Annotated in this window: 104 protein-coding genes and 1 pseudogene (2 of these 105 cut by a window edge); 70 read left to right on the top strand and 35 right to left on the bottom strand. The window is 62.5% G+C overall.

The window, feature by feature from the left end; genetic code table 11:
* Positions 1 to 1,834 carry the 5' portion of a glycosyltransferase family 2 protein gene (locus K3762_RS12195; RefSeq protein WP_132444463.1) on the bottom strand. 113 nt of this gene lie to the left of the window's left edge, so 1,834 of the gene's 1,947 nt are visible here — the first part of the coding sequence; its start codon is at positions 1,832 to 1,834; its stop codon lies beyond the left edge, outside the window.
* 93 nt (positions 1,835 to 1,927) lie between these two features.
* Positions 1,928 to 3,088, bottom strand: coding sequence for a glutamine-hydrolyzing carbamoyl-phosphate synthase small subunit (gene carA / locus K3762_RS12190; RefSeq protein WP_132444464.1), 1,161 nt, complete (start codon positions 3,086 to 3,088; stop codon positions 1,928 to 1,930).
* Positions 3,089 to 3,282: 194 nt separating this feature from the next.
* Here carA and K3762_RS12185 point away from each other — a divergent pair, with 194 nt between their 5' ends.
* Positions 3,283 to 3,741, top strand: coding sequence for a GatB/YqeY domain-containing protein (locus tag K3762_RS12185; RefSeq protein WP_067622724.1), 459 nt, complete (start codon positions 3,283 to 3,285; stop codon positions 3,739 to 3,741).
* Between the two features lie 51 nt (positions 3,742 to 3,792).
* Here K3762_RS12185 and K3762_RS12180 read toward each other — a convergent pair whose 3' ends face one another.
* The 5 genes from K3762_RS12180 to K3762_RS12160 all read right to left on the bottom strand — a co-directional run bounded on the left by K3762_RS12180 (position 3,793) and on the right by K3762_RS12160 (position 10,359).
* The gene (locus K3762_RS12180) at positions 3,793 to 4,275 is read right to left on the bottom strand and encodes a DUF2244 domain-containing protein (protein ID WP_067940290.1); all 483 of its coding nucleotides are present in this window, start codon (positions 4,273 to 4,275) and stop codon (positions 3,793 to 3,795) included.
* 73 nt (positions 4,276 to 4,348) lie between these two features.
* Positions 4,349 to 4,723, bottom strand: coding sequence for a VOC family protein (locus tag K3762_RS12175; protein ID WP_132444465.1), 375 nt, complete (start codon positions 4,721 to 4,723; stop codon positions 4,349 to 4,351).
* Positions 4,724 to 4,772: 49 nt separating this feature from the next.
* Complete coding sequence (locus K3762_RS12170) at positions 4,773 to 8,213, bottom strand: pyruvate carboxylase (protein WP_132444466.1); 3,441 nt, start codon at positions 8,211 to 8,213, stop codon at positions 4,773 to 4,775.
* Between the two features lie 101 nt (positions 8,214 to 8,314).
* A complete protein-coding gene (locus tag K3762_RS12165) occupies positions 8,315 to 9,463 on the bottom strand; it encodes an alpha-hydroxy acid oxidase (RefSeq protein WP_120351392.1) in 1,149 nt (382 codons plus the stop codon).
* A gap of 122 nt (positions 9,464 to 9,585) precedes the next feature.
* A complete protein-coding gene (locus tag K3762_RS12160) occupies positions 9,586 to 10,359 on the bottom strand; it encodes a hypothetical protein (RefSeq protein ID WP_120351391.1) in 774 nt (257 codons plus the stop codon).
* Positions 10,360 to 10,547: 188 nt separating this feature from the next.
* Here K3762_RS12160 and K3762_RS12155 point away from each other — a divergent pair, with 188 nt between their 5' ends.
* Positions 10,548 to 12,965 (top strand): ATP-dependent helicase, encoded by a 2,418-nt coding sequence (locus K3762_RS12155; protein WP_132444467.1) that lies wholly within the window; start codon positions 10,548 to 10,550, stop codon positions 12,963 to 12,965.
* Positions 12,966 to 13,210: 245 nt separating this feature from the next.
* On the opposite strand, the gene K3762_RS12150 is transcribed toward K3762_RS12155, so the two are convergent.
* Positions 13,211 to 13,423, bottom strand: a complete 213-nt coding sequence (locus tag K3762_RS12150; protein WP_067262642.1) for a DUF1127 domain-containing protein — start codon at positions 13,421 to 13,423, stop codon at positions 13,211 to 13,213.
* A gap of 602 nt (positions 13,424 to 14,025) precedes the next feature.
* Here K3762_RS12150 and K3762_RS12145 point away from each other — a divergent pair.
* On the top strand, positions 14,026 to 15,090 hold the full coding sequence (locus K3762_RS12145; RefSeq protein WP_260009531.1) for an Mrp/NBP35 family ATP-binding protein: 1,065 nt from the start codon (positions 14,026 to 14,028) through the stop codon (positions 15,088 to 15,090).
* A gap of 18 nt (positions 15,091 to 15,108) precedes the next feature.
* On the opposite strand, the gene K3762_RS12140 is transcribed toward K3762_RS12145, so the two are convergent.
* Complete coding sequence (locus tag K3762_RS12140) at positions 15,109 to 15,876, bottom strand: hypothetical protein (protein ID WP_132444469.1); 768 nt, start codon at positions 15,874 to 15,876, stop codon at positions 15,109 to 15,111.
* Between the two features lie 776 nt (positions 15,877 to 16,652).
* On the opposite strand from K3762_RS12140, the gene mraZ reads away from it, so the two are divergent.
* Genes mraZ through mraY form a run of 7 tightly spaced genes read left to right on the top strand, consistent with a single transcriptional unit; the run spans position 16,653 to position 24,352 of the window.
* Positions 16,653 to 17,144, top strand: coding sequence for a division/cell wall cluster transcriptional repressor MraZ (mraZ, locus tag K3762_RS12135; RefSeq protein WP_120351387.1), 492 nt, complete (start codon positions 16,653 to 16,655; stop codon positions 17,142 to 17,144).
* A 4-nt stretch (positions 17,145 to 17,148) separates the two neighbouring features.
* Positions 17,149 to 18,132, top strand: a complete 984-nt coding sequence (gene rsmH, locus K3762_RS12130; protein WP_120351386.1) for a 16S rRNA (cytosine(1402)-N(4))-methyltransferase RsmH — start codon at positions 17,149 to 17,151, stop codon at positions 18,130 to 18,132.
* Positions 18,133 to 18,135: 3 nt separating this feature from the next.
* The gene (locus K3762_RS12125) at positions 18,136 to 18,522 is read left to right on the top strand and encodes a cell division protein FtsL (RefSeq protein ID WP_067935365.1); all 387 of its coding nucleotides are present in this window, start codon (positions 18,136 to 18,138) and stop codon (positions 18,520 to 18,522) included.
* Positions 18,519 to 20,306, top strand: coding sequence for a penicillin-binding protein 2 (locus K3762_RS12120; protein ID WP_132444470.1), 1,788 nt, complete (start codon positions 18,519 to 18,521; stop codon positions 20,304 to 20,306). Before K3762_RS12125 ends, K3762_RS12120 begins: the two co-directional genes overlap by 4 nt.
* A 12-nt stretch (positions 20,307 to 20,318) precedes the next feature.
* Positions 20,319 to 21,800 (top strand): UDP-N-acetylmuramoyl-L-alanyl-D-glutamate--2,6-diaminopimelate ligase, encoded by a 1,482-nt coding sequence (locus K3762_RS12115; protein ID WP_132444471.1) that lies wholly within the window; start codon positions 20,319 to 20,321, stop codon positions 21,798 to 21,800.
* Complete coding sequence (gene murF, locus K3762_RS12110) at positions 21,797 to 23,230, top strand: UDP-N-acetylmuramoyl-tripeptide--D-alanyl-D-alanine ligase (protein WP_260009524.1); 1,434 nt, start codon at positions 21,797 to 21,799, stop codon at positions 23,228 to 23,230. The genes K3762_RS12115 and murF overlap by 4 nt, the downstream gene beginning before the upstream one ends.
* A 39-nt stretch (positions 23,231 to 23,269) precedes the next feature.
* Positions 23,270 to 24,352 (top strand): phospho-N-acetylmuramoyl-pentapeptide-transferase, encoded by a 1,083-nt coding sequence (gene mraY / locus K3762_RS12105; protein ID WP_120351382.1) that lies wholly within the window; start codon positions 23,270 to 23,272, stop codon positions 24,350 to 24,352.
* Positions 24,353 to 24,356: 4 nt separating this feature from the next.
* On the opposite strand, the gene K3762_RS12100 is transcribed toward mraY, so the two are convergent.
* Positions 24,357 to 25,283 carry a glutaminase gene (locus tag K3762_RS12100; protein ID WP_132444473.1) on the bottom strand — a complete coding sequence of 309 codons (927 nt, stop codon included), beginning with the start codon at positions 25,281 to 25,283 and terminating at the stop codon, positions 24,357 to 24,359.
* 74 nt (positions 25,284 to 25,357) lie between these two features.
* Between K3762_RS12100 and murD the strand changes: the two genes are divergently transcribed.
* The gene (gene murD / locus K3762_RS12095; protein WP_132444474.1) at positions 25,358 to 26,758 is read left to right on the top strand and encodes a UDP-N-acetylmuramoyl-L-alanine--D-glutamate ligase; all 1,401 of its coding nucleotides are present in this window, start codon (positions 25,358 to 25,360) and stop codon (positions 26,756 to 26,758) included.
* Positions 26,759 to 26,767: 9 nt separating this feature from the next.
* Here murD and K3762_RS12090 read toward each other — a convergent pair whose 3' ends face one another.
* Positions 26,768 to 27,943, bottom strand: coding sequence for an NAD(P)/FAD-dependent oxidoreductase (locus K3762_RS12090; protein ID WP_132444475.1), 1,176 nt, complete (start codon positions 27,941 to 27,943; stop codon positions 26,768 to 26,770).
* A 111-nt stretch (positions 27,944 to 28,054) separates the two neighbouring features.
* On the opposite strand from K3762_RS12090, the gene K3762_RS12085 reads away from it, so the two are divergent.
* The 16 genes from K3762_RS12085 to K3762_RS12010 all read left to right on the top strand — a co-directional run bounded on the left by K3762_RS12085 (position 28,055) and on the right by K3762_RS12010 (position 44,974).
* On the top strand, positions 28,055 to 28,582 hold the full coding sequence (locus K3762_RS12085) for a peroxiredoxin-like family protein (protein WP_132444476.1): 528 nt from the start codon (positions 28,055 to 28,057) through the stop codon (positions 28,580 to 28,582).
* A gap of 185 nt (positions 28,583 to 28,767) precedes the next feature.
* Complete coding sequence (gene ftsW / locus K3762_RS12080; protein WP_067626783.1) at positions 28,768 to 29,934, top strand: putative lipid II flippase FtsW; 1,167 nt, start codon at positions 28,768 to 28,770, stop codon at positions 29,932 to 29,934.
* Positions 29,934 to 31,058, top strand: coding sequence for a UDP-N-acetylglucosamine--N-acetylmuramyl-(pentapeptide) pyrophosphoryl-undecaprenol N-acetylglucosamine transferase (locus K3762_RS12075; RefSeq protein WP_120351377.1), 1,125 nt, complete (start codon positions 29,934 to 29,936; stop codon positions 31,056 to 31,058). The genes ftsW and K3762_RS12075 overlap by 1 nt, the downstream gene beginning before the upstream one ends.
* Positions 31,055 to 32,473: a UDP-N-acetylmuramate--L-alanine ligase gene (gene murC / locus K3762_RS12070; protein WP_120351376.1), complete on the top strand. Its 1,419-nt coding sequence runs from the start codon at positions 31,055 to 31,057 to the stop codon at positions 32,471 to 32,473. Before K3762_RS12075 ends, murC begins: the two co-directional genes overlap by 4 nt.
* The gene (locus tag K3762_RS12065; RefSeq protein ID WP_120351375.1) at positions 32,470 to 32,721 is read left to right on the top strand and encodes a DUF2484 family protein; all 252 of its coding nucleotides are present in this window, start codon (positions 32,470 to 32,472) and stop codon (positions 32,719 to 32,721) included. The genes murC and K3762_RS12065 overlap by 4 nt, the downstream gene beginning before the upstream one ends.
* On the top strand, positions 32,718 to 32,984 hold the full coding sequence (locus K3762_RS12060) for a DUF2484 family protein (protein WP_120351374.1): 267 nt from the start codon (positions 32,718 to 32,720) through the stop codon (positions 32,982 to 32,984). Before K3762_RS12065 ends, K3762_RS12060 begins: the two co-directional genes overlap by 4 nt.
* Positions 32,981 to 33,280, top strand: a complete 300-nt coding sequence (locus tag K3762_RS12055; protein ID WP_067626773.1) for a hypothetical protein — start codon at positions 32,981 to 32,983, stop codon at positions 33,278 to 33,280. The genes K3762_RS12060 and K3762_RS12055 overlap by 4 nt, the downstream gene beginning before the upstream one ends.
* A 39-nt stretch (positions 33,281 to 33,319) precedes the next feature.
* Positions 33,320 to 34,267, top strand: coding sequence for a UDP-N-acetylmuramate dehydrogenase (gene murB / locus K3762_RS12050; RefSeq protein WP_386282864.1), 948 nt, complete (start codon positions 33,320 to 33,322; stop codon positions 34,265 to 34,267).
* A gap of 84 nt (positions 34,268 to 34,351) precedes the next feature.
* Entirely contained in the window at positions 34,352 to 35,275 is a 924-nt protein-coding gene (locus K3762_RS12045; RefSeq protein WP_132444477.1) for a D-alanine--D-alanine ligase, read from the top strand.
* On the top strand, positions 35,263 to 36,144 hold the full coding sequence (locus K3762_RS12040) for a cell division protein FtsQ/DivIB (RefSeq protein WP_132444478.1): 882 nt from the start codon (positions 35,263 to 35,265) through the stop codon (positions 36,142 to 36,144). Before K3762_RS12045 ends, K3762_RS12040 begins: the two co-directional genes overlap by 13 nt.
* Before the next feature lie 30 nt (positions 36,145 to 36,174).
* Positions 36,175 to 37,509, top strand: coding sequence for a cell division protein FtsA (gene ftsA, locus K3762_RS12035; RefSeq protein WP_067626767.1), 1,335 nt, complete (start codon positions 36,175 to 36,177; stop codon positions 37,507 to 37,509).
* 173 nt (positions 37,510 to 37,682) lie between these two features.
* The gene (ftsZ, locus tag K3762_RS12030; protein ID WP_120351371.1) at positions 37,683 to 39,284 is read left to right on the top strand and encodes a cell division protein FtsZ; all 1,602 of its coding nucleotides are present in this window, start codon (positions 37,683 to 37,685) and stop codon (positions 39,282 to 39,284) included.
* A 207-nt stretch (positions 39,285 to 39,491) separates the two neighbouring features.
* A complete protein-coding gene (gene lpxC / locus K3762_RS12025; protein WP_067626763.1) occupies positions 39,492 to 40,415 on the top strand; it encodes a UDP-3-O-acyl-N-acetylglucosamine deacetylase in 924 nt (307 codons plus the stop codon).
* Positions 40,416 to 40,656: 241 nt separating this feature from the next.
* The gene (locus tag K3762_RS12020; RefSeq protein WP_132444479.1) at positions 40,657 to 41,523 is read left to right on the top strand and encodes an outer membrane protein assembly factor BamD; all 867 of its coding nucleotides are present in this window, start codon (positions 40,657 to 40,659) and stop codon (positions 41,521 to 41,523) included.
* A 32-nt stretch (positions 41,524 to 41,555) separates the two neighbouring features.
* Positions 41,556 to 43,226: a DNA repair protein RecN gene (gene recN / locus K3762_RS12015; protein ID WP_120351368.1), complete on the top strand. Its 1,671-nt coding sequence runs from the start codon at positions 41,556 to 41,558 to the stop codon at positions 43,224 to 43,226.
* A gap of 62 nt (positions 43,227 to 43,288) precedes the next feature.
* Positions 43,289 to 44,974, top strand: a complete 1,686-nt coding sequence (locus tag K3762_RS12010) for a chloride channel protein (protein ID WP_132444480.1) — start codon at positions 43,289 to 43,291, stop codon at positions 44,972 to 44,974.
* Between the two features lie 7 nt (positions 44,975 to 44,981).
* On the opposite strand, the gene K3762_RS12005 is transcribed toward K3762_RS12010, so the two are convergent.
* Genes K3762_RS12005 through cobT form a run of 3 tightly spaced genes read right to left on the bottom strand, consistent with a single transcriptional unit; the run spans position 44,982 to position 49,067 of the window.
* On the bottom strand, positions 44,982 to 45,326 hold the full coding sequence (locus K3762_RS12005) for a DUF427 domain-containing protein (RefSeq protein WP_120351367.1): 345 nt from the start codon (positions 45,324 to 45,326) through the stop codon (positions 44,982 to 44,984).
* A gap of 33 nt (positions 45,327 to 45,359) precedes the next feature.
* On the bottom strand, positions 45,360 to 47,150 hold the full coding sequence (locus K3762_RS12000) for an aminopeptidase P family protein (RefSeq protein ID WP_132444481.1): 1,791 nt from the start codon (positions 47,148 to 47,150) through the stop codon (positions 45,360 to 45,362).
* A 42-nt stretch (positions 47,151 to 47,192) separates the two neighbouring features.
* On the bottom strand, positions 47,193 to 49,067 hold the full coding sequence (cobT, locus tag K3762_RS11995; RefSeq protein ID WP_067626754.1) for a cobaltochelatase subunit CobT: 1,875 nt from the start codon (positions 49,065 to 49,067) through the stop codon (positions 47,193 to 47,195).
* Positions 49,068 to 49,282: 215 nt separating this feature from the next.
* Here cobT and K3762_RS11990 point away from each other — a divergent pair, with 215 nt between their 5' ends.
* A complete protein-coding gene (locus tag K3762_RS11990) occupies positions 49,283 to 50,128 on the top strand; it encodes a PRC-barrel domain-containing protein (protein ID WP_132444482.1) in 846 nt (281 codons plus the stop codon).
* 77 nt (positions 50,129 to 50,205) lie between these two features.
* Here the strand turns inward: K3762_RS11990 and cobS are convergent, their stop codons facing one another.
* Positions 50,206 to 51,192 carry a cobaltochelatase subunit CobS gene (cobS, locus tag K3762_RS11985; RefSeq protein WP_067625494.1) on the bottom strand — a complete coding sequence of 329 codons (987 nt, stop codon included), beginning with the start codon at positions 51,190 to 51,192 and terminating at the stop codon, positions 50,206 to 50,208.
* A gap of 130 nt (positions 51,193 to 51,322) precedes the next feature.
* On the bottom strand, positions 51,323 to 51,949 hold the full coding sequence (locus K3762_RS11980) for a J domain-containing protein (protein WP_067625492.1): 627 nt from the start codon (positions 51,947 to 51,949) through the stop codon (positions 51,323 to 51,325).
* A gap of 77 nt (positions 51,950 to 52,026) precedes the next feature.
* Here K3762_RS11980 and K3762_RS11975 point away from each other — a divergent pair, with 77 nt between their 5' ends.
* Positions 52,027 to 52,284: a BolA family transcriptional regulator gene (locus K3762_RS11975; RefSeq protein ID WP_132444483.1), complete on the top strand. Its 258-nt coding sequence runs from the start codon at positions 52,027 to 52,029 to the stop codon at positions 52,282 to 52,284.
* A 9-nt stretch (positions 52,285 to 52,293) separates the two neighbouring features.
* Here the strand turns inward: K3762_RS11975 and K3762_RS11970 are convergent, their stop codons facing one another.
* The 4 genes from K3762_RS11970 to K3762_RS11955 all read right to left on the bottom strand — a co-directional run bounded on the left by K3762_RS11970 (position 52,294) and on the right by K3762_RS11955 (position 56,190).
* The gene (locus tag K3762_RS11970; RefSeq protein ID WP_132444484.1) at positions 52,294 to 52,803 is read right to left on the bottom strand and encodes a DUF4177 domain-containing protein; all 510 of its coding nucleotides are present in this window, start codon (positions 52,801 to 52,803) and stop codon (positions 52,294 to 52,296) included.
* Positions 52,804 to 52,848: 45 nt separating this feature from the next.
* Positions 52,849 to 53,334 (bottom strand): thioesterase family protein, encoded by a 486-nt coding sequence (locus K3762_RS11965; protein ID WP_132444485.1) that lies wholly within the window; start codon positions 53,332 to 53,334, stop codon positions 52,849 to 52,851.
* The gene (gatB, locus tag K3762_RS11960; RefSeq protein WP_120351361.1) at positions 53,331 to 54,845 is read right to left on the bottom strand and encodes an Asp-tRNA(Asn)/Glu-tRNA(Gln) amidotransferase subunit GatB; all 1,515 of its coding nucleotides are present in this window, start codon (positions 54,843 to 54,845) and stop codon (positions 53,331 to 53,333) included. Before gatB ends, K3762_RS11965 begins: the two co-directional genes overlap by 4 nt.
* A 70-nt stretch (positions 54,846 to 54,915) precedes the next feature.
* Positions 54,916 to 56,190: a hypothetical protein gene (locus tag K3762_RS11955; protein WP_240791585.1), complete on the bottom strand. Its 1,275-nt coding sequence runs from the start codon at positions 56,188 to 56,190 to the stop codon at positions 54,916 to 54,918.
* 253 nt (positions 56,191 to 56,443) lie between these two features.
* Between K3762_RS11955 and K3762_RS11950 the strand changes: the two genes are divergently transcribed.
* Entirely contained in the window at positions 56,444 to 57,184 is a 741-nt protein-coding gene (locus K3762_RS11950) for a transglycosylase SLT domain-containing protein (RefSeq protein WP_240791586.1), read from the top strand.
* 1 nt (position 57,185) lies between these two features.
* Here K3762_RS11950 and K3762_RS11945 read toward each other — a convergent pair whose 3' ends face one another.
* Together K3762_RS11945 and pepN are read right to left on the bottom strand one after the other, a co-directional pair.
* Positions 57,186 to 57,617: a hypothetical protein gene (locus K3762_RS11945; RefSeq protein WP_240791587.1), complete on the bottom strand. Its 432-nt coding sequence runs from the start codon at positions 57,615 to 57,617 to the stop codon at positions 57,186 to 57,188.
* Between the two features lie 22 nt (positions 57,618 to 57,639).
* The gene (pepN, locus tag K3762_RS11940) at positions 57,640 to 60,198 is read right to left on the bottom strand and encodes an aminopeptidase N (RefSeq protein ID WP_260009514.1); all 2,559 of its coding nucleotides are present in this window, start codon (positions 60,196 to 60,198) and stop codon (positions 57,640 to 57,642) included.
* 103 nt (positions 60,199 to 60,301) lie between these two features.
* Here pepN and K3762_RS11935 point away from each other — a divergent pair, with 103 nt between their 5' ends.
* The 3 genes from K3762_RS11935 (at position 60,302) to K3762_RS11925 (ending at position 63,618) form a co-directional block, all read left to right on the top strand.
* Positions 60,302 to 60,526: a hypothetical protein gene (locus K3762_RS11935; RefSeq protein WP_067938439.1), complete on the top strand. Its 225-nt coding sequence runs from the start codon at positions 60,302 to 60,304 to the stop codon at positions 60,524 to 60,526.
* Between the two features lie 91 nt (positions 60,527 to 60,617).
* Complete coding sequence (locus tag K3762_RS11930) at positions 60,618 to 62,783, top strand: malate synthase G (protein WP_260009513.1); 2,166 nt, start codon at positions 60,618 to 60,620, stop codon at positions 62,781 to 62,783.
* 52 nt (positions 62,784 to 62,835) lie between these two features.
* Entirely contained in the window at positions 62,836 to 63,618 is a 783-nt protein-coding gene (locus K3762_RS11925) for a gamma-glutamyl-gamma-aminobutyrate hydrolase family protein (RefSeq protein WP_120351356.1), read from the top strand.
* A gap of 272 nt (positions 63,619 to 63,890) precedes the next feature.
* Here the strand turns inward: K3762_RS11925 and K3762_RS11920 are convergent, their stop codons facing one another.
* Together K3762_RS11920 and K3762_RS11915 are read right to left on the bottom strand one after the other, a co-directional pair.
* Positions 63,891 to 64,421: an REP-associated tyrosine transposase gene (locus K3762_RS11920; RefSeq protein ID WP_260009512.1), complete on the bottom strand. Its 531-nt coding sequence runs from the start codon at positions 64,419 to 64,421 to the stop codon at positions 63,891 to 63,893.
* Between the two features lie 44 nt (positions 64,422 to 64,465).
* Positions 64,466 to 65,218, bottom strand: coding sequence for an SDR family NAD(P)-dependent oxidoreductase (locus K3762_RS11915; RefSeq protein ID WP_132444488.1), 753 nt, complete (start codon positions 65,216 to 65,218; stop codon positions 64,466 to 64,468).
* 233 nt (positions 65,219 to 65,451) lie between these two features.
* On the opposite strand from K3762_RS11915, the gene K3762_RS11910 reads away from it, so the two are divergent.
* From K3762_RS11910 to K3762_RS11895, 4 genes are all read left to right on the top strand, one after another.
* Positions 65,452 to 66,168, top strand: a complete 717-nt coding sequence (locus K3762_RS11910; protein ID WP_260009511.1) for a hypothetical protein — start codon at positions 65,452 to 65,454, stop codon at positions 66,166 to 66,168.
* Between the two features lie 241 nt (positions 66,169 to 66,409).
* Positions 66,410 to 67,984, top strand: a complete 1,575-nt coding sequence (locus K3762_RS11905) for a Re/Si-specific NAD(P)(+) transhydrogenase subunit alpha (protein ID WP_067630280.1) — start codon at positions 66,410 to 66,412, stop codon at positions 67,982 to 67,984.
* Positions 67,985 to 67,997: 13 nt separating this feature from the next.
* The gene (locus K3762_RS11900; RefSeq protein ID WP_120351353.1) at positions 67,998 to 69,431 is read left to right on the top strand and encodes an NAD(P)(+) transhydrogenase (Re/Si-specific) subunit beta; all 1,434 of its coding nucleotides are present in this window, start codon (positions 67,998 to 68,000) and stop codon (positions 69,429 to 69,431) included.
* Between the two features lie 217 nt (positions 69,432 to 69,648).
* Positions 69,649 to 70,917, top strand: coding sequence for a DUF3422 family protein (locus tag K3762_RS11895; RefSeq protein ID WP_132444491.1), 1,269 nt, complete (start codon positions 69,649 to 69,651; stop codon positions 70,915 to 70,917).
* On the opposite strand, the gene K3762_RS11890 is transcribed toward K3762_RS11895, so the two are convergent.
* From K3762_RS11890 to K3762_RS11875, 4 genes are all read right to left on the bottom strand, one after another.
* Positions 70,853 to 71,926 carry a YeeE/YedE family protein gene (locus K3762_RS11890; protein WP_120351351.1) on the bottom strand — a complete coding sequence of 358 codons (1,074 nt, stop codon included), beginning with the start codon at positions 71,924 to 71,926 and terminating at the stop codon, positions 70,853 to 70,855. The two genes, K3762_RS11895 and K3762_RS11890, sit on opposite strands and share 65 nt — an antisense overlap.
* Positions 71,927 to 72,133: 207 nt before the next feature.
* Entirely contained in the window at positions 72,134 to 73,132 is a 999-nt protein-coding gene (locus K3762_RS11885; protein ID WP_067936889.1) for an ABC transporter permease, read from the bottom strand.
* Positions 73,125 to 74,162 carry an ABC transporter permease gene (locus tag K3762_RS11880; RefSeq protein ID WP_260009510.1) on the bottom strand — a complete coding sequence of 346 codons (1,038 nt, stop codon included), beginning with the start codon at positions 74,160 to 74,162 and terminating at the stop codon, positions 73,125 to 73,127. Before K3762_RS11880 ends, K3762_RS11885 begins: the two co-directional genes overlap by 8 nt.
* A 120-nt stretch (positions 74,163 to 74,282) precedes the next feature.
* Entirely contained in the window at positions 74,283 to 76,004 is a 1,722-nt protein-coding gene (locus tag K3762_RS11875; RefSeq protein ID WP_120351349.1) for a peptide ABC transporter substrate-binding protein, read from the bottom strand.
* A gap of 313 nt (positions 76,005 to 76,317) precedes the next feature.
* Between K3762_RS11875 and K3762_RS11870 the strand changes: the two genes are divergently transcribed.
* From K3762_RS11870 to K3762_RS11850, 5 genes are all read left to right on the top strand, one after another.
* Positions 76,318 to 78,150, top strand: coding sequence for an ABC transporter ATP-binding protein (locus tag K3762_RS11870; protein ID WP_132444493.1), 1,833 nt, complete (start codon positions 76,318 to 76,320; stop codon positions 78,148 to 78,150).
* 10 nt (positions 78,151 to 78,160) lie between these two features.
* The gene (gene argE / locus K3762_RS11865) at positions 78,161 to 79,324 is read left to right on the top strand and encodes an acetylornithine deacetylase (protein WP_260009509.1); all 1,164 of its coding nucleotides are present in this window, start codon (positions 78,161 to 78,163) and stop codon (positions 79,322 to 79,324) included.
* A 96-nt stretch (positions 79,325 to 79,420) separates the two neighbouring features.
* Positions 79,421 to 80,767, top strand: coding sequence for an FAD-binding oxidoreductase (locus K3762_RS11860; protein ID WP_132444495.1), 1,347 nt, complete (start codon positions 79,421 to 79,423; stop codon positions 80,765 to 80,767).
* Positions 80,768 to 80,793: 26 nt separating this feature from the next.
* A complete protein-coding gene (locus K3762_RS11855; protein WP_132444496.1) occupies positions 80,794 to 81,960 on the top strand; it encodes a M20 aminoacylase family protein in 1,167 nt (388 codons plus the stop codon).
* A gap of 67 nt (positions 81,961 to 82,027) precedes the next feature.
* Entirely contained in the window at positions 82,028 to 83,191 is a 1,164-nt protein-coding gene (locus tag K3762_RS11850) for a M20 aminoacylase family protein (RefSeq protein WP_120351344.1), read from the top strand.
* Positions 83,192 to 83,252: 61 nt separating this feature from the next.
* Here K3762_RS11850 and K3762_RS11845 read toward each other — a convergent pair whose 3' ends face one another.
* The 3 genes from K3762_RS11845 to moaA are packed head-to-tail and all read right to left on the bottom strand — an operon-like array spanning position 83,253 to position 86,597.
* Positions 83,253 to 84,296 (bottom strand): glycosyltransferase family 4 protein, encoded by a 1,044-nt coding sequence (locus K3762_RS11845; protein WP_260009508.1) that lies wholly within the window; start codon positions 84,294 to 84,296, stop codon positions 83,253 to 83,255.
* On the bottom strand, positions 84,289 to 85,584 hold the full coding sequence (locus K3762_RS11840; protein ID WP_260009507.1) for a 3-deoxy-D-manno-octulosonic acid transferase: 1,296 nt from the start codon (positions 85,582 to 85,584) through the stop codon (positions 84,289 to 84,291). The genes K3762_RS11845 and K3762_RS11840 overlap by 8 nt, the downstream gene beginning before the upstream one ends.
* Before the next feature lie 5 nt (positions 85,585 to 85,589).
* A complete protein-coding gene (gene moaA, locus K3762_RS11835; RefSeq protein WP_132444499.1) occupies positions 85,590 to 86,597 on the bottom strand; it encodes a GTP 3',8-cyclase MoaA in 1,008 nt (335 codons plus the stop codon).
* 85 nt (positions 86,598 to 86,682) lie between these two features.
* On the opposite strand from moaA, the gene K3762_RS11830 reads away from it, so the two are divergent.
* Positions 86,683 to 87,204: a hypothetical protein gene (locus K3762_RS11830; protein ID WP_120351340.1), complete on the top strand. Its 522-nt coding sequence runs from the start codon at positions 86,683 to 86,685 to the stop codon at positions 87,202 to 87,204.
* A gap of 9 nt (positions 87,205 to 87,213) precedes the next feature.
* Here the strand turns inward: K3762_RS11830 and K3762_RS11825 are convergent, their stop codons facing one another.
* The 3 genes from K3762_RS11825 to glmU are packed head-to-tail and all read right to left on the bottom strand — an operon-like array spanning position 87,214 to position 91,084.
* Positions 87,214 to 87,912, bottom strand: a complete 699-nt coding sequence (locus K3762_RS11825) for a DNA alkylation repair protein (RefSeq protein ID WP_260009506.1) — start codon at positions 87,910 to 87,912, stop codon at positions 87,214 to 87,216.
* On the bottom strand, positions 87,909 to 89,729 hold the full coding sequence (glmS, locus tag K3762_RS11820) for a glutamine--fructose-6-phosphate transaminase (isomerizing) (RefSeq protein ID WP_260009505.1): 1,821 nt from the start codon (positions 89,727 to 89,729) through the stop codon (positions 87,909 to 87,911). The genes K3762_RS11825 and glmS overlap by 4 nt, the downstream gene beginning before the upstream one ends.
* Positions 89,730 to 89,731: 2 nt before the next feature.
* Complete coding sequence (gene glmU, locus K3762_RS11815; RefSeq protein ID WP_260009504.1) at positions 89,732 to 91,084, bottom strand: bifunctional UDP-N-acetylglucosamine diphosphorylase/glucosamine-1-phosphate N-acetyltransferase GlmU; 1,353 nt, start codon at positions 91,082 to 91,084, stop codon at positions 89,732 to 89,734.
* Positions 91,085 to 91,222: 138 nt separating this feature from the next.
* Between glmU and K3762_RS11810 the strand changes: the two genes are divergently transcribed.
* Both K3762_RS11810 and K3762_RS11805 read left to right on the top strand, forming a co-directional pair.
* Complete coding sequence (locus K3762_RS11810) at positions 91,223 to 91,897, top strand: HAD-IIIA family hydrolase (protein WP_260009503.1); 675 nt, start codon at positions 91,223 to 91,225, stop codon at positions 91,895 to 91,897.
* Positions 91,894 to 92,082: pseudogene (locus tag K3762_RS11805) on the top strand (aminotransferase); the annotation flags it as partial. The gene K3762_RS11810 and the pseudogene K3762_RS11805, both read left to right, overlap by 4 nt.
* 5 nt (positions 92,083 to 92,087) lie before the next feature.
* On the opposite strand, the gene K3762_RS11800 reads toward K3762_RS11805, so the two are convergent.
* Positions 92,088 to 92,564, bottom strand: a complete 477-nt coding sequence (locus K3762_RS11800) for a pyridoxamine 5'-phosphate oxidase family protein (protein ID WP_260009502.1) — start codon at positions 92,562 to 92,564, stop codon at positions 92,088 to 92,090.
* A gap of 144 nt (positions 92,565 to 92,708) precedes the next feature.
* Between K3762_RS11800 and K3762_RS11795 the strand changes: the two genes are divergently transcribed.
* The 25 genes from K3762_RS11795 to K3762_RS11675 form a co-directional block, all read left to right on the top strand.
* Positions 92,709 to 93,869 carry an isovaleryl-CoA dehydrogenase gene (locus tag K3762_RS11795; protein ID WP_132444505.1) on the top strand — a complete coding sequence of 387 codons (1,161 nt, stop codon included), beginning with the start codon at positions 92,709 to 92,711 and terminating at the stop codon, positions 93,867 to 93,869.
* Entirely contained in the window at positions 93,869 to 94,354 is a 486-nt protein-coding gene (locus K3762_RS11790) for a lysozyme inhibitor LprI family protein (RefSeq protein WP_067625694.1), read from the top strand. Before K3762_RS11795 ends, K3762_RS11790 begins: the two co-directional genes overlap by 1 nt.
* A gap of 42 nt (positions 94,355 to 94,396) precedes the next feature.
* Positions 94,397 to 94,798, top strand: a complete 402-nt coding sequence (locus K3762_RS11785) for a DUF1622 domain-containing protein (RefSeq protein ID WP_132444506.1) — start codon at positions 94,397 to 94,399, stop codon at positions 94,796 to 94,798.
* A complete protein-coding gene (locus tag K3762_RS11780; RefSeq protein ID WP_132444507.1) occupies positions 94,791 to 95,507 on the top strand; it encodes a flavodoxin family protein in 717 nt (238 codons plus the stop codon). The genes K3762_RS11785 and K3762_RS11780 overlap by 8 nt, the downstream gene beginning before the upstream one ends.
* 1 nt (position 95,508) lies before the next feature.
* Entirely contained in the window at positions 95,509 to 97,011 is a 1,503-nt protein-coding gene (locus K3762_RS11775; protein ID WP_132444508.1) for an AMP-binding protein, read from the top strand.
* Positions 97,008 to 98,612: a carboxyl transferase domain-containing protein gene (locus K3762_RS11770; protein WP_067625712.1), complete on the top strand. Its 1,605-nt coding sequence runs from the start codon at positions 97,008 to 97,010 to the stop codon at positions 98,610 to 98,612. The genes K3762_RS11775 and K3762_RS11770 overlap by 4 nt, the downstream gene beginning before the upstream one ends.
* A 79-nt stretch (positions 98,613 to 98,691) precedes the next feature.
* Positions 98,692 to 100,632 (top strand): acetyl/propionyl/methylcrotonyl-CoA carboxylase subunit alpha, encoded by a 1,941-nt coding sequence (locus K3762_RS11765; RefSeq protein ID WP_132444509.1) that lies wholly within the window; start codon positions 98,692 to 98,694, stop codon positions 100,630 to 100,632.
* Positions 100,629 to 101,297 (top strand): glutathione S-transferase family protein, encoded by a 669-nt coding sequence (locus K3762_RS11760; RefSeq protein WP_132444510.1) that lies wholly within the window; start codon positions 100,629 to 100,631, stop codon positions 101,295 to 101,297. The genes K3762_RS11765 and K3762_RS11760 overlap by 4 nt, the downstream gene beginning before the upstream one ends.
* Positions 101,298 to 101,328: 31 nt before the next feature.
* Entirely contained in the window at positions 101,329 to 102,183 is an 855-nt protein-coding gene (locus K3762_RS11755) for a hydroxymethylglutaryl-CoA lyase (RefSeq protein ID WP_120351329.1), read from the top strand.
* A gap of 1 nt (position 102,184) precedes the next feature.
* Entirely contained in the window at positions 102,185 to 102,967 is a 783-nt protein-coding gene (locus tag K3762_RS11750; protein WP_132444511.1) for a crotonase/enoyl-CoA hydratase family protein, read from the top strand.
* 162 nt (positions 102,968 to 103,129) lie between these two features.
* Complete coding sequence (locus K3762_RS11745) at positions 103,130 to 103,495, top strand: NADH-quinone oxidoreductase subunit A (protein WP_067263411.1); 366 nt, start codon at positions 103,130 to 103,132, stop codon at positions 103,493 to 103,495.
* Positions 103,496 to 103,521: 26 nt separating this feature from the next.
* The gene (locus tag K3762_RS11740; RefSeq protein ID WP_386283929.1) at positions 103,522 to 104,100 is read left to right on the top strand and encodes a NuoB/complex I 20 kDa subunit family protein; all 579 of its coding nucleotides are present in this window, start codon (positions 103,522 to 103,524) and stop codon (positions 104,098 to 104,100) included.
* A 100-nt stretch (positions 104,101 to 104,200) separates the two neighbouring features.
* A complete protein-coding gene (locus K3762_RS11735; RefSeq protein ID WP_132444512.1) occupies positions 104,201 to 104,830 on the top strand; it encodes an NADH-quinone oxidoreductase subunit C in 630 nt (209 codons plus the stop codon).
* Complete coding sequence (locus K3762_RS11730; RefSeq protein ID WP_162931847.1) at positions 104,830 to 105,003, top strand: hypothetical protein; 174 nt, start codon at positions 104,830 to 104,832, stop codon at positions 105,001 to 105,003. The genes K3762_RS11735 and K3762_RS11730 overlap by 1 nt, the downstream gene beginning before the upstream one ends.
* The gene (locus tag K3762_RS11725) at positions 105,003 to 106,247 is read left to right on the top strand and encodes an NADH-quinone oxidoreductase subunit D (RefSeq protein ID WP_067625730.1); all 1,245 of its coding nucleotides are present in this window, start codon (positions 105,003 to 105,005) and stop codon (positions 106,245 to 106,247) included. Before K3762_RS11730 ends, K3762_RS11725 begins: the two co-directional genes overlap by 1 nt.
* 79 nt (positions 106,248 to 106,326) lie before the next feature.
* Positions 106,327 to 107,478 (top strand): NADH-quinone oxidoreductase subunit E, encoded by a 1,152-nt coding sequence (locus K3762_RS11720; RefSeq protein WP_260009501.1) that lies wholly within the window; start codon positions 106,327 to 106,329, stop codon positions 107,476 to 107,478.
* A gap of 94 nt (positions 107,479 to 107,572) precedes the next feature.
* Positions 107,573 to 108,517: a hypothetical protein gene (locus K3762_RS11715; RefSeq protein ID WP_206054297.1), complete on the top strand. Its 945-nt coding sequence runs from the start codon at positions 107,573 to 107,575 to the stop codon at positions 108,515 to 108,517.
* A gap of 17 nt (positions 108,518 to 108,534) precedes the next feature.
* Entirely contained in the window at positions 108,535 to 108,768 is a 234-nt protein-coding gene (locus K3762_RS11710) for a DUF5337 domain-containing protein (RefSeq protein ID WP_120351324.1), read from the top strand.
* A gap of 5 nt (positions 108,769 to 108,773) precedes the next feature.
* Positions 108,774 to 110,069 (top strand): NADH-quinone oxidoreductase subunit NuoF, encoded by a 1,296-nt coding sequence (gene nuoF, locus K3762_RS11705; RefSeq protein ID WP_067630653.1) that lies wholly within the window; start codon positions 108,774 to 108,776, stop codon positions 110,067 to 110,069.
* 139 nt (positions 110,070 to 110,208) lie between these two features.
* On the top strand, positions 110,209 to 110,535 hold the full coding sequence (locus K3762_RS11700; RefSeq protein WP_120351323.1) for a hypothetical protein: 327 nt from the start codon (positions 110,209 to 110,211) through the stop codon (positions 110,533 to 110,535).
* A 120-nt stretch (positions 110,536 to 110,655) separates the two neighbouring features.
* A complete protein-coding gene (locus tag K3762_RS11695) occupies positions 110,656 to 111,066 on the top strand; it encodes a DUF5333 domain-containing protein (RefSeq protein ID WP_067630648.1) in 411 nt (136 codons plus the stop codon).
* A gap of 4 nt (positions 111,067 to 111,070) precedes the next feature.
* Entirely contained in the window at positions 111,071 to 113,086 is a 2,016-nt protein-coding gene (gene nuoG, locus K3762_RS11690) for an NADH-quinone oxidoreductase subunit NuoG (RefSeq protein ID WP_132444514.1), read from the top strand.
* Positions 113,087 to 113,094: 8 nt separating this feature from the next.
* The gene (locus tag K3762_RS11685) at positions 113,095 to 113,466 is read left to right on the top strand and encodes a hypothetical protein (protein WP_007119502.1); all 372 of its coding nucleotides are present in this window, start codon (positions 113,095 to 113,097) and stop codon (positions 113,464 to 113,466) included.
* A 6-nt stretch (positions 113,467 to 113,472) separates the two neighbouring features.
* Positions 113,473 to 114,513, top strand: coding sequence for an NADH-quinone oxidoreductase subunit NuoH (gene nuoH / locus K3762_RS11680; protein ID WP_132444515.1), 1,041 nt, complete (start codon positions 113,473 to 113,475; stop codon positions 114,511 to 114,513).
* Positions 114,514 to 114,649, top strand: the 5' portion of a protein-coding gene (locus K3762_RS11675; RefSeq protein WP_132444516.1) for a hypothetical protein. Its footprint extends 53 nt past the window's final position; the window shows 136 of its 189 coding nt (coding positions 1-136); it begins with the start codon at positions 114,514 to 114,516; the stop codon falls past the right edge of the window.

Here is a 114,649-nt window from a genome sequence, read left to right as displayed (position 1 = left end):
AGTGGGGGCTGCGATAGAGCTCATAAAGTGCCTTGGCAGCGGCTACGGCCCCCAGGGCAAAATAGAGCGGGAATGTAATAACCCAAGGCAGCAGGTGGCGCTGCCCGCGGTTTGAGACCGCGATTACAGAGGCGCAGAGGTTCAGCAGTTCGGACAGGATGAACAGCGCAAAAATCGCCGTCATGAGCGGTGGGGCAAGCCAATCAGTGACCGGGTGGTACAGCCCAAAGACGCTTAGCCAGAGCGACCAGAGCAGCGGGGCGAGGGCGAATTGCGAGACCGTCGCGAGAAAGATCGCCTGCACGCCGATGAACCGCCGCAGCCCGAGGTCTTGCAGCAGTGCGCGCGGCCTCTGCATATGGACGGCCCATGTGATAAGATAGCCCTTCAGCCACCGCGATCGTTGCCGCACCCAAGGCCAAGGGCGGCAGTTGGCCTCCTCAAAAGTGGTGGTGGGTATTAGTTCGGTCACATAACCGCGCCGCGCCAGTCGAAGACCCAGATCGGCATCCTCTGTCACGTTATGAGCGTCCCAAGCGCCGAGCCGTTCAAGGATATCGCGCCGAAAAAACAGGGTTGTCCCACCCAAAGGGACAACCAGCCCCAGTCGGGCCACACCGGGTAGGATCACCCGCCACCACGTCGCATATTCGATGGCGAAACAGCGGGCCATCCAATTGCTGCGGCTGTTGTAAAAATCCAGAATCCCCTGCAAACAGGCGACATTCTCAGGCGCGTTTTGAAAGCGGGTTACGATCTGTTCGATTTGGTCCGGCTCTGGCGCATCCTCGGCGTCCCACACGCCGATGATACTGCCCCGGCAGAAGTCGAGCGCGTAGTTCAGCGCGCGGGGCTTGGTCTTGAGCGCCCCGGCGTCGGGTACTTCGATCACGCTGATCCACGGCGGTAAAGGCGTGCGGGCGATGGTCTTTCGGGTGAGGCTGTCGCTTGCTTCGAGGACCAAGACCACCTCCAGCAGTGATTTGGGGTAGGTCAGCCAAGACAGCCGCGCGATAAGCGCCTGCGCGATCTCTTCCTCATGCAGCAACGGCACGAGGACCGAGACGCGGGGCAGGCGGAAGCCCTTCATATCACTGGCCTCCGGCGGTGCCCGCGGTGGGGCGGTCCGGATGAGACACGCCCATAGCGCCGCCGCCTTGAGGCCACTGGTCAAAAGCAGCGTAAAGGCCCCCCAGAGAAGCGCCACGGCGAGGACTGCCGAGGGAAAGAATACCAGCAGGGCAACGAGGGACAGCAGAATGCCCTGCAACGCAAACCGCCGTTTTCGGTTGCGCACCGCCCAGTTTCGACAGCTTTCGGCGTCCGCCACACGGGTGACGGCATGATGCGCGAGCTCTGTCGCGTAAAGACGGCCGATCTGAGTCTGCACCTGCTGGGGGTCGGCGATGACCAGCACCAAGGACTCCCCCCTTTCGCCCAAGGCACTGCAAAGCTGGGAAAATTCGGCGGGACGGCTGCTGGCCACGAAAAGCCGGTCCCCCAGTTCAAGCCAAGGCACCGCGCCAAATTTCAGACAGAGGCGCGCGGGTATCCGAGCAGAGAGGCGCGGATCGGAGGGGCTGCGCGTAAGATCGACAGGCTGCGCACCGTACTGCCGGGCGAGCGCCCTGACGATGTCATCAGGCGCGACCAGCCCTTCGGTCGCAAGGACCTCGCCCAAGGGGGCGTCGATCCGGCGTTGTAGGTCGAGCCCGTGGAGAAGATCTCTTGGCCCGATGACCCCCGCCGCAATCAGATGCTGACCCAACCGCATCCGGCGGGCGGGCGCGGCGGCCATACGCGGCGCTGAGAGTTTAAGGCGAAGGTTGCTCATTCCGTGCCCCGTCGAGGTTCCGGAATGAGACTGGCAGGCGACCGTTAATTGAGAATTAACAGCCGCCTATGCAATCAATGCATGTGGCAAATTTTAGGCGTTACGCGCGGCCATGGCTTCGCTGAAACGCTCAAATAGGTAGTAGCTGTCCTGCGGGCCGGGGCTGGCTTCAGGATGGTGCTGCACCGACCAGACCGGGCGGCCATCGACGCGGATGCCGCAGTTCGACCCGTCAAAGAGCGACACATGCGTCTCGCGCACGCCTTCGGGCAGGGATTGGCCATCGACCGCGAAACCGTGGTTCATCGAGGTGATCTCGACCTTGCCGGTGTCATAGTCTTTGACCGGGTGGTTCGCCCCGTGGTGGCCGTGGCTCATCTTGACCGTGGTCGCACCAAGCGCCAACGCTAGCATCTGGTGGCCAAGGCAGATGCCAAAGACGGGCAGATCGGTTTTATCCAGCACGTCGCGGATCATCGGCACGGCATAGGCGCCGGTCGCTGCCGGATCGCCCGGACCGTTCGAGAGGAACACGCCGTCCGGTTTATGCGCCATGATATCGTCATAGGTCGCAGTGGCGGGCAACACGGTCACGTCGCAGCCCGCAGAGGCGAGGCAGCGCAGGATGTTGCGTTTCGCGCCATAGTCCACGGCCACGACCTTGTGTTTGGCCTCGGTCTGGGGCGCGTAGCCGTCGGGCCATGCCCACCGCATCTCGTTCCAACGGTAAGTCTGGGCGCAGGTGACGTCCTTGGCCAGATCCATGCCTTCGAGACCGGCAAAACTGCGGGCGGTGGCGACCAGCGCTTCGATGTCAAAGTTGCCGTCCGGGTCATGGGCGAGGGCGGCGTGCGGCGCGCCCTGCTGGCGGATCGCGCGGGTCAGGCGGCGGGTGTCGATACCACCGATGGCGATGCGACCGCGCGCGGCTAGCCAATCCGACAGCGGCTGGATGTTGCGCCAGCTGCTGGGCGTGGTGGGCATCCATTTTACGACCATCCCGGCGGCGACCGGATCGCCGGTCTCGTCATCTTCGGGGTTGGTGCCGACATTGCCGATATGCGGGAAGGTAAAGGTCACGATCTGGCCCGCATAGGAGGGGTCGGTCATGATCTCTTGGTAGCCGGTCATCGCGGTGTTGAAGCACAACTCCGCCACGGTCTGGCCAGTGGCGCCAAACCCCATGCCGTAGAAAATCGATCCATCCGCGAGGGCAAGGCAGGCGGTTGGGCGTGGGCGAGCGGGCGCGGACATGGGGCAGTCTCCGGGCAGAAATGGGCGGGTAAACGGGTGGCAACTTAATCCCGCGCGGGCGCGGGGTCAATAGCCGGAGATAAATGAGATATCGTTTTATATCAGGGACTTACCTAACGCGTCCCCCCATTGCTCCGCGCGAAGAGAGCAGGTAAGCTGCGACACTTGGATTTAGCGAAACACAGGAAACCACCATGTCATTGCGGATGCGCATCTCGGATGCTTTGAAACAGGCCATGAAAGACAAGGCGGCGGACCGGCTTTCGACGCTGCGGCTTATCAATGCCGCAATCAAGGATAAGGACATCGCCGCCCGGGCCAACGGCACGGATGAGGGCGTGTCGGATGCCGAGGTGCTGGGCATTCTCAGCAAGATGGCCAAGCAGCGTCAGGAATCGGCGCGCGCCTATGAAGAGGGCGGGCGTCTGGACCTTGCGGAGCGGGAGCGCGAAGAAGTCGAGGTGATCGAAGAGTTCCTGCCACGGCAGCTCAGCGTCACCGAAACCTCTGCCGCCGTGGATAAGGCCGTGGCCGATGTCGGCGCGACCTCAATCCGCGACATGGGCAAGGTCATGGGGCTGCTGAAAGAGCGCTATACTGGCCAGATGGATTTTGGCGCGGTGGGGCCGGTCATCAAAGACCGCCTGAGCTGAGCCGCGGTCAGGGTTTGAGATGAAGGGCTGGGCCGTCGGGTCCGGCCCTTTTTAGGTGTGCAGGTGACGTGACAGATCATCGTACAGCGCGATGCGCTCCTCTTCGCTGAGAAAGGCCCCGATCTCTACCTCGCGGCCCTCGCCGCGCAGGGTGACGTAATGTGGCACCGGGCCGTCATCGTCGTATTTCTTCACCCGGGTCCAATAACGGTTGCAGTTCCAATCCTTCACCTCGCCCTTGGCGGTGGTATGCACCAGCCGCGCCGTGGTCTCGTCGAGGGTCAGTACCTCTTCGATTTGCCGGGCGCGGTGATTGTGCTGCAAGGCCCAGTAAACCGCGCCCAAGGCCAAGAGTACGAAGGGCAGCAGGCCCCAGAGCAGGGCGGTGCCGAGCATGGCGAAAAGCGGGATCATCGCCAGCGTGAAAGTCGCCAGCATGAAAGCCGCAAAGCCGCGCGCGGGCAGGGATTGATGCGGCCAAAGGCGCATCTGCTGCGGATTTGCGCGGGGCGGGGTTGTCCATTCGTAGGGCATGGGATCGCTCAGGCTCACTCAACCGCCAAGATAGCGGCGCGGCGGGCGATGGCAATGCGGCGCGGGGACGCGGTCAGTCGCCCAGCAGATCCCAGCGGTTGCCGAAAGGATCGCGGAAGACGGCAACTTTGCCATAGGGCTCGTGCCGCGGTAATTCTTCAAATATGACGCCAGCAGCGGTCAGACGGTCGAATTCCGCCGTGAAATCATCTACTTTCAAGAACAGCCAAACGCGCCCCGCGCCCTGTTTGCCAATCGCGGCCTTTTGCTGGTCGTCATCGGCTCGGGCCAGAATGAACCCCGTCTGCGCGCCGGGCGGGGTGACCCGAACCCAGCGTTTGCGGCCCTGATCAACGTCTTCGGTCAGGTCGAACCCCATGACGCTACAGTAAAAATCGATTCCCGCGTCATAGTCAGGAACGATCAAGGTTATCGCAGAAAGATGCATCGTTTCGCTCCAGGTGGCGGGCGCGGAGAAGGCCGCGCCCGCAGGTGGTTTACTCTAGTTCGACAAGCAGGTCCTTGGCGTCGATCTGGCCGCCTGCTTGAACATGCACGGCCTTTACCACCGCATCACGCTCTGCATGCAGGCCCGTTTCCATCTTCATCGCCTCGATGGTCAAAATCAGGTCGCCCGCCTTGACCTGCTGCCCCTCCTTGACCCCGACCGAGGCCACGACCCCTGGCATCGGCGCACCGATGTGATTGGCGTTGCCGGCCTCGGCCTTGGGCCGCTGCACGGTGGCGTCCTTGACCAGACGGTTCGCCACACGGATCACCCGCGGCTGGCCGTTCAACTCAAAGAAGACCTTCACTTCGCCATCTTCACCGGCCTCGGATTCGGCCTGCAGGCGGATCTCCAACGTCTTGCCGGGGTCGATCTCGGCCGAGATCTCAGCGCCCGGCTCCATGCCATAGAAGAACGTATGCGTGGGCAGGGTGCGGACCGGACCATAGACGCGGTGGCGGCCCATGTAGTCGAGGAAAACCTTAGGATACATAAGGTAGCCGCAGAGGTCTTCATCATCGATCTGCATGCCGTCCAATTGCTCTGACAGTTCTTTGCGCAGGGCCTCAAGATCGACGGGCTCCAGATGTTTGCCGGGGCGTTCGGTGTTCGGCGTCTCACCTTTCAGCACTTTCTTGACGATGCCTGCCGGAAAACCGTTGGGCGGCTGGCCCAGATTGCCGCGCATCATGTCGATCACGCTGTCGGGGAAGGACACATCGACGTTCGGATCTTCGACCTGCGCGCGGGTCAGCCCTTGGGAAACCATCATCAACGCCATGTCGCCCACAACCTTGGACGAGGGCGTGACTTTGACGATATCGCCGAACATCTGGTTCACATCCGCGTAGGTCCGCGCCACCTCGGGCCAGCGGTCCTCCAACCCCATGGAGGCGGCCTGCGCCTTGAGGTTGGTGAACTGACCGCCGGGCATCTCATGCAAATAGACCTCGGAGGAGGGCGCCTGCATGCCGGTTTCGAATGCCGCGTAATGACCGCGGACTTCTTCCCAGTAATCAGAGATTTCGCGCACGGCCTTCATGTCGATTCCGGTGTCGCGGTCTGTGTGTTGAAGAGCCGAAACCACGGTGCCGAGCGTCGCCTGCGAGGTGTTGCCAGAAAGCGCATCCATCGCGCAATCGACAGCGTCTACCCCCGCCTCAGAGGCCGCGAGGATCGTGGCGGTGGCGCTGCCTGCGGTGTCATGGGTGTGGAAGTGGATCGGCAGACCAACCTCGGATTTCAGCGCTTTGACCAACGCGCGGGCTTGGGCGGGTTTCAGCAGACCGGCCATGTCTTTCAGCCCCAGCACATGCGCGCCGGCGGCTTTCAAATCCTTGCCCATGTTGACGTAATACTGAAGGTCGTATTTCGCGCGATCCGGATCGAAGATGTCGCCGGTGTAGCAGATCGTGCCTTCGCAGACCTTGCCGGAGGAGACCACCGCATCCATCGCCACGCGCATGTTCTCAACCCAGTTCAGACTGTCGAAAACGCGGAAGACATCGACGCCGGTATTCGCCGCTGTCGCGACGAATTTCTGCACAACGTTGTCGGGGTAGTTGGTATAGCCCACGCCGTTGGAGGCGCGCAGCAGCATTTGGGTCATCACATTGGGCAGGGCCGCGCGCAGATCCCGCAGGCGCTGCCACGGGCATTCCTGCAAAAAGCGGTAGGCCACATCAAAGGTCGCGCCGCCCCAGCATTCGACAGAGAAAAGCTGCGGCAGATTGGCGGCATAGGCGGGGGCCACCTTGATCATGTCGAGGCTGCGCATCCGGGTCGCCAGAAGCGACTGATGCGCGTCGCGCATGGTGGTATCGGTGATCAGCAACTGACGTTGTTGCCCCATCCAATCGGCCACGGCCTGTGGGCCCTTTTGCTCCAACAGGTTGCGCGTGCCCATCTGCGGCTCGCCATGCAACACGGGCGGTTTGGGATCGCGAACATGGGCAGCAGGCAGGGCGTGGCCCTTGGTCTCGGGATGGCCGTTGACGGTGATGTCGGCGATATAGGTCAGCACCTTGGTGGCGCGGTCGCGGCGCTGCTTGAAGTTGAAAAGCTCCGGCGTCTCGTCGATGAACTTGGTGGTGTATTCGTTGTTCAAAAACGTCGGGTGCTTCAGCAGGTTTTCGACGAAGGCGATGTTGGTCGACACGCCGCGCACGCGGAATTCGCGCAAGGCGCGGTCCATCCGCGCAATCGCCATCTCTGGCGTGGGCGCCTTGGCCGTGACCTTGGTCAGCAGACTGTCGTAGTAGCGCGTGATCACCCCGCCCGCATAGGCGGTGCCGCCATCCAGACGGATGCCCATGCCGGTGGCCGAACGGTAGGCGGTGATGCGGCCATAGTCGGGGATGAAGTTGTTCTGCGGGTCCTCAGTCGTGACGCGGGTCTGCAGCGCGTGACCGGTGAGAGAGATGTCTTCCTGACGCGCCTTGCCGGTGGCTTCGGCCAGTGGTTTGCCCTCGGCGATGAGGATTTGCGCGCGGACGATGTCGATGCCGGTGACCTCTTCGGTGACGGTATGTTCGACCTGCACGCGCGGGTTCACTTCGATGAAGTAGAATTTACCGTCGTCCATATCCATCAGGAATTCGACAGTGCCGGCGCATTCATAGTTCACATGGGCACAGATTTTGCGGCCAAGCTCGCAGATCTCGGCGCGTTGGTCCTCGGAAAGGTATGGCGCGGGGGCGCGCTCAACGACCTTTTGGTTGCGGCGCTGGACAGAGCAGTCGCGCTCATAGAGGTGGTAGATATCCCCCTGTTTGTCACCGAGAATTTGCACTTCGACATGGCGCGCGCGCAGGATCATCTTCTCCAGATAGCCCTCGCCATTGCCAAAGGCGGCTTCGGCCTCGCGACGGCCTTCGCGGACTTTTTCCTCGAGTTCCTTTTCCGACATGATCGGGCGCATGCCACGACCACCGCCGCCCCATGAGGCTTTGAGCATCAGCGGATAGCCGACTTCCTTCGCCTCGGCGCGGATTGCGTCCATGTCGTCACCCAGCACTTCGGTCGCAGGAATGACCGGCACGCCGGCTTCCATGGCAACGCGGCGGGCAGAGGCTTTGTCGCCCAAAGCGCGCATGGTTTCGGCGCGGGGGCCGATGAAGGTGATGCCGTTCTGCTCGCAGGCATCGACGAACTCGGGGTTCTCTGAAAGCAGACCGTAGCCGGGGTGGATCGCGTCAGCGCCGGCGGCCTTGGCCACGCGGATCATCTCGTCGATGCTAAGGTAGGCGGCGACGGGGCCGAGGCCCTCGCCAATGCGGTAGGCCTCATCCGCTTTGAAGCGATGCAGGCCCAGCTTGTCTTCTTCGGCGTAAACCGCGACCGTTTTCTTGCCCATCTCATTGGCGGCGCGCATGATGCGGATCGCAATCTCTCCGCGGTTGGCGATCAGGATCTTTTTGAAATCGGTCACTCGTTGGTCTCCCCTGCTGGATTTAACGGCAGCTTAGGGATGCTGCGGTGCAGCGCAAGGGGGCTGTGGCCGTCTTTGTCACATTTCTGCAAGCTTTCCGATCAGAGCGGCGAGAGATCGAAGGGGGCGGGCAGGTCGCGCAGGTTGCCTGCGCCCAACTGCCCCATATTGGCAGTAAGATCGCGCGCGAGCAGATCGATCAGGTGATCAACCCCGCGCGGTCCAAGCGCCGCGAGGGCAAAGTGGAAAGCCCGGCCAAGCATGACGAAATCCGCGCCGAGCGCGAAGGCGCGCAGAATGTCGAGACCCGATTCCACGCCGCTGTCGAAGATCACCGGCAATTTCGTGGCCGCGCGAATGGCGGGCAGCGCCTCGGCGCTGGCCGGGGCTGCGTCGAACTGGCGGCCGGCGTGGTTCGAGACCCAGATCGCATCCGCGCCGGCTTTCTCTAGGGCGGTCGCATCTTCTGGGCGCAAGACACCTTTGATCACCAGCGGGCCATCCCAATGGGCGCGCAGCCAGTGCAGATAGTCCCAATCGGGCGCGGTGCGCAGCAGATAGCCGACATGGGCGGTTGGCGGTAGGTTCGCGCTGGCCGTACCTTCGGTATATTTGTCGAGCATCTTCATATGGGGCAGACCACGCCGCGCCATGCCCATGGCCCAAGCGGGCCGCATCGCCACCTGTGCCATCAGGCGGGGGGTAAGCTTGGGCGGGCTGGTCAAGCCAGATCGGGTCTGCCGCTCACGGCGCGAGGCAACCGGAACATCGACGGTAAGGACGAGTGTGGTAAAACCCGCGGCCTTGGCGCGGGCCAGCATGTCGGTGCGAATCTCGGGGTCCCGCGGGGGGTAGAGTTGGAACCAACCATGCGCGCCCAGATGGGGTGCAATATCTTCGGGGCTTGTGGCGGCAACGGTGGAAAGGCCAAAGGGAATGCCCGCCCGATCCGCCGCGCGGGCAAGGTGAGCTTCGGCATCGGGCCAGATCAGGCCGGACATGCCCAAGGGGGACATGCCGAAGGGCAGGGGCAGCTTTTGGCCCATCAGCTCAACGCTGAGATCAGGTGTGAATTCACCGTGCAACACCGATGGCATAAGCCCGACACGGTCCAAGGCCGCGCGGTTGCGGTGTTTGGTGGCCTCCGTCCCGGTTGCGGAATCAAGGTATTCCCAAACGAATTTAGGCAGGCGCGATTGCGCGCGACTGCGAAGGTCCGAAAGGGCGGGATAGGTTGCATGTAGGTCCATGGCGGCATTTGCGCCAAAGGGTTACGGATTGTCCAGATAGAGAGGAAGCGCGGAGATCGAGCCGGCGCCCCGCCGTCGGCGTAAGGGCGCTGCGCGTGCAGCGCTGTTTTCCGCCCGCCGGGTTACTGGCGGAAAGTTGACCGGGCAAGCGGTGCTGCTTCGCTGATCTTACGGTTCGGCGCGGTGGGTAGGTTGTCGGCCATATCCACAAGTGCTGCGATGGCCGCTTCGATTTCATCGCTGTCGCCGTTGGTCCCCCCATCCATATCGATCAAATGCACGGTCGGGGTCGCCTCGGCATCCAGACGTTCCTGCGCGATCGAGCGGAGCTCTTGCATTGTGCTGTCGATGGCGCGGCAAAGCCCGGCCAGCATTCCCGCCGATCCGGTGAGTTTCGCCGGGTCGATCAGCCCTTTTTCAGCGGCATCTAGGACCGTGGAAATTTGTTCGAGTTTGAACGAAGAGGTCGCCGCGAAATAGCGCACATCTTCAAAAGCGAGGGTGTCGCGGTTATCCCGTTGCACCCGTTCCACCACGATAGCGCTGCCCACAACCCGATCAAGACCGCGGTAGGACTGGACATGATGCAGCGTGGTGTCCCAGATCAGCGGCCCACGCGGCATATGCAGCATCTCACGGTAGCGGATTTGACCCGCGTTTGAGACGCAGCGCGCATAGCGTTCATTCACCGCCTCAGCCTCTTCATAGGGCATTAAACTGTGCAGGGGGCGGTTTATCACCTCATCCATCACCATGCCGCTGTGCGCCTCATGGGCGGTGTTGAGGGCAAGAAGTTCGAAGTGCCCGCTGTCGGCGTTCAATTCCGCAATGAACATCGGCAGCTTGAACCGGTCAATCTCTCGGCGCAGTACCGAAGTATCATCGTTTCTGAACATGAGCGGTTCCTCTCGTTTGTCGTTGTGCCATCACATTGCCGCCAAAGCATTATCAACGGGTAAAGATTTGCCCTGCATTTGAAATTCCCTGTCATTGCGCCCCCGCCCCATGGCGCCTAGTAGTCTTTCGAAAGAACATTTGTGGAACGTCTCTTTATCTCGTATCGCGGACGCGCTAGATTGTGGGCATGAGTGATTTTGACGAAATGGACGCCTTTGAGGGCGCTTCCCTGTCCGCCCGCGCCATGGCTGCGCGCCCGCAGCCTTATCTGGAGGGGTTGAACCCCGCCCAGCGTGCTGCGGTGGAGACATTGGATGGCCCTGTGTTGATGCTTGCCGGGGCGGGCACCGGTAAGACGCGGGCGCTGACGGCGCGAATCGTGCATCTGCTCAACACCGGGCGCGCGCGGCCGCATGAGGTGTTGGCGGTCACCTTCACCAACAAAGCCGCGCGGGAGATGAAGAACCGCGTGGGTCAGATGCTAGGCCAGCAAGTGGAGGGGATGCCGTGGCTGGGCACGTTCCACGCGATCTGCGTCAAGCTGCTGCGGCGCCATGCGGAATTGGTGGGGCTGAAAAGCAATTTCACGATCCTCGATACGGATGACCAGCTGCGCCTGCTCAAACAACTGGTCGCCGCAGAGGGGATCGACGACAAACGCTGGCCCGCGCGGATGCTGGCGGGGATCATCGACGGCTGGAAGAACCGCGCCCTGACCCCCGATAAGATCCCAAGCGCGGATGCCGGGGCCTATAACCACCGTGGGCCGGAGATATACGCGCAATATCAACGCCGTCTGGTTGAGCTGAACGCCACCGACTTCGGTGATCTGCTGTTGCATATGGTGACGATTTTTCAGGCACACCCGGATGTGCTGGCCCAGTATCAGCGCTGGTTCAAATACATCCTCGTCGACGAATATCAGGATACCAACGTGGCCCAATACCTCTGGCTGCGGCTGCTGGCGCAGGGGCACAAGAATATTTGTTGCGTCGGTGACGACGACCAGTCGATCTATGGCTGGCGCGGGGCCGAGGTGGGCAACATTCTGCGGTTCGAGACGGATTTCCCCGGCGCCCATGTGGTGAAGCTCGAGCAGAATTACCGCTCGACCCCGCATATTTTGGCCGCCGCGTCAGGCGTGATCGCGGGCAATGAGGGGCGGTTGGGCAAGACCCTCTGGACCGAAGAGACCGAAGGCGAGAAGGTACGTCTGATCGGCCATTGGGATGGTGAGGAAGAGGCGCGCTGGATCGGGGATGAGATCGAATCCGCGCAGCGTGGCTCACGAGGGCTCGACCCATTCTCGCTGGATGACATGGCGATTCTGGTTCGGGCAAGCCACCAGATGCGCGCCTTTGAAGACCGATTTCTGACCATCGGCCTGCCTTACAAGGTGATCGGTGGCCCCCGATTCTATGAGCGTTTGGAAATCCGCGATGCCATGGCCTATTTCCGCGTGGTCACCAGCCCCGACGATGATCTGGCCTTTGAGCGAATCGTGAACACGCCAAAACGCGGTTTGGGTGAAAAGGCGCAGCAGAAAATCCAGCGCACCGGGCGCGAACATGGGGTGAACCTTGTCGAAGGGGCGCGAATCCTCTTGGCACACGGGGGGATCAGCGGCAAAGGGGCAGCACAACTGCGGCTGTTGATCGACGGGATCGACCGTTGGGCGGCAATGCTGCGAGGCCCCCGGATCGAGATCAGCGAAGACGACGCGGTGCTTGATGATGGCGCGGCGCCGCTGCGGGTCGATTACGGCCCGCCCGAGGTCTCTCATGTTGAACTGGCTGAAATGATTCTCGACGAAAGCGGCTATACCGGCATGTGGCAGAATGACAAAACGCCCGAAGCGCCGGGGCGGTTGGAGAACCTCAAAGAGCTTGTGAAAGCGCTGGAAGGGTTCGAAAACCTGCAAGGCTTCCTCGAACATGTCAGCCTGATCATGGACAATGAACAGGAAGGCGACAGCGAGAAGGTCTCGATCATGACGCTTCATGCGGCCAAGGGGTTGGAATTCCCTATGGTTTTCCTGCCGGGTTGGGAGGACGGATTGTTCCCCTCGCAGCGTTCGATGGATGAAAGCGGGTTAAAAGGGCTCGAAGAAGAGCGACGGCTGGCCTATGTTGGCATCACCCGAGCCGAGCAGATTTGCACGATCTCTTTCGCTGCCAATCGCCGGGTCTTTGGTCAGTGGCAAAACGCGATGCCGTCCCGTTTTATTGATGAGCTGCCCGAAGAGCATGTGGATGTGCTGACCCCGCCGGGGCTTTACGGCGGTGGTTTCGGCGCCGCGATGCCGCAATCCGACCTGCATGACCGCGCGGCAAGCGCCAATGTCTATAACTCCCCGGGGTGGAAACGCCTGCAATCGCGCAGCGGGGCGCGGGGCACCAGCCAGCCGCGCGAAAGCCGCAATGTCACGATCGACATGCAGGCGGTCGCTGCCTTTGAAATGGGCGAGCGCGTTTTCCACGATAAATTCGGCTATGGCGAGGTAATCGGTATGGAGGGCGACAAGATGGAAGTCGCTTTTGAAAAGGCCGGGACCAAGAAGGTCGTGTCGCGTTTCCTGACCGGTGGTAACGACGTGCCGTTCTGACGCGCCATCGTACCGCTAAGGCGAGGCAGTCAAAAGCCCGCCTAAACAAGGCCTTAAAAACAAAAACGACGACACCTTGGGAGGAAGGTGCCGCCGTTTCTATGTCGGCCCGAAGCGTCGAGGGAGGGTCGGCTTCGGGTCTCCTTGCGGGGTCCGCCTCATTCAGGGAGGAGGAAGGTGACGCGCACCCCGACTTTCAGACGGCAGAACAGGGAGGGGTTCTGACGTCCGATCTCTATCTCTGCTTAGCCGCGGGAAGATTCCCATGCGACGCGGCGCAGTTCGGAACGGCTCAGGCCAAGGTCGGCCAGTTCGCGGTTGCTCAACGCGCTCAGACCGTCGAAAGTTTCACGGTACAGACGGTGCTGTTTGTAGCGGGTTGCCAGTGCTTCGAATGCGCCGCCGATACGGGCGAAGACGGAAGTTGTGTTTGCGGTTGTTGTGTTCATGTAAGCCATTTCGGCGCCTCTTTTTTCATCGGTTAATCATCTCGTTGCGTGCTATTTACGCTCTTTCTGCATTTGCACAACGGGCATAAAGTCAATGCCGCTATGCAGAAATCGCATAGGTTTGGATCTGCGCAACTTATTGATTAAAAACGGTTTTGATCCTGCGGCGAAACGGCGCAACGTCATAAAGCTGTCATATGGGGGTGGAGTGGGGAAAGGGGGCGACGACATCTGGGAGGAGGTAGATGTCGCCGCCAATTACAGACACATCCGGGAGGAGGATGGAAGCGTCTGGTCTTTCCAAACTCAGCTGCATCCGGGAGGAGGAGGGATGCATCCAAGTCTTGGTCAAATCAGACACATTCGGGAGGAGGATGAATGTGTCTGGTCTTTCCGAAAGCGGGGCGCTTTGCCCTGCCTATGAACCTAAGTTAGCGCTAATTGCTGCGAGTGCACAATATTTCTTTTTGCAATGCTGCTATGCGGCGAAAACATGGTACCCCTGCGTAATCCTTGGGCATTCCGCCTCATCCCTATGCAAAAATGGCCGTCCCCTTGCGCTTGGCGCAGAACCTGCCATTTCAGAAGCCGTAATAGAGGAGAATTTGCGCATGTCTGTGACCAAAGCAGAAGTCGAAGCGGCGCTGGCGCGGGTGCAACTGCCCGACGGGAAAAGCCTGTTGTCCCATGATCTGGTCCGCGCGCTGGTCGTCGAAGGCGATAAAGTGCGATTCGTCATCGAAGCGCCCAACGCCGATGTCGCTCGGCAGATGGCCCCCCTGCGTGACGCCGCAGAGCAGGTGGTGCGCGATTTGCCCGGGGTAGGTGATGTATCGGTTGCCCTGACCGCCCATGGCCCCGCCCCGAAAGCGCCCAGTCTCAAGATTGGTGGGCACCCCAAACCGCAAGAGGGGCCGATGAAGCCCAGTGGCGTGAAGCGCATCCTTGCCATCGGCTCGGGCAAGGGTGGGGTCGGGAAATCAACCGTCAGTTCCAACCTCGCGGTGGCGCTGGCGCGGGCGGGGCGCAAGGTGGGTCTGCTTGACGCAGATATATACGGTCCCAGCCAGCCGCGCATGATGGGGGTGAATAAACGCCCTGCCAGCCTCGACGGCAAAACGATCATTCCGCTGCAGGCCCATGGCGTGACCATGATGTCGATTGGTTTCATGTTGGAAGAGGGCAAGGCCGTGGTCTGGCGCGGGCCGATGCTGATGGGCGCGTTGCAGCAGATGCTGGGGCAGGTGGAATGGGGCGAGCTTGACGTGCTGCTTGTCGATCTGCCGCCCGGTACGGGTGACGTGCAGCTGACGCTCTGCACCAAGTCCGAGTTGTCGGGCGCGATCGTGGTCAGCACACCGCAGGATGTGGCCCTGATCGACGCGCGCAAGGCGCTGGACATGTTCGCGACGCTGAAGACCCCCGTGCTGGGCCTGATCGAGAATATGTCGACATTCGTCTGCCCCGATTGCGGTTCTCAGCATGAGATCTTTGGCCATGGCGGTGTGGCGGCAGAGGCCGACAAGATGGGGGTGCCGCTGCTGGGCAGCCTGCCGATTGATCTCGACACCCGTCTGGCGGGGGATATCGGCACGCCGATCGCTGCAGGCGAAGGGCCGATGGCCGACGCCTATGCGCGTCTTGCGCGGGGTCTGATCGACGGCGGTATGGCCTGAAACTTGGGGCGCGGGCGGTTACCCCAGTTCGCGCCCTTCGACCAGATGACCATAGAGTGTCGTCAGCATCGAGACGAAAACCAGCCCCTCTATAAGGTAGATCGCTGAATCCAGCATCAGCCGCAGGCCGGGGTCGGCGGGCGGCAACATGCTTGCGATCACGCCTAACAACGTGTTCACCACCGCCAGCAATACGGCCAGCGCCCAGAGCGTGCCTGCCAGCGGTTCCGTCGCGCGCCAGCTTTCGCGCACTGACATAACGTGCCCCAAGGCGGCGGCTGGCAATACCAGGCTGAGCCGCAGCGCCAGCCATAGGAAGGCCACGCCCGCCACCAGTCCGATCAAGAGCAGCGCCGCGGGGCTCGACCCGGTCAGCCCGCCCAAGAGCAACATGGCGAGGCCAATGGGAAGTGCCGCAAGAAACTGGACGAAGCCCAGAACGATGGCGCGCCAGACATAGGCCCCGAACAGACGCGCGCCGGGGCGCAGGTCGGCCCCATCATGGCCAAGCAATACGTAGCGGTGCCAGAGGATGGCCATCAGCGCATAGCCAAGGATGCCGGCCACACCGCAGGCGATCAGGATCAAGAGTTGATCCGTGGGCGGCGGCGCGGCGTTTTTGATCACCTGATCCATCGCCCCAAGCGCATCTCCGGCCAGCACACCCGCCACGGCGGCCGCGCCCATCACCCAAAGCACCGCGGGCAGGATCACCCGCAGCGTGGTGGAAGGCGCGTGAAACAGCATGTTCAGCGCGTGGGTGAATAGAGCCGTGGCTTGGATCATGATGAACTCCCTCATTTTGCGGCATTACATGGCGTGGGTGGGCCGAAAGGGCAAGATGCAGTCAGTTAAGGGAGGCGTAGGGCTGGGAAAGCATGGGCGGCTGGGACGTCATGGGAAAAGTCGCGGGAATGCATGGGAAGTCTGGGAAATTATGGGCACGCCTTGCGCTATTGGCGGGTTCTGCCGATTCGCGGGCAGGGGAGTTGACCTGCATTCCGAAGCCTCCATACAGTTTCCGCAGAACAGGCAACGAACACGCCCTGTGGATAACTATGTGAGCAAATTTTAGTGGGAAACTGTGGGAATTTGTGCAGCCCGCAATTCGTTAACAAGATATTGTGTTTGAGGCCTAAGGAAACTCAATTTAAGCTATTTTCCGCTCAAAAAGTTATACCAGATGTTGTTCACACAGCCTGTGCAAAACAAAATATTGGGCATATTTCCAAAAAATATGTAGACGCCCATCAATTCCCATGGCATCCCTAGTGCATCGGATGAGAACGGGACACGGGGCAGCAAACGACCCCAAAAATAATCAAAACCTAGCAGGTTTCATACAGGCACCTCGCTTTCATCAGACCAAAGAGATCCGGCGCGTGAGCGAGCAGACATCCCCCCAGGTGGCGCGCGCAGTCGGACTTCCCCCGCCAAGCTGCGGGACGTGGGCGGCGGGTTGATCAGTGGCAGCAGATCAACCCGCCGTTTCCATTTCCGGAGCAGGGCAGAGAGACGAAAAAACGAATTAAGCGCAAAGGCGCAAGAGGCAGGGACAGAACGTGAGCCGCAGGTTCAGAGGCGAAAGCCACCACAAGGTCGATACGAAGGGGCGGGTGTCTATCCCAGCCTCTTTTCGGCGTGTGTTGGAGGCTGGCGACCCAAACTGGAAAAACGGCGACAATCCCGAATTGGTCATTGTTTATGGCGACCAGCGCCGCAACTACCTTGAATGCTATACAATGGAAGCCATCGAAGAAGTCGACGCCAAGATCGACCGCATGCCGCGTGGCTCCATGCAGCGTAAGGCGCTTCAGCGTCTGTTCCACGGCCAGTCTTTCCCGACCACGGTAGATGAGACAGGCCGCTTGGTGCTGCCCGCCAAGCTGCGCAACAAGATCGAACTCAACGGCGAGGCGTTTTTTATCGCTGCCGGTGACACCTTCCAGATTTGGAAGCCCGAAACCTACGAGACCGAGGAAGAATCCTGGCAACAAGAGCTGCCCGACGATGTCGACCCGCTCTCGTTCCTTGATGGTGACATGGAGGTCTGACGGAATGGTTGCTGCCTCTGACCCTTCCGCCCCTCACACACCCGTTCTGCTGCGTCCTATTCTAAACGCCGTGGCGCCCGTGGAAGGGGTCTGGCTTGACGGTACCTTTGGCGCGGGCGGCTACACCCGTGGCTTTCTAGAGGCCGGGGCCGCGCGTGTGATCGCGGTGGACCGTGACCCTCTGGCGTTCGAGATGGCAGCGGAATGGGCGGGCGACTATGGCGACCGCATCACCATGCAGCAGGGCGTCTTCTCGCGCATGGATGAATATGCCCAAGATCTTGATGGGGTGGTGCTGGATCTCGGCGTTTCTTCGATGCAGCTTGATCAGGCCGAGCGTGGGTTCTCCTTTATGAAGGACGGCCCGCTCGACATGCGGATGAGCCAAGACGGCCCCTCGGCGGCTGATCTGGTTAATGAGGCTGAAGAAGAGATCATCGCCAACATCCTGTTTCAATATGGTGAAGAACGCGCCTCCCGCCGGATCGCCAAGGCGATTGTCCGCGCCCGAGAAGACGCGCCGATCACCACCACATTGGAATTGGCCAAACTGGTCGAAGGCTGCCTGCCACGCTCCAAGCCCGGTCAGAGCCATCCCGCCACGCGCAGCTTCCAAGCGCTGCGCATCGCGGTGAACAATGAATATGGCGAGCTGTTCCAAGGGCTTATGGCCGCAGAGCGCGCGCTAAAGCCGGGCGGGAAACTGGCTGTGGTGACCTTTCATTCGGTCGAGGACCGCATGGTCAAACGCTTCCTCACCGCGCGGGCAGGGGCCGGGGGCAATGCTAACCGTTTTGCCCCGGCGCTTGAACAGGCGCCGCCGCAGTTTACACTCAAATCGCGTAAGGCTATCGGGCCTGACGCGCAGGAATTGGATGAAAACCCGCGCAGCCGTTCGGCCAAACTGCGGGTCGCCACGCGCACCGATGCGCCCAGTGGTGAGATTGATGCGAAATCCATCGGCATGCCGATGGTCAGGGGGATCTGATAGATGCGCACGGTGATGTATATCCTCACCACCATTGCCGTGGTTGGACTGGCCTTCTGGGCGTACCGCGAGAATTACGCGACCCAACAGGCACTGAGCGACGCAGACCGCTTGCATGCCAATATCCGCGCCGCCCATGCCCGGCTTGCCGTGCTGCGCGCCGAATGGGCGTTCCAAAACCGCCCTGACCGGCTGCGCGATCTGGCCGATCTGAACTTTGACCGCCTCGGCCTGTTGCCACTGCATCCCGGCCAATTCGGCCAGGTCGATCAGGTGGCCTATCCGCAGCCGCCGTCCGAACTGCTGCCGATCACCGATCCTGTGGATGTCTCGACCATGAATTACGACGCGCTCACCGGCGCGGATGAGTCCGAGGAGGACTTTGAATGATCCGCACCCCGCTTCGCCCATTGGCCCGTATCCTCGACGCCCGCGAAAAGGGCGAAAACCCCGACGCGATCGAGCGTGAGAACAAGCGCATCCGCCATGAGCAAATGCGCGACAAGGCCCGGATGCGTGCTGAAGGGCGGCTGTTGGTCCTTGGCGTCTGTTTCCTCTGTGCCTTCACCGTGATCGGCGGGCGCATGGGTCTGCTGGCGATGTCAGAGCCGTCAGAACCGCGCGGCCACGCGCCGGGGGCCGTGATCTCGGCCTCGCGCGCGGATATCACCGACCGTAACGGCAACCTGCTGGCCACCAATTTCGAGACCCATGCGCTCTATGCGCAGCCGCGTCACATGATCGACCCTGAGATGGCCGCGAAGAAGCTGGTCAAAATCTTTCCCGACCTGAAAGAAGAGCGTCTGATCAAGGACTTCACAGGCAAGCGTAAGTTCCTGTGGATAAAAAAGAAAATCAGCCCAGAGCAGATGCAGGCCGTGCATGATATCGGCGATCCGGGCCTTTTGTTCGCACCGCGCGACATGCGCCTTTATCCAAACGGTTCGCTGGCCGCACATGTGCTCGGCGGGGCGAGTTACGGCAAAGAAGGCGTCCACGCCGCCGAGGTAATCGGCGTCGCGGGGGCCGAGAAATATTTCGACGACTACCTGCGCGATCCGGCCAATGGCGCGAAACCGTTGGAGCTGTCGCTCGACCTGACCGTGCAAGCGGCATCTGAGCGGGTGCTCTATGGCGGCATGAAGCTGATGAACGCCAAGGGTGCCACGAGCATTCTAATGGATGTGCACACTGGCGAGGTGATCTCGGTCGCGTCGCTGCCTGATTTCGACCCCAACAACCGCCCGCGTCCGCTGACCCAAGGGGATGCGTCTGACAGCCCGCTGTTCAACCGGTCGGTGCAGGGGGTTTACGAGCTCGGCTCGACCTTCAAAATCTTTGCGGCAGCTCAGGCGGTGGAGTTGGGCCTGTTCAACGCCGACACGATCATCGACACCTCTGGCCCGATGAAGGTTGGCGGTTTCCGCATCGGTGAATTCCGCAACAAGAACTACGGCAAGCTGAGCGTCGCCGATATCATCGTGCATTCCTCGAACCGGGGCACAGGCCGGATGGCGCTGGAAATCGGCATCGAGCGGCAGCAAGAGTTCCTCAAAAGCCTTGGTTTCTTTGAACCAACCCCCTTTGAGATCGTCGAAGCCTCGGGCGGGAAGCCGCTGTTGCCGAGCCGCTGGACCGAATTGTCGAGCGTCACGATCTCCTATGGTCACGGCCTGTCGAGCACGCCGATGCACCTTGCCGCGGGCTATGCAGCCATCGCCAATGGCGGGCGCGTGGTGAAGCCCACGCTGCTGAAACAATCCGCCCCCCAGCTCGGCCCCCGCGTCATGTCGGAAGAGACTGCAGCACAGGCCCGCAATATGCTGCGCAAGGTCGTCACCGATGGCACGGCGAGCTTTGCCGAGGTGCCCGGCTATCAGATCGCGGGCAAGACTGGCACGGCGGACAAGCCCAAGCCAACTGGTGGCTATTATGAGGACAAGGTGATCAACACTTTCGCCAGCATCTTTCCGATTGATAATCCCAAATATGTGCTGATCGTCACGCTGGACGAACCGGTGGAAACCTCTGGGCCGAAACCACGCCGCACGGCGGGTTGGACAGCCGTGCCCGTGGCCGCCGAGATGGTCCGCCGCATCGCGCCTTTGCTGGGCCTGCGCCCCGCTGTTGAACCGGTGAACAACGCTGTGCTAACGCTGACCAGCAGTAACTGAAAAGACATCTCTATGACCGACCGGGCCGTACCCCTTTCCTCCCTCGGGCTGACAGCGCGGGCGGGGGCCAACCCCATGATCACCGGGATCGCCGTGGACAGCCGTGAGGTCCGCGAAGGCACGCTCTTCGCCGCCATGCCGGGCAGCCGCGTGCATGGGGCAGAGTTCATTCAATACGCCCTGCGGATGGGCGCGGCGGCGGTGCTGACCGACGCGGCAGGGGCGAAACTCGCCGCCGAGGAACTGGCGGGCTCTGACGCGGCGCTGGTGGTCTCCGACTCGCCGCGCGAAGCGCTGGCGCGGACGGCGGCTCTGTGGTTCGGCGGCCAGCCCGCCACGATGATTGCCGTGACTGGCACCAACGGAAAAACCTCGGTCTCGACCTTTGTGCGCCAGATTTGGGTTGAGATGGGATTGCCTGCCGTGAACCTTGGCACCACCGGGGTCGAGGGCGCATGGGCCGCACCGCTGGCGCATACCACGCCCGAGCCGATCACCCTGCACCGCACGCTGGCCGAGGCCGCACAGAACGGCATCACCCATGCGGCGATGGAGGCATCAAGCCACGGGCTTGACCAGCGCCGTTTGGACGGGGTGACGCTCAAGGCGGCGGGGTTCACTAACTTCACCCAAGACCACCTTGATTATCACGAAACATTCGAGGCCTATTTCGCCGCAAAGGCCGCGCTTTTCGCCCGCGCCTTGCCCGAAGACGGCACCGCAGTGGTCAATATTGACGACGAAAAAGGCGTCGACATCGCCGCCATCGCCCGTGCGCGCGGCTGTGAGGTCATCACCGTGGGCCGGGACGGGGGCGATCTGCATTTGCAGGGCCAGCGTTTCGACGCAACCGGGCAAGACTTGCGCTTTAGCTGGCGCGGCAAGACCTATCAAAAGCGGCTTAATCTGATCGGCGGTTTTCAGGGCGATAACGTGTTGCTGGCCGCCGGGCTGGTCATCGCCTGCGGGGCCGACCCGCAAGAGGTTTTTGACACACTGCCGCATCTCACCACCGTGCGGGGCCGGATGCAGCTTGCCGCCACCCGCGACAATGGCGCGGCGGTGTTTGTGGACTACGCCCATACGCCCGATGCCGTGGCCACCGCACTCGCCGCCATGCGCCCGCATGTCATGGGACGGCTCGTTGCCATCGTGGGCGCGGGCGGGGACCGAGACCGGGCCAAGCGCCCCTTGATGGGGCAGGCAGCGGCCGAGAATGCGGATATGGTGATTGTCACCGACGACAACCCGCGCAGCGAAGACCCGGCAAGCATCCGTGCCGCCGTGCTGGGCGGCGCACCCGAAGCGATGGAGGTTGGCGACCGGGCAGAAGCCATCCTGCGCGGCGTCGATGCTTTGGAGCCGGGCGACGCGCTGCTGATCGCGGGAAAGGGCCATGAAACCGGGCAGACCGTTGGCGATGACGTGCTGCCTTTTGACGATGTGGAACAGGCCAGCGTGGCCGTGGCGGCACTGGACGGGAGATTGGCATGAGCCTTTGGACAGCGACAGAAGCGGCGGAAGCCACGGGGGGGCACGCGCAGGGCGATTGGGCCTGCAACGGTGTGTCGATTGACACGCGGACCTTGCAGCCCGGCGATCTCTTCGTGGCCCTCAAGGCCGCGCGGGACGGGCATGAGTTCGTGGCGCAAGCGCTTGATAATGGCGCGGCAGCGGCTTTGGTGACCCATATTCCCGAAGGCGTGGCGCAAGATGCGCCGCTTTTGATCGTCGATGATGTGCAAACAGCGCTCGAAGCGCTTGGCCGGGCAGGGCGCGCCCGGCTTGGTCCGCAGGCCAAGGTGGCGGCGGTGACCGGCAGCGTTGGCAAAACCTCGACCAAGGAAATGCTGCTGGCGATCTTTGGCGATCAGGGTCGCGCCCATGCCAGCGTCGACAGCTACAACAACCATTGGGGCGTACCGCTGACACTCGCGCGGATGCCACGCGATACCGATTATGCGGTGATTGAGATCGGCATGAACCACCCCGGAGAGATTGCACCGCTCGCCAAACAGGCGCGGCCCGACGGGGCGATGGTGACCAATGTTGCCGCCGTGCACCTCGAAGCCTTTAAGGATGTCGCTGCCATCGCGGTGGAAAAGGCCAGCATATTTGACGGCATGGAGCCGGGCGGCGTGGCGGTGATCAACGCCGACCACGCGCACAGCGATATCGTATTGTCCAAAGCCGTGGACCGGGGCCTGCGAGAGACGACCTTCGGCCAGAAGGGGCATCATTACAAGCTGGGCGAGGTCAAGGTGCAGGGCGATGCCACCGTGGCCCAAGCCGAGGTCGAAGGCGCACCGCTGCTATATAAAATCGCCACGCCGGGACGGCACTTTGCCATGAACGCGCTCGGCGCACTGGCACTGGCCGAGGCGCTTGGCGCGGATCGGGCGCTGGCGGTGCAATCGTTGGGCCGCTGGTCGCCCTATGCCGGACGCGGGGTGCGAGAGCGCATCCAACTGGACCCCGTGGATACCTATCTGGCGCTGGAGTTGATCGACGACAGCTATAACGCCAACCCGACCTCCATGGCCGCGGCGCTAGAGGTGCTGGCGGCCTCGGAAGTGACCCATGACATCGGGCGCGTCAGCAAGGGGCGGCGGATCGCTTTTGTCGGCGATATGAAAGAACTCGGCCCCGAGGCCGTGGCGCTGCACGCGGGGCTGGCCGATCTGGAGGCTACCCGCGCGCTTGACGTGGTGCATTGCGTCGGCCTGTTGATGAAAGCCTTCTACGACAACCTGCCCGAACACCAGCGTGGCGATTGGACGGAAACCGCCGAAGAGATGTTGCAAGGACTCCGCGCACGTCTCGATTCCGGCGATGTCGTGCTGATCAAAGGGTCGCTTTCGATGAAGCTGGGCGGTATTGTTGACGCCATCCGCAAAATGGGCCATCCGGTCCCGACCGCCTGATCGGCGATTCACCCCACATGATGAGTTAGGACGCGATATATGCTCTATTGGTTGACGCTGCTGTCGGATGGCGGCGATTTTTTTAACCTGTTTCGCTATATCACTTTCCGCGCGGGCGGGGCGTTTCTGACGGCATTGGTATTTGGCTTTATCTTTGGCAAACCGCTGATCGAAGTGCTGCGCAAACGGCAGGGCAAGGGCCAACCGATCCGCGATGACGGCCCCGAGGGGCACTTCGCCAAGGCGGGCACTCCCACCATGGGCGGGCTGCTGATCGTGGGGGCCTTGTTGACCTCGACCCTGCTTTGGGCGCGGCTCGACAATCCTTTCGTCTGGCTCGTGCTTTTCGTCACGATGAGCTTTGCCGCCATCGGCTATGCCGACGACCACGCCAAGGTCAGCAAGCAAAACACCGATGGGGTACCGGGTAAGGTGCGGCTTTTGCTGGGCTTTCTTATTGCGGGCATCGCCGGCTACTGGGCCGCGCAATACCATCCGACAGAGTTGCAGTACCAACTTGCCCTGCCGGTCTTCAAAGACACGCTGATCAACCTCGGCGTGCTGTTTGTGCCCTTCGCGATCATCGTCATCGTCGGCTCGGCCAATGCGGTGAACCTTACCGACGGGCTGGATGGCTTGGCCATCATGCCGGTGATGATTGCCGCAGGCGCGCTCGGCGTCATTGCCTATGCCGTGGGCCGGGTGGACTTCACCGATTATCTCGATGTGCATTACGTGCCGGGCACCGGGGAAATCCTGATCTTCACTGCAGGGCTCTTCGGCGGCGGCCTCGGGTTCTTGTGGTACAACGCGCCGCCCGCCGCCGTCTTCATGGGCGACACCGGCTCCTTGGCACTCGGCGGCGCTTTGGGCGCGATTGCCGTGGCCACGAAACACGAGCTGGTGCTGGCGATTGTCGGCGGGCTTTTCGTGGTCGAGGCGCTGTCGGTCATCGTGCAGGTGCTTTACTTCAAACGCACCGGCAAACGGGTTTTCCTGATGGCACCGATCCACCACCACTATGAGAAAAAGGGCTGGGCCGAGCCGCAGATCGTGATCCGCTTCTGGATCATCTCGCTGATCCTCGCCCTGCTGGGGCTGGCGACGCTCAAGGTGCGCTAAGCGCTTAGAAGATCGACCAATCCATGTGACGCGCCAAAAGGGCCAGTGCTTCGGTGCCCTTTTGGCTGTTGCCATAACGGTTCAACCCCGGTGACCAGACCGCGATGCTGGCCCGCCCCGGGACGATGGCCAGAATGCCGCCGCCCACGCCGGATTTGCCCGGCAGACCCACGCGGTAGGCAAAATCGCCCGACCCATCGTAATGTCCACAGGTCAGCATCAGCGCGTTCAGCCGCCGGATGCGGCTTGGCGCGACCAAGCGCGGCACGTCCGGCGCTTCGATCAGGAAGCGCCCCGCCATGGCAAGCTGCTGTACCGTCATCTCCATCGCGCAGTGGTGGAAATAGGTGCCAAGCGTCCGCTCCGGCGCGTTGATGAGGTTGCCGTAGGATTTTAGAAAATGCGCCAGCGCGAAATTGCGGTGGCCGAAATCGGTCTCTGATGCGGCGACGGTGTCGTTGATGTGGATGTCATCTGTGCCCGCAGCTTCCCGCACGAAGCGCATGATCTCGGCCAGTGCTTCGCGCGGCTCGCGGTTGCCCAAAACCTCGTCAGTGGTAACAATCGCGCCCGCGTTGATGAACGGATTGCGCGGGCGGCCCTGTTCCTGCTCAAGCTGTACGATGGAGTTGAACGCCCGCCCCGAAGGCTCGCGCCCCACACGGTGCCACAGTTGGTCGCCCGACCGGCCAAGGGCGATGGCGAGCGTGAAGACCTTGGTGATCGACTGCACCGAAAAGGGCACCTGCGTATCGCCCGCCACATGGCACTGGCCATCCGCCGTCACCACCGCGATGCCGAACTGTGCCGGGTCCACCGTAGCCAGTTGCGGAATATAGGCCGCCACGTCGCCCCAATGGTCGTCTTCGCGCATCATGTCATTGAGGCGCGGCAACACATCGCTTAGGTCGGGTTTCGCGGGGCTGGACATCTTTGGCGACCTCTGGCTTGTGATGAGCGCATCATGCCCCCATTCTGGGGTCAACGGGTATCAGGGGATTGCAGATGATTCCAGTACAGGGCTTGGAAGGCGCACGCGTGGCGGTGCTGGGATTGGGCCGCTCGGGCCTGAGTGCGGCACGCGCGTTGCAGGCGGGCGGGGCCAAGGTCAGCTGTTGGGACGATGACCCGGCAGCACGCGCACGGGCCGAGCGGGAGGGGTTCGCCTGTGTCGACCTCAACACCCCCGGCGCGCTTGATAAAATCACCCGGCTGATCGTCAGCCCCGGCATTCCGCACCTCTACCCCGCGCCGAACCCGGTGGTCGCCGCTGCCCTCGACGCAGGCGTGCCGGTGGACAATGACATCGGCCTGTTTTTCCAAAGTTTTGCGACACTGGCATGGGATCACTACGATGTCGCACCGCGCGTCGTGGCGGTGACCGGCTCGAACGGCAAATCCACCACTTCGGCGTTGATCCATCATATTCTTGAGCATGTCGGGCGGCCCTGCCAATTGGCGGGAAATATCGGGCGCGGGGTCTTGGACCTCGACCCTGCCGTGGATGGCGAGGTCGTGGTGTTGGAACTCAGCAGCTATCAGACCGAACTTGCCCGCGCGCTAACGCCTGATGTGGCGGTCTTTACCAATCTCAGCCCAGACCATTTGGACCGTCACGCGGGCATGGGCGGCTACTACGCCGCGAAACGTCGGCTGTTCTCCGAAGGCGGGCCAGACCGCGCGGTGATCGGTGTGGACGAGGCCGAGGGCCGTTTCCTCGCCGGGCAAATGAGCGAGGGACCAAGCGATGACCGGGTGATCCGCATCAGTGCGGAGACCAAACTCTCTGGCCCCGGCTGGCAGGTCTTTGCCAAAAAGGGGTTCTTGAGCGAATACCGCCGTGGCAAACAGGTCGGCTCGATCGATCTGCGCAGCATTCAGGGGCTGCCGGGTTCGCATAACCATCAAAACGCCTGTGCGGCCTATGCCGCCTGTCGCGCGCTTGGCCTCGCCCCGCGCGTGATTGAGGCGGCGTTCCACAGTTTCGGCGGCTTGCCCCATCGCAGCCAGACCGTGGCCGAGGCGAATGGCGTGCGCTTTGTCAACGACAGCAAAGCCACCAACGTCGACAGCGCGGCCAAGGCGCTGGCCGCTTTCCGCAACATCCGCTGGATCTGCGGCGGGTTGGAGAAAGAGGGCGGGCTGAAAGGGTTGGCAGAGGCCCAAGGCGCGGTACGCAAGGCCTATGTCATTGGCCGCGAGGCCGCGCATTTCGCCATGCAGTTGACGACCGAAGCCGAAGTCTGCGGCACGATGGAGAAAGCCGTGGCGCGGGCTGCGGCAGAGGCGGAGGAAGGCGATGTTGTCCTGCTCGCCCCGGCTGCGGCAAGTTTCGATCAATATGACAATTTCGAACGGCGTGGTGAGGATTTCGTGGCGCAGGTGCAAAAGGCACTCTCGGAGTAATCCGCGCGCCTAGCCGCTAATCGCCCGCGCCGCGGCCATGCCCGAGGACCAGGCCCACTGGAAGTTATACCCGCCGAGCCAGCCGGTCACGTCCACCGCTTCGCCGATGAAATAGAGACCGGGCACGTCCTTCGCCGCCATGGTTTTGGACGAGAGCGCATCGGTATCCACACCGCCCAAAGTGACCTCAGCCGTGCGATAGCCTTCGGTGCCGCCGGGGTGCAATTGCCAGTTCTGCAACGCCTCCACAAAGGCGATGAGCCGCGCGTCGGACCAATCCGCCAAGTTGCCTGAGAGGTCAAACTCTTGGCCTAAATAGTCCACCAACCGCGAGGGCAGGTGCTGCGCGAGGATGGTGGTAAAGTTCCGCCGCCCCGCAAGCTGCCTTTGATCGCGCAGGGCGTCCAACAGAGTGCCCTCGGGGGCAAGGTTCACCGTGATCGGCGCGCCCTCTTGCCAGTAAGACGACGCCTGCAAAACCGCGGGGCCAGAGAGGCCACGGTGGGTGAAGAGCAGCGCCTCGTCAAAGCCAGTGGCCCCGGCGGTGATACGGGCAGGGGTGGCCACACCGGCCAGCGGCGCAAAGCGGCCTTCGGCAAAGGTGAAAGGCACCAGCCCCGCGCGCGTGTCCGTCACTTTCAGGCCGAACTGGCGCGCGATGTCATAGGCGATGCCGGTCGCGCCCATCTTGGGGATCGATTTGCCGCCCGTCGCGATCACGAGGGTGCGCGCGGTGACTTTAATAGTCTTATCAGGAGTTTGCAGGTCGAAGGTGAATTGCCCGTCAACCTTCTCAAAATTGCGCGCGCTGCTTTGTAACTGCAGATCAACCCCGGCCTGCTGCATCAACCCGCGCAGCATGGCGATGATCTCTTTCGCGCTGGTATCGCAGAAGAGTTGGCCCAGCGTTTTCTCATGCCACGCGATGCCGTGGCGATCGACCAGTTCGATGAAATCCCACTGGGTATAGCGCGCCAGTGCGGATTTGGCGAAATGCGGGTTCTGGCTGAGAAACGCCTGCGGCTCGCAATACATATTGGTGAAATTGCACCGCCCGCCGCCCGAGATGCGAATTTTCTCGCCCGGCGCTTTGGCATGGTCCACCACCAACACGCGCCCGCCCGTGTGGGCCGCGCACATCATGCCAGCGGCTCCGGCTCCAATGATGGCTGTATCAACTTGCATGGGCGCGCTCTGCCCGAATGCGAAGGCCCGGTCAAGAAGACGTGAGAGTGGTTGTCCGTTCACGCTGGCGGCATAGCTGGAGGCAAGACGCAATTCGAACAGGAGCAGAGAATGACCAAATTGACCGCAGAACAGGATTTCCCGAAGATGGATGTGGCCAAACTCGGCGGCGGCACGCTGACCTTGGGCCAACCGCAAGAGGGGCGCGACTGGCAGTTGGTGGTGGTCTACCGCGGGCTGCACTGCCCGATCTGCAAAAAGTACCTCGCCCAGTTGGAAAAGCTGCAAAGCCAGTTTCATGAGATCGGTGTGGATGTGATCGCCGTTTCGGGCGACCCCGAGGAAAAGGCCAAATCCATGGCCGAAGAAGACGGCCTGACCCTGCCCATCGGCTATGATCTGAGCCTCGAACAGATGGCCGATCTTGGCCTCTACATCTCTGACCCGCGCAGCCCGCAGGAGACCGACCGGCCCTTCGCCGAACCAGCCACCTTTGTCATCAACGACGAAGGCAAGCTGCAGATCGTCGACATCTCTAACGCGCCCTTCGCGCGGCCCGAGTTGGAGGGGCTGTTGAACGGCCTCAAGTTCGTTCGCGACAAAGGCTACCCGGTGCGCGGCACCCACAAGGCCGCCTGATAGGGCGACCACAGGCGACGACCTGAAAGGGCGGCCAGACCGCCCGGCGGCGGGGCCTTGCACGGCCCCGCTTGCCCCGCCTGCCTTTGCGGGGTGAAATGCACTAGCTTCATATAACAATTCGGGCTATTCTTCCCGGATGAGACCCCGCAAAGGGGCCGTTGAGGCAGTTAAGGCAGATACCCATGACAGAGATGGTCTATGGCGCGGTCCCGGTACGGGATGGTGAACCGATCCTTCCAAAATGGTGGCGTACGGTCGACCGCTGGGCTTTGTCCTGCGTGTTGATCCTGTTTGCTGTCGGCATGCTTTTGGGGCTCGCCGCCTCACCGCCCTTGGCGGCGAAAAATGGCTTTGATGCCTTTCACTATGTGCAGCGGCAGGCGTTCTTTGGCGGATTGGCGCTGGTGGCGATGCTGCTGACCTCGATGATGTCGCCGACGCTGGTGCGGCGCTTGGCGGTGCTGGGGTTTGTTCTTTCATTCGTGGCGTTGGCGCTGCTGCCCTTTTTCGGCACCGACTTTGGCAAGGGGGCGACTCGCTGGTATTCGCTGGGGTTCGCCTCGTTCCAGCCATCGGAATTTCTGAAACCCGGTTTCATGGTGGCCGCCGCATGGATGATGGCCGCCGCGACCGAGATCAACGGCCCTCCGGGTAAGTCTTGGTCTTTTGCGCTGTGTATCTCCATCGTGCTCATGCTGGCGATGCAGCCCGACTTTGGGCAGGCCTGTCTTGTGCTCTTTGGCTGGGGCGTGATGTATTTCGTGGCCGGCGCGCCTATGGTGCTGCTGGTCGGCATGGCGGGGCTCGTCGTTCTGGCGGGCACCTTTGCCTACTCCAACTCCGAACACTTCGCGCGGCGTATCGACGGCTTTCTCAGCGTTGATGTCGATCCGACAACCCAGCTTGGCTATGCCACCAACGCCATCCGCGAGGGCGGGCTGTTTGGTGTGGGCGTCGGCGAGGGCGAGGTGAAATGGTCGCTGCCCGACGCGCATACCGATTTTATCATCGCCGTCGCCGCCGAAGAATATGGCCTTATCATGGTCGTCTGCATTATCGCTCTATATACTGTCGTGGTCGTCCGTTCGCTGCTGCGGTTGGTGCGCGAGCGTGACCCCTTCATCCGGCTGGCCGGAACCGGGCTGGCCTGCACATTCGGAGTACAGGCGATGATCAACATGGGTGTGGCAGTGCGGCTTTTGCCCGCCAAGGGCATGACCTTGCCCTTCGTGAGCTATGGTGGTTCTTCGGTGATCGCCAGCGGCATTGCCGTGGGCATGCTCCTCGCCTTTACCCGCTCGCGCCCGCAGGGTGAGATCAGCGACATTCTGGGCCGGGGCCGCCGCTGATGGCCGCCCCACTGTTGATCATCGCCGCCGGGGGGACCGGTGGGCATATGTTTCCCGCGCAGGCTTTGGCCGAGGTAATGCTGAAACGCGGTTGGCGGGTGAAGCTCAGCACCGATGCTCGCGGCGCGCGCTATACCGGTGGCTTTCCCGAAGCGGTTGAGATCAGCCAGATCAGCAGCGCCACTTTCGCCCGGGGCGGCGTGGTGGCCAAGGCGCTGGTGCCGTTCCGCATCGCGGCTGGTGTGGTCCGCTCGGGGTTGAATATGCTGCGCGACCGGCCTTCGGTCGTGGTGGGCTTTGGCGGCTATCCTTCGATCCCCGCACTTGGCGCTGCATGGGCGCTGCGGATGCCGCGAATGATCCATGAGCAAAATGGCATTCTGGGCCGGGTGAACGAAATCTTTGCCAAGCGGGTGCACGCCGTGGCCTGCGGCATCTGGCCCACGAAATTGCCCGAGGGCGTGCAGGGCTGGCATGTGGGCAACCCTGTGCGCGCCGCCGTGTTGGACCGTGCCGGGGCCGCCTATATCCCGCCGGGGGATTATCCGATGGAAGTTTTGGTGATGGGCGGCAGCCAAGGCGCGCGCATCCTGTCCGACGTGGTGCCGCCCGCGCTGGCCGCGCTGCCGATGAACATGATCCGCAACATCCGCGTCAGCCATCAGGCCCGCGACGAAGACGGCCAGCGGGTGGCAGACTACTATGCCGAGTCTGGCATCAGCGCCGATGTGCGCCCCTTCTTTGACGATGTGCCCCGCCGCATGTCCGAAGCGCAACTGGTGATCAGCCGCTCGGGTGCCTCCAGCGTGGCAGATCTGTCGGTGATCGGGCGTCCGTCGATCCTGATCCCCTTTGCCGCTGCGGCAGGTGACCACCAAAGCGCCAATGCCCGCGGTCTGGTTGATGCCGGGGCCGCGATCATGGTGCCCGAACGCAAGGCAAACCCCGAAATCATGACCGACCAAATCCTCGCGGTGCTTGAGATGCCCGATGGGGCGTTGCAGATGGCGCGGGCCGCGCTGTCGGTCGGCAAACCCGACGCGGCCGAGACATTGGCAGATATGGTCGAACAGCTTGCCGCCCAAGGCACGCTGGCCCCCGCAGAAGAGGAAAACCCCCAATGAACGCCGCCGCCACCAAACTGCCGACCGATGTCGGCCCGATCCATTTCGTCGGCATCGGCGGCATCGGCATGTCTGGCATCGCCGAAGTTCTGCTGAACCACGGCTACAAGGTGCAGGGATCGGACCTGAAGACCACTAAGATCACCGTGCGGCTGGCCGAGCTAGGCGGGCGCATCTTCGAGGGGCAAGCGGCTGAGAATGTCGAAGGGGCGGCCGTGGTCGTGATCTCTTCGGCGATCAAACCGGGCAATGCAGAATTGGACGAGGCCCGCCGCCGTGGCCTGCCCGTCGTGCGCCGAGCCGAGATGCTGGCCGAGCTTATGCGGCTTAAGTCCAACATCGCCGTGGCGGGAACGCATGGCAAAACCACCACCACAACGCTGGTGGCCGAACTGCTGGTCGCGGGCGGCATCGACCCTACCGTCGTGAACGGCGGCATCATCCACGCCTATGGCTCCAACGCGCGGATGGGGCAGGGCGAATGGATGGTGGTCGAGGCCGATGAGAGCGACGGCACCTTCAACCGGCTGCCCGCAACCATCGCCATCGTCACCAACATCGACCCCGAGCATATGGAGCATTGGGGCGACTTCGACACGCTGCGGCAGGGGTTTTTAAACTTCGTCTCCAACATCCCCTTCTATGGGCTGGCGGTCTGTTGCACCGATCACCCTGAAGTGCAGTCGCTGGTGGGCAAGCTGACCGACCGCCGCGTCATGACCTATGGGTTCAACGCGCAGGCCGATGTGCGCGCGGTGGGGCTGCATTACAAAGACGGCGTGGCGCATTTCGATGTGCATCTACAATCCGAAGGCATGGTCATCGAAGACTGCGCCCTGCCAATGCCGGGCGATCACAACGTCTCGAACGCGCTGGCGGCGGTGACCGTGGCGCGGCACCTTGGGATGAAGCTGGAAGAGATCCGCGCAGCTTTGGGCAGTTTTGGCGGGGTGAATCGCCGCTTTACCCGCGTGGGCGAAGTGGACGGGGTCACCATCATCGACGACTATGGCCACCACCCGGTTGAGATTACCGCCGTCCTCAAAGCCGCGCGGCAGGCCAGCGAGGGCCGCGTGATCGCCGTGCACCAGCCGCACCGTTACTCCCGCCTGTCGCATCACTTCGACGAATTCTGCGCCTGTTTCAACGATGCCGATGTGGTGGGCATCGCCGATGTCTATGCCGCGGGCGAAGAGCCGATCCCCGGTGCCGACCGCGACGGGCTGGTCGCCGGGCTGATCCAGCACGGGCATCGCCACGCCTATGCGGTCGAGGATGCCGAGGCGCTGACGCAATTGGTCCGTCGCGAGGCGCGACCGGGCGATATGGTGGTCTGCCTTGGGGCGGGTACGATCAGCGGCTGGGCCAATGACCTGCCCGAGGCGCTGCGCGCGGCCAAGGAGGCCGCCGCGTGACCCTCGTGTGGCTGTCGATCCTTTGGGTCTTCGCCGCCGTGACAGTGGCCATGCTGCCGCTGCGCTCTCAATACCTGCCGGGGGTGATCTTGCTGATCGCCGCACCGGTGCTGATCGTCGCCATCGGTGTGACGCATTCATGGGCCTTTGCGCTCTTGGCTCTGCTGGCTTTCCTGTCGATGTTCCGCAATCCGCTGCGTTATCTCTGGGCGCGGCTGCGGGGCCAAAAACCAGAGCTGCCGAAATGAGCCTGTCTCTCATCCTCGCCTGTTTCTGGTTTGTGATCGCCAATATCCTCGCCATGACCCCCAGCAAAGATTTCCACTGGCGCAGCGCCTATCTGCTGATCGCCGTGGGCATCCCCATCGTTGGTTTCGTCACCGCGCAGCACGGCCCATGGCTGGGCATGCTGGTGTTGGCGGGGGGCTGTTCGGTGCTGCGCTGGCCGGTGGTCTATTTCGTCCGTTGGCTGCGCCGAGGGGCAGGGCGGATCAAAGGCCCGGCGGAATGACCCTGACACCGACCCTTGCCGCGCTGCTGACCGTCTTTGCAATCTGGATGATCGCCTGTCTCTGGACCGGTTATCGCGGCCGTGTGCTGTGGTTCTTTATCGTGCTGGCGGTTGGCCTTGGGCTTAACGCATCGTGGATGGTCTTCGGGCTGGATGCGCGGGTGTTTGAGCCGCATGCGCTATTGGCGCAGCTTTCGGTGCTGTTCTATGCGGTGGGCGGTTTCGGTCTGGGCTGGCTGGCCGGGCGGGTGGCGAAACGCTGGCGTGAGAGCCGCGTCGATCCGCCGTCTTCTTGATGGTTTGCCCCGCCTGTTAAATGCGCTAAGTCCGGCGCCATGATGACGCTGAATATCCCCGACCTGCGCGGCAGGCTTACCCCAAATCGCGCCTTGAGCGACCTGACATGGCTCCGCGTTGGCGGCCCTGCGGATTATCTGTTCCAACCCGCCGATGTGGAGGACCTGTGCCTTTTCATGCGCCGCTTGCCGCAGGGCATCACGGTTTTCCCCATGGGCGTGGGCAGCAATCTGATTGTGCGCGACGGCGGACTGCGGGCTGTGGTAATCCGGTTGGGGCGCGGTTTCAACGGGATCGAGATTGCGGGTGATCGGGTGACCGCGGGGGCGGCGGCGCTGGATGCTCATGTGGCGCGCAAGGCGGCGGATGCGGGGCTTGATCTGACCTTTCTGCGCACCATTCCCGGCAGCATCGGCGGGGCTTTGCGCATGAACGCGGGCTGTTATGGCAGCTACACGGCGGATCATTTCGTCTCGGCCAAGGCTGTGACCCGCGCGGGCGAGGTGGTGACCCTTACGGCGGATGACCTCAATTTCCGTTACCGACAAAGCGATCTGTCGCCCGGTGCGGTGTTGATCGGGGCAACCTTTGCGCCGCCTAAAGGGGAGCCTGAGGAGTTGCACGCCCGGATGGAACAGCAGCTTGCCAAACGCGACGAAAGCCAGCCGACCAAGGACCGCAGCGCCGGGTCGACCTTTCGCAATCCGGCGGGGTTCTCTTCGACCGGGAAGGCAGACGATGTACACGACCTGAAGGCGTGGAAGGTGATCGACGACGCCGGGATGCGCGGGGCCACCGTGGGGGGCGCACAGATGAGCCCGAAACATTCCAATTTCCTCATCAACACCGGCAGTGCCACGGCCCATGATCTAGAGTCATTGGGCGAAGAGGTGCGAAAAAAGGTTTACGCTTCAAGCGGTATAAGGCTAGAATGGGAAATTAAGCGCGTCGGTGAAAAATTGGGTGATCCGGTGTCGCAAAGCTAAGCCGTCGGGCATCAGCTAAGTCACGGCAAAGCAAAGAAAACAATGATAGGGGCCGCAAACGGTCCGAGGCGAAGAGGCACTTTGGTGGGTAAGTCGAGCGGACAAACCCCGACAGTGGCGGTATTGATGGGTGGCCCCTCGGCCGAGCGTGAGGTGTCCCTGTCCAGTGGGCGTGCATGCGCCGCTGCCTTGCGGGAACATGGCGGATATAACGTGATCGAGGTCGAAGCCGACCGCGATCTTGCAGCTGTCCTGACTGATCTTCAGCCCTATGCCGTATTGAATTGCCTGCATGGCCGTTGGGGCGAAGATGGCTGTGTGCAGGGTCTGCTTGAGTGGCTCAAACTGCCTTACACGCATTCCGGCGTGCTCGCCTCGGCTCTCGCGATGGACAAGCAGCGCTCCAAGGATGTGTTCCGCCATGCGGGGCTGCCGGTCGTCGAAAGCGTTATCGCCCCCAAGGCCGATGTGATGGCAGCCCATGTGATGGCGCCGCCCTATGTGGTCAAACCCAACAACGAAGGCTCCTCGGTTGGGGTCTACCTCGTGGCCGAGGAAAATAACGGCCCGCCGCAGCTGTCCGAAGACATGCCCGCCGAGGTGATGGTCGAGACCTTTGCGCCGGGGCGTGAGCTGACCACCACCGTGATGGGCGACCGTGCGCTGGCCGTGACGGATATCATCACCACCGGCTGGTATGATTACGACGCGAAATACAAGCCCGGCGGCTCGCGCCACGTGGTGCCCGCCGATCTGCCGCAAGAGATTACCGATCTGTGTTTCGACTATGCCCGCCGCGCCCATGTGGCGCTTGGCTGCAAAGGCATCAGCCGCACCGATTTCCGCTGGGACGAGGCGCGGGGGCCTGCGGGGCTGATCCTGCTTGAGACCAACACCCAGCCCGGCATGACCGCCACCTCGCTGACGCCCGAACAGGCCGCGGCCTGCGGCATCTCGTTCCCTGAGCTTTGCGCTTGGATGGTGGAGGATGCCTCATGCGATCGCTGATCCGCCGCCGCCCGGAGGCTGGCAAAGCCGATCCCGCCCCCTCGCGGTGGTCGTGGCGCATGCAGCGGCTGATGCTGACGCCCGGCTTTCGCTTTGCCCTGCGCGTCGGGTTGCCTTTTACGTTAAGCCTGCTGGCAGGCACGATCTATATGGCCGACGAAGAGCGCCGCGGCACCGTGGTGCAGGCAATCGCCGATGTCCGCGCCAGCATTGAAGAGCGGCCGGAGTTCATGGTCAAGCTCATGGCCATCGACGGCGCAAGCGACCTGCTGTCGTCTGAAATTCGCACCGCGCTGCCGCTGGAATTCCCGCTGTCCTCCTTCGACCTCGACCTGCCGCAGATCCGCGAAAAGATCACCGATATCGATGGGGTCAGACAGGCCAATGTCCGCATCCGCCCTGGTGGCGTGCTGCAAATCGACGTCACCCCGCGCGTGCCTGTGGCCGTCTGGCGCAGTGAGACCGGGCTGGCGCTGGTGGACAACACTGGCGCGCATGTGGCACGGATCGGGGCACGGCGCGATCATGCGGATCTGCCCCTGATCGCCGGGGCAGGGGCCGCCAAAGCGGTGCCGGAAGCGCTCAAACTGATTGGGGCCGCCAATGTTTTGGGTGACCGGCTGCGCGGCTTGGTCCGTGTGGGTGGGCGCCGCTGGGACGTGGTGTTGGACCGCAATCAGACGATCATGTTGCCCGAAGAAAACGCGCTGCAAGCGCTGGAACGGGTGATCGCGCTGGAAGGCGCACAAGAAGTCCTCACGCGGGATGTGGCGCGTGTGGATATGCGGTTGGCGGCAAGACCAACCCTCAGAATGAACGAAGATGCCACCCGCGAATGGTGGCACATCAGGCAGCTTTCCGGCCAGTAAGATGGCCATTGGAATCGGGACAGTAACGAAATGATGGACCTATACGACAGTCAGCGTTCGATGCGGCACATGCGCAAATTGGCGATCCAGCGCGGGGTGGTGGCCATTTTGGACGTGGGCAGTTCCAAGATCGCCTGTCTGGTGCTGCGTTTTGACGGCATTACCCATGACGGAGAGAATGGCGACATCGGCTCGCTGGCCGGGCAGTCGGGGTTCCGGGTCATCGGGGCGGCGACCACCCGCTCGCGCGGTGTGCGCTTTGGTGAGATTTGCGCCATGGGCGAGACCGAGCGCGCGATCCGCACCGCACTTCAGGCCGCGCAGAAGATGGCTGGCATCCGGGTTGATCACGTTATCGCCTGTTTCTCGGGCGGGGAGCCGCGCAGCTATGGGCTCGACGCTTCGGTGGAGCTCGAGGGGCAGTCGGTCTCGGAGCAAGACGTGGCGCGCGTGCTGGCGGGCTGTGACGTGCCGGAATACGGCGAGGGCCGCGAAGTGCTGCATGCCCAGCCGGTGAACTTTGCGCTGGATCACCGCAGCGGTCTGGCCGATCCGCGCGGGCAGTTGGGCAACAGCCTGTCGGTGGATATGCACATGCTCACCGTCGATGCCGATACGGTCCAACACCTCGCGCATTGCATCAAACGCTGTGATCTGGAACTGGCCGGGATCGCGTCGTCCTCCTATGCATCGGGCATCTCGGCGCTGGTTGAGGACGAACAGGAACTCGGCGCGGCCTGTATCGACTTTGGCGGTGGTACCACTGGCGTGTCGATCTTCATCAAGAAACACATGATCTATGCCGATACCGTGCGTATGGGCGGCGATCACGTCACCTCGGACATCTCCATGGGCCTACAAGTGCCGATGGCCAACGCCGAGCGGATCAAGACCTTCTACGGCGGCGTGCATGCTACCGGCATGGACGACCGCGACATGATCGAGATCGGTGGCGAGACGGGCGATTATGAGCACGACCGCCGCACCGCCAGCCGGGCCGAATTGATCGGCATCATGCGCCCGCGCGTCGAAGAGATCCTCGAAGAGGTCCGCGTTCGGCTGGATGCTGCCGGTTTCGACCATCTGCCAAGCCAACAGATTGTACTTACCGGCGCAGGCAGCCAGATACCGGGGCTTGATGGGCTGGCCAGCAAGATACTCGGCCAGCAGGTCCGTCTGGGCCGCCCGCTGCGCGTGCACGGGCTGCCGCAGGCCGCAACAGGGCCGGGCTTTGCCAGCTCGGTGGGCCTCGCGCTCTTTGCGGCGCATCCGCAAGACGAATGGTGGGATTTCGACATCCCCGCCGACCGCTATCCGTCCCGCTCTCTCAAACGCGCCGTCAAATGGTTTAGAGACAACTGGTGACCGCAATATCGGGTGAGACACCCGAGATAAGGCGGAAACTGGCAAGTTTCTGCCCATATTTAGCGTCAAATCGATGTTTTTTAGGTGACGATCCGGCCCTAGCCCGGTAGGGTCGGGTAAATTTGGTCGAAAAACTCCCGCAGAACGCGGATAACTGGACAGGCGGACAGCACATGACACTCAACCTTTCAATGCCAGGACAAGATGATCTGAAACCCCGTATCACCGTCTTTGGTGTTGGTGGGGCAGGCGGCAACGCGGTCAACAACATGATCGAGAAGCAGCTTGATGGTGTTGATTTCGTCGTGGCGAACACCGACGCTCAGGCGCTGCAGCAGGCACAGGCCGAAAACCGCGTCCAGCTGGGCATCAAGGTTACCGAAGGTCTGGGCGCGGGCGCCCGTGCCAGCGTTGGCGCCGCCGCTGCCGAAGAAAGCATTGAGCAGATCGTCGACCACCTTGCTGGCGCGCATATGTGTTTCATCACCGCAGGCATGGGCGGCGGCACCGGTACGGGTGCGGCACCGATCATCGCGCAGGCCGCGCGTGAGCTGGGCGTTCTGACCGTTGGCGTCGTGACCAAGCCCTTCCAGTTTGAGGGTGCCAAGCGCATGCGTCAGGCCGAAGACGGCGTTGAGACACTGCAAAAGGTCGTCGACACGCTGATCATCATTCCCAACCAGAACCTGTTCCGTCTGGCCAACGAAAAAACCACCTTCACCGAAGCCTTCTCGCTTGCCGATGACGTGCTCTACCAAGGTGTCAAGGGCGTGACTGACCTGATGGTTCGTCCGGGCTTGATCAACCTCGACTTTGCCGACGTGCGCGCCGTGATGGACGAGATGGGCAAAGCGATGATGGGCACAGGCGAGGCCGAGGGCGAAGATCGCGCCATCCAAGCCGCCGAGAAAGCCATCGCCAACCCGCTGCTGGACGAAATCAGCCTGCGCGGTGCCAAGGGCGTTCTCATCAACATCACCGGCGGTCACGACCTCACGCTGTTCGAACTCGACGAAGCGGCGAACCGCATCCGCGAAGAAGTTGACCCCGAAGCAAACATCATCGTCGGCTCCACGCTGGACGAAAGCCTTGGTGGCCTGATGCGCGTCAGCGTTGTCGCCACCGGCATCGACGCCACCGATGTGAACACCGAAATGCCGGTCCCGCGCCGCTCCATGAGCCAGCCGCTGCGCCAGAACGTGTCGGTTGACGATGTGGCGCCGGTCTCTGCCGCGCAAGCGCCTGCCGCCGCGCCGGTTGCTGCCGAAATGAAGCAGGAAGTTGAGCAAGCCGCACTGTTCCAAGACCTTCAGCCGGTCCAGGATCAGTATGAAGAAGAGAACGTTGTCGAGGATGACGACGGTCTGCCCGCTCCGGCCTATCAGCCCGAGGTGGCCGCATTCGAGCCGCGTCAGGAAGAAGCCATTGAGGCCGAGCCCGAAGCCTTCGTTGCACCGCGCGCCCCGACACCCGGCACGCCGTCCCCCGAAGCACTGGCCCGCCTGCGCGCCGCCGCCCAAAAAGCAGCGCCCGAACAGCACCGTCAGGCCCAGCAGCAGCAGGGTGAGCAGGGCGACAAAGGTCGCTTTGGCATCAACTCTCTAATCAACCGGATGACCGGCCACGCCGAAGGCGAAGCACAGGCCCGCCCTGCGCGCCAGCAGCCTCCGGTGCAGACTCGCGCTTCTGCAGCTGCTCCGCAGCCGCAAGAAAACAACGATCCCGATCAGGAGCGCATTGAAATCCCCGCGTTCCTGCGCCGTCAGGCCAACTGATCCGATCACGATAGATGACGAAAGGGTCGCCTTAGGGCGGCCCTTTTTCGTTTTATAACAAGGTTTTGTAATAAGGTCGGCACGCTAGCGCCCAAATGTTACGGGCATGTTTCAGACCGTTGCAAAGATTGAGTTGAGCAAAACGAACCAGCGCCTTAATCCAGAGTTCAACACACAAGAAGATGTTCGAAGCTTGAGGATGACCCGGTGCAGACAACGATCAAATCAGCAGTAAGTTTTTCTGGCACAGGCCTGCACTCCGGTCAGCCTGCGACGGTGACTCTGCGCCCGGCCTCCGCCCACCATGGCATCTGGTTCTCGCGCAGCGATGTGGCCGTGGGCGACCGACTGGTCCCCGCCCGCTGGGACGCGGTGAACCGCTCGCCGCTCTGCACCAAGTTGGAAAACCCCACTGGCCTGTCGATCTCTACCGTTGAGCATCTGATGGCGGCCATTGCTGGCTGTGGCATCCATAACCTTTTGATTGAGATCGACGGCCCCGAAGTGCCGATCCTCGACGGCTCCTCCCTGCCTTTCGTGCGCGGCATCATGCAGCGCGGTTTGCGTCAGCTTGCGGCCCCTGTGATGGCGTTTGAAGTGCTCAAAACCGTGAGCGTGCAAGACGGTGATGCGACGGCTACGATCTCTCCGGCGGACACGCTGCAGATCGACTTTGAGATTGATTTTGCCGATGCGGCCATCGGTCAACAGCACAAGTCGCTGATCATGAACAACGGCTCTTTTGCACGCGAACTTTGCGACAGCCGCACCTTCTGCCGTCAGGCCGATGTCGAAGCGATGCAGGCCAATGGTCTGGCGCTCGGCGGTGAAGCGGGCGAGAACGCGGTGGTTTTCGACGGCGATGCGGTCGTCAGCCCCGGTGGTCTGCGCCACGCGGATGAGCCTGTGCGCCACAAGATGCTTGACGCGCTTGGTGATCTGGCGCTGGCGGGTGCACCGCTGTTGGGCCATTACGAAGGCAAACGCGCGGGCCATTCGCTGACCAACACACTGCTGCGCGCGCTCTTCGCCACACCGGATGCCGTGCGTCTGGTGGCCTGTGACGCGGCGCAAACCGCACGGTTGCCGGGCTCCGGGTTGATCTGGGGCGAAATCCCGCAGGTTGCTTGATCTGGCAGCAGGTCAGAAACACCGTAAACCGCAGGGCGCTTAGGCGGCGAAGTGCCATTGAACGCCCTGCCAATGCCTTGTATTCACTAAGCCGAAGTGACATGCCTGACCCAGCGATGCGCCACCGCGTACCCGGCTGCGGGCGGGGGTGGAATGGGCGTTTTGCAACGCAGATTATTGTGCTAGTCACATGCGCAAGAGGGTCAAAGACCATGGGTTGGACGATGCAAGGGGTGCGGGCATGACGGTAGCAGGATCGCGCAAGCGGACGATCAGTGCGGTGCTTCTGGTCGCGACATTGGCAGCCTGCGGCGGTGGTGACGGACGATCGGACGGCAGCTTTTTCAACCCGCAGGAAATCCCGCTTGAGACCTATTCAGCCGAGCAAATCTTTGAGCGCGGCGAATATGAGCTGACCAACAACAACCCCGGTGAGGCGGCGTTTTATTTCGCCGAGATCGAGCGCCTTTATCCCTATTCCGAATGGGCGAAACGCGCGCTGATCATGCAGGCTTTCGCCTATCACAAAGATCAGGACTACCCCAACAGCCGCTCCGCCGCGCAGCGGTTCATTGATTTCTATCCGGCCGAAGATGATGCCGCCTATGCGCAGTATCTCTTGGCGCTGAGCTATTATGACCAGATCGATGAAGTGGGCCGCGATCAAGGACTGACCTTCCAAGCGCTGCAATCCCTGCGCGCCGTGATCGAAGGCTACCCCGACAGCGAATATGCCCGCTCTGCGATCCTGAAATTCGACCTCGCCTTTGACCATCTGGCGGGCAAGGAAATGGAGATTGGCCGCTACTATCTGCGCCGCGATCACTATACCGCCGCGATCAATCGCTTCCGCGTGGTGGTCGAGGATTTCCAAACCACGACCCATACCGCCGAAGCCCTCCACCGTTTGGTCGAAGCCTATCTGTCGCTGGGTCTGAACCATGAGGCGCAGACGGCGGGGGCCATCCTTGGCCACAACTACCGTGGCTCTGAGTGGTATGAGGACAGCTACAAACTGCTGACCGGGCGTGGCCTTGCGCCGGCCTTCTACAAGGACAACTGGCTGGGTGCAGCCTATCGCCAGACCATCAAGGGCGAGTGGCTTTAAGGGGGGTGGGGTTGCCCATCCGACGGTTCTAGATGCTGCGCGGACTTGATATTTCGGACATGCTGATCATCGACCGGCTGGAGCTTGGCTTCCAGCCGGGGTTGAACGTGCTCACCGGTGAGACCGGCGCGGGCAAGTCTATCTTGTTGGATTCACTTGGGTTTGTTCTGGGATGGCGCGGTCGCGCCGATCTGGTGCGCCAAGGGGCAGCACAGGGGGAAGTGACCGCTTGGTTCGACCTGCCGCCCGGCCACCCGGCCCATGCGGTGCTCGAAGACGCGGGTCTGCCTGCCGGGGACGAATTGATCCTGCGCCGCATCAACACCTCCGAAGGGCGCAAGACCGCTTGGGTAAATGACCGCCGCTGCTCGGGCGAGGTACTGCGGCGCCTGTCTGAAACATTGGTGGAACTGCACGGCCAGCACGACGATCGCGGCTTGCTGAACCCGCGCGGCCACCGCGCCATCCTTGACGATTACGCCGGGAATGACCGCGCGATTGCAGCGGTGCGGGAGGCTTGGACGGCCCTTGGTGCGGCGCGCAAAGCGGCCGCCGCTGCTGCCGCCGAACGCGAGGCCATCGCCGCCGAAGAAGAGTTCCTGCGCCATGCGGTGGCGGAACTGGACAAGCTCGCCCCCGAAGCGGGCGAGGAAGCCACCCTCGACACCCGCCGCCGCCAGATGCAGGGCGCCGAAAAAATCCGCCGCGATGTGGTCAACGCTTATGAGTTGTTGGGCCAAGGCGGGGCAGAAACCGCCATGGGCGACGCGCTGCGCTGGCTTGATGGCGTCGCCGACAAGGCCGAAGGCGCGTTGGAAGGTCCGCTTGCCGCGCTGAACCGCGCTATGGTCGAACTGGACGAAGCAATGTCCGGCGTGGCCGATGCGATCGACGGCATGTCGTTCGACCCCTATGAGTTGGAAGCCTGCGAAGAGCGGCTCTTTGCGATCCGCGGCTTGGCGCGCAAACATGACGTGCAGCCCGATGAATTGGCCGGTTTCGCCGACACGCTGCGCGCCAAACTCGATGCGCTTGATGCGGGTGAGGCCGCGCAGGAAAGGTTGGAGAAAGCCGTTCGCGACGCACAGGCGCTTTACGATGAGCGCGCCGAAGCACTGACGACGAAACGCCGTAAGGCGGCGGTCAAACTCGACAAGGCGGTGGCGGCGGAGCTTGCCCCGCTCAAGATGGAGCGCGCGGTGTTCCAGACCCAATTGACCGACGAGCCCGCAGGCCCCGAGGGGCGCGATGCAGTGTCCTTCACTGTGGCGACCAACCCCGGCGCGCCTGCCGGGCCTTTGGGCAAGATCGCCTCGGGCGGGGAACTCAGCCGGTTCCTCTTGGCGCTGAAAGTCTGCCTGACACAAAGCCAATCGGGCCTGACCCTGATCTTTGATGAGATCGACCGCGGGGTAGGGGGCGCCACCGCAGACGCCGTCGGCCGCCGCCTGAAGGCGCTGGCGGCTGAGGGGCAGGTGCTGGTCGTCACCCACTCGCCGCAGGTCGCGGCATTGGGCGCGCATCACTGGCGCGTGGCCAAATCGGTTGCCAAGGGCATGACCACCTCAACGGTCACGGCACTCGCCCCCGAAGAACGGGTGGACGAAGTCGCGCGGATGCTCGCGGGCGATACCATCACCGATGCCGCCCGCGCGGCAGCCGAGGCATTGCTTAACGGGCAACAGGGCGCGACGACTTCTTAAATGGCGGTTTTACCCAAGGTCAGCTTGCCCTAGACAGAAAGGGTCCAACTGGTCCAAGTCCCATGCCTCCGCAAGATAACGCATTCTTTTCCCAACAATTGCATCAGGCGCTCTGCGGCTGCAAGCAGGGCTGGAAGGTGCTGCGCACCCGGGGGCCGGGAAAGATCACCTTTTGGTTCATCGCGTTGTTGGTGGGCATTGCGGCGGGCTTCGCGGCCTTGTTCTTTCGCAAAGGGATCAACTGGTTACAGGCCACGCTTTACGGCACGGACGACGTGCAATTTCTGCACAGCTTTCTCGCCGGGTTGCCATGGTATTGGGTGGTGCTGATCCCCACGTTGGGCGGGCTACTTGTTGGGCTGATCCTGCACCGCTTTACCCGCGACGGGCGTGCCCGCAGCGTGGGCGATGTGATCCTCGGGGCCGCCCTGCACGACGGTCGGGTCGAAACTCGCGCCGGGGTGGCCTCGGCATTGGCCTCGCTTATCACTCTCTCGACGGGCGGCTCATCAGGCCGCGAAGGGCCGGTGGTGCATCTGGCCGCCGTGATCTCGACCAAGGTCAGCCGCTTTATCAAGGCCGATGGGATCACCGGGCGTGACCTTCTGGGCTGCGCGGTGGCGGCGGCGGTTTCCGCGAGCTTCAACGCCCCCATCGCGGGCGCGCTTTTCGCGCTCGAAGTCGTGCTGCGGCATTTCGCGGTCCATGCTTTCGCCCCTATCGTCATCGCTTCGGCTGCGGGCACGGTGATCAACCGGCTGGAGTTCGGCGGCTTGACCGAGTTCGTCTTGCCCAGCCTTGGGGATGTGCAATTTTACGTCGAACTGCCCGCCTTCCTGTTGCTGGGGCTGACCTGCGGTCTGGTCTCTGTCGTGCTGATGCGGTCAATCTTTTGGGCCGAGGATTTTGGCAACTACCTGCAAGCCCGGACCGGGCTGGCGCGTTGGCTGCGCCCGGCGGTGGCGGGGGCGATCCTTGGCATCATCGCTCTCTGGTTCCCGCATATCATCGGTGTCGGCTATGAGACGACCTCCCGCGCGCTGGTCGGCGAGCTGGTACTGCATGAGGTGATCATCTTCGCGGTTCTCAAAGTCGCCGCCGTCGCGATCACTCTGGGGGGGCGGATGGGCGGCGGTGTCTTTTCGCCCTCGCTGATGGTGGGCGCGCTCACAGGGCTGGCCTTTGGTTTGATCGCCACCGGCGTTTTCCCTGAGATCTCCGGCTCTTCCTCGCTCTATGCGCTGGCGGGGATGGGCGCGGTGGCCGCCGCCGTGCTGGGCGCGCCGATCTCCACCACGCTGATCGTTTTCGAGATGACGGGCGACTGGCAAACCGGTCTGGCGGTGATGGTTGCCGTCAGCATGTCGACGGCGCTGGCCTCCCGTTTGGTCGACCGGTCGTTCTTCCTCACCCAGATGGAGCGGCGCGGCATTCATCTGGCCGCAGGCCCGCAGGCCTATCTGCTATCGATGTTCATGGTGGGCCGGATCATGCGCCGCCCCGATGACGAAGACGCGGCCTCGGAGGAGGCCTGTTGGGATTTGATCGACAAGGGCACCTATATCGACGGCAGCGCCACGCTAGAGGCCGCCTTGCCGTTGTTCGACCAGACCCATTCCAACTTCATCCCGGTGGTCACCCTCAGCGCCGATGCGCCGCCCGAACTGCTGGGCGCGCTGTTCCACGTCGATGCGCTGAAGGCCTATAATCGCGCCCTCGCCGCCACCGCGGCAGAGGAGCATTCCTGAGCCGCGCTCAGATACGTTCGATGGCGATTTCGTCCATCGGCGTGAAAGCCAGATACCCTTTGATCTCGGCTACATCCGCTTTCGGGTCTTCATAGGACCAGACGGCATCTTGCAAGGTACGGCTCTTGGTCACGACCGAGAAATAGCTGGCGTCGCCCTTGTAGGGGCAATGGCTGGTCTTGTCTGAGCCATCAAGGAAGGCCATCGCGATGTCGCCGCGCGGGAAATAGATGACCGGCGCGTGGTCCCCTTCGCGCAGCTCCAGCGCGTCTGTGGTCTCGCCCAGCACGGCCCCGCCAGCGCGAACAACCCATGTGCCTTGGGCCGGAGTAATCGTAATATGGTCGGACATGCCGTACCCCCCTAGTTTACTGAAATCGGACGCTCATAGGGGCGCCGTTGCCGCATCCAACCACAGTTTTGTAACAGGTGATACCCGCGGCCCGATCTTTTCCGCAACGTCGCGGTGATAGGCGTTCAGCCAATCGCGCGCCTCGGGGCCAAGCGCCTCCACATCAATCAACCGCCGGTCAATCGGCACGAGCGTCAGGGTGCGCCAATCCAGCATCTTGCGATGCACGTCACCGCCGGGCAAGGCGGGGGCCTCCTGCACCACCAAAAGGTTCTCGATCCGAATGCCAAACGCCCCTTCGCGGTAATAACCCGGCTCATTGCTGAGGATCATACCCGGTAGCAGCGGCACATGGCTCATCCGGCTCAGCCGCTGCGGCCCCTCATGCACCGACAAGTAAGCGCCAACGCCATGCCCCAGACCATGATCAAAATCCTGCCCCGCCATCCAAAGCGGCAGACGCCCGAGCATCTCGATATCCCGCCCGGCCAGCCCGCGCGGCCACCGCAGACGGCTCATGGCGATCATGCCCGACAGCACCCGCGTAAAGGCGCTGCGGGCATCCTGATCGGGGCTGCCGATGGCAATGGTGCGGGTGATATCCGTGGTACCGTCAAGGTACTGACCGCCACTGTCGAGCACCAAGAGATGTCCCTCCTGCAGCAGGCTGTCGGTCTCCTCATTCACCCGGTAATGAATGATCGCCCCATTCGCCCCGCTGCCCGAGATCGTCTCGAAACTGATGTCGCGCAAGGACGGATCCCGGCGCCGCAGACCTTCCAACTGCCCCACCACCTGTGTTTCTGTGATCGTGCCGGGAGGCTGCGCATCCAGCCAGGCGAGCAGCTCCGCCATCGCCGCGCCATCGCGCAGGTGCGCCTCCGCCGCGCCTGCAATCTCAGCGTCATTCTTGCAGGCCTTGGGCAGGGCGCAGGGGTCTTCCCCCGCCTGCGCGCGGTCCCCCAGCAGGTCCGCGAACAACACCGGCGCCGACTGCCGATCAAGCCGCACCGGCCCTTCCAACGCGCGCAGGGTATCAGGCAGGCCAGCGGGGTCATGCTGCACCACCTCCGGCCCCAAATGGTCCGCCACATCCGCCAATTTCTCGGCCGCCATAAACAGATCAACCCGCGCGTCGTCATGCAAAACGGCAAAGCCATGAGCCACGGGATTGCGCGGAATGTCCTGCCCGCGAATGTTCAACAACCAGTTGTGGCTGTCGGGAAGGGTGATCAACGCCGCCTTCTGCCCCGCCGCGCGCAGGTCTGCCGCCAAACGTTGCCGTTTGGCGGCATGGCTTTCCCCGGCAAAGCGCTCAGGGTGGGCCGCCACTTTGCCCATCGGTGCCGCAGGTTGGTTCTCCCAAACCCGGTCCACCATATTCTCGCTGCGTCGCAGCTCAATGCCAGAGCCCGCCAGCGCTTCCACCAAAAGGTCCATCTGTCCCGGCGTATGCAACATCGGGTCAAAACCAACCACACCGCCCTCAGGCAATTGGTCCTTCAACCAATCGGCCAAAGACAGCTCGGGCCAAGGCACAGGCGTAAAAACCTCCGCCACCTGCGCCTTGACCTGCGTGCGGTAACGCCCGTCGATAAAGACCCCCGCCACATCCCGCAGTGCCGCACAAAAGCCTGCCGATCCGGTAAATCCCGTCAGCCACGCCAAACGATCATCGCGCGGGGCGACATATTCCCCCTGATGCGCATCGGCGCGCGGCACCAAGAACCCATCCAAGCCTGCCCGCGCCAACTCCCTGCGCAGCGCTTCCAGCCGTGGCGGCCCCTGCTCAGGACGCGCGGTGACCTCGAAACTCTGGAACACACGCCCCTCCTTCATCCTTTTTCAAATACCGATCCCGCAGCTTCAGCCCACGCGACGCATGCCCATGACACGCGCCCGTTTCCGCGGGTCGCTGTCAAAGAGCGCGGCAAGCTGTTCGGTCATCGCCCCGGCCAACTGATCCACATCCGTAATCGTCACGGCGCGGTCGTAATAGCGCGTCACATCATGGCCGATGCCGATCGCCAAAAGCTCCACCGCGCGGCGCTTTTCAACCATCGCAATCACGTCGCGCAGATGTTTCTCAAGGTAATTGGCCGGGTTCACCGAAAGCGTGCTGTCATCCACCGGTGCCCCATCGGAAATCACCATAAGGATCTTGCGCGCCTCATGCCGTGCCAACATGCGCCGGTGCGCCCATTCTAGCGCTTCCCCGTCGATGTTCTCTTTCAACAGGCCTTCTTTCATCATCAAACCCAAGTGGTCGCGGGTCCGCCGCCATGGGGCATCAGCGGATTTGTAGATGATGTGGCGCAGGTCATTCAGGCGTCCCGGCTGGGCGGGGCGCCCGTCATTCAGCCATGCTTCGCGCGCCTGACCGCCCTTCCATGCGCGGGTGGTAAAGCCGAGGATCTCGACCTTGACGTTGCAGCGCTCCAGCGTGCGGGCCAGAACATCGGCGCAGATCGCGGCGATGGAGATGGGCCGCCCGCGCATAGAGCCGGAGTTGTCCAGCAGCAGCGTCACCACAGTGTCGCGGAACTCGGTGTCCTTCTCAACCTTGAAGCTGAGCGGCGTGGTGGGGTTGGCCACGACCCGCGCCAGACGGCCCGCGTCCAGCGTGCCTTCTTCTAGGTCGAACTCCCACGAACGGTTCTGCTGCGCTTGCAGTCGGCGTTGTAACTTGTTGGCCAAACGGCCCACAGCGCCTTTCAGCGGCTCAAGCTGCTGATCCAAATAGGCGCGCAGACGTTCCAGTTCGATCGGTTCGGCCAATTCCTCGGCCCCGATCACCTCGTCATGCTCGCCGAGATAGACGCGGTACTCAGGATCGGCATCAGAGACAGGGGGCGGGGGCGGCGGGTCCATGGGCGCGTCGCCCTCGGGCATATCCGCCTCATCGCCCAACTCTTGATCTGCTTCGTCATCCATCGAGACCTGCGCCTGACTTTCGTCCTGCTGCTGCTCTTGAGAGTTTTCGGGCGTGCCTTCGGCCTCTTCCTCGTCCTGATCGTCTTGACCGGTGCTGTCGGGGTCTTGCTCCTCTTCGGAGCCCTCTTCGGCCTGATCCTCTTGCTCGTCGTCTTGGCTGTCGGGGTCGTCACCCAATTGGTCACCATAGCCAAGATCCGAGATCATCTTGCGCGCCAACCGCGCGAAATCGGCTTGATCGGCAAGGCTGCCGTCGATCCCCTCTAGGGTGCCGCCCGCCTGATCTTCGATAAAGCCGCGCCAGAGTTCCATGGCGTTCTCGGCCCCTGCGGGCAGGGGGCGACCCGTCGCCATATGACGCACCATATAGCCCGCCGCGACAGAGAGCGGCACGTCGCTGGCCTGTTTCGCCTGATCGTAGCCGCGGCGCAGGGCCTCGTGCTTGATCTTGACGTCGATATTGCCCGCGGTGCCGGGCATGTCGCGCGCGCCCATGGCCTCGCAACGGGCGGTTTCCATCGCCTCATAGAGTTCGCGCGCCATGTCGCCTTGCGGGGCATAGCGGGCGTGGGTGGCGGCATCATGATAGCGGCGGTTCAACGCCAGCGCATCGGCGGTGCCACGGGCCAGCAGAACCTCCTCTCGGGTCATCCGGCGGCTGACCTGAGGCAGGCGCATCGCGTCACCGGAAAGCCCTGACGGATCAACGGAGTAGCTGACGTTCAGCTCGGCGTCATCGGCCATCACTTTGGTGGCCTCTGCGAGGGCCTTTTTGAATGCGTCAGCGGGGTTGTCGGATTTCTTCATGAGCCCATGCCTCTGTCAGCTTCGACATGAGGTTTGGCAGGTTTTCGCGGAAGGGTCAAAGGGGCAGGGGCGCGCGGATCAATACGCCAGTTTCCGCCCATAGCACCCGCTGAGCGGGAACCCCCACCCGCAGATCGGCATTTCCCCAGCAGTCGACGCACCAGTGCCTCTCTGAACCCTGGCAGCAACGCGTCTCAGCAAGTAGGAGTAAGGAAATGACCAATTTTATGCAACATGCGAGCCGTCTGGCTATGATCGCAGTTTTGGGGGCCGCGCCTTTGGCCGCCACCGCACAGGATGCGACAAAACCCGCATCAGACGAAGCCACTGCCGAAGCGCCTCAGACCGATGAGGCGACACAGAGCAGCGAGGCCACGGCCAGCGATGATGCGGTAGAGGCCGACACCGAAACCGACACTGCCGAAGCGCCCGAAGGCGAAGCGGAATTGGAGGCCGACACGGCTGAAGCACCTGAAGCTGACGCCGATAAGGAGGCCGATACCGCAGGGGCACCTGACACGGACGCCGCGACTGACAGTGCCGAAGCACCGGCCACGACTGAGCCGATGACCGAAGACACGGCAGAGGCCCCGGCAACGGAGCCGTTGGGCGACACCGTTGCCCCCGCTGACACAACCGCCGAGGCGCCGTCAGAAGAGCCTGCAAAGCCGGTTGAAGGTCAGATCACCATGCAAAGCGAGAACACGATCCTCGCCGACGATCTGATTGGCAGCAATGTCTATTCCGACGCAGGTGAAAAGATCGGCGATGTAGATGACCTGATCGTCAATCTTGATGGCACCGTCGAAGGTGTCGTGATCGGTGTCGGTGGTTTCCTCGGCATGGGTGAAAAATGGGTTGCCGTGAAAATGGACAGCCTGTCGACCATGACTGACGAAAGCGGCACGCTGCGTCTGGTATCCTCGGCCACGAAGACCGACCTTGAAGCCGCAGAGGCCTTTAAAACCGCGCAGGATATGGAAGCCGAGCAGCAAGCGCTTGAAAACGCTGCCCCGCAAGACCCCAACGCGGTCACCACTGAGCCCGCACCTGTCAACTAAGTACGGGGCCACAGCCTGAACGATAAAGGGGCGCTGATATCAGCGCCCCTTTATTCTTGGTTGGTGGTGTAAACGGCTTAGCCCAAGCTGAGGCTGGCCGCGCTTTCGGGCAGTTCCTCGTCAAACAGACGCTGGTAGAACTCGGCCACGGTCTGGCGCTCCAACTCATCGCATTTGTTGAGGAAGGACAGCCGGAAAGCATAGCCGACATTGCGGAAAATTTCAGCGTTCTGGGCCCATGCGATCACGGTACGGGGCGACATCACGGTGGACAGTTCGCCGTTCATGAAGGCGGTCCGCGTGAGGTCCGCCACAGTCACCATCTGCTTGAGGGTCTTGCGGCCCTTCTCGGTATTGTAATGCGGGTTTTTGGCCAGCACGATGGCGGTCTCGGCGTCGATGCTGAGGTAGTTCAGCGTGGCCACGAGCGACCAACGGTCCATCTGCGCTTGGTTGATCTGCTGGGTGCCGTGATAAAGCCCGGTGGTATCGCCCAATCCCACGGTGTTGGCCGTGGCAAAGAGGCGGAAATAGGGGTGCGGAGTGATGATCTCGTTCTGGTCCATCAGCGTCAGCTTGCCGTCATGCTCAAGCACGCGCTGGATCACGAACATCACATCGGCGCGGCCCGCGTCATATTCGTCAAAGACGATGGCGGTCGGGTTGCGCAGCGCCCAAGGCAGGATGCCCTCGTGAAATTCGGTGACCTGCTTGCCGTCGCGCAGTTTGATCGCGTCCTTGCCGATCAGGTCGATCCGGCTGATGTGACTGTCGAGGTTGACGCGCACGGTGGGCCAGTTCAGCAGCGCGGCGACCTGTTCGATATGGGTCGATTTGCCAGTGCCGTGGTAGCCTTGGATCATGACGCGGCGGTTGTGTGTGAACCCTGCGAGGATCGCCAACGTGGTGTCAGGATCAAACTTATAGGTGCTGTCGATGTCCGGCACGCGGCTGGTGCGCTGCGGGAAGCCTTTGACGACCATATCGGTGTCGATGCCAAAGACATCGCGCACCGAGAGTTCTTCGGTGGGTTTCATGTCGTGTTCCAGTGCACCGTCGGCCATCGCTCGTCATCCTTTTCCTTAGGCGCGCGGTCGGGGCCGCGCGCGTATCTGGTGCAACATATCGTGCATATCCGCAAGGGGAAGGGGCAACTGGCATTATCCGCAACCGGCCGCTGGTCCGGTTGTGGGATCAGTCCTTGAAGTTGCGGCTGCCCTTGATTTGATCCCATGCCCAGACGACTAGCTGCAACTGCTCTTCCTGACTGCGGTCGCCGCCGTTCATATCGGGGTGCAGCACTTTGATCAGCGCTTTGTAGGCTTTGCGGACCTCGGGTTTGGTCCATGTGTCCTTGGCTTCGAGAATCTCGATCGCGCGGCGCTCGGTCGGGGGCAGGCGGCGGCCCGCTTGCTGGCCCTTGCCGGGGTTCTGGGTCGCGTTCTTGCCCAAAACCTGATGCGGGTCTTCGATGCCGAGGCGGGCCCATGCACGCTGCTCGGGGTCGCCGAGCGGCTTGGTGGCGCGTTCCCAGACCTTGTCCTTGGACATCTGAGCGTTCAACTCCGCCTCGGTGGTGCCGTCAAAGAAGCTCCACTTCGCGTTGTATTCGCGGACGTGTTGCTGGCAGAACCAGAAGTAATCATCCAGCACATCGGGGGCCTTGGGCGCGCGGAACTTGCCCGGCTCGTCGCAGCCCTCATGGTCGCAAATCCGGGTCGAGGTTTCCGACGCACCGGACATGCCGCGGCGGCCGCGGGGGTTTTTCTTTTTGGAGGACGACACGGACATGTCGAATCCGAAGGGATCAGCTTTTGGCATGTGGATAGACCTTTCCGACTCAGGCCGGTCACCATATACCCTGCGTCGCAGGATTGAAGGGGGCCGAGGTAAAAAACATGTCGACAACACAAGAGATTTCAGACCGGCTGGAAGCCGCTTTTGCGCCGCGAGAATTGGATGTGGTAGATGACAGCGAAAGCCATCGCGGTCATGCCGGGTTTCAAGAAGGGGGCGAAAGCCACTTTAACGTGCGCATCCGCTCAGAGCGTTTCAAGGGTCAGAACCGGCTGGCGCGGCACCGTGCGGTGCACAATGCCTTGGGGCCGGATCTGATGGGGCGCATTCATGCGCTGGCGCTTGATCTGGACGAATAAGGCCCGCGTTTAGCGCTTTGATTTGTCGTCGTTTTCGTCGGATTTATCCGGCGAAGAAACGTCCGGCGCTTGCTCTGTCGCGGTGCCGGAGAGGAACGCAGGTGGCGTTGCCAGCTTGGCGGGTTCCTCTTTGGCGGGCTCCACCTTTGTAGGGGCGTCGTCGTCGGGCGTGATAGTGGCGGGCGCATCGGCCTGAAGCGCCGTCTCGTCGCCCTCAATTGTGGCGGACAATGCAGGCGTTGCAGCGGCGGGGGGCAGCAGATCGCCGTCCTCTGGCTGGCTGCTCGCGCTGGCCAAGCGGCGGAACACCAGCACATTGCGCCACTCGGTGGTGGTCGAGGTCAGGCCAGAGCGTTCTTGCGAGGGCAATGTCTCGGCCCGCTGGTACTCCCAGCCCTCGGCGGCCTGTTCGTTCAGGCACTCTTCCAACGTATTGGCAAAGCGCGCTTCGGGGGCTTTCAGACCTTTGGCTTTCTGCCCTTTGGTGGGGGCGGGAAGGATCTTGTATTCGTAGCGCATAGGGGCCTCGGCTGGGTTGGCGACATGAGCCGCGTCAGGTGAGTTTCAGGCGGATTTGCGGCGGATGCCGATGCGGCGACCGGCCCGCGCCGGTGTGGGCAATTTGGCATGGCTGCGGCGCATCGCGTCAAGACGTGTCAGGATATGCTGCGGCATCGGGGCGACACGCGGGCCGGATTGGTCCACATGCAGCGTTAACCCTTCGGCGGTGGCGGCGAGCCAACCGTCGACGTGCCACAGCTCTTGAAAGCTGTGAAACCGTTTCTCGTCATGGTCGAGCAATTGGAAGGTGGTGTAGACGCGGTCACCCTCATGCAATTCGCGCAGGTAGCAGACGTGGAATTCGGCCACATAGGTGGTGCAGCCCGTGTGCTGGTATTCTGGCCCCAGACCGATTTCGCCATAGGCTTGGTCAACGCCCTGATCGAACAGGACGTTGTAATAGGCCATGTTCAAATGACCATTGAAATCAATCCATTCGGGGAGAACCTTCACCTCGCTCGAACGAAAGGGGGCCGGGGTCTCACTCATTGCTGGGCGAGCTTGCGCGACACGATTTCGTTGACGGCCTTGGGGTTGGCCTTGCCGCCCGTGGCTTTCATCACCTGACCGACGAACCAACCCGCGAGCTTCGGGTTCTGCTGCGCCTTGGCGACCTGATCGGGGTTGGCGGCAATGATTTCATCTACAGCGGTTTCAATCGCCCCGGTGTCTGTGACCTGCTTGAGGCCCTCAGTCTCCACGATCTCTGCCGGGTCGCGGCCAGTTGTGTAGGTGATTTCAAAGACTTCCTTGGCGATCTTGCCGGAAATCGCATCTGACGCGATTAGATCGACGATGCTGCCAAGCTGCGCCGGGGTGACCGGGCTTTCGGTGATGCCCTTGTCGTCTTTCTTGAGACGCCCGAAGAGTTCGTTGATCACCCAGTTCGCCGCCATCTTGCCATCGCGCCCCTGCGCCACGGCCTCAAAGTAGCCCGCGCTGTCGAGATCGGCGGTCAGCACGGAAGCGTCATAGTCGCTCAGGCCAAAGTCACCGATGAAACGCGCTTTCTTCTGGTCCGGCAGTTCCGGCAGGTTTGCGGCAATCTCGTCCACCCATGCCTGCTCAATCTCAAGCGGCAGCAGATCGGGGTCGGGGAAATAGCGGTAGTCATGCGCCTCTTCTTTGGAGCGCATGGAGCGGGTTTCTTGCTTGTCTGGGTCGAAAAGGCGCGTTTCCTGCACCACTTCGCCACCGGCTTCGACAATCGCGATCTGGCGTTTGGCTTCGACTTCGATGGCCTGCTGGATAAAGCGCATGGAGTTCATGTTCTTGATCTCGCAGCGGGTGCCCAGATGGCTGAAATCCTGTGTCTCTTGGTACTTCTCGTACTGGCCCACGCGGCAGATCGACACGTTCACGTCAGCACGCATCGCGCCGGACTGCATGTCGCCGTTGCAGGTGCCGAGATAGCGCAGGATTTGGCGCAGTTTGCCAAGGTAGGCGGCGGCCTCTTCGGGGCCGCGAATGTCGGGGCGCGAGACGATCTCCATCAGGCAGACGCCGGTACGGTTGAGATCGACGAAAGACATATTCGGGTCCATATCGTGGATCGACTTGCCCGCGTCCTGTTCCATGTGGATGCGCTCGATCCGCACGAGCCGCGCGGTGCCGTCGCCAATCTCGACCAGCACTTCGCCTTCGCCCACGATGGGCTCATAAAGCTGGCTGATCTGATATCCCTGCGGCAAGTCGGGGTAGAAGTAGTTCTTGCGGTCGAAGGCGGACTTCAGGTTGATCTCGGCCTTGAGGCCCAGCCCGGTGCGCACGGCCTGTTCGACGCAATATTCGTTGATCACCGGCAGCATGCCGGGCATCGCGGCATCGACGAAGGCCACATTGCTGTTGGGCTCCGCGCCGAATTTGGTCGAGGCGCCGGAGAAGAGTTTCGCGTTCGACGCGACCTGCGCGTGCACCTCCATCCCGATGACCAGTTCCCAGTCATGTTTGGCACCGGCAATCACGCGCGGTTTCGGGGTGTCGTAACTCAGATCAAGCATCGCGGCCGCCTTCGGTCAATTGGAACTTGGCCGGTCATACTGGAGCGCACCACGCGCTTCAAGAGGCAGGCTAGCCCGGCATGGCAATCTGGCGGCGGCCTTCGGTGAAAATGACCCGTTTGCCCGCTTCGATCTCGCCTTGGAACAGGCCGGTGATGATGCGCATCGCCTCATCCCGGCCCGAGGCGGCAAAGCGCCGGGCGGAGCGGACGCGCAGGTTGTTGTCGAAGCCGCGTGCAGCATGGGCCCATAGCAGCGGGTGCAGTTCCGTCATATGATCCCGGACGATCCAGCGGGCGCAATCGGCGATCTCGGCGCGCACGGCCCCTGCGGCATCTTCGGACGGGGTGGCCTGACCGATGGCGCTGGCACAATAGGCGGCCAATAGGTTGGCGGTGTGCGGATCGGGGCGACGCGCGAGGATATCGCGCAGCCCTTCGATGAAAAACGGCACATCAAGATTGGCACAGGCCCGCGCATCGCAGCTGATCGCGTCGAATTGCACCCATGTATAGCCGCCCGCGCCCCATGTCTCTTCGGTCCGCGCGGCAGTGCGACGGGCCTCGAGTTCCAATTGGTCATATGAGCCATGCCACCGCGGCAGAAGGTGGTTGCCCATGGCCCGCATGGGGCGCGGGTTTTCGGGGTTCAGGTCGATGAGCCGGGCGTAGCGGTCGGCCACGGCGCGGGCGTCACCGCCGGTTCCCCCCAGTAGGGCACAGTGCGTCGCCGCGAGCAGGGGCGAGGCGGCTGTGTCCTTGTCGAATGGCGCGAGGATTTGCTCCGCGCGTTCAAAATGCGCCGCAAAGGCCGCGTGGTTGCGGGCGGGCACGTCGCTGTCCCAGCCCGTCCCGCGCCAAGCCCAGCCGATGTCCATATGCGCTTGGGCCACGATGGCCGCAATCACGGGGCTTTCGGCATGGTCGGCGAGCACATGTTCCAAGGCTTCGATCCCGGCCATCAGCGGGGCGTCGCTGGCCGGTTTGCCGTCATAGAGCGCATGTTCGGCAGCAAGAATCACATCCGCCCGCGCGCCAAAGGCCATCAGTTCGGCCACCGGCATGGCACCCGGTGTCATTTCGCGGCGCATATCGGCGTCATGCAGCAGGGTTGCCATCTCATCCCAGCGTTCTTGGCGCACCAGCCATTGCGCGCGGTATTGGTGGCGGTCGCGCTGCATCTCTTCGGCGGTGGGGTCGGGGCAGGAAATGCGCAGCAAGGCGTCGCGCGGCGCACGGCGGCGCAGCAGCGGCATTTCCAGCGGTTCAAGCTCGGGCGCTTGGGGCGCGGGTTTGCCAAAGAACCCCTGCAAGGCGGACGGGATCATATGCGAGAGTTTCTTCATCTGGGGCCGGTCCTGCCTGCTATTTATCGATGATTTAGGTTTGACCGGGCAATGGGGCGGAACCGTGTCCGGGGTGCGGAGCTTTCGGGAAAATTCTGCAGCGGGGGCGGGCATGAAAGCGTAACCACAGGCCACAATCTGGCATCTGGGCGGCGCGCTGTTTCCCGATCAGAGGAAATCTGCCGATCCTGCGGGGCCGTCATGCTTGCCAACCGCGCTTTGGGGCGGTCTTATGCGCGCCATGAGACCTGCCATGATTGCCCTGCTGCTCTGCACAAGCCCCACATTGCTTTGGGCCGAGCTTCCCAAACAGCCCGCCCCTGTGGTGGAGGTGGATAACGTGGTGCAGACCGCCGCGACCTCTTTGTCTTTCCCCGATGCGGTGGAGGCTGACGAGGAACCGCCCGCGCTTGAAACCGCGCCGTTCACCACAACGCTGCGCCCGCCTGCGCGCCCGGGCAATCTGCCGCGCACGCGCTGGCAACATATGCGGGGGCATTCGCTTTGGACGCGGGCCGCTATTTCGGCGCTCAAGTCGCATGGCAAGCCTTTGGTCGATATGGTGCCTGCCGATATCGAAAGCTGGTGCCCGGCCTATCCGAACGCATCCGAGAGCCAGCGGCGCGCCTTTTGGGTCGGCTTTATGTCGACGCTGGCGAAACATGAAAGCACCTATCGGTCTTGGGCCGTGGGTGGGGGCGGTCGGTGGTATGGGCTGTTGCAAATCCTGCCGGGCACGGCGCGCGGCTATAAGTGTAACGTCGGCAGCGGTGATGCGCTCAAGAACGGGGCGGCGAATCTCAGCTGTGCCGTGCGGATCATGGCGACGACGGTGCCGCGGGACGGGGTGATTGCCGGAAACGGCAAGCGCGGTGTCGGGGCCGATTGGGGGCCGATGCGCAGTGCGTCCAAACGGGCGGATATGTCTCGCTGGCTTCGGCAGCAGTCCTATTGCAAACCGTTGAACGCGACACGGCCCCGCAGCCGTCCGTAAATCATTGGATCAGCGTGAAGTGGTGCCGCTCTGTGGTGATGCCGCGCGCATGTAGCGCGGTTTCCAGTGCGCGGTGCGGTGGGGTGGCCTCGAAGGGCAGTTTGATCTTGCGGCCCGTCTTTAGAATGACTGTGGCGCGGACCGACATATCAAGCCGAGTATCAAGCCGCACGCGGTCGATCTGCGCCAGTGCAATTTTCGCGTCACGCTTGCCGGTGACCCATGACAGATTGTCGGTGTCTAGCGTCAAGCCGCTGCTCGGATTGGTGAAAAGCTCCCAAAGCGCAGGCAGGGTGAAGAGCCCCAGCAGCCCCACAAGCCAGCCCGAAGCATCAAGCCAGAGCCACCCCGCGCCGAGGGCCGCCCAGATCGCGGGCAACACCAGCAGGGCCGTCCGGCTGCGGGCATGGCGGCGGTAGGTATAGGCCGCCATGCTTTCTGTCTGGGGTGCCGCGTCAGGCACCGCGAATGCGGCTAAGCATCTCTGACGTGTCCCGGCTGAGGTCGGGGCTGGCGAGGATGCGGTCCAGTTGCGTCTCGATCATCCCTTGCCGCGTCGCGTCGTAGCGCCGCCATGTCTGGAAGGCCGAACACATCCGCGCCGTGGTCTGCGGGTTCACCGGGTCGAGTTTGATCAGCCAGTCGGCCAGCAGCGCGTAGCCTTTGCCGCTTTCGTGGTGGAACCCGGCATGGTGCATTGCAAGGCTGCCAAAGACCGCGCGGAAGCGGTTGGGGTTCTTCCAATTGAAATCCGCGTGCTGGGTGAGTTTGCGCGCCACCTCGGCGGCCTCTTCCGGCGCGGCTTGGCTGACTTGCAGCCCGAACCATTTGTCCATCACCAAACGGTCATCGCGCCACTGGGCCTCGAAATCCTCCAACGCCTTGTCGCCATGGCCTGCGCGCAGCAATGCGGCCAGTGCGCTGAGTTGCTGGGTCATGTTGTTGGCCTGATCGTACTGCGCCTGCGCGCGCTCTGGCCCCTGCACGCGGGTCAGCAAGGCAAGGGCGGTATTTGTCAGAGCACGTTTGCCCGATTGCGCGGCATTGGGTTGGTAGGGGGCGTCGACCTTATGCCGATCGTAAAGCTCGCTCAGCAGCGGGGCAAAACGCTCGGCCATGGCATCGCGCGTGGCTTCCACCGCCTGATGGATCGCCGCCGGATCCGGGGTCTTGCCCGCGTCATGAAGGGTGCTGGCCAAATCGGCATGGCTGGGCAGGCCCAGCATCAGCGCGCGGTAGGCAGGCTCCAGCGCCTCATCCTCCAGCACCGCCCGCAATGCTGCGAGCCATTCGTCATCCGGCGCGCTGTCTTCGGTGATCGTGGCCAGCAAGGATTGCCGCGCCAAGATGCGCCCGGCCTCCCACCGGTTGAACGGATCGCTGTCATGGGCAAGCAGCAGCAGGCGCTCTTCTTTCGAGAGGTCTTGATCCAGCACCACCGGAGCGGAGAAGCCCCGCAGCACCGAGGCCACCGGGCGCGCATCCAGCCCGTCGAAGGCAAAGCTCTGCTCCGCTTCGGTCATTTCAAGCACGCGAGAGGGGGCCACTTCGGCCCCGTCCGCGCCGATCAAACCCACGGTGATGGGCAGAACCTGCGGCTTGGGCTCAGGCGTGGCGGCGCTGGGCGGGGTGTGCTGATTGAAGGTCAGCGTGAAGATGCCTTTGCCCGCGTCCCATGCCTCTGTCACCGACAGATGCGGCGTGCCCGCCTGCGCATACCAGCGTTTGAACTGGGTAAGGTCACGGCCCGTGGTGTCTTCGAACACCTTTAGCCAATCTTCGATCGTTGCCGCATCGCCGTCGTGACGCTCGAAATAGAGGTTCAGCGCTTTGGCATAGGCGTCATCGCCCACCAATGTTTTGAGCATGCCGATCACCTCGGCGCCTTTCTCATAAACGGTGGCGGTGTAAAAGTTGTTAATTTCCTGAAAGCTTTCGGGCCGTACCGGATGGGCCAGCGGGCCTTGATCTTCGGCGAACTGGCGCCCGCGCAGGTCGATCACATCGCTGATGCGTTTCACCGCTGGGGACCGCATGTCGGAGGTGAACTGGCTGTCACGGTAGACGGTCAGTCCTTCCTTGAGGCAAAGCTGGAACCAATCGCGGCAGGTGATGCGGTTGCCGGTCCAATTGTGGAAATACTCATGGGCGATGATCGCTTCGATCCGCTCGAAATTGTCATCCGTAGAGGTCTCGGGTGAGGCAAGCACGGCGGCGGAGTTAAAAATGTTCAGCCCCTTGTTCTCCATCGCGCCCATGTTGAAGTCATCCACCGCGACGATGTTGAAAATATCGAGGTCATATTCGCGGCCATAGACATCTTCGTCCCATTTCATCGACGCCTTCAGCGCCTCCATCCCAAAGGCGCATTTGCCCTCATCACCGGGACGGACATAAAGATTCAGATCGACTTCGCGGCCCGACATGGTGGTGAAGCGATCGGAATGGGCGACCAAATCGCCCGCCACCAGCGCGAAAAGATACGCAGGTTTGGGCCATGGGTCGTGCCATTCGGCGTGGTTCTGCCCCTGCGCCACCGGGTTGCCGTTGGACAGCAAGACAGGATGCGGCCCGTTGATGGTGACGGTAAAGACACTCATCACATCGGGGCGGTCTGGATAATAGGTGATCTTGCGAAAGCCTTCGGCCTCGCATTGGGTGCAATACATGCCGCCCGACATATAAAGCCCTTCAAGGGCGGTGTTGCCCTTGGGATCAATCTCAACCTCGGCTTCCCAGATAAAGGGGCCGTCTGGCACATCACAGGTCAAACCCCGCTCCGTCACCTTCGGGGAGGCGGGCTTGCCGTCAATCTGCGCGGAAATCAGCGAGAGTTCTTCTCCGTGAAGGAAGAATTCCGCCGTCTGCGCCGCAGGATTTGGGCGAAAGGCGATGCGGCTTTTGACCCGCGTCTTGTGGGGATCAAGCTCAAAGGTCAGTGCCACCTCATCCACAAGGAAGCCGAACGGCTGATAGTCGCTGAGATAGATCGTTTGGGGGGTGGCGTCGCGCATTGGGCCTCCAGTCGGGGGAACGTAATTGGTCTGGGAAAGGTTATGTCTCTAGAAGGCGGCCTGCAAGCCGAGCCGCCCCAACTTCGAGCAATGAGGTGTATCCATGTCCGCCCCCGACAACGATACCGAAACGCAGAAGAAACGTCATCGCCCCGCTTTGATCGGTATCAAAACCGCTATCATCGCGGGCGCGCTATTGATGATCGCTGGCATCGTTTACGCGGTGTTGCAGGCCACCGACCCCTCGCCAGAAGGAGAGGTGCAGCCCGTGGACGGCCCGGCGGACGCCGAGCCTGTGATCGCCACCCCAGAACCGACGGTAAAATAACGCCGTGCCTCGCCGTCCTTCACGCGCTTGCGCCGCTTTGCCTTTCTGCTAGACATTTCGCAAAGGTATTCAGCGCGGGAGAGGGCAGAGAATGACGGGTAGAATTGACAAAAACGGTTTGCAGGTAGACCCCGAACTGGTTGAGTTCATTGAGGGATCGGCCCTGCCGGGCACCGATGTAGAAGCGGATGTTTTTTGGGCGGGCCTGTCGGACCTCGTGCATGATCTGGGGCCGAAGAACCGCGCGCTGCTCGAGAAACGTGCCGAGCTTCAGGCCAAAATCGACGACTGGCACCGCACCCGCGCGGGTCAGCCGCACGACGCGGAAAGCTATACCGCATTCCTGCGCGAGATTGGTTACCTCTTGCCCGAAGGGCCAGATTTTCAGATCGAAACGCAGAACGTCGACCCCGAGATCGCGCAGGTGCCCGGGCCGCAGCTTGTGGTGCCAATCACCAATGCTCGTTTCGCGCTCAACGCCGCCAATGCGCGCTGGGGGAGCCTTTATGATGCGTTCTACGGCACCGATGCGCTGGGTGATTTGCCGATGGGCAAGGGGTATGACGCCGACCGTGGTGCGCGGGTGGTGTCGCAGGCAAAAGCTTTCTTGGATGACGCGGTGCCGCTCTCTGCGGGCAGCCACGCAGATTTGGCGGGCTACCGCGTTGTGGACGGGCATCTCGAAGGTGTGATGTCTCAGGATGCGGCCCCCTGCGGTTTGGCCGATCCGGCGCAGTTTGCAGGCTACCGGGGCGCGGCAGAAGCGCCAGATGCGATCCTCTTGCGCAACAACGGGCTGCATATTGAGATCAAGATCGACCCGGACCATGCGATTGGCAAAGACGATCCCGCCAGCGTCGCCGATGTGGTCATCGAATCCGCGCTGTCGACCATCATGGACTGCGAAGACAGCGTCGCGGCGGTGGACGCCGAGGACAAGGTGCTGGCCTATGGCAACTGGCTGGGGCTGATGAAGGGCGATCTTGCAGAAACCTTTGAAAAGGGTGGCCAGACCGTCACCCGCCGCATGGCCGATGATCGGAGCTTTACCGCGCCGGATGGCGGTGAAGTGACGCTGAAGGGCCGCTCTTTGATGCTGGTTCGCAATGTCGGACATCTGATGACCAATCCCGCCGTGCTCGACCGCGCGGGGCATGAGATCGGCGAAGGGCTGATGGATGCCATGATCACCACATTGATCGCGATCCACGACCTTAAGCGCGAAGGCGGCAATTCGGTCACCGGCAGCGTCTATGTGGTGAAACCCAAGATGCATGGACCCGAGGAAGTGGCCTTTGCCGATGAGATTTTCACCCATGTGGAAAAGACGCTCGGCCTGCCGCAATATACCGTGAAGCTGGGCATCATGGACGAAGAGCGCCGCACTAGCGCGAACCTCGCGGAATGTATCCGGGCCGCGAAACATCGTGTGGCCTTTATCAACACCGGTTTTCTTGACCGCACAGGGGACGAAATCCACACCAGCATGGAAGCCGGGCCGATGGTGCCCAAGGGCGAGATGAAGAACAGCGCTTGGATCGCTGCCTACGAAGACCGCAACGTCGACATAGGCCTGGCCTGCGGATTGCAGGGGCGGGCGCAGATCGGCAAGGGCATGTGGGCCATGCCCGACCGCATGGCCGAGATGCTGGAGGCCAAGATCGGCCACCCCCAATCCGGTGCGAATTGCGCATGGGTGCCATCGCCCACGGCGGCCACGCTACATGCCACACATTACCACAAGGTTAACGTGTTGGCGCGGCAAGAAGAGATCAAAGCGGGCGGCGCGCGCGGCACGCTCGACGCGCTGTTGACCATCCCGGTGCTGGAAGGCCGCAACCTCAGCACCGAAGAAATCACCCGCGAGATTGAGAACAATGCGCAGGGTATTTTGGGGTATGTCGTCCGCTGGATTGATCAAGGGGTCGGCTGCTCCAAAGTGCCCGACATCAACGACGTGGGCCTGATGGAAGACCGCGCCACCTGCCGCATCTCGGCCCAAGCGCTGGCGAATTGGCTGCATCACGGCGTCATCAGCCGCGAAGAAGCCGAGGCTGCGCTTAAAAAAATGGCAGCCGTGGTGGACCGTCAAAACGAGGGCGATCCCAGCTATCGTCCCATGGCGCCCGGCTTTGACGGGGTGGCCTTTCAGGCCGCTTGCGATCTGGTGCTGAAGGGGCGCGAACAGCCCTCGGGCTATACCGAACCGGTGCTGCACGCGCGGCGTTTGGAGTTGAAGGCGCAGAGCCGAGGTTGAGGCCGCGGCGCGAAGCGCCTATGTTCGGGCCATGGTGAAAAAGAGGTAACTCATGGCCCGACCCGTCGTTGGTATCATTGGCAATTCCTACCTGCTGAACGATCAATACCCCGTCCACGCGGGCGGGCAGATGAACACCGAAGCGATTGCCGAGGTGTCGGGCTGCCTGCCGCTGATCGTGCCGAGCGATCCGCGCTTTGTCTCGGTCGAGGAATTGCTGGAGGTCTGCGACGGCTTTTTGCTGACCGGCGGGCGCCCCAATGTGCATCCCGAAGAATACGGTGAACCCGAGACAGAGGCCCATGGTGCTTTTGACCGCGCCCGCGATGCCGTGGCGCTGGCGCTGGTGCGCGCCTGTGTGGCGCGCGGCCAACCGTTCCTCGGGCTGTGCCGCGGCTTTCAAGAGGTGAACGTGGCCATGGGCGGATCGCTCTACCCTGAGATTCGCGAGCTACCCGGGCGGATGAACCACCGGATGCCCCCCGATGGCACCATGGAAGAGAAATTCGAGCTGCGCCATGATGTGAGCTTTACCGAAGGCGGTGTTTTCCATCACGTGATGGGGGCATCGAAGGTGCTGACCAACACGCTGCACGGGCAGGGGATCAAGGAACCCGGCCCGCGCGTGGTGATCGACGGCCACGCGGACGACGGCACGCCCGAGGCGATCTACATCAAAGACGCGCCGGGCTTTACCCTCGCGGTGCAATGGCATCCTGAGTGGAACGCGGCCAGTGACCCGGTCTCGCGCCCGTTGTTTGAACATTTCGGTGCCGCGGTGCGGGCTTGGGCCGCGGATGGCTCGGCCCTGCCGGTGATGACTGCCGCGCAATAGAACTGGGCGGCTGACCGCGCGGGTCTCACGGGGCGCGCGCGGCCCTCACTGAATGAGCGCGGGCCGCGCATATTGCGGGCGCTGTCGGGTTGATACCTCTCTTGCGGGGATGCCGCGCGCAGTGCCGCATGACGAGACGACCGCAACCCCCTGTCGAAAACGGGCCATGAAAGATGGGGCCACGATACCGGCTGCCACTGTGATCTGCCGCCAAGCAAGTCAACTGTGCAGGCGGTTCGGGGGCGCGGGTGTCATCATGTGACTGAGCGGCGTTACATCATCGTCCAAGACCGCCTCCTCCGCCGGATGGTCCGCCCTCCGATCCTGCGGCGGGACCTAAGAGAACCGGCGCGGGAATAGGAACTGTAGGGCCACCCCTCTGGTCGCTGACAATATCCTGCATGCACCGGGCTGAGGTGCACCAGATCGCAGTGCCGCTCGAAATCCGCATGATCGCGTATCCGATGCTCCCAAAAACGCCGCTGCCATATCCCTTTCTCCCCCCGTTTGATCTGCTGCAGGCTGCGATGCGGGGCTGGGGGGAGGTGTCTGAAAAAGCGCCCCTTCCACATGCCGATGCGGTTGCCGTAGTCATTATCATTCGGGGGCAGGGTCCAAACCGTGTGGATCACATCCGGTAGGACCGCGATGGCATCAATCCGGAACGGCCTGCGCGCCAAAGTCTCGCGCATCGCTTGGCGCAGGGCCGTGATATGCCGCAACAGCGCATCATCGTCCCGCTTCGCCAGGCGCAGGGTAAAGAAATAGCAATTAGGGCCATAGGGTGAAACGCGGTCTCTCATGGCCCCATGTTTGGCGCAGCTTGGTTAAACTCCCCTTAACGCTGCTACATCTGCCCGCCCGCAATCTCGATCGACTGGCCGTTGACGCTTTCCGAGCCTTCGCCAACCAGCCAAGCCGCTGCCGCCGCCACTTCAGACGGGGCGATCAGGCGTTTGTGGCGGTTGGCGTTGACCATGACATCACGGGCCTTTTCCTCGGACAGCCCGGCGCGGTTGGAGATCGCTTGAGTATTGCGCGCGATGATCTCGGTATCGACATAGCCGGGGCAGAGGGCGTTGAAGGTAAAGGGCTGGCCCATGTAATCCTCACTAAGCGAGCGGATCAGCCCGATCATCCCGTGTTTCGAGGCCGAGTAGCAGGCCGCCCCCGGCAGCCCGCGCAGCCCCGCCATGGAGGACACCGCGATCACCCGGCCCCAATCGGTCTGGCGCATGGATTTCAGGCTCTCGCGGATGGTGAGAAAGGCGCCATCGAGATTGGTCGCCATCATGTCGCGCCAGAAATCGAGGTCGGTTTTATGCAGCGATCGCCCCTCGGCCACGCCTGCGTTTGCCACGCAGATTTGCACCGGCCCGTTGGCCTCTACCGCGCGGGCGATCGTGTCGATGACCTGCGCCTCGTCGCGGACATCCATCGCCATGCCGGTGATGCCATTGCCCGACACTGCGTCAAGCACCTCCTGCCGCCGCCCGGTGATGGTGACCCGCGCCCCCTTGGCCGCCAGATCCTGCGCGATGGCGAGCCCGATGCCGGTGCCACCGCCGGTGATGAATGCGTGTTTGTCTTGCAATGTCATAATGCCTCCCCTTTGCGGGCAGGGTGGCGCGCTGGCGGCGGCAGGACAAGAGGCAGCTTCGGATGACGGGGCGTTATTTGAGGGGCAGCAAAGGCGAGGGGCGCAGGGTAGTGGCGGCGCAGACACAATTATCTGGGGCGGGCACAGCCACCCTTGCAGCCGCGCGAACATTCCCTCACAGGTTGCAGCAGGTAACCTGATCACAGGGCCTTGTTTTGTATTGGAGCAGTATCATGAATTTTTCGCAAATTTCCTCACTGGCGCTGGCCGCGTCCTTTGCATTGGGCGCGACAACGGCAGGGGCCGTCGAAGTCACCGGCGGGTCGGTCGGGCTGTCTTATTCGGCCTTTGCCGAAGACACCGATTTCAATCACTGGGGTCTCGAAGGCGCAATGGAACTGGGGTTCAGCCGCGATTTCAGCCTGCAAATCGATGCCGCCTATCACGATTTTGGCTTTACCGATATCGACAGCACGTTGCTGGGTCTGCACGGCATCTATCACCTGAACGACGCGACCTCTTTCGGCGCTTTCTACACCTTTGAAGACGTCGAAGGCGATGAGGCCGATATCTTTGGGATCGAGGCTGGCCATGAAGTCCGCGAATGGGAGTTCGAGGGCTATATCGCCAATGTCGCCACGGATCTGGGCGATGCCACGCTTGGCGGTATCAAAGCCCGCTATGAGATGCAGGAGGGCTTTGGCCTGACAGGCTCTTATGACATGGCCGACGATGACACCGGCGATCTGTCCCGGTTCGCAATCCGTCTTGACCGCGACGTATCGGTTAACACCAACCTGTTCCTTGAGGTCGGCTCGGCCAAGGCCGAAGCGGGCGGCGTGAACGTCTCTGAACCCTTCGTCGGTTTGGGCGGCGAGATCGCCTTTGGTGCAGATCGTGGGACCACCTTTGACCAGCGCGGGTTGGCCCGGCTGATCCCCGGTCTCTGATACCCACGCATTGGGTCGGCGATTTGGTATGGCCTTCGGGCCATGCCATTGTCGCGGTGTAGAACGGCTGTTCTATCTCCGCTCCGAAAACAGCAAACCGTTCTCTCGGTGTCGCAGCGCAGCAATTTTGCTCCGTTTCACGTAGCGGTTTGCTTGTACTATTGCTGCGCGCGCGCTATCGCTCTGACTAACAAAGTTGCGCCAAAGCGGCGTGACGGGCCAGCAAAGGGGGACTCTTGGTTTGAAGATCGGGACACCAAAGGAAATATTTGAGGGCGAGAACCGGGTCGCAATGACGCCGGACAGCGCGCTGCAACTGCAAAAGCTTGGGCATACATGCGTCATCGAAACCGGCGCCGGTGCGGCTGCGGGCTTTGACGATGCCGCATATGAGGGCGCAGGCGTCGAGGTGGTGAACACCGCCGCTGCTCTCTACAAGGCCGCCGATGTGGTTGCCAAGGTGCGCCCTCCGTCTGACGCCGAGGTCAAGCGCCTGCGCGCGGGCCAGACGCTCATTTCCATGTTCAACCCTGCGGGCAACAAAGAGCTGATGGAGGCCGCCGCCGCCAAAGGCGCGACCGTCATGGCGATGGACATGGTGCCGCGCATCAGCCGCGCCCAGAAGATGGACGCGCTGTCCTCCATGGCCAATATCGCGGGCTACCGTGCGGTCATTGAGGCGGGCAACAACTTTGGCCGTTTCTTCACCGGGCAGATCACGGCGGCGGGCAAGGTGCCCCCGGCCAAGGTGCTGGTCGTCGGCGCGGGTGTTGCGGGTCTTGCCGCCATCGGCACATCGACCTCGCTGGGTGCCATCACGCTCGCGTTCGACGTGCGCCCCGAAGTGGCCGAACAGGTCGAATCGATGGGCGCTGAGTTTGTCTATCTCGACTTTGAAGAAGAACAGGCCGATGGGTCGGCTTCGGGCGGTTATGCCTCTGTTTCCTCGCCCGAATTCCGCGAAGCGCAATTGGCCAAGTTCCGCGAATTGGCGCCTGATGTGGACATCGTCATCACCACGGCGCTGATCCCCAACCGCGAAGCACCCGAGCTTTGGACCGAGGACATGGTGCAGGCGATGAAACCCGGCTCCGTGATCGTCGATCTCGCGGCAGAGAAGGGCGGCAACTGCAAGCTCACCAAGATGGACGAGAAGATCGTCACCGACAACGGTGTCACGATCATCGGTTATACCGATTTCCCCTCGCGCATGGCGACGCAGGCTTCGACACTTTACGCCACCAACATCCGCCACCTGATGACGGATCTGACGCCCGAGAAAGACGGTGTCATCAACCACGATATGGAAGATGACGTGATCCGGGGCGCGACCATCACCCACGAAAAAGAAGTGACCTTCCCACCGCCACCGCCCAAGGTCGCAGCCATCGCAGCCGCGCCGAAGAAGGAAAAGGTTAAAGAAAAGACCCCGGAAGAGAAACGGGCTGACGAATTGGCTGCTTTCAAAGCGCAGACCAAGAACCAAGTCACGCTCTTGGCCGTAGGCGCGGCGCTGCTGCTCGGTGTCGGCCTCGTCGCACCCGCCAGCTTCATGCAGCACTTCATCGTCTTCGTTCTGGCGGTCTTTGTCGGTTTCCAAGTCATCTGGGGCGTGGCGCACAGCCTGCACACGCCACTGATGGCGGTGACCAACGCGATCTCCTCGATCATCATTCTGGGCGCGCTGATGCAGATCGGCTCTGGCTCGTGGCTGGTGATCCTTCTTGCCGCCCTGTCGGTCTTCATGTGTGGGATCAACATTTTCGGCGGCTTCCTCGTGACACGGCGCATGCTCGCCATGTTCCAGAAATCCTGAAGGAGCGAGCATCATGGAATACGGATTTACGACAGCGGCCTATGTGGTCGCAGCGGTTCTCTTCATCCTGTCGCTCGGCGGTCTGTCGGGGCAGGAAAGCGCGAAACGCGCGGTATGGTACGGTATCGCCGGCATGGCGCTGGCGGTTGTCGCCACGCTGATCGGGCCGGGGGCGGGGTTCTGGCTCCTCTCGCTGATCCTGATCGCCGCCGGTGGCGCGATCGGCTACCAATTGGCCACCCGCGTGCAGATGACGCAGATGCCGGAACTGGTCGCGGCGATGCACAGCCTTGTGGGCCTCGCGGCGGTCTTCGTGGGCTATAACGCCCATATCGAACTGGGCAACGTAATGGCGATGGACGAGGTGGCGCGCGCCTCCACCGAAGGTTTCGCGGCGCTGCTGGCCAAGAAGGACAGTGTCGAGATCGCGATCCTGCGGGTCGAACTGGTGCTCGGCATCTTCATTGGTGCCGTGACCTTTACCGGCTCTGTCATCGCCTATGGCAAACTGGCGGGCCGCGTCAGCTCGGCAGCGACGAAACTGCCGGGTGGTCACATGCTCAACGCCGGTGCGGCAGCGCTCTCGCTGATCTGCCTGATCTGGTACTTCAACACGGGGGGCTTCTTGCCGCTGTTCATCATGACGCTGGCGGCGCTCTTTATCGGGTATCACCTGATCATGGGCATCGGTGGTGCTGACATGCCGGTGGTTGTGTCGATGCTGAACAGCTACTCCGGCTGGGCCGCGGCGGCGATTGGCTTCTCGCTTGGCAACGATCTGTTGATCGTGGTTGGCGCCTTGGTCGGTTCTTCGGGTGCGATCCTGAGCTACATCATGTGTAAAGCGATGAACCGTTCGTTCGTCAGCGTGATATTGGGCGGCTTTGGCGGGACATCTGGGCCGGCGATGGAGGTCGAAGGCGAGCAGGTGGCGATTGAGGCCGACGGTGTCGCACAGGCGCTCAACGAGGCCGACAGCGTCATCATCATCCCCGGCTACGGCATGGCGGTGGCTCAAGCTCAAGGCGCGGTCAGCGATCTGGTCAAGAAGCTGCGCGCCCGTGGCAAGAACGTCCGCTTTGCCATCCACCCGGTGGCGGGCCGTCTGCCCGGTCACATGAACGTGCTGCTGGCCGAGGCCAAAGTGCCCTATGACATTGTGATGGAGATGGATGAGATCAACGACGATTTCCCCGAGACCGACGTCGCGATCGTCATTGGCTCCAACGACATCGTGAACCCCGCGGCGCAAGACGACCCCAACAGCCCCATCGCTGGCATGCCGGTGCTGGAATGCTGGAAGGCGAAAACCGTCTTCGTCTCCAAGCGCGGGCAGGGCACCGGGTATTCGGGCATCGAGAACCCGCTGTTCTTCAAAGAGAACACGCGCATGTTCTACGGTGACGCGAAGGCCAGCCTCGACAAGCTGCTGCCGCTGATCGACTAATCGTTTTCTTTAAAAGAAAACGACCGGGAATTTTTAAAAAATTCCCGACCTATACATCTTAAACGCCCCGCCGGAAACGGTGGGGCGTTTGCCGTTTCTAGGGGCGGTATACGTCGGTATGCAGTAAGTATCTGAAAAGGCGTATTTTTCTTCTGTTCATCGGCGGCGATAGCGCTATTCTTGGAGGAAGAAACTCTCTCCAGCAGCGGAACCCCTCATGGCCCCGATCAAAGACCACCCGCAGCGCCTTGCCCTCACCGGCGAAATGCACGCACGCCCGTTTCCGCAGCTCGCCGCGCCCTCGCGGGTCGCCTTTCTTGCGGTGAAACCGTCGCCGGATGCCGCACCGCAGGCTGAGTTGAACGCGCTGCTGGCCCATTACGGCGCGCCGCGCGCCGATGCTTCGGCCACGCACTACTATGGGGAAATGGGCCGCTTCACGCTGAAATGGGAGCAGCATACCGAATTCGTTACCTATACGGTGATCGCCCCCACTGGCCGAAGCCTGCCTTTCGCCGCTGCGGATTTCGCCGCCTTTCCCGATGATTGGCTGGCCGACATAGAAGGGGAGCGGATCACCTCGGCCTTGCTTGCGGTCCTGCCGAAGCCAGATGAGGACGAAGAGATCGCGGGTCACCTGCAAGACTGGTTCGTGCCCGAGAGCCTCGCCGTGGCAGAGGTGCTCGACGGGGCAGCGGTGGTTGCCAGCGATTTTCGGATTGATCCCGCTGGCCATCTGCGGCTGGCACTCTTTACCGACGCGGCGACCGGGCAGCGGCGGATTGGGCGGATCGTTCAGCGGCTGTGCGAGATTGAGACCTATAAGGCGATGTCGATGCTGGGCTTCATGCAGGCGCGCGACATGGCGGCGGCCTTGAATGATCTGGATGGTCAGTTGTCGACCCTCATGGGGGCGATGCGCAGCGGGGCGGGCACGGCGGCAGAAGAGACGCTGCATGCGCTGCTGGATGTTTCGGTCGCGCTAGAGGCGCTGACGGCGGAGACCGCCTATCGCTTCGCCGCCACGGGCGCCTATGAGGCCATCGTCTATGAACGTATCTCGGCCCTGCGCGAGGCGCGTTTCATGGGGCGGCAGGGGTTTGGGGAATTCATGATGCGCCGCTATGCGCCCGCTATGCGCACGGTCAAATCTACCGAGACGCGGCTGCAGACCATCGCAGCCCGCGCGCTGAGGGCCGCGGACCTTCTGCGCACGCGGGTGGATGTGGAACGCTCGGCCCAGAACCAAGCGATCCTTGCCAGCATGGACCGCCGCGCCGACCTGCAATTGCGGCTACAGCATACGGTCGAGGGGCTGTCTGTGGTGGCGATCAGCTACTACGCGGTTTCACTGGTCAGCTATCTGCTCTACCCGCTGGCAGAGCCGCTGGCGGTCAGCAAGGGGCTGCTGACCGCCGTGGTCACCGTGCCGGTTGTGCTTGGCGTGTGGTGGACGCTGCGCCACCTGCGGCGGAAGATCGGCTGAGCAACGCCTGCATGGCAAGCGCGCCCAGTGCGATCATCACGATGGCCTCGATGGCCGCGACGGAAAGCGTGGGGACACCCGAAAGGCCCGCGCCCAAGGTGCAGCCCCCGGCCAGCACACCGCCCACGCCCATCATGGCCGCCCCGGTCAGGTAGCGTCCGGTTTGGCGCGGGGCGTCAAAGCTCTGCCACTGAAACTCTCGTGCGATCAGGCTGGCGACCAGCGCGCCGACAAACACGCCGCCCAAAAGCCCGGTGCCAAAGCCCGCGGGGATCGAACTGCTGGCGATGGTCCAGAACAGAGTATCGGCAGAGGGCGAGGTGAAGCTAAGGCTCTCCATCGCGATCGGGTCGAATTCATCCAGCAGGATATACCCGGTGCCGACCCATGCGGCAGGCACCAAAAGCCCGATCAAACCGGCCATTACCAGTTGCCCCGGACGGTTGCCCGAGCGCAGCGCATAGGCCAGCGCCGCCACGGCGATCAGACCGCCCCAAACCAGCGCACCGCCGGGCAGGGCAGCAAGGCTCACGCTGTCGCCCATGTCGACGGTCACGGACCCAAGCGCCACGCGCAGCGGGGCCAGAACCCCTTTGAGTGTGGCATGGGCCACCACGGCAAAGACCAGCACCACCAGCGCCCCGCGCAGGTTGCCGCCGCCTGTCAGCACCGTGAGGCGTGAGATGCAGCCGCGCGTAAGCACCATGCCCGCGCCGAACAGCAGCCCGCCGATGCCAATCGCCAGAAACGGCACGTCACTGGTCATAAAGCGATGCGCGTCGAAACTGATCCAACCCGCGGCCACGGCGGCCTGCGTGCCGATCACCGCCAGCGCCAGCGCGGTGAGCCAGACCCCGAGCGCTTGACGCCGGTCTTCGCCCACGAGGCTGCGGCGAAAGCAAAAGCGCGTGCGCTGTGCCAAGACGCCAAACGCCAGCCCGATGAGCGCCGCCAGCAGAACGGACGCCTCTTTTGCTGTCGTCTCTTCAAAGCCGAAAGACTCAAACATCGCGAAAACCCTCGAAAACGGAATTATTTCCCATTTGGAGGGGCTGGGGGTCACAATCAAGCGAAAGCTGACGTGGGGGCCTCCGGCGTCAGCGAAATTATTTCTGTTTTGATGGAGAAATGGGCGACGCTGTTCACCCTGCGTCAGGGGCCGCGAAACAACCGGCCCCCGTCGCGATGGGCGGGGGCCGGTCGGTCCTTATTTGGCTCAGCGTCCGCGAATGCGCGGATCAAGCGCGTCGCGCAGACCATCGCCAAGGTAGTTCACCGCCAGCACGGTCAGCGAGATGGCGATGCCGGGCAGCATCACGCGCTCGGGAAACTCCTGCATGCGGTCCACTGCGTCGGCCAGTTGCTTGCCCCATGTGGGGAAGTCCGACGGAAAGCCGACGCCCAGAAAGCTCAGCGCGCTTTCGGTGATGATCGCCGTGGCAAGGCCAAGGGTGGCCGAGACCATGATGGGCGAGATCACGTTAGGCAGCAGGTGACGGCGGATGATCTTGCCCGGCGTGGTGCCGATAGAGCGGGCGGCAAGGATGAACTCACGTTCCTTCAGCGCCAGAATATCGCCCCGCACGATCCGCGCCGTCTGCATCCAAGAGGTCAGGCTGATGACCGAGACGATGAGGATGAACATGCCCCCCTCAGGCCCAAACTGCGAGCGCAGCGGTTGCCCGAAGAGTGTCACCGCCAGAAGCACCAGCGGCAGGATCGGCAGGCTGAGGATCAGATCGGTGAAACGCATGAGCCAGAAGTCCATCCGCTTGAAAAAGCCCGAAAGCACGCCGACGGCCGTGCCGATGATCAGCGCCAGCGCCATGGCCATCCAGCCCACGGCCATCGAGACGCGCCCGCCAAAAAGCATCTGCGCAAGGATGTCGCGGCCCAATTGATCGGTGCCGAAGGGATGGCTCCACCCCGCCTTGGCATCGCCGTCCCACAGCAGCGTATAGATCGGCCGCCAATTCTTGTTGCGAATGTCGAGCTTCTTGGCGTCGATGTCCCACAGATAGGGGCCAAAGATCACCGCGAGCGTGATGAAGATCAGGAAACCGCCGCCGAAAAGCGCGCCCTTGTGCTTGCGGAACTGGTCCCAGACATCGCGCCATTGGCTGCGCGGGGGCTTCTGCGGGCCCTTGTCTTGCAGGGCTTTCATGAATTCGAGGTCGGCTTCGACCGGGCTGGCGGGAATGGGTTGCTCAGTCATAACGGATCCTTGGGTCAAGCAGGCCGTAGAGGATATCTGCGATCAGGTTGAACAGCACGATCAACACCGCAAAGATAAAGGTCAGGGTCATCACCATGGGCAAATCGTTGGCGCGCAGCGCGGTCAACAGAAGCTGGCCGATGCCATTCACCTTAAATACGTTCTCGGTGATGATGGCGCCGCCAAAGATGGCGGGCATGCCAAGCGCGATGATGGTGACCACCGGGATCATCGAGTTGCGCAGCACATGGACCATGACGACGACGCTTTCCTTCAGCCCCTTGGCGCGAGCGGTGCGCACGTAGTCTTGGTTGAGGTTGTCGAGCATGGCACCGCGCATGTAGCGGCTGATCTGCGCCGTGGTTTGCAGCGCCAGCACCATGACGGGCATGATCATCTGCATGAACTGCACTTTGAAGCTGGCCCAGTCATTCACGACATGCGTCGTGTCATAGATCGACGGCAGCCACCCCAGCGAGACCGAGAAGATCACGATCAGCAGAGGCCCGGTAAAGAAGGGCGGGATCGAGAAGCCGATCATGGTGATGAACGTCCCGGCCTGATCGAAGACCGAATAGTGACGGTAGGCCGAATAGATGCCGATGGGAATGGCGATGACGATGCCCACGATATAGGCCAGACCGACAACCCAGAGGGTCTGCGGCATGCGCTGGATCACGATGTCCATCACAGGCGAACGGGTCTGCCAAGAGATCACGCGCAGCTTGCCGTCCGAAAGGTTGGTGTCGGGCAGCCAGCTAAACAGGGCAGAACGGTTGGTGAGATAGTCGATGAAAACCTGCGGCTCGATCCAAAAGACCTGCACGAGCCACTTCCAATATTGGATATAGATCGGCTGGCCGAGGCCGAGCGCCTCGCGCATTTTCTCTTTCACCTCGGGCGGGACCGTCAGCGGCACTTGGGCCATCGGGTCGCCGGGGGCGAGTTGCAGCAGCAGGAAAATCACCAGGCTGATAAACAAAAGCGTCGGGATCGACAAAAGAAGTCGTCGGATGGTGAAGGTCAACATGGGCGTCGCCTTTGTAGGTCAGTCTGTGAGGGGGTGGGGGCGAGAGGGGGGCGTGCGGATGGCGCACACCCCCCAAAGGTCGGTGAAGGGAGGCGCAGCATGCCGCGCCTCCGTCCTAGATCACTCTTCCATGCGGTACCAATCGGCGGCATTCCACAGCTCGGAGTCCCATGTGTTCAGAACAACGCCACCAAGGGTGTTGGCTGCAGCAGAAACGCGACCACGGTCAACCAGCGGCAGGATCGAGTAGCTGTCTTTGGTTAGCATGTCGTTCAGCTTTTTGGCCAGTTCGCCACGCTTTTCCATTTCGCCGGTACGGCCCAGCTCGGCCACCATCGCGTCATACTCTTCTTCGCAGAAACGGTTGATGTTCTCACCCTGCCACTGCGATTCCGGGCTTGGGAATTTGGCGCAGGTCCGCTGAGCCAGATAGCTTTGCGGGTCGGTGCCATCGAAGTTGTTGGCGTACATTTCAACGTCTGCATAGAAACGCTGGAACGTGTCGGTCGAACCGGGGTCGCCCCCAAAGAAGACCGAAGCGTCGATGTTGCGCAATTCGGTTTCAACACCGATCTGGCTCCACCAATCCTTGATCAGCGCTTGGAAGTCCTGACGCACGGCGTTGGTCGAGGTCTGGTAAAGGATTTCCAGCTTCACGCCGTCTTTTTCGCGGATGCCGTCGCCATCGCTGTCAACCCAGCCCGCTTCGTCCAAGAGCGCCTTGGCGCCTTCGATGTCTTGGGTCAGGCAGTCGGTGTTGTCGGAGGCGTAAAGCTCTGGCGCGGGCACCATGTTACAGGTGGCGCGGCCCGCTTGGCCGTAGCCGACTTCGACCAGCAGTTCGCGGTCAATCGCCATCGACAGTGCCCGGCGGACGCTCTCATCGGTGAGGAACGGATGCGGGTGCTTGGCTGTGGCCCGCTCACCTTCCGGCAGGTCCGGGGAGGGGTCTGTCATGTTCAGTTCCAGACGCTCAACCAGCGTGCCGAAAGCCGACATCGGCTTGCCCTTGCCGCCTTCGGCCATCTTGGCGATGACATCGGGGGCCAATTGCAGGTTCCAAGCGTAGTCGAATTCGCCGGTTTCCATCACGGCACGGCCCGCAGCTGTCGCGTCGCCGCCACCTTTGAAGGTCAGCGAGGCAAAGGCGGGCTTGCTCGGGTCGCGGTAGTTTTCGTTCGCGGCCATGGTGATCACGTCGTTCGGGCGGAACTCAGTGACGGTGAAGGGGCCGGTGCCGATGGGGTTAAAGTTCGCTTCGGTACACTCGGGCGCCTTGGCGCCAGTACAATCGGCAAACTGCGCTGCCTGAATGATCGGGGACTGGCCGCCCATGAAGGGGCCGTAGGGGTTCGGCATCGGCTCGGAGAAGGTAACCTTGACCGTCTGGTCGTCGACCACATCGACCGAAGAGACACCTTCGAATTTGGCCAACTGTGCGCAGCCGCCTTCGGGGTTCATGCAGTAATCGGCGGTGAATTTGACGTCATTGGCGGTGACGGGGGTGCCGTCGGACCACATCAGCCCATCTTTCAGCTTCCATGTGATGGTCTTGAGGTCTTCGCTCACGCCGCCGTTTTCCAGCGTCGGAATTTCGTTCGCCAGATAGGGGACCAGCGCGCCGGTTTCGTCATAGCGACCAAGGGGTTCGAGGATCAGCGAGGACGCTTCGACGTCCTTCGTGCCGCTCGACAGATAGGGGTTCAGGATCGAAGGCGCCTGCCAATAAATGATTTTGACTTCGCCGTCGCGGCCACGCTCGCCCTCATGGGCTTCTGCAAAGGCCATAGGGGCAAACGCAGTCGATGCGACAGCCCCCATCAATAGGGTCTTCAATTTCATATCTTACTCCATGTTGGACACGTGGGCGTGCCGCTTTTTGTCGACGGGATTGCCCCCGCCTTGTTGTTGTCGCCCCAGAAAGAACATGAGCTTCACCAGCTAAACATAACAAAAAAAGCAATATTCAACCTGTGATCGAAGCGTTCTTTCCAAACCGCATGGGCCATATCGAAACAGGTTTCCCAAAAATTGCAAGGGCGGACATGGCGCAAATATGACAAAGCGCGAACTGCCCGCGTCAGGTTTGACAGTCTCATGACATTCGCCGTAGCGTCGGGCAAAATCTGCGCCAATAAAAACAACAGGGAAACAGATGCTGGATCACGCAAACGGGGCGCCAATCGCCCAAATTCAGGGCCTGCGCGTCGAATTTCAAACCAAAGATGGCCCCGTTGTCGGCGTCGAAGATGTCAGTTTCGACATCAACCCCGGTGAGACGGTTTGCGTTGTCGGGGAATCGGGATCGGGCAAATCGGTGTCTTCGCTGTCGCTGATGCGGCTGGTCGAATACGGCGGCGGTGAAATTGCAGGCGGGCGCCTTCTTTTTGAGCGTGGTGAAAAGGGGCAGGTCGATCTGGCGGCCAGCAGCGGCAGCCTCATGCGCAAGATTCGCGGCAATGAAATCGGCATGATCTTCCAAGAGCCGATGACCGCGCTGAACCCCGTTTTTACCATCGGCAAGCAGATGACCGAGGGCCTGCGCCTGCATCTGAACATGTCCCGGCAAGAGGCCGAGGAACGTGCGTTGGAATTGATGGAGCAGGTCCGCATCCCTGAGCCTGAGCGCCGGTTGAAGCAGTACCCGCATGAGCTTTCGGGCGGTATGCGCCAGCGCGTGGTGATCGCCATGGCACTGGCCTGCGAGCCGCGCCTGCTGATCGCGGATGAGCCCACCACCGCGCTCGACGTGACGATTCAGGCCGAAATCCTCGCCCTGATGGACCGGCTCAAGCGCGAAACGGGCACGGCGGTGATGTTCATCACCCATGACATGGCCGTGGTGGCGCAGATGGCTGACCGGGTCGTCGTCATGTTCCGCGGCAAGAAGGTCGAGGAAGGCACCGTCGAGGAGATCTTTGAGAACCCGCAGCACCCCTATACCAAAGCGCTCTTGGCCGCCGTGCCGAAACTGGGCGAGATGACGGGCAAGCCATACCCCGAGCCGATGAAGCTTTTGGGCAGTGAGGACAAGGAAATCGTTCCGATCAAGGGCCGCGAAGAGGTGCTCTTGTCGGTCAGGAACCTGACCACGCGCTTCCCAGTGCAGGGCGGTTTCCTGCGCCGCACTGTGGCCAATGTGCATGCGGTCGAAGACCTGTCCTTTACGCTCAACAAAGGTCAGACGCTGAGCCTCGTTGGCGAATCGGGCTGTGGCAAATCCACCGCCGGACGGTCGATCCTGCGGCTGGTGGAGCCGATGTCGGGAGAGGTGAACCTTGACGGTGTCGATATCATGTCGCTCGACCAATCAGCTTTGCGCACCGCGCGGCTCGACATGCAGATGATCTTTCAGGATCCCTTCGCCTCGCTCAACCCGCAGATGCAACTCGCGGATCAGGTGGCCGAGCCGATCCACAATTTTGCGACCCTCAAGGGGGCCGAAATTACCAAGCGGATCGAGATGCTCTTCGACCGGGTGGAACTGCCGCGCAGCTTCATGCGCCGCTTCCCGCATGAGCTGTCAGGCGGCCAGCGCCAACGGGTCGCCATCGCCCGCGCGCTTGCGCTGAACCCCAAGCTGATCATCGCGGATGAAGCGGTCTCGGCCCTTGATGTGTCTGTGCAGGCGCAGGTGCTCAACCTGATGATGGAGCTTCAGGCCGAGATGGAACTGTCCTTCCTCTTCATCAGCCACGACATGGCGGTGGTGGAGCGGGTAAGCCACTACGTCGGCGTCATGTATCTGGGGCGCATCGTCGAGATGGGCTCGCGCCAGCGGGTGTTTGAGAACCCGCAGCACCCATATACCCAAGCGTTGATGAAGGCCGTGCCAATTGCCGATCCGCGCCGGCGCAAGTCCGAGAAGGACCTGAACTTCAAACCGATTCCCTCGCCGATCCACTCTGTCAGCTATCGGGCCGAGCCTTCGGTCTACCGCGAGGTGGAGCCGGGGCACCATGTGCTGACCACCGACAGTGGCTATTGAAAGAATACCAATGAACGAACGCCTGACCCCGCTCGAGTTGATGACCAAACTCATTAGCTTTCCCACCGTGTCGCGGGACACCAACATCCCGCTGATCGACTGGGTGGCCGAGTACCTCGCCTCCCACGGGATCGAGAGCCACCGCTACGTCGATCCTGATCAGCCCAAACATGCGCTTTTCGCCCATGCGGGCCCGTGGGAGGAGGGGGCCGTGGTGCTTTCGGGCCATACCGATGTGGTGCCGGTCGACGGGCAGGCATGGGACACCGACCCTTTCACCGTGACCGAGAAAGACGGCCGCTATTACGGACGCGGCACCTGCGACATGAAGGGCTTTGACGCGCTGGCGCTCTGGGCTTTGGTCGAGGCGCATTATGCAGACGTCAAACGCCCCCTACAGATCGCGCTCAGCTTTGACGAAGAGATCGGCTGCGCCGGTGCCCCGCCGATGATCCAAGCGATGCAGGGCGTGGTGCCCAAGGGCTTGGCGGTGATCGTGGGCGAGCCTTCGACCATGCAGGCGGTGACTGGCCACAAGGGCGGCATTGGCTTTAACACGCACCTCGTGGGCTTTGAGGTGCATTCCTCGCTGCTGCACACCGGGGTCAACGCGATCATGGCGGGCGCCAAGCTCATCGAATGGGCCAATGACGTAAACAGCGACAACATGGCCGCCAAACCGACCGAGACGGCGGCGATGTTCGACCCGCCCTTCACCACCGCCCATGTCGGTGTGATCGAAGGCGGCACGGCCCACAACATCACCGCCAAGGACTGCAAATTCGCCATGGATTTCCGCGTGGTGCCGGGTGAAGACAAAGACAAATGGGGCACCGCCTACCTCAAGAAGGTCCGTGAGGTCGAAAAGCAGATGCAGGACGTGGTGCCCGAAACCTATATCGAGACCTCGACCCGTTTCGACGTGCCCGCGCTGCAGCCCGAAAAGGACGGCGAGGCCGAGCAGATCGTGCGCCAGATCACCGGCGACAATGCCAGCCACAAAGTGAGCTACGGCACCGAAGCCGGGCAGTTCCAAGAGGCAGGGTATTCCGCCGTGATCTGTGGGCCGGGCGACATCGCGCAGGCGCACCAGCCCAATGAATTCATCGACGTGGCGCAATTCGAGGCCGGTCACGACTTCATGCGCCGGCTGCTGACCCGCTTGCAGGGCTGAGCCATCCCTGACAGACCTAGGGCAGGCCCCCCGCAGGGGCCTGTCCTTTCCACGGCCGCCCGGTGCAGCCGCGCGGTCCCAGCCTCCGGGGTTCGCATGTCCGTTTTTCCTATCACCCTTGCCACCCCTGCCAGCTACCCCCGCACCCCGCCGCGTGACAGCGAGGTGGTGGTCATCGGCGGTGGCGTGATCGGCGTCTGCACCGCCCTGTTTCTGGCGCGGGCGGGCAAACAGGTGACGCTGCTGGAAAAGGGCCGCATTGCCGCCGAACAATCCAGCCGCAACTGGGGCTGGATCCGCCAACAAGGGCGCGACCCGGATGAGTTGCCAATCATGGTCGAAGCCGCGCGTTTTTGGCGCGAACTGGCCCCAGAGCTTGACCGCGACATCGGGCTGAAACAGACCGGCGTGACCTATCTGGCAAACTCTGACGCCAAGATGCAGAGCTACGCAGACTGGCTGCCCCACGCCAAGGCGAATGGGATCGACAGCCGGTTGATGGACGCAGGCGAGGTGGCGGCGGCTTTTCCGGGGCTGAGCAAAGGCTACTCCGGGGCGTTGATCACCCCCTCCGACATGCGGGCCGAACCTTGGGTCGCGGTGCCAGCGCTGGCCGCCTTGGCCGTCAAAGAGGGCGTGCGCATCATCGAGAACTGCGCGGTGCGCAAGCTTGACCTCGCCGCGGGCCGCGTGGCGGGGGTGAGCACCGAAGCGGGGGCGATCCGCACGACATCGGTGGTGCTGGCGGGCGGGGCATGGTCGGCGCTTTTCCTGCGCGCGCATGGCGTCACCCTGCCGCAGCTATCCGTACGCGAAAGCGTGGTGGCGACCAATGTGCTGCCCGAGGTGCACGCCGGTGCCGTGGCCGAAGCCGGGCTGGCCTTTCGCCGCCGCGCCGATGGGGGGTATACGCTGGCTCCGGGGGCGGCGCCCGACCTCTATGTCGGGCCAGATGCCTTCCGCGCCCTGCGTCACTACCTCCCACAGTTGCGAGCCACCCCCTTTGGCCAGCGGCTGCGGATGTCTGCACCTAAGGGCTTTCCTGATGCATGGCGCACCCCGCGCCAATGGGCCGCGGACAGCGTCAGCCCCTTTGAAGCGATGCGCATCCTTGATCCTGCCCCCGATCACCGCCGGTTGCGCCGCACGGTCAAGCAGTTCGCAGCGCTTTATCCCGAACTGCCACCCATCACGGCGCGCAATTCATGGGCGGGCATGATCGACACAATGCCCGATATCGTACCCGTGGTGGACAGTTGCGCCCAAATTCCGGGCCTCGTCATTGGCACTGGCATGTCGGGCCACGGCTTTGGCATCGGGCCGGGGATGGGGCGGGTGCTGGCCGCTCTGGTCATGGGCGATGCGCCGGGGCATGATCTGAGCAGATTTCGCGCCGACCGGTTCAGTGATGGCACGCCCATCCGCCCCGGTCCGGCGCTTTAACCTCATTGTTTCAAAGGACAAAGCCCATGCCGATCAAGAACCGTTTCGCCGAGACCCACGCCGAGATCACCGCATGGCGCCGCCACCTGCATCAGCACCCTGAACTGATGTTCGACCTGCCCGAAACCTCGAAATTCGTCGAAGACAAGCTGCGCAGCTTTGGCATCACCGACATCACCACCGGCATCGCGCAGACCGGCGTGGTCGCGGTGATCGAGGGGCAGAGCAATCGCTCAAACCGCACCATCGGGCTGCGCGCCGATATGGATGCGCTGCCGATCATGGAAGCGACGGGGCTGCCCTATGCCTCCAAGACCCCCGGCAAAATGCATGCCTGCGGCCATGATGGGCATACGGCGATGCTCTTGGGTGCTGCACAATACCTTGCGGAGACGCGCAATTTCGATGGCCGCGTCGTGCTGATCTTCCAACCCGCCGAGGAAGGCGGCGGCGGTGGCAATGTCATGGTGCAAGAGGGGCTGATGGACCGTTGGGATATCGATGAGGTTTACGGCATGCACAATATGCCCGGCCACCCCACCGGGCATTTCGCAATCCGCGAGGGCGCGCTGCTGGCTGCGGCGGATGAGTTCAACATCACGCTGACCGGGCAGGGCGGCCATGCCGCGGCCCCGCATGAGGCCATCGACACCAACCTCGCTGCCGCCCATGTGTTGATCGCGCTGCAATCCATCGCCAGCCGCAACACCGATCCGCTGAAACAGGTCGTCGTCTCGGTCTGCACCCTGCGCAGCGATACCGACAGCCACAACGTCCTGCCGCATCAGGTGCTTCTGCGCGGCACGGTGCGCACTTTGGACCCCGTGGTGCAGGATTTGGCCGAGCAGCGCTTGCACGACCTCACCCGCCTGACTGCCGAAGCGCATCAGTGCAAGGCAGAGATCGACTATCAGCGCGGCTATCCCGTCACGCGCAACCACAGCGACCACACCCGCTATGCCGCCGAGGCTGCCGACAAGATCACCCCCGGCACCGACCGCGACACCCCGCCCATCATGGCAGGCGAAGATTTTTCCTATATGCTCAACGCGCGACCGGGCGCCTATATCATGATCGGCAACGGCGACGGGGTGACGGTGCACCACCCGGCATATGACTTTGACGATGCCGCAATCCCGGCGGGCTGTTCATGGTTCGCGCAGGTGGTTGAGGACCGGCTGGCAAGGGCGTAAGCATGTGGCAGATAAATGCGACTGCATGAAAATCAGCGCCAACCCAACTCCGGAGGATACTTCCCAAATGGCCGTTAAGAACCGATTTGCCGAGCTGCATGACGACATCACCGCATGGCGCCGCGATCTGCATGAAAACCCCGAAATCCTCTTTGAGACGCACCGCACCTCGGCCACCGTGGCCGAGAAACTGCGCAGCTTCGGCTGCGACGAGGTCGTCGAGGGCATTGGCCGCACCGGCGTCGTCGGCGTGATCAAGGGCAAGGAAACCGGATCGGGCAAGGTCATCGGGCTGCGCGCCGACATGGACGCGCTGCCGATCCACGAACAGACCGGGCTTGAGTATGCCTCTAAGACCGACGGCGCGATGCATGCCTGCGGTCATGACGGCCACACCGCGATGCTGCTGGGGGCGGCGCAATATCTAGCCGAGACCCGCAATTTCGACGGTACCGTCGTGGTGATCTTCCAGCCCGCCGAAGAGGGCGGCGGCGGTGGCCGTGAGATGTGCGAGGACGGTATGATGGACCGTTTTGGCATCCAAGAAGTCTATGGGATGCACAACTGGCCGGGCATGCCCACGGGCTCTTTCGGCATCCGCCCGGGGTCTTTCTTTGCTGCGACGGATCAGTTCGACATCACCTTTGAGGGCCGCGGCGGCCATGCCGCCAAGCCGCATGAGACCGTCGACACAACCGTGATGGCCGCGCAGGCCGTGCTCGCGCTGCAAACCATCACATCGCGCAATGCCGACCCGGTGGAGCAGATCGTCGTCTCGGTCACCGCCTTTGAGACATCTTCCAAAGCCTTCAACGTGATCCCGCAGCGGGTGCAGATGAAAGGCACCGTGCGCACGATGTCGGCGGATATGCGCAGCCTTGCCGAAAAGCGGATCAACGAGATTTGCAACGGCATCGCGGGCACCTTTGGCGGCACAGCGGATGTGACCTACCACCGCGGCTATCCGGTCATGGTGAACCACGAAGAGCAGACCGAGTTTGCCGCCGATGTGGCACGCTCAATCTCGGGCGATTGCGTCGAGGCGCCGCTGGTCATGGGGGGGGAAGACTTCGCCTTCATGCTCGAAGAACGCCCCGGTGCCTATATCCTCGTCGGCAACGGCGACACGGCGGCGGTGCACCATCCGGAGTATAACTTCAACGATGAGGCGATCCCGGCAGGCTGTAGCTGGTGGGCGGGTATCGTCGAGCAGCGGATGCCAGCGGCCTGATCCCGCAATCAGAAACGATCCTAGCGCGCCTCCTTCGGGGGCGCGTTTTTCTTTCGCGGGCCTAGCCGCGTTCCCACAGCGCGTTATAGACGGCTTCGATCCCATCGGCCTCGGCCCGCGCGCTAAAGCGGTGTTCGGCCCAGTGGCGCGCAGCTTCTGACAGAGCGGCTTGGTCCTCTCGCTCAAGCAGGGACCGCGCGGCTTGGGCCGCAGCCTCCGCCGCGCCAAGGGGGACCACCTTGCCCACACGGCCACCGTTCGAAAAAGCGCCGTAATACCCTGCATCGCTGCCCACGAAGGGCACGCCCGAGGCCAGCGCTTCGAGCGGGACCATGCCATAGCCCTCGTAGCGCGGCAGTTGCACCACCAGCGACAGCGCGCGCATCAGTTTGGGCAGGTCGGCGGCAGGGTATTCGCCCACGAAAAGCAGCCGCTCCGCGAGTCCCGCCGCCTCGACCTGCGCCTTGAGCTTGGTCAGAAACGCCTCATGTTTGCCGCCCGCGCGGCCAATCACCAGCGCCACCGCGCCGGGGCGTTCGGGCAGCAAGCGCAGCATCGCCTCCACGAAAAGGTCGGTGCCTTTCTCGGGCCGAATGCGCCCCACGGTGGCGATGCCATGAGTGCCACCAAAGCCCAATTGCTCCCAAGCGGCGCCCCGGTTGGTGGCGGGAGAGAAGACATCGGTATCCACCCCATGCGGCACCACGGCGCGGACATGGGGCACGAACTCCGCCGCGCGTTCGGTCGTGGCGATGACCGCGTCCATTTGCCGGATCAGCCAGCGTGGATAGGCTGAATGCAGGCGCTGCGCGGCAGAGGTGAAGACGATCCGGATATTCGCCCCGCGTACATCGCGCAGCCAAAGCGCGCTGCGCATCTCGGGGTTACGGCGGACGTGCCAGATGGCGAAGGGGCGGTCTTGGGGGGGATGTTTTCGGGTGATCCGCCCCGCGGCGGCACGGGTCAGCGGCACCGGGCAGCCGGGCAGGGGGTGGCCCACTAACACCAACTCGTGCCGATTGACCTGTTGGCGCACCACATTGGCCGCCGTGGCCGAGACGCCGGTGAAATTGCGGTTGTAGTTGGTGACGAAAAGCTCAGGCATCGGCGCTGTCCTCTCGCAGGCGCAGGGCCGTGATCAGCCGCTCGGCAATACTGTCGAGTTTGTCGATTTGCCCCGCGGCATAAGTTTTCGACGCGGCCACACCGCTGGCGCGGGCAATATCGTTGCGCAAAAGATCCGCCACACGGTCCGCCAAATCCTGCGTGCCCGCCACCAGACGCGCGGCACCTGCGGCCTCCATCTCGGCAAAGGTCTCGGCGAAATTGGCGACATGGGTGCCCGAAAGCACCATCGCCCCGGCCTGCGCAACCTCATAGGGGTTATGCCCCCCGATTGGGTGTAGCGATCCGCCCAGAAAGACGATGTCGGACAGCGCGTACCAGGTGCCCAGCTCGCCCAATGTGTCGGCCAGATAGACCTGCTCGCGCGGCATGTCGCCCCGCGTCCGGCGGCCATGGGTCAGTCCGACGCTGGCGATGAGGCCGGCCACCTCGTCCCCGCGTTCCGGGTGGCGGGGAACAAGGATCAGACATAGGTCGGGGACCTGTTCAAGCAGTTGTCTATGCGCCTCTAATACCGCTTTCTCCTCGCCCGGATGGGTGGAGGAGGCGATCCAGACGGGGCGGTCGCCCAAGGCCGCACGGGCCTGCGCGATGGTGTCATCGTCCTGCGGCAGAGGGCCTGCCATAGACTTGAGGTTGATCCCCGGAGCGACCCGATCGGCGGGGGCGTTGATGGTGGTCATGGCCCGCGCCATCGCGTCATTCTGCGTCAGGATCAGGTCAAACACACCAAAGAGAAACCCCGCCAGCGCGGGCTGTTTCTGCCAGCGTTCGATTGAGCGTTGCGACAGGCGCGCGTTGATCAGCGCCATTGGCGTGCCACGCGCATGGGTCCGCCGCAGCATCTGCGGCCAAAGCTCGCTCTCGACGAAAAGCGCCGCGTCGGGCCGCCAATGGTTGAGGAACCGCTTTAGCGGGCCGGGGGCGTCGAGCGGGGCGAATTGGTGCCGGCTGCGCGGCGGCAGGCGTCGGTCCACCAGCCGGGCCGAGGTCGCGGTGCCGGAGGTGATGAGGAAATGCGCCTGCGGCAGCGCGCGGCCCATCCGATCAATCAGCGCCAAAACCGACAGGCTTTCCCCGACAGAGGCGGCGTGAAACCAGATCAGCGGCCCCTCGGGGCGCGGCTGGCTGGCGTGGCCAAGCTTTTCGCGCGCGCGTTTCGGCTCAACTTCGGCCCGGCGCAGCTTGGCCATGGACTGCCGTCCTGCGATGGGCAGCATCACAGTGCTTGCCGCGACCCATGCCGGGTAGAGGAACGGCGTGGTCATCGGGCTCAGCCGCCCGTGTGGCTCATGTGGCGCGGCATCTGCCCGTCGACACGCTGGCGTGAATAGTCGAAATCATGCCCCTTGGGCTTGCGGTCGATCGCCGCGCGGATCGCCTCTTGCAGCGGGACATCCGTATCGGGGTGATCGCGCAGTGGGGCGCGCAGATCGGCCACGTCTTCTTGGCCCAGACACATGAAAATCTCACCGGTGCAGGTGACCCGCACGCGGTTGCAGCTTTCGCAGAAATTATGGCTCAGCGGGGTGATGAAGCCGATCTTCTGACCCGTCTCTTCGAGCCGCACATAGCGGGCGGGGCCGCCGGTCCGCTCGGCCAGATCGGTAACGGTATAATGTTCGGCATAGCGCGCGCGCACGTCCTTCAGGGACCAGAACTGACCGAATCGGTCTTCGTTGCCCAGATCGCCCATCGGCATGACTTCGATCCATGTCAGGTCAATCCCACGCTCGGCGCACCATTCGGTGATGCGCGGCAGTTCGGGTTCGTTAAAACCTTTGAGCGCCACGGCGTTGATCTTGATCTTCAGGCCCGCGCGCTGCGCCGCGTCGATCCCGCGTAGCACCTGCGGCAGGCGGCCCCAGCGGGTGATGTCCGCGAACTTCTGTTCATCCAACGTGTCGAGCGAGACGTTCACCCGGCGCACACCAGCGGCATAAAGATCATCGGCAAAGCGTTCCAACTGGCTGCCATTGGTGGTCAGCGTCAGCTCTTTCAGCTTGCCGCTGTCGAGGTGGCGTTTCATGCCGTCGAAGAAGGTCATGATGCCGCGCCGCACCAGAGGCTCACCGCCGGTGATGCGCAGCTTCTCGACACCGAGGTCGACGAAGTTGCTGCACAAACGGTCCAATTCCTCCAGCGTGAGCAATTCCTTCTTGGGAAGAAAGGTCATGTTCTCCGACATGCAGTAGACGCAGCGAAAATCGCAGCGGTCGGTGACGGAGACGCGCAGATAGGTGATTGCGCGCATGAAGGGGTCTATGAGGGGTGCTGTCATGCCTCATAGGTAATGCCCCGCCCACTGCGGGGCAAGCGGCATTTGGACGATTGATAAGGGGGCAGGGCGCGGATAGGCTGCGCGGATGACACGTATTATCTTACCGCTTTTCATCGTCGCCGCCACGGCAGGCTGCAGCACCCTGTCGGACCGTTTCGGCATGGATGCCTCCCAGTCCGAGCCTGCGGCCGCATCCGCCCCGACCGAAGCCCCGGCAGAGGCCGCGACCGCGCCGGCCGCTGCGACGCCGCCTGCCGCCTCTCCGATCGCGACCGGGGGCAGCAGTGCCGAGGCGCTTGATACAACCACCGCCGCAGAGCGCGAAGCAGCCAGCCGCGCGCCCGCCAGCACCGGTGCCGCCTTGGGGACGACAGTGGTCAGTCTGGGCAGCGCGACAGAGCCGGGCCTGTGGTTGAAAACACCTCTGGTCGACGCCGAACAGCCGGGCCGGGTGACCAACCCCGCAACAGGCAAATCGGCCGCCGTGACCCTGATCCCGCTGGAGGGGCCTGCAACCGCAGGCAGCCGCATGTCGCTGCCCGCTTTGCGTTTGATCGGCGCCTCCCTGACTGACCTCACCACGGTCGAAGTCTCGACCGAAGGGTAAGGCGCGGGGTCAGCCTGCGCCGTCTGACTTTTTCAGCAGGCGCAGCGCTTCTTTCACCGCGAAAGGTTTCATCGCCTCCCCATGGGTGGCGACAAAGGCGCGGGTGCGTTCGGGATCGTGTTTCGACAGGTCGCGCAGCCACCAACCGATCGCCTTTTGGATGAACCAACGGTGATCCGGCACCATCGTCGCGGCCCAGCCTAGGATGCGGTCCCGCGCGGCAAGCTCTTCTGGTTTAGGGTTGTTCTGCTTGGTCCACGGCAGGGTCGAGACCAAAGCCGCCCGCCGCGTCCAGAGGTGATCGGAGGCGACCCAGCCTTCCACTTCGTCCAGACGTGCCGGATCGGCCACCAGACGTTTCTGCGCGGCCATGCTGGCATGGTCGGCAATCGCCCAACTGTCGAAATCCGCGGGCCAGCTTGCGATCAACGCCCATGCGGTTTGATCGTCGGGGCGCAGTCGCGCTTGGGTCAGCAGCTTTGCTGCTGCGACGCGGGCCTCGAAAATATCCGACTGCCATAGGGCGTCGGCAAGGGCGACACGGCCCTCGACATCGAGCGCATCGCGCCAAGTCTGGGCAAACTCCGCAATCTGTGGGTTGGTCAAGCCGAGATAGCGCCGGTCGGCTTTGTGATAGGCGCGCATCTCTTCGGCGCGGGCCGGGTTGGCCTGCGCTTCGAGTTCCTCAAGGGCGGTTTCCAAATTCATTCCACCGTCACCGATTTCGCCAGATTGCGCGGCTGGTCCACATCCGTGCCTTTCGCCACGGCGGTGTGATAGGCCAGCAACTGCGCCGGAACCGCATAGAGGATCGGGGCCAGTGCATCCGGGACGGGGGGCATTTCGATGCTGAACCAGACGCCTTCATTGGCTTCGGCCTGCCCTTTGGAGTCGGAGATCAGGATCACCTTGCCCTTGCGCGCCATGACCTCTTGCATGTTGCTGACGGTCTTGTCGAACAGCGCGTCGCGCGGCGCCATAACGACCACCGGCACATGCTCATCCACCAGTGCGATGGGGCCGTGCTTCAGTTCACCTGATGCATAAGCTTCGGCGTGTATGTAGCTGATTTCTTTGAGTTTCAAAGCGCCTTCGAGGGCGAGGGGGTACATCTGACCCCGGCCAAGGAACAGCACGTCACGGGCATGTGAGAGCTTCAGGGCGGCCTCTTGCATTGTGTCGTTCTGTTCAAGCGCCGTGCTGATGATCGCGGGCAGCCCCCGCAGGCTTGAGATGTGATCGGCGAATGTCTCGGCGCTGATCGCGTCGCGGTCCCGTGCGGCCTTGAGAACCAGCGCAAAGAGCACGACCAATTGGCAGGTGAAGGCTTTGGTTGAGGCGACGCCAACCTCGACACCGGCATGGATCGGCAAGGCCAGATCGCTTTCGCGGGCGATGGAGCTTTCGGGCACGTTGACGACCGAAAGGATGCGCGCGGCCTTGCCCTCGCAATAGCGCAGGGCGGCCAGCGTATCTGCGGTTTCCCCTGATTGGCTGACGAAAACCGCCAGCGTACGCGGCGGGATCGGCGGCTCACGGTAGCGGAATTCCGAGGCGACATCGACTTCGACCGGCAGACGGGCGATCTTTTCAAACCAGTATTTCGCGGTGAAACAGGCATAGGACGCAGTGCCGCAGGCCACCATGATGATCCGGTCAAACTGCGTAAAATCAATATCTTGCGTACTGATGTTGATTTGGCCTTCGGGGGTCAGATAATGCCCGATGGCCGCACCGATCACGCCGGGTTGCTCGGCGATTTCCTTGGCCATGAAGTGTTTGTGCCCCGCCTTGTCGATGCGGGTATTGTCAATCTGCACGGATTTGATCGCACGATTGGCCAGCGCCCCGTTGCGGTCGGTGATCTCTACCGACGTGCGGGTGATGACGGCGCAATCCCCTTCTTCGAGATAGGCGATCTGGTTGGTCAGCGGGGCCAGCGCGATGGCGTCACTGCCCACATACATCTCACCCTCACCATAGCCGATGGCCAAGGGCGAACCCTTGCGTGCAGCAATCATCAGGTCTTCGTGCCCGTCGAACAGGAATGCCAGGGCAAAGGCGCCTTCGAGGCGGGCGAGGGTCTGTTTGGCGGCCTCCACCGGGCCTGCGCCCTGCGCCATATGATGCTGGGTCAGCAGGGCGACGGTTTCGGTATCGGTCTTGGTGACGAAATGCGCGCCATGTTCGGCCAGCTCAGCCCGCAGTTCGCGGAAGTTTTCGATGATCCCGTTGTGCACCACGGCCACCGGCCCGGCCTGATGCGGGTGGGCGTTGGTCACGCTCGGCGCGCCATGGGTGGCCCAGCGGGTGTGGCCGATGCCGGACTTGCCCGCCAGCGGCTCATGCACCAGCGCGTCGGAGAGGTTGACCAGTTTGCCCAAGGCGCGACGACGGTCGAGTTTGCCGTTGTTCAGCGTGGCAATGCCAGCGCTGTCATAGCCGCGATATTCCAGCCGTTTTAACGACTCTACAAGAATGGGAGCGACTTCATGGGTGCCAAGCACCCCTACAATTCCACACATGTTTAGCTGCCCCTCTGCATTTTTGCCTTCTTGGCCTTTAGAATTTCGAACATTTTGCGGGCCATGCCCGGTTTTTCGATTTGCGGCGCGCGCGACAGGGCCAGCGCCTCTGGCTCCACGTCCGAAGTGATGACCGAACCCGAGCCGGTCATCGCGCCCTCGCCGATTGTCACCGGGGCCACCAGCATGGTGTTCGACCCGATGAAAGCGCCCGCGCCGATGGTGGTGTGATGTTTCATCACGCCGTCATAATTGCAGGTGATCGTGCCCGCCCCGATGTTGCTCCGCGCGCCTATGGTGGCATCGCCGATGTAGCTCAGGTGGTTGACCTTGGCCCCTTCGGCGATCTGCGCATTCTTCACCTCAACAAAATTGCCGATGCGCACATCTTCGGCCAATTCCGCGCCGGGACGCAGGCGGGCATAGGGGCCGACCACGCCGCCGCGTGAGACATGGCACCCTTCAAGATGCGAGAAGGCGCGGATGGTGCTGCCGGATTCCACGGTCACATTCGGGCCGAAGACGACGTTGGGTTCCACCACCGTGTCGCGGCCGATATAGGTGTCGCGGGATAGAAAGACGGTTTCGGGGGCGACCAAGGTCACGCCGTCTTCCATCAGCAGCGCGCGGGCGCGGGATTGGAACGCGGCCTCGGCCCGGGCGAGGTCGCCGCGGGAGTTCACGCCCATCGTCTCGGCCTCGGTGCAGGTGACCACGGTGGCGCTGCGCCCGTCGGCGCGGGCAAGGCCGATGATGTCGGTGAGGTAGTATTCTTCCGAGGCGTTGTCATTGCCCACTTTATCGATCAGATTGAACAGAAGCTCGGATTTGCAAGCCACCACGCCGGAATTACACAGGGTAATGGCGCGTTCCTCGGGCGAGGCGTCTTTGAACTCAACGATACGCTTCAACGTGTCGCCCTGCATCACCAGACGGCCATAACGGGCGGGGTCGGCGGCTTCGAACCCCAGCACCACCACATCATGGGTGGCCAAAGCTTCTTGCATCTTTTCCAATGTCTCGGGCTGCACGAAGGGCGTGTCGCCGTAAAGCACCAGCGCCATACCGTCGAAACCTTCCAACGCCGGGCGGGCCTGTGCCACCGCATGGGCCGTGCCCAGCTGTTCGGTCTGTTCGACCACCTGTGCATCCTCGTCTAAGAGGGTCGCGGCCGCGCGTACCTGATCCGCCCCGTGGCCCGCCACCACAACCGTATGGCGGGGGCCAAGCATGGCGGCTGCGGCCATGGCGTGTTCGAGCATGGGAGCGGAGGCGACGCGGTGCAGCACCTTTGGCAGGTCCGAGTTCATCCGTGTCCCCTTGCCCGCGGCAAGGATGATCAGTGCAGTTTCCATGTAAATCTCTTTGTCCTTCAGCTTGCATTCTCTTTACGCGCTTCGCACAAAGGCGCAAGGTTGTGGCCCATCAAACTAGATTGCGGTCTGCAACACGATGCCATTTTGCAAGGCGGGGTTCCGCCCAAGGAGTACCCAGTGAAGACAGTGGTTTTCGATCTCGACGGCACTTTGGCCGATACTTCGGGCGATTTGATCGCGGCCGCCAACGCCTGTTTCCGTGATATGGGCGAGGGCGATGTGCTGGTTCATGCCGAGGATGCGGGCACCGCGCTGCGCGGCGGGCGGGCCATGCTGACGCTGGGAATGCAAAAGCTGGGCCGTGCCGATGATGCCGCGATGATCGACCAATACTATCCCATGCTGCTCGAAGCCTATGGCCGCGACATCGACACCCATACCATCATGTATCCTGGCGCGATGGAGGCGGTGGCCGCGCTCAAGGCCGCAGGCTACCGCGTGGCGATCTGCACCAACAAACCCGAGGCTTTGGCAGAGTTGCTGCTGACCCGTCTTGGCGTGCGGGATGCATTCGGCGCGATGCTGGGGGCAGATAGTCTGGACGTGCGCAAACCCGACCCCGAGCATTTGTTCGAAACCGCGCGGCGTGCCGGCGGCGATCCGGCGCAATGCGTGTTGATCGGTGACAGCGACACCGACCGCAAAACCGCCAAAGCCGCCGGGGTGCCCTGTGTGCTGGTAACTTTTGGCCCCTCAGGCGAAGACATGGCAGCGCTGGAGCCCGAAGCCCTGTTGGACGATTTTGCCGACCTGCCGGAGGTCATTGAGCGTTTGATCGGTAAAGCCGCCTGACGGCAGAGCGTTTCGGCAGCTTCACGCAGCGGGAGCCGATCCCTGACGGGGCGATTGAGGCGGCGGTGATCCGACACGGGCGGTTGCACCGGTACAGGACGACCCCCGCCGAGATCCCCTTACTAAAAAAGGAATTCGCTACGTCAATGGGAGCGAATTCCTGCCTCACCGTGGCCTCGGGCGGCTAGGTTTAGAAGCGGATCATGCCGTGTTTGCCCATATCGGGTTTCTCGCCGGTCAGTTGGGCTTTGCCGATCTCATAGAGAAATTTGAACCCGCCATCGGTGGCCCAGACCTCGGCCTCGGTCAGGTCGAAGCGGATCAGTTGCACATCGGGGTCTTGCTTGCCGTCCTCGAACCAAGCGCCAGCAATGGCGTTCCAGATCTTGTCCAACTCGGTCGGGTTGGTCACGGCAGAGACATGGCCGTCGATCCGTGCCCAAAGGGATTCGTCCTTGCTGGCGATCAGATACTCAGCCGCGGCGCGCCCCTCGGCAGATTTCGCCAAATCGGTGCCTTTGGCGGTGATAAACCAGAGCACGGCGGAACGGTCGTCTTCGTCGATGTAGTGGGTCATCGGGATCGCACGGGCGGTCTTGGTTGCCAGCATCCCGGCGCGGGTGTCGTCCAGACGGTCCCAGAACTCTTTTTTCAGATCTTCGCTCATTTGCATCTCGCTTTGTTGTAGTGTTCGCTTGGTCGCAGGGCCAACCCGCCGCGGCGCAGCGCGGTTCCACATCGCGCCGCTTGACGCAAAGCGGGCGGGGCGGTAGGTAATGAACAAGCGTTCAATAAATCGGGGGGAGAAGCCGTGTTCAACGCAAGTATGCAGTTTGATCTGGGAGAAGACGTCGCGGCCATGCGTGAGATGGTGCACCGCTGGGCGCAAGAGCGCGTCAAGCCGATGGCGGCCGAGATCGACACGAAGAACGAATTCCCGCCTGAACTTTGGACCGAGATGGGCGAACTGGGCCTGCTGGGCATGACCGTCGAAGAAGAGTTCGGCGGCTCTGGTCTTGGCTACGTCGCCCACACGGTCGCGGTCGAAGAGATCGCCCGCGCCTCGGCCTCGGTCTCGCTTTCCTACGGGGCGCATTCCAACCTCTGCGTGAACCAGATCAAGCTGAACGGCACGCCAGAGCAAAAGGCGCAGTTCTTGCCGAAACTCTGCTCGGGCGAGCATGTCGGCGCTTTGGCCATGTCCGAAGTGGGCGCGGGCAGTGACGTGGTCAGCATGAAGCTGAATGCCGAAAAGCGGAACGATCACTTCCGCCTGAATGGCAACAAATACTGGATCACCAATGGCCCCGATGCCGAGACGCTGGTGGTTTATGCCAAGACTGACCCCGAGGCGGGCTCGAAGGGGATCACCGCCTTCCTGATTGAAAAGTCGATGAAGGGCTTCACCACCTCGAACCATTTCGACAAGCTTGGCATGCGCGGCTCGAACACCGCCGAGTTGATCTTTGAAGACTGCGAAGTGCCCTTTGAAAATATCCTCGGCGAAGAGGGCAAGGGCGTGCGCGTTTTGATGTCGGGCCTTGATTACGAGCGCGTCGTGCTGGCCGGCATCGGCCTTGGCATCATGGCCGCCTGTCTGGATGAGATCATGCCCTATATGGCCGAGCGCAAGCAATTCGGTCAGCGGATCGGGGATTTCCAACTGATGCAGGGCAAGATGGCGGATATGTATACCGCGATGAACTCGGCCCGGGCCTATGTCTACAGCGTGGCGCAGGCCTGTGACCGGGGCGATGTGACCCGTCAGGACGCGGCGGCTTGCTGCCTCTATGCCTCGGAGCAGGCCATGGTGCAGGCGCATCAGGCGGTGCAGGCGATGGGCGGCGCGGGCTATCTCAGCGACAACCCCGTGGGCCGTATCTTCCGCGATGCCAAGCTGATGGAGATCGGCGCGGGCACCTCCGAAATCCGCCGCATGTTGGTGGGCCGTGAGATGATGGGGGCCATGTGATGCGCGCCGCGCTGCTGGCCTGTGCGCTTCTTGCGGGGCCAGTGGCCGCGCAAGAGATCACCTATTCCGACGCCGCCACCGCAGAATGTCTGGCCGGGGCGCAAGAGTTCACCGACCAGCGCGCCTGTATCGGGCTGTCATCAAACCTCTGCATGGAAGCGCCGGGCGGTTATTCGACCTATGGCATGGGCGGCTGTCTGGACGCGGAGTTGACCTTCTGGGACGGCTTGCTGAACGAGAACTACCGCGCGCGAATGGTGCAGTCCAAATCTGCCGATGAGGATGCCGCGCTCTACCAGCCGGAATTACCCTCTCAGGCCGAGGCCCTGCGTGACATGCAGCGCGCGTGGATTACCTTTCGCGATGCCGCCTGCGATTATGAACGCAGCCAATGGGGCGGTGGCACGGGCGGCGGGCCTGCAACCTTGGCCTGCCTGATGCAGATGACGGCCGAACAGGCTCTGCGTCTGGGGGCGGCCTATTAACCGCGTCACGAAGTGTCGGCCTGACAGGACGGAGGGATCAGGATGGAGAACCTGATAAAACTGGAGACAGAAGGCGGTGTGATGCACCATTTTCTGCCGTGGCTGATTGAGGGGTTTGAGATCCTCGCGGCGGTCATCGACATCGCGGCCATCATTCTGCTGCTGATCGGCGCGGCGCGTTTCCTGACCGGGGTGACGATTGCCGAGATCGCCAAAAAGGGCGCGGAGCGGGTGCGCCGCACCAACCGCGAGCGCATCGAACTGGGGCGCTACATCCTTGCGGGGTTGGAGCTTTTTATCGTGTCGGACGTGATCCACACCGCGATCAGCCTGCGGTTTGCGGACCTGCTCTTCCTGCTGATGCTGGTCATCATCCGCTCCATCACCTCTTTCTTCCTCGACCGGGAGTTGGAGCAACTGAAAAAGGAACTTGGCGATGACTGACTTTTCCGACCTCAAAGCGCTCTATGTGAACTGCTCGCTCAAAAAGACACCGGGCGACAGCCATACCCAACTTCTGATGAACGCCAGCGCGGGCATCATGGAGGCGCAGGGGGTGAGCGTCGAACACCTCTATCTGCTCGACCACCAAGTGCCGCCGGGCGTCTACCCGGACATGACCGAGCACGGCTGGGACCGGGATGATTGGCCCGCGCTCTGGGAGAAGGTGCTGGCCGCCGACATCCTGATCATCGGCACGCCGCTTTGGCTGGGTGAGGAAAGCAGCACCTGCCGGGTGCTGATTGAACGGCTCTACGCCATGAGCGGCAAGTTGAACGACAAGGGCCAATCGGTCTTTTACGGTAAGGTCGGCGGCACGGTAGTTACGGGCAACGAAGACGGCATCAAACACGTCGCCATGACCACCGGATTTGCGATGAACCACCTTGGCTATAGCATTCCGCCACAGGCCGATTGCGGCTGGATTGGCGAAGCGGGGCCGGGGCCGTCTTATGGCGATGATGTGGATGGCAAGCGCGCAGGGTTCGACAACGAATTCACGCAGCGCAACACCACGATCATGACTTGGAACACAATGCATTTGGCGCGCATGCTGAAAGCAGCAGGCGGCTATCCCCAAAAAGGCAATGACCGCAACGCTTGGGACGCGGGTGCGCGGTTCGATTTCGAAAACCCGGAGTATCGAAGCTGATATGACACAGGACGATTGGCCGATCTGGCAGGGCAATATGGCGGCGCAATGTTTGGCGCAGCCCGATGACGCCTTGGCGATCATTGATCTGACCGGCGCGGCCCGCCGCGACGTGAGCTATGGCGCGCTGCATGAGATGGTCGATGGGCTGGCCCGCGCGCTGAAGGCCGAAGTGGCCCCCGGTGACCGCGTGGGTGTCTTGCTTAGTCAATCGCCATGGTGCGCGGCGGCGCATCTGGCGATCTGGAAAATCGGCGCGATCTCTGTGCCGCTGTTCAAGCTTTTTAAACGTGACGCGCTGGCCAGCCGGATCGGCGATGCGGGCTGTGCGATTGTCTTGACCGATGCCGAGGGGGCCGACCTGCTGGGCGATCTGGCCACCCCGTGGTTGGCGGCTGATGTGGGCACGACAGGCGACCCGGTCGACTATGCCAATGTCGGCCCCGAAGACCCCGCCGTGCTGATCTACACCTCCGGCACCACCGGCACGCCCAAGGGCGCGCTGCACGGGCATCGGGTGCTCTCGGGCCATTTGCCGGGCGTTTCGGTCAGTCATGATCATCTGGGGAAAGACGGCGATTGCCTTTGGACGCCCGCGGATTGGGCATGGATCGGCGGGCTATTCGATGTGGCGATGCCGGCGCTGGCACTTGGCGTGCCGGTGGTGGCCGCACGGATGCCCAAGTTCACCGTCGAAGGCTGCGCCGATGTGATTTCACGCGGTGAGGTGCGCAACGTCTTTTTCCCGCCCACGGCGCTTCGCATGTTGAAAGCCGCGGATGTATCCTTGCCCGGCCTGCGTTCGGTCGCCAGTGGCGGCGAGCCTCTGGGCGCCGAGATGCTGGCATGGGGCCGCAAAGCCTTCGGGCTGGAGATCAATGAGTTCTACGGCCAAACCGAATGCAACATGGTGGCCTCAAGCTGCGGCGTGGATTTCCCCGCGCTGCCCGGTTGCATTGGCAAACCGGTGCCGGGGTTCGAGATCGCCGTGCTGGATGAGGGCGGCCACCCCACAGATGCCGAGGGCGATGTGGCCGTGCGCCGCGGCGCCCCCTCGATGATGCTGCGCTACTGGAACCGGCCCGAGGAGACGGCGGCCAAATTCCACGGCGACTGGCTGCTGACCGGCGACCGGGGCATCTGGGAGGGCGAATACCTGCGCTTTGTGGGCCGCGAGGATGACGTGATCACCTCCGCCGGTTACCGCATCGGCCCGGCGGAGATTGAGGATTGCTTGCTCACCCATAGCGCTGTCGCGACCTGCGGCGTGGTCGGCAAGCCCGATGCGCTCAGGACCGAGATCGTTAAGGCCTATGTGGTGCTGAAACCCGGCGCTGAGGTGGGCGCGAAAGAGTTGCAAGATTGGGTCAAGGACCGGCTCGCAAGCTATTCCTACCCGCGCGAGATCGCATTCGTGGAGGACCTGCCGATGACCGTCACCGGCAAGGTAATCCGCAAAGAACTAAAGCGTCTGGCGGCGCGAGAGAATGAGGACGTAACATGAAACTGACATCCCAAGCCCTGCCATCCTCGGATGCCTATAAGGCCAATGAGATGGCGCATCTCAAGGCGCTGAGCGAAGTGCGTGACGCGGCGGAGGCTGCAGCCCTCGGCGGTGGCGAGAAATCCCGTGCACGGCACGAGAGCCGGGGCAAGATGCTCCCCAGAGAGCGGGTGGCGAACCTGCTCGACCCCGGCAGCCCGTTTCTGGAAATCGGCGCCACGGCAGCGCATGGGCTTTACGATGGCGCGGCCCCTGCCGCCGGTGTGATCGCGGGCATCGGTCGGGTGCAGGGCCATGAGGTCATGGTGGTCTGCAACGATGCCACCGTGAAGGGCGGCACCTATTACCCGATGACAGTGAAAAAACACCTCCGCGCGCAGGAGATTGCCGAGGCGAACCATCTGCCCTGCATCTATCTGGTGGACTCTGGCGGCGCCAACCTGCCGAACCAGGATGAAGTCTTTCCCGACCGCGACCATTTCGGCGCGATTTTCTACAATCAGGCGCGGATGAGCGCCAAGGGGATCGCCCAGATCGCCGTGGTAATGGGATCTTGCACCGCTGGCGGCGCCTACGTGCCCGCGATGTCGGATGTGACCATCATCGTCAAGGAACAGGGCACGATCTTCCTCGCTGGTCCGCCGCTGGTGAAGGCGGCGACGGGCGAGGTGGTCAGCGCCGAAGACCTCGGTGGTGGCGACGTGCACACGCGGTTGTCGGGCGTGGCAGACTATCTGGCCGAAGACGACGCGCATGCTTTGGCGCTGGCCCGCCGCGCGGTGGGCCAGCTTAACAAGACCAAGCCGACCACTGTCGACTGGGCCAGCCCCGAAGAGCCTGCCTACGACCCCGCCGAGATGCTGGGCGTCGTGCCAGCCGACCTGCGCACGCCCTATGACATCCGCGAGGTGATCATGCGGCTGGTCGACGGCAGCCGCTTTGACGAGTTCAAGTCGCGCTTTGGCGAGACGCTGGTCTGCGGCTTTGCCCATGTCAAAGGCTGCCCCATCGGCATCATCGCCAACAACGGCGTGCTGTTTTCCGAAGCCGCCCAGAAGGGCGCGCATTTCGTGGAGCTTTGCAGCCAGCGTAACATCCCGCTGGTCTTCCTGCAGAACATCACCGGCTTCATGGTCGGCCGCAAATACGAAAACGAGGGCATCGCGCGCCACGGCGCTAAGATGGTGACGGCGGTGGCCACCACCAATGTGCCCAAGATCACCATGCTGGTCGGCGGCTCCTTCGGGGCGGGCAACTACGGCATGTCGGGCCGGGCATACCGTCCGCGGTTCCTGTGGTCTTGGCCCAACAGCCGCATCTCGGTCATGGGGGGCGCTCAGGCGGCGGGCGTGTTGGCCACCGTCAAACGCGACGCGATTGAGCGGGCGGGCGACACCTGGACCGAGGAGGAAGAGACCGCCTTCAAACAGCCGACGATCGATATGTTCGAGAAACAGAGCCATCCGCTCTATGCCTCTGCAAGGCTGTGGGACGACGGGATCATCGATCCGCGCAAGAGCCGCGATGTGCTTTATCTGAGCCTTTCGGCCAGCCTGAACGCGCCGATTGAGCCGACGAAATTTGGTTTGTTCCGGATGTGATTGTGGCGCGAAGCGGGGGGGCACCCCTCCGCGATCCCACAACATATTCGGAGCCAGAAAGAGATGAAAAGGGTAGGGCATGTTTGACACGATCCTGATTGCGAACCGGGGTGAGATTGCTTGCCGGGTGATGGAAACCGCACAAGCCATGGGGGTGCGCTGCGTGGCGGTGTACTCGGACGCCGATGCGGGCGCGAAACACGTGGCGATGGCGGATGCCGCCGTGCATATCGGCGGCTCGGCCCCGGCTGAGAGTTATCTTAAGGGCGATGTGATCATTCAAGCCGCGCTGGATACCGGCGCGCAGGCGATCCATCCGGGCTACGGGTTTCTGAGCGAGAACCCCGATTTCGTGGAGGCGGTCGCGGCCGCGGGGCTCACCTTCATCGGCCCCTCGGCCAAGGCGATCCGGGCCATGGGCCTCAAAGACGCCGCCAAGGCGCTGATGGTCGAGGCGGGCGTGCCCGTCGTGCCGGGCTACCACGGGGCGGATCAGGACGATGCGCTTTTGGCTGAGGAAGCCGAGAAGATCGGCTATCCGGTGTTGATCAAGGCCGTCGCGGGCGGCGGTGGCAAAGGCATGCGACTGGTCGAGGAGCCCAAGGGCTTTCAGGCGGCGCTCGACTCGGCACGCTCGGAGGCCAAGACCGCCTTTGGCAACCCAGATGTGTTGGTCGAGAAGTTCGTCACCAAGCCGCGCCATATCGAGGTGCAGGTCTTTGGCGACGGCACCCATGCGGTGCATCTGTTCGAACGGGACTGTTCGCTGCAGCGCCGCCACCAAAAGGTGATCGAGGAGGCGCCCGCGCCGGGCATGACAGAAGATATGCGCGCGGCCATGGGCCAAGCGGCGGTGCGCGCAGCCGAAGCGATCGGCTATGCCGGGGCAGGGACGGTGGAATTCATCGTCGACGGGTCAGACGGCCTGTCGACCGACGGGTTCTTCTTTATGGAAATGAACACCCGCCTGCAGGTGGAACATCCCGTTACCGAACTGGTGACCGGCGTCGATCTAGTTGAATGGCAGCTGCGCGTGGCGGCCGGAGAGGCGCTGCCGAAGGCGCAGGAAGACCTCAACATCGACGGCCATGCCTTCGAGGCGCGGCTCTATGCCGAGGATGTGCCGAAGGGGTTTCTGCCCGCCACCGGCACGCTGACGCATCTGTCCTTCACGCCCCAGACCCGCGCGGACAGCGGCGTGCGGGCGGGCGACACGATCAGCCCCTTCTACGATCCGATGATCGCCAAGGTCATCGTGCATGGGCCTACACGCGACGTGGCGCTGTCGCGCCTGCGCGCGGCGCTCAAGGGCTGCGAGGTGGGCGGCACGGTCACCAACCTTGCTTTCCTCGGCGCACTGGCGGGGCATGAGGGCTTTGCCAAAGGCGATGTCGACACCGGGCTGATTGCGCGGGATATCGACGCGCTGACCGCGCAGCCAGAGGTGCCGGGGCGGCATTTCGCGCTGGCGGGGATGGCGGCGCTTGGGTTGGATCAGCCGCAGGCAGAGGCCGGGTTCAACCTCTGGCGACCCCTGCGGCGGCAGGTGATGCTGGGCCATGATGGCGAAGAGCATTTGCTGAAGGTGCGGGTGCTATCCGAGGACATGCAGCTTTGGACCGTGGCCGATCACGAGCTGCGCGCCGAGCGCATTGGCGGACGCTGGAAGATCGACGGGCATGTCGCGCCGGCGGTCTCGGTTGCTGGCGACGTGGTCACGGTTTTTGACGCCTATGGTATCGCCTTTGATGTGATCGATCCGCTGGCGCGGGCCGCCGCAGCCCACGGCGATGGCAACATCGTTGAGGCCCCGATGCCTGGTCTGGTCCGTGCCATCGACGCCGAGGTTGGCCAAAGCGTTGCCAAAGGCGACCGTCTGGCGGTGCTGGAGGCGATGAAGATGGAGCATTCGTTGCTCGCCGCCCGCGACGGCGTGGTGGCCGAGGTGCTGGCACAGTCCGGTGATCAGGTCGAAGCCGGTGCCGCGCTGGTGCGGCTGGAAGCCGAGGAAGACGCATGATTACGCTGCACCACTGCCCCCAGACCCGCTCGATGCGCACACTCTGGCTGCTGCACGAACTCGACGATGTGGAGTTTCAGGTCAAGGTTCATGCCTTCGACCGCAGTTTGCGCGACCCGGAATATCTAATCCTCTCGCCCGCGGGGCGGGTTCCGGCGCTGGAAATCGACGGCGAGCGCATGTTCGAGACTGGCGCGATCACGCAGTACCTCTGCGAACGCTACAGCCCCGACCGCATGGGCCGTTCTGTCGGCAGCCCTGACCGGATGGCTTGGCTGGTCTGGGTGCATTTTGCGGAAACCGTCAGCCAGCACACTGCGGCGCTAACCCAGCAGCACATCGCCCTGCGCGACGATTCCATGCGCAGCCCCATCGTGATGAAGCTCGAAGCCGCGCGGATCGGCAAATGCTATGATGCGCTGGAGGCGCGGCTCTCGACACCGCTGGAGAACCGCGACTACTTGTTGACCTCTGGCTTTTCGGCCGCCGATATCTCGGTGGGCCAAGCGGTCTATATGGCGCGGCATTTCGTGAAATTGGATGACCACCCCTCGGTCGCGGCGTGGTATGAACGGATCACGGAACGTGACAGCTTCGCACAGGCCTTGCCCGATGGGGCAAAGCTTTACGAGGAGGATTTCTACGCGCCATGGCCGATTGAGTGACCGTGGCCCATTCAGGGAAGGAGAGCGGCCAATGAGCCTTGGACCATGTGAGATTTTCGAGGTCGGCCCGCGGGACGGTCTGCAGAACGAAAAACGCGAGATTCCCGTGGCCGAAAAGGTCGCGCTGGTGGACAAGCTGAGCGCCGCAGGCTTTGCCCGCATCGAATGCGCCAGTTTTGTCAGCCCGAAATGGGTGCCGCAAATGGCCGGGTCGGGCGAGGTGCTGGCGGGAATCACACGGGCCGAGGGCGTGCGCTATGCCGCACTGACGCCGAACATGCGCGGCTATGAGGATGCGCTGGCCGCAAAGGCGGATGAGATCGCCATCTTCGCTTCGGCCTCGGAAGGCTTCAGCCAGAAGAACATCAACGCCAGCATCGAAGAGGCGTTTGAGCGGTTTGCCCCGATCCTTGAAGAGGCGCGGCATGTGGACATGCCGGTGCGGGGCTATGTCTCCTGCGTGGTGGAATGCCCCTATGACGGTAAGGTCGACCCCGGCGCGGTGGCGCGGGTGGCCGACAGGCTCTTTGCGATGGGCTGTTACGAGATTTCCTTGGGCGACACCATCGGCGCGGGCACGCCCGACAGCATCGCGCGGATGCTGCTTTCGGTGCGGGACGTGGTGCCGGCAGGGCGGCTGGCGGGGCACTACCATGACACGCACGGGCGGGCGATGGCCAATATCGACGCCTCGCTGTCGATGGGGCTGCGGGTCTTTGACGCGGCGGTGGGCGGCTTGGGCGGTTGCCCCTATGCGCCCGGCGCGGCGGGCAATGTCGCCACCGAGGCGGTGAACGAACATCTGACGGCGCTTGGCTATGACACCGGCGTCGATCAGGCGGTGGTGCTGGAAGCCGCCGAAATGGCGCGGGCAATGCGAGGCTGACATGTACGAGACTTTGACGATCGAAACCGACGCGCGCGGGGTGGCGACGCTGACCCTGAACCGTCCTGAAAAGCACAATGCGATGTCTGCGCAGATGCTGGCGGACCTGACGGATGCGGCGGGCAAACTGGCCGCCGACGATGCGGTGCGTGTGGTGGTGCTGACCGGGGCGGGCAAATCCTTTTGCGCGGGCGGCGATCTCGGCTGGATGCGCGATCAGGCGGATATGGATGCCGAGACACGCTCGGCTGAGGCGGGCAAACTGGCGACGATGCTGGGCGCGCTGAATGCGCTGCCGAAGCCGGTGATCGGGAAGTTGCAGGGCAATGCCTTTGGCGGCGGGGTCGGCATGGCTTCGGTCTGTGACGTGGCCGTGGGGGTCGATACGCTCAAGATGGGGTTCACCGAGGCCCGGCTGGGCATCATCCCGGCGACGATCGGGCCATACGTTTTGGCGCGGATGGGCGAGGGGCGCGCGCGCCGCGTCTTCATGTCGGCGCGGCTTTTTGGCGCGGCGGAAGCGGTCGATCTGGGGCTGCTGGCCCGTGCCGTTTCGGCGGACGAACTCGACGCGGCGGTCGAGGCCGAAGTCGTGCCCTATCTCTCCTGCGCGCCGGGTGCCGTTGCGGCGGCAAAGAAGCTGGCGCAGGACTTGGGTGGAATCGCCACACCAGAGGCGGTGAAAATGTCCATCGACGCGCTCGCGGCACGTTGGGAAACCGATGAGGCCGCTGAAGGAATCGGTGCCTTCTTCGACAAGCGCAAAGCCCCTTGGGTGGTCTAGCTCAAGGCTTTGGCGAAATGGCTCTATTGGGGGCCCGTGGGCGGCATTAACCGGGCTTGGCCCGTTGACCCTACCCACGGGCAGAGTTAAACCCGTTCCAAGTTTGTCTGCGCGGGCTTTTGGCCTTTGCCTCATGCCGCGCACCGCGAAAGGAGCATCCCCTTGGACGACATGCTGCGGGAATACCTGCCCATCCTCGTTTTTCTGGCCGTGGCGATTGGCCTTGGCCTTGTGCTGATCCTCGCCGCTGTGGTCGTGGCCGTGCGCAATCCTGACCCGGAAAAGGTCTCGGCCTATGAATGTGGGTTCAACGCTTTTGATGACGCGCGGATGAAGTTTGACGTGCGTTTCTATCTGGTGTCGATCCTCTTCATCATCTTCGATCTCGAAATCGCCTTTCTCTTCCCTTGGGCCGTGGCCTTTAAAGAGGTGAGCATGGTGGGCTTTTGGTCGATGATGGTGTTCTTGGGCGTGCTGACGGCTGGCTTCGCCTATGAATGGAAGAAGGGAGCGCTGGAATGGCAGTAAATGATGACGGGCTGGTCACCCCGGTGATGGGCGATGGCCACCAAAGCCCTCGGATCAAATCTGGCGCTTCTGCACCTGAGGCCTATGGCCAGTACGGCGCAGGTGCAGACCGTGATGTGGCCACCCATAGCCTGAACGCCGAGCTGCAGGACAAAGGTTTCCTGCTGACCTCGACCGAAGATATTATCAATTGGGCGCGCACCGGCTCGCTGCACTGGATGACCTTCGGTCTGGCCTGCTGCGCGGTTGAGATGATGCACAGCTCCATGCCGCGTTATGACCTTGAGCGTTTCGGGACGGCCCCGCGCGCTTCTCCGCGCCAGTCGGACCTCATGATCGTCGCGGGCACGCTGACCAACAAGATGGCCCCGGCGCTGCGCAAGGTCTACGATCAGATGCCAGAGCCGCGCTATGTGATCTCTATGGGGTCCTGTGCCAATGGCGGCGGCTACTACCACTACAGCTATTCGGTCGTGCGCGGCTGTGACCGGATCGTACCGGTTGATGTCTATGTGCCCGGCTGCCCGCCGACGGCGGAAGCACTGCTTTATGGTATCCTCCAGTTGCAGCGTAAAATCCGCCGCACCGGGACAATTGTGCGCTAAGACAAGGGCCTGCGCCGGATCGGGGCAGGCAGAAGGACAACGCGCCAAAGGCGTGGGACAGTGAGATGGCGTTGATCGGCGCGTGGAAGGAAGATTTGCGATGAGCGAACAACTGCAGGAACTTGGGGCCTATATCGAAGCCAAGCGGCCCGATTGTGTGCTGGGATGGGATGTCACCAAGGGTGAGTTGAACATGTCCGTGGCGCTGGCGAATATCGCGGGCCTTGTTGAGTTCCTCAAGGGCGACCCGACCTGCCGTTTCTCGACCTTGGTCGACATCACGGCGGTGGATTATCCGGGCCGTGCGAAACGGTTCGACGTGGTGTATCACTTCCTGTCGATGTACCAAAACCACCGCATCCGCCTGCGCGCTACCGCGCGGGAAAAGGATATGGTGCCGTCAATCACAGGCGTACACCCCAGTGCCGATTGGTTTGAGCGTGAAGTCTTCGACATGTTCGGCATCCTGTTTTCCGGTCACCCGGACCTGCGCCGCATCCTGACCGATTATGGTTTCCGCGGCCACCCGCTGCGCAAGGATTTCCCGACGACGGGCTATACCGAAGTGCGCTATGACGAAGCCGCCAAGCGCGTGGTCTATGAACCGGTGAGCCTTGTGCAGGAATACCGCCAGTTCGATTTCATGTCTCCTTGGGAAGGGGCCGATTACATTCTGCCCGGCGATGACAAATCCGCGCCCGATGGCAATGTGAGCAAGGACGCGAAGTAATGGGCGGGCTGGGCTGGCTGATCCTCTCGGCGCTGACGGCCATTCCAATGGTCAAGCTGCTGCCGTTCTTTGGCATTAATAAATACTGGGCGGCGGCCTGTCTGATCCCGCTGGGCACGATCGCCTTGCTGTGGTGGATGGGCATGAAGCTGCAAGAACTGGAGAAACGGTAATGGACGGCGACATTCGCACAAAAGCCTTTGACGACGGGTCGACCGACTTTGAGTCCGGCGAACAGAAGATCCGCAACTTCAACATCAACTTCGGCCCGCAACACCCTGCCGCACACGGTGTTCTGCGTCTGGTGCTTGAGCTTGACGGCGAGGTTGTAGAGCGGTGCGATCCGCATATCGGTCTGCTGCACCGTGGCACCGAAAAGCTGATGGAGAGCCGCACCTATCTGCAAAACCTGCCGTATTTCGACCGGTTGGATTACGTGGCCCCGATGAACCAAGAGCACGCTTGGTGTCTGGCGATTGAAAAGCTGACCGGCACCGTGGTGCCGCGCCGTGCCTCGCTGATCCGGGTGCTGTTCTGCGAGATTGGCCGCATCCTGAACCACCTGCTCAACATCACGACGCAGGCGCTCGACGTGGGCGCGCTGACGCCGCCGCTCTGGGGTTTTGAAGAGCGCGAAAGCCTGATGATCTTTTACGAGCGGGCCTGTGGCGCGCGTTTGCACGCGGCCTACTTCCGTCCCGGTGGTGTCCACCAAGACCTGCCGCCAGCGCTGCTGGACGATATCGAAACATGGTGCGCGCAATTCCTGACCAAATTCATGGTCGATATCGACGAGTTGCTGACCGAAAACCGGATCTTCAAACAGCGGAACGTCGACATCGGCATCGTCTCCGAGCAAGAAATCCTCGACTACGGCTTCAGCGGCGTCATGGTGCGCGGCTCGGGGCTGGCGTGGGATCTGCGGCGTTCGCAACCCTATGAATGCTATGACGAATTCGACTTTCAAATCCCCGTGGGCAAGAACGGCGACTGCTTTGACCGTTACCTCTGCCGCATGGAAGAGATGCGCCAGTCGACCCACATCATCCAGCAGGCGATCGAAAAACTGCGCGCCCCCGAAGGGCAGGGCGATATCCTCGCCCGTGGCAAGATCACCCCGCCATCGCGCACCGCGATGAAGACCGACATGGAAAGCCTGATCCACCACTTCAAGCTCTACACCGAAGGTTTCCACGTGCCCGAGGGCGAGGTTTACTGCGCCGTCGAAGCGCCGAAGGGTGAATTTGGCGTCTACCTCGTGGCCGATGGCTCCAACAAACCCTACCGCTCTAAGATCCGCGCGCCGGGCTTCTTGCACTTGCAGGCGATGGACCATGTGGCCAGCGGCCACCAGCTGGCCGATGTGGCCGCGATCATCGGCACCATGGACGTCGTCTTTGGAGAGATCGACCGGTGATGCAGGCCGCATCGCTCCATTTTGAAGAAATTTACGCCGGAGGCGCTTTTGGCCTCCGCCTGACCATAGGTTCGAACTAATGCTCCGCCGTCTACACCCTGACCAGCCCGACAGTTTTGCCTTCACGCCCGCCAACCAAGAATGGGCCGAAGCGCAGATCACCAAATACCCCGAGGGCCGTCAGGCCAGCGCGATCATTCCACTGCTGTGGCGCGCGCAGGAGCAAGAGGGTTGGCTGACCCGTGCGGCGATTGAACATGTCTCGGAAATGCTGGGCATGGCCTATATCCGCGGGCTGGAAGTGGCGACATTCTACTTCATGTTTCAGCTGCAACCTGTTGGTTCCGTGGCACATATCCAAGTTTGCGGCACCACATCCTGCATGATCTGCGGGGCCGAGGATTTGGTCGCCGTCTGCAAAGAACGCATTGCCGCCAAACCGCATGAGTTGTCGGCGGATGGGCGTTTTTCGTGGGAAGAAGTCGAATGCCTTGGCGCGTGCTCCAACGCGCCGATGGCCCAGATTGGCAAAGACTATTACGAAGACCTGACCACCGCGCGGCTGAACGAAATCCTTGATGAGTTGAGCGATGGGCGCGTGCCGGTACCCGGCCCGCAGAACGGGCGCTATGCGTCAGAGCCTTTGGGCGGGTTGACCAGCCTCACGGACCACGAAAGCGGGCGCACGCAATACAATGCCAGCGTGCAGGCTGCGGTGGACATCGGTGATACCGTCAAACGCATCGACGGCACCGAAGTGCCGCTGCTGACCCCGTGGCAAAACCAGCCCGAGGCGCCGCAGCCTGAAACGGTGGAAGAGGTCGAAGCCGAAGAGCCGCGTCCCGCCGAGGGCGAGAGCACCGACAAAACCGGCGTCACCGAACAAGAAGCCGAAGCCACGTCAAAGAGCAAACCACGCTCCAAACGCGACCCCAAGGGCGAGAGTGCCGATGCGGCAAAGGCCGAAACCAGCGCCCCCGCGACGCCTGGCCAAAAGCCCGCCCAGTTGGACGCCCCGCGTGAGGGCGGTGCGGACGACCTGAAAAAGATCAAAGGCGTCGGCCCGAAGCTGGAGCAGATGCTGAACGGCATGGGCTTTTACCACTTTGACCAGATCGCCCAGTGGGGCCCAGAAGAGGTCGCTTGGGTTGATCAGAACCTCGAAGGGTTCAAAGGTCGCGTCAGCCGCGACAATTGGGCAGAGCAGGCCGCGGGCCTCGCCAAAGACTAAAGACGGAGATTTCACAACGGGCCAAGGACGGCACCATTACCACCCCGCAAAGCCATAAGCCGCATCGCCCGCATTAAGGGAGAGAAGGACAGTCATGACGGATATTTCGGAACGAGAAGCCTGCACCAAGCGCTGTTGGTGGCTGGGTGCCGGTGCCGGTTTGCTGGTGGCATTCCTATTGCTGGCCTTTGGCATCTGGGGGCTGTTGATGTCGATCGTGGCCGGTGTGCTGGTGGCGCTGATCGTGGGCTATCTGGCGCTGACCCTGCTGTGCAAAGACGTGCCCGCCGCGGCCCCCCAAGACAGCACGCGCAGCGCGGCGGCTGCATCGGTCGCAGGGGCTTCAACGGCATCGGGAAGCGTTTCTTCTGCTGTGGGTTCAGTCCCCGCGGGGGACGCCGGGATCGGGGCGGCGCGCAAGGCAAGCGCGCCGGTTGAACCCGCTGAAGAAACACCGCCACAGGAGCCGACAGCGCCCGTGGCCGATACCGCTGCCGTTGAGGCGGCACCGGAACAGGTCGCCAAGGCGGAAGAAGCAGTTGCTGTAGTGACGCCCCCGAAGGAGGCCGTCGAAACCCCTTCCGCGCCTTCTAAGGAAACACCGCCTCAGGAGACGACAGCGCCCGTGGCCGATACCGCTGCCGTTGAAGCCGCACCAGAACAGGTCATCGAGGCCGAAGAAGCGCCCGCTGTTGTGAACACCCCGCAAGAGGTCGTCGAAGCGCCCGCCGAACCTGCGAAGGCCGAGCCTGCACCAGTGCCCGCGACCGATAGCCATTCTACCGATGGCAAACCCGCGCTGCTCGACGCGCCGCGTGCGGGCGGGGCAGATGACCTTAAGCGGATTGGCGGCATCGGGCCGAAGTTGGAACAGACCCTGAATGAACTGGGCATCTTCCATTTCGATCAGATCGCAGCCCTTCAGGGGGATGAGATCGACTGGGTCGACTCCCGCCTGCGGTTCAAGGGCCGCATCCGACGCGATGATTGGATCGGTCAAGCCAAAGCCTTTGCCAATGACGGCAAGGCGAAAGGTTGACGGGGTAAGAGAGAGACATGAGCGAAGCCGAAGACAGAGCGCTTGCCCGTAAGGGCCGCACCGCAGGGCTGGTCATTGCCGTGACCATGTGTTTGTGGCTGGCCATACAATGGGCGGGCCCGGCGCTTGGCCTGCCGGGGCGCTATGCGCTGCTCTTCGATTTTGCTGCACTGGCCGCGCTTTTCTGGGCGATGGTCGTGATATATCAAATGTGGCAGGCCCGCCGGGCCAGCCGTGAGAACCAAAGGTAGGCATCATGCTTCAGGACAAAGACCGCATTTTTACCAATATCTACGGCATGCATGACCGCACCCTAAAAGGCGCGCAGTCGCGCGGCCATTGGGATGGCACTGCCGGAATCATCCAGAAAGGCCGCGATTGGATCGTGGACCAGATGAAAGCCTCTGGCCTGCGGGGCCGGGGCGGGGCGGGCTTCCCAACGGGGCTGAAATGGTCCTTCATGCCCAAGGAAAGCGATGGCCGCCCGTCCTATCTGGTGGTCAATGCCGACGAATCCGAGCCGGGCACCTGCAAAGACCGCGAGATCATGCGGCACGACCCGCATACGCTGATCGAAGGCTGCCTGATCGCCTCTTTCGCGATGAATGCCCACGCCTGCTATATCTACCTGCGCGGCGAATATATCCGCGAACGCGAAGCGTTGCAGACTGCGATTGATGAAGCCTATGAGGCTGGTCTGGTGGGCAAGAACGCCTCCAAATCCGGCTGGGACTTCGATATCTATCTGCACCACGGTGCGGGTGCCTATATCTGCGGCGAAGAAACAGCTCTTCTGGAAAGCCTCGAAGGCAAGAAGGGCATGCCGCGCATGAAGCCGCCGTTCCCGGCGGGCGCGGGGCTTTACGGCTGCCCGACCACCGTGAACAACGTCGAATCCATCGCTGTGGTGCCGACCATCCTGCGCCGTGGGCCGGAGTGGTTCGCGGGCTTTGGCCGAGCCAACAACGCGGGCACCAAGCTCTTTGCAATCTCGGGCCACGTCAATAACCCTTGCGTTGTTGAAGAGGCGATGAGCATCGGTTTTGAAGAGCTGATCGAAAAACATTGCGGTGGCATTCGCGGCGGTTGGGACAACCTCAAGGCCGTTATCCCCGGCGGCTCTTCGGTGCCGCTGATCCCCGGCAAAGACATGCGCGACGCGATCATGGATTTTGACTATCTGCGCGAACAACGCTCCGGCCTCGGCACGGCGGCGGTGATCGTGATGGACAACTCGACCGACGTGATCAAAGCGATCTGGCGTTTGTCGAAGTTCTACAAACACGAAAGCTGCGGCCAGTGCACGCCCTGCCGCGAAGGCACCGGCTGGATGATGCGCGTGATGGACCGTCTGGTTTCCGGCGATGCGGAACCCGAAGAGATCGACATGCTGCTCGACGTGACCAAACAGGTCGAAGGCCACACGATCTGCGCGCTTGGCGATGCGGCGGCTTGGCCGATCCAAGGTCTGATCCGCCACTTCCGGGATGAGATCGAAGACCGGATCAAACACAAGCGCACGGGCCGTGTCAGCGCGGTCGCGGCAGAGTGAAACCCTGCGCGGCGGCAGGCCCGATGGCTTGACGCTTGGCGCAGGAGCGGCGATAGCGGGCGCGTGTCAGGCGCGCCCGTCCACAATAGGCGCGGGGGCGGTCGGCAAAGCCGGGCCCATGGCGCAGCGGAGTAGGTCTATGAAATATGCTTTGACGGTTTTGACGGTCAGCGCCCTGCTGGCAGGCTGTGCCAATGATGGTGAGCGTGTTGCCTTTGACGGGCAGTATTTCAGCACCAAACTGCGCAAGGTGGATGGCCAGCGCGACGTATTTCAGGTGACGGTCAAGGATGCTGGCAAATCCATCGACGGCGCCCGCGCAGCGGCGCGCTATGAGGCGGTGAAATACTGCGTCGGCAACTACGGCAGTTCAGACATCGACTGGACCATAGGCCCCGATGCGCCGACGGGCACGCTGCGGCTTGATGGCGGCGCGCTGACGTTTCAGGGGCGCTGCCCCCAGTGATCGCATCGGCGACATATCGCGGGGCTGCGGCCCAAAGGGGCGGTGATATTGAATATCATAGCCCCCAATCTCCATCTGTCAGACGGGCCGTTCCGGCCCGCTGCATGAAGGAGAATTGATATGCGCACCCTGATGATCGCCGTGATGGGCCTGAGCCTGACCGCCGCCACCGTGACACCGGCAGCCGCCAAACCGCCGCTGCGCGAAGTGGCCGCGATTGACGACGCGCTTTTGGACATGGGCGTGGCCGACATCATCCGGAAAAACTGCCCCGACATCAGCGCGCGGATGCTGCGCGCGGTCAAGATGGCATGGGACTTGAAGGGCAAGGCAGGCGATCTGGGCTACTCCGACGCCGAGATCGACGCCTATATTGATAGTGACGCTGAAAAAGCGCGCATGAGAGCGCGGGGCGCCGCGTTTTTCAAGGCCAAGGGGGTCGATACTTCGGACCCGCAAAGCTATTGTGCGCTTGGACGCGAAGAGATTCAAAAATCGAGCCGGATCGGTTCGTTACTGAAGGCAAAGTGAGCTTATGAGCGATATCCGCAAGATCATCATCGACGGTAAGGAAGTCGAAGTCGAAGGGGCGATGACGCTCATTCAGGCCTGCGAGCAGGTCGGCATCGAGGTGCCGCGCTTCTGTTACCACGAACGTCTGTCGATCGCCGGTAACTGCCGGATGTGTCTTGTGGAAGTCGTCGGCGGGCCGCCCAAGCCCGCCGCCTCCTGCGCCATGCAGGTGCGCGACCTGCGCCCCGGTCCCGAGGGCCAGCCGCCGGTCGTGAAAACCAACTCGCCCATGGTCAAAAAGGCCCGCGAAGGGGTGATGGAGTTCCTTCTCATCAACCACCCGCTGGATTGCCCGATCTGCGATCAGGGCGGCGAATGCGATCTTCAGGATCAGGCGATGGCCTACGGCGTCGATTTCTCGCGCTACCGCGAGCCGAAGCGGGCGACCGAAGACCTCGATCTCGGCCCGCTGGTCGAGACCCATATGACCCGCTGCATCTCCTGCACCCGCTGCGTGCGCTTCACCACCGAAGTCGCAGGCCAGCACGTCATGGGCCAGACGGGCCGGGGCGAGGATGCAGAGATCACGACCTATCTCGGCTCGTTGATCGACAGCAACCTGTCGGGCAATATCATTGACCTGTGCCCCGTCGGCGCGCTGGTCAGCAAGCCCTACGCCTTTACTGCCCGCCCGTGGGAATTGAGCAAGACCGAGAGCATCGATGTGATGGATGCGCTTGGCTCCAACATCCGCGTGGATACCAAGGGCCGCGAAGTCATGCGCTTTTTGCCGCGCAACCATGACGGTGTGAACGAAGAGTGGATTTCCGACAAGACGCGCTTTGTTTGGGACGGCCTGCGCCGTCAGCGTTTGGACACACCTTACATCCGCGAGAATGGCAAGCTGCGCAAAGCGAGCTGGCCCGAGGCGCTGAATGCCGCAGCCGCTGCGATGAAGGGCAAGAAGCTTGCCGGTCTCGTCGGTGATCTGTCATCGGTCGAAGCCGCCTTTGCGCTGAAAGAACTGATCGAAGGGCAGGGCGGTGTCGTCGAATGCCGCACCGATGGGGCGAAGCTGCCTGCGGACAACCGTTTCGGCTATGTCGGCAACGCGCGGATCGAAGACCTTGATAGCGCCAAGATGATCCAACTGATCGGCTGTAACCCAGCGGTTGAAGCGCCGGTGCTGAACGCGCGCATCCGCAAAGCGTGGAGCAATGGGGCAGAGGTTGGCCTGATCGGAGAAGCCGCTGATCTGACCTACCCGCATCACCATCTGGGCAATGACCGCGCGACCCTCGACAAGCTGATGGGCAGTGATTTCGACGAAGTGCTAGAGCAGCCTTCGGTGATCGTTGTCGGCCAAGGCGCGCTGCGCGAAGCCGATGGCGAAGCCGTGCTGGCGAAGGCGATGGAACTGGCCGAAAAGACCAAGAGCAAGCTGATGATCCTGCACACCGCCGCCGCGCGTGTGGGTGCGATGGATATTGGTGCCACAGCCGAAAACGGCATGGACGACGTGAACGCGGCAGAGGTGATCTATAACCTCGGCGCGGATGAAGTTGAAATCGGTGCTGGGCCCTTCGTGATCTATCAAGGCAGCCATGGCGACCGCGGCGCACACCGCGCCGACATCATCCTGCCGGGTGCGGCCTATACCGAAGAGCCGGGTCTGTTCGTCAACACCGAAGGCCGCCCGCAATTGGCGCAGCGTGCCGGGTTCGCGCCGGGTCAGGCCAAAGAAAACTGGGCGATTCTCCGGGCGCTCTCGGCTGAGTTGGGCGCGCAGTTGGGCTATGATTCCATCGCGCAGCTGCGCCGCAAGCTGACCGAGGCCGTGCCGCATCTGGCGAATGTCGATGAGGTGCCGGAAAACGAGTGGGCCGCGCTGCCTGCCGGTAAGCTGGGCGATGCCTCTTTCGCGCCTGCAGTGCGCGACTTCTATCTCTCCAACCCGATCGCGCGGGCCAGCCAGTTGATGGCGGAACTTTCGGCTCTGGCCGCCGCGCGCCGGGCCGAGCCGATGGCGGCGGAGTGAGAGCCATGATGCTGGCCCCCTTGATGCTGCTGGCCGCCTGCGAACCGCAGGTGCCGGTGGCCGAGGATTTCATCCCCGACTACAAGGGGGTGGAGACCCAGCTTTTGGATGGCGATTTGGTGCAGTTCAACGTGGCGATGACCAAGGCGTTATCGAACCAAGACGTGTCGGATTACGCCGAATGTGCTGCAGCGCAGTATACGCTGATCCGGGGCTACGGTTTTGCGCGACATGTGCGGACAAATGTCACTGAAGAGGGTGGCATATGGCGGGCAGATGCTGTTTACACAATCTCGCCGAGCCTGCCGAAAGGCTTGAAGACAATTGATGCCGAAGTGACCGCGTTTCAATGCGCGGAACGCGGTATTCCGACGGTGTGAGGACTTATGGCTGATTTCTTTTACAACACCTATCTGGGCATCGGCCTGCTGACGGTTGGGCAGGTGTTGCTGCTGGTGGTGCCGTTGCTGCTGGCGCTGGCCTTCCTCATGTATGCCGACCGCAAGATCTGGGCCGCCGTGATGATGCGCCGCGGCCCCAACGTCGTGGGCGTCTTCGGCCTGCTCCAGAGTTTTGCCGACTTTCTTAAATATATCGTTAAAGAAGTGGTGGTCCCGGCGGGCGCTGACAAGGGGGTCTTCTTCCTTGCGCCGATGATTTCCTTTGTCATGGCGATGATCGCTTGGGCGGTGATCCCTTTTAACGAAGGCTGGATCCTGTCGGACATCAACGTGGCCATCCTCTATGTCTTCGCCGTCTCCTCGCTTGAGGTTTACGGCGTGATCATGGGCGGTTGGGCGTCGAACTCGAAATACCCCTTCCTTGGTTCGCTGCGTTCTGCCGCGCAGATGATTTCTTACGAAGTGTCGATCGGCCTGATCATCATCGGCGTGATCCTCTCGACCGGTTCGATGAACTTCACGTCCATCGTGGCGGCGCAGGACGGCGACTGGGGTCTGTTCAACTGGTACTTCCTGCCGCACTTCCCGATGTTGATCTTGTTCTTCATCTCGGCGCTGGCGGAAACCAACCGCCCGCCGTTCGATCTGCCGGAAGCGGAATCGGAACTGGTGGCGGGCTATCAGGTGGAATATTCCTCCACGCCCTTCCTGCTCTTTATGATCGGCGAATTGGTGGCCGTGGTGTTGATGTGCGCGCTGGTATCGCTGATGTTCTTCGGTGGCTGGTTGTCTCCGGTGCCGTTCCTGCCCGATGGCTTCTTCTGGATGTTCATCAAGATGCTGATGGTCTTCTTCATGTTCGCCATGGTGAAGGCAATTACGCCGCGCTACCGCTATGACCAGCTGATGCGGCTGGGTTGGAAAGTCTTCCTGCCGTTCTCGCTGTTCTGGGTGGTCTTCGTGGCATTCGCTGCAAAATTCGATTGGTTCTGGGGCATCTACGCCCGTTGGACCGTAGGGGGCTAAATGTCTGTTTATGATATCTCGAAAGTTCTCGGTACGCAGACAGACGAAGATTTAGCGATCTTTTCGGCTGATATTGGGGGGAAGCTGGGCATTATTGGTCAGCTTCAGGAAGATGGCTCTAAACTCGATGTGTTCG

It is taken from the genome of Sulfitobacter sp. W074 (assembly GCF_025142275.1).
Lineage (GTDB): Bacteria > Pseudomonadota > Alphaproteobacteria > Rhodobacterales > Rhodobacteraceae > Sulfitobacter > Sulfitobacter profundi.
The sequence above is the reverse complement of the archived record's forward strand: the minus strand, read 5'-3'. Positions and strand labels throughout refer to the sequence as shown.

Coding starts and splice junctions, on each gene's coding strand:
- murF (WP_260009524.1), top strand. CDS start 21,797: ATGAGCCTTTGGACAGCGACAGAAGCGGCGGAAGCCACGGGGGGGCAC.
- K3762_RS12090 (WP_132444475.1), bottom strand. CDS start 27,943: ATGCAAGTTGATACAGCCATCATTGGAGCCGGAGCCGCTGGCATGATG.
- K3762_RS11830 (WP_120351340.1), top strand. CDS start 86,683: ATGACACGTATTATCTTACCGCTTTTCATCGTCGCCGCCACGGCAGGC.
- K3762_RS11850 (WP_120351344.1), top strand. CDS start 82,028: ATGGCCGTTAAGAACCGATTTGCCGAGCTGCATGACGACATCACCGCA.
- K3762_RS12075 (WP_120351377.1), top strand. CDS start 29,934: ATGGCCGCCCCACTGTTGATCATCGCCGCCGGGGGGACCGGTGGGCAT.
- K3762_RS11845 (WP_260009508.1), bottom strand. CDS start 84,296: ATGCCTGAGCTTTTCGTCACCAACTACAACCGCAATTTCACCGGCGTC.
- K3762_RS11725 (WP_067625730.1), top strand. CDS start 105,003: ATGGACGGCGACATTCGCACAAAAGCCTTTGACGACGGGTCGACCGAC.
- K3762_RS11870 (WP_132444493.1), top strand. CDS start 76,318: ATGCTGGATCACGCAAACGGGGCGCCAATCGCCCAAATTCAGGGCCTG.
- K3762_RS11945 (WP_240791587.1), bottom strand. CDS start 57,617: ATGGCGGCCTATACCTACCGCCGCCATGCCCGCAGCCGGACGGCCCTG.
- K3762_RS12100 (WP_132444473.1), bottom strand. CDS start 25,283: ATGTCCAGCCCCGCGAAACCCGACCTAAGCGATGTGTTGCCGCGCCTC.
- K3762_RS12150 (WP_067262642.1), bottom strand. CDS start 13,423: ATGGCTTACATGAACACAACAACCGCAAACACAACTTCCGTCTTCGCC.
- K3762_RS11880 (WP_260009510.1), bottom strand. CDS start 74,162: ATGTTGACCTTCACCATCCGACGACTTCTTTTGTCGATCCCGACGCTT.
- carA (WP_132444464.1), bottom strand. CDS start 3,088: ATGTCCGCGCCCGCTCGCCCACGCCCAACCGCCTGCCTTGCCCTCGCG.
- K3762_RS11755 (WP_120351329.1), top strand. CDS start 101,329: ATGAGCCTTGGACCATGTGAGATTTTCGAGGTCGGCCCGCGGGACGGT.
- K3762_RS12010 (WP_132444480.1), top strand. CDS start 43,289: ATGCCTCCGCAAGATAACGCATTCTTTTCCCAACAATTGCATCAGGCG.
- gatB (WP_120351361.1), bottom strand. CDS start 54,845: ATGCTTGATCTGAGTTACGACACCCCGAAACCGCGCGTGATTGCCGGT.
- K3762_RS11975 (WP_132444483.1), top strand. CDS start 52,027: ATGTCGACAACACAAGAGATTTCAGACCGGCTGGAAGCCGCTTTTGCG.
- K3762_RS11840 (WP_260009507.1), bottom strand. CDS start 85,584: ATGACCACGCCGTTCCTCTACCCGGCATGGGTCGCGGCAAGCACTGTG.
- K3762_RS12125 (WP_067935365.1), top strand. CDS start 18,136: ATGCGCACGGTGATGTATATCCTCACCACCATTGCCGTGGTTGGACTG.
- ftsA (WP_067626767.1), top strand. CDS start 36,175: ATGATGGACCTATACGACAGTCAGCGTTCGATGCGGCACATGCGCAAA.
- K3762_RS11700 (WP_120351323.1), top strand. CDS start 110,209: ATGAAATATGCTTTGACGGTTTTGACGGTCAGCGCCCTGCTGGCAGGC.
- nuoH (WP_132444515.1), top strand. CDS start 113,473: ATGGCTGATTTCTTTTACAACACCTATCTGGGCATCGGCCTGCTGACG.
- K3762_RS11770 (WP_067625712.1), top strand. CDS start 97,008: ATGAAACTGACATCCCAAGCCCTGCCATCCTCGGATGCCTATAAGGCC.
- K3762_RS11955 (WP_240791585.1), bottom strand. CDS start 56,190: ATGAAGAAACTCTCGCATATGATCCCGTCCGCCTTGCAGGGGTTCTTT.
- murB (WP_386282864.1), top strand. CDS start 33,320: ATGATGACGCTGAATATCCCCGACCTGCGCGGCAGGCTTACCCCAAAT.
- pepN (WP_260009514.1), bottom strand. CDS start 60,198: ATGCGCGACGCCACCCCCCAAACGATCTATCTCAGCGACTATCAGCCG.
- K3762_RS11890 (WP_120351351.1), bottom strand. CDS start 71,926: ATGTTTGAGTCTTTCGGCTTTGAAGAGACGACAGCAAAAGAGGCGTCC.
- K3762_RS11695 (WP_067630648.1), top strand. CDS start 110,656: ATGCGCACCCTGATGATCGCCGTGATGGGCCTGAGCCTGACCGCCGCC.
- K3762_RS11860 (WP_132444495.1), top strand. CDS start 79,421: ATGTCCGTTTTTCCTATCACCCTTGCCACCCCTGCCAGCTACCCCCGC.
- K3762_RS11740 (WP_386283929.1), top strand. CDS start 103,522: ATGGGCGATGGCCACCAAAGCCCTCGGATCAAATCTGGCGCTTCTGCA.
- K3762_RS12040 (WP_132444478.1), top strand. CDS start 35,263: ATGCGATCGCTGATCCGCCGCCGCCCGGAGGCTGGCAAAGCCGATCCC.
- K3762_RS12175 (WP_132444465.1), bottom strand. CDS start 4,723: ATGCATCTTTCTGCGATAACCTTGATCGTTCCTGACTATGACGCGGGA.
- K3762_RS11790 (WP_067625694.1), top strand. CDS start 93,869: ATGCGCGCCGCGCTGCTGGCCTGTGCGCTTCTTGCGGGGCCAGTGGCC.
- K3762_RS12005 (WP_120351367.1), bottom strand. CDS start 45,326: ATGTCCGACCATATTACGATTACTCCGGCCCAAGGCACATGGGTTGTT.
- cobT (WP_067626754.1), bottom strand. CDS start 49,067: ATGAAGAAATCCGACAACCCCGCTGACGCATTCAAAAAGGCCCTCGCA.
- K3762_RS12115 (WP_132444471.1), top strand. CDS start 20,319: ATGACCGACCGGGCCGTACCCCTTTCCTCCCTCGGGCTGACAGCGCGG.
- K3762_RS11925 (WP_120351356.1), top strand. CDS start 62,836: ATGGCCCGACCCGTCGTTGGTATCATTGGCAATTCCTACCTGCTGAAC.
- K3762_RS11825 (WP_260009506.1), bottom strand. CDS start 87,912: ATGAATTTGGAAACCGCCCTTGAGGAACTCGAAGCGCAGGCCAACCCG.
- ftsW (WP_067626783.1), top strand. CDS start 28,768: ATGACAGAGATGGTCTATGGCGCGGTCCCGGTACGGGATGGTGAACCG.
- K3762_RS11990 (WP_132444482.1), top strand. CDS start 49,283: ATGACCAATTTTATGCAACATGCGAGCCGTCTGGCTATGATCGCAGTT.
- K3762_RS11910 (WP_260009511.1), top strand. CDS start 65,452: ATGAATTTTTCGCAAATTTCCTCACTGGCGCTGGCCGCGTCCTTTGCA.
- K3762_RS11935 (WP_067938439.1), top strand. CDS start 60,302: ATGTCCGCCCCCGACAACGATACCGAAACGCAGAAGAAACGTCATCGC.
- nuoG (WP_132444514.1), top strand. CDS start 111,071: ATGAGCGATATCCGCAAGATCATCATCGACGGTAAGGAAGTCGAAGTC.
- K3762_RS11715 (WP_206054297.1), top strand. CDS start 107,573: ATGACGGATATTTCGGAACGAGAAGCCTGCACCAAGCGCTGTTGGTGG.
- moaA (WP_132444499.1), bottom strand. CDS start 86,597: ATGACAGCACCCCTCATAGACCCCTTCATGCGCGCAATCACCTATCTG.
- K3762_RS11750 (WP_132444511.1), top strand. CDS start 102,185: ATGTACGAGACTTTGACGATCGAAACCGACGCGCGCGGGGTGGCGACG.
- K3762_RS11885 (WP_067936889.1), bottom strand. CDS start 73,132: ATGACTGAGCAACCCATTCCCGCCAGCCCGGTCGAAGCCGACCTCGAA.
- recN (WP_120351368.1), top strand. CDS start 41,556: ATGCTGCGCGGACTTGATATTTCGGACATGCTGATCATCGACCGGCTG.
- K3762_RS11855 (WP_132444496.1), top strand. CDS start 80,794: ATGCCGATCAAGAACCGTTTCGCCGAGACCCACGCCGAGATCACCGCA.
- K3762_RS12055 (WP_067626773.1), top strand. CDS start 32,981: ATGACCCTGACACCGACCCTTGCCGCGCTGCTGACCGTCTTTGCAATC.
- K3762_RS12180 (WP_067940290.1), bottom strand. CDS start 4,275: ATGCCCTACGAATGGACAACCCCGCCCCGCGCAAATCCGCAGCAGATG.
- K3762_RS11900 (WP_120351353.1), top strand. CDS start 67,998: ATGGAATACGGATTTACGACAGCGGCCTATGTGGTCGCAGCGGTTCTC.
- K3762_RS11710 (WP_120351324.1), top strand. CDS start 108,535: ATGAGCGAAGCCGAAGACAGAGCGCTTGCCCGTAAGGGCCGCACCGCA.
- K3762_RS11730 (WP_162931847.1), top strand. CDS start 104,830: ATGGGCGGGCTGGGCTGGCTGATCCTCTCGGCGCTGACGGCCATTCCA.
- K3762_RS12020 (WP_132444479.1), top strand. CDS start 40,657: ATGACGGTAGCAGGATCGCGCAAGCGGACGATCAGTGCGGTGCTTCTG.
- murD (WP_132444474.1), top strand. CDS start 25,358: ATGATTCCAGTACAGGGCTTGGAAGGCGCACGCGTGGCGGTGCTGGGA.
- rsmH (WP_120351386.1), top strand. CDS start 17,149: ATGGTTGCTGCCTCTGACCCTTCCGCCCCTCACACACCCGTTCTGCTG.
- nuoF (WP_067630653.1), top strand. CDS start 108,774: ATGCTTCAGGACAAAGACCGCATTTTTACCAATATCTACGGCATGCAT.
- K3762_RS11785 (WP_132444506.1), top strand. CDS start 94,397: ATGGAGAACCTGATAAAACTGGAGACAGAAGGCGGTGTGATGCACCAT.
- K3762_RS11970 (WP_132444484.1), bottom strand. CDS start 52,803: ATGCGCTACGAATACAAGATCCTTCCCGCCCCCACCAAAGGGCAGAAA.
- cobS (WP_067625494.1), bottom strand. CDS start 51,192: ATGGCCGACGGTGCACTGGAACACGACATGAAACCCACCGAAGAACTC.
- K3762_RS11800 (WP_260009502.1), bottom strand. CDS start 92,564: ATGAGCGAAGATCTGAAAAAAGAGTTCTGGGACCGTCTGGACGACACC.
- K3762_RS12155 (WP_132444467.1), top strand. CDS start 10,548: ATGAGTGATTTTGACGAAATGGACGCCTTTGAGGGCGCTTCCCTGTCC.
- K3762_RS11950 (WP_240791586.1), top strand. CDS start 56,444: ATGATTGCCCTGCTGCTCTGCACAAGCCCCACATTGCTTTGGGCCGAG.
- K3762_RS12165 (WP_120351392.1), bottom strand. CDS start 9,463: ATGGACCTACATGCAACCTATCCCGCCCTTTCGGACCTTCGCAGTCGC.
- K3762_RS11920 (WP_260009512.1), bottom strand. CDS start 64,421: ATGAGAGACCGCGTTTCACCCTATGGCCCTAATTGCTATTTCTTTACC.
- K3762_RS11930 (WP_260009513.1), top strand. CDS start 60,618: ATGACGGGTAGAATTGACAAAAACGGTTTGCAGGTAGACCCCGAACTG.
- ftsZ (WP_120351371.1), top strand. CDS start 37,683: ATGACACTCAACCTTTCAATGCCAGGACAAGATGATCTGAAACCCCGT.
- K3762_RS12160 (WP_120351391.1), bottom strand. CDS start 10,359: ATGTTCAGAAACGATGATACTTCGGTACTGCGCCGAGAGATTGACCGG.
- K3762_RS11780 (WP_132444507.1), top strand. CDS start 94,791: ATGACTGACTTTTCCGACCTCAAAGCGCTCTATGTGAACTGCTCGCTC.
- K3762_RS11685 (WP_007119502.1), top strand. CDS start 113,095: ATGCTGGCCCCCTTGATGCTGCTGGCCGCCTGCGAACCGCAGGTGCCG.
- K3762_RS11760 (WP_132444510.1), top strand. CDS start 100,629: ATGATTACGCTGCACCACTGCCCCCAGACCCGCTCGATGCGCACACTC.
- K3762_RS12140 (WP_132444469.1), bottom strand. CDS start 15,876: ATGATCCAAGCCACGGCTCTATTCACCCACGCGCTGAACATGCTGTTT.
- K3762_RS12060 (WP_120351374.1), top strand. CDS start 32,718: ATGAGCCTGTCTCTCATCCTCGCCTGTTTCTGGTTTGTGATCGCCAAT.
- K3762_RS11965 (WP_132444485.1), bottom strand. CDS start 53,334: ATGAGTGAGACCCCGGCCCCCTTTCGTTCGAGCGAGGTGAAGGTTCTC.
- glmU (WP_260009504.1), bottom strand. CDS start 91,084: ATGGAAACTGCACTGATCATCCTTGCCGCGGGCAAGGGGACACGGATG.
- K3762_RS11875 (WP_120351349.1), bottom strand. CDS start 76,004: ATGAAATTGAAGACCCTATTGATGGGGGCTGTCGCATCGACTGCGTTT.
- K3762_RS11895 (WP_132444491.1), top strand. CDS start 69,649: ATGGCCCCGATCAAAGACCACCCGCAGCGCCTTGCCCTCACCGGCGAA.
- K3762_RS12085 (WP_132444476.1), top strand. CDS start 28,055: ATGACCAAATTGACCGCAGAACAGGATTTCCCGAAGATGGATGTGGCC.
- K3762_RS12120 (WP_132444470.1), top strand. CDS start 18,519: ATGATCCGCACCCCGCTTCGCCCATTGGCCCGTATCCTCGACGCCCGC.
- K3762_RS11980 (WP_067625492.1), bottom strand. CDS start 51,949: ATGCCAAAAGCTGATCCCTTCGGATTCGACATGTCCGTGTCGTCCTCC.
- murC (WP_120351376.1), top strand. CDS start 31,055: ATGAACGCCGCCGCCACCAAACTGCCGACCGATGTCGGCCCGATCCAT.
- K3762_RS11735 (WP_132444512.1), top strand. CDS start 104,201: ATGAGCGAACAACTGCAGGAACTTGGGGCCTATATCGAAGCCAAGCGG.
- K3762_RS11720 (WP_260009501.1), top strand. CDS start 106,327: ATGCTCCGCCGTCTACACCCTGACCAGCCCGACAGTTTTGCCTTCACG.
- K3762_RS11775 (WP_132444508.1), top strand. CDS start 95,509: ATGACACAGGACGATTGGCCGATCTGGCAGGGCAATATGGCGGCGCAA.
- K3762_RS12145 (WP_260009531.1), top strand. CDS start 14,026: ATGTCTGTGACCAAAGCAGAAGTCGAAGCGGCGCTGGCGCGGGTGCAA.
- argE (WP_260009509.1), top strand. CDS start 78,161: ATGAACGAACGCCTGACCCCGCTCGAGTTGATGACCAAACTCATTAGC.
- K3762_RS12185 (WP_067622724.1), top strand. CDS start 3,283: ATGTCATTGCGGATGCGCATCTCGGATGCTTTGAAACAGGCCATGAAA.
- mraY (WP_120351382.1), top strand. CDS start 23,270: ATGCTCTATTGGTTGACGCTGCTGTCGGATGGCGGCGATTTTTTTAAC.
- K3762_RS11765 (WP_132444509.1), top strand. CDS start 98,692: ATGTTTGACACGATCCTGATTGCGAACCGGGGTGAGATTGCTTGCCGG.
- glmS (WP_260009505.1), bottom strand. CDS start 89,729: ATGTGTGGAATTGTAGGGGTGCTTGGCACCCATGAAGTCGCTCCCATT.
- K3762_RS11915 (WP_132444488.1), bottom strand. CDS start 65,218: ATGACATTGCAAGACAAACACGCATTCATCACCGGCGGTGGCACCGGC.